Annotated in this window: 94 protein-coding genes, 1 riboswitch and 1 other annotated feature (2 of these 96 cut by a window edge); of the genes, 38 read left to right on the top strand and 56 right to left on the bottom strand. The window is 47.3% G+C overall.

From position 1 onward, the window contains the following. Window positions 1-687: the 5' end (the start) of a bifunctional metallophosphatase/5'-nucleotidase gene (locus ABRS97_RS11205; protein ID WP_367813832.1), read on the bottom strand. 909 nt of this gene lie to the left of the window's left edge; the window shows 687 of its 1,596 coding nt (coding positions 1-687); it begins with the start codon at window positions 685-687; its stop codon lies off the left edge, out of view. Window positions 688-833: 146 nt separating this feature from the next. On the opposite strand from ABRS97_RS11205, the gene ABRS97_RS11210 reads away from it, so the two are divergent. The 3 genes from ABRS97_RS11210 (at window position 834) to ABRS97_RS11220 (ending at window position 2,416) form a co-directional block, all read left to right on the top strand. After that, on the top strand, window positions 834-1,799 hold the full coding sequence (locus tag ABRS97_RS11210) for a phosphate/phosphite/phosphonate ABC transporter substrate-binding protein (protein WP_367813834.1): 966 nt from the start codon (window positions 834-836) through the stop codon (window positions 1,797-1,799). Window positions 1,800-1,987: 188 nt separating this feature from the next. Next, complete coding sequence (locus ABRS97_RS11215) at window positions 1,988-2,098, top strand: YjcZ family sporulation protein (RefSeq protein ID WP_367813835.1); 111 nt, start codon at window positions 1,988-1,990, stop codon at window positions 2,096-2,098. Window positions 2,099-2,152: 54 nt separating this feature from the next. Further along, window positions 2,153-2,416, top strand: coding sequence for a hypothetical protein (locus ABRS97_RS11220; RefSeq protein WP_367813836.1), 264 nt, complete (start codon window positions 2,153-2,155; stop codon window positions 2,414-2,416). A gap of 737 nt (window positions 2,417-3,153) precedes the next feature. Here ABRS97_RS11220 and phnE read toward each other — a convergent pair. The 3 genes from phnE to ABRS97_RS11240 all read right to left on the bottom strand — a co-directional run bounded on the left by phnE (window position 3,154) and on the right by ABRS97_RS11240 (window position 6,696). Continuing rightward, on the bottom strand, window positions 3,154-4,728 hold the full coding sequence (phnE, locus tag ABRS97_RS28195) for a phosphonate ABC transporter, permease protein PhnE (protein ID WP_483312444.1): 1,575 nt from the start codon (window positions 4,726-4,728) through the stop codon (window positions 3,154-3,156). After that, entirely contained in the window at window positions 4,725-5,498 is a 774-nt protein-coding gene (phnC, locus tag ABRS97_RS11235; protein WP_367813838.1) for a phosphonate ABC transporter ATP-binding protein, read from the bottom strand. Before phnC ends, phnE begins: the two co-directional genes overlap by 4 nt. 172 nt (window positions 5,499-5,670) lie before the next feature. Beyond that, on the bottom strand, window positions 5,671-6,696 hold the full coding sequence (locus ABRS97_RS11240; protein ID WP_367813840.1) for a HoxN/HupN/NixA family nickel/cobalt transporter: 1,026 nt from the start codon (window positions 6,694-6,696) through the stop codon (window positions 5,671-5,673). A 163-nt stretch (window positions 6,697-6,859) separates the two neighbouring features. On the opposite strand from ABRS97_RS11240, the gene ABRS97_RS11245 reads away from it, so the two are divergent. The 3 genes from ABRS97_RS11245 to ABRS97_RS11255 all read left to right on the top strand — a co-directional run bounded on the left by ABRS97_RS11245 (window position 6,860) and on the right by ABRS97_RS11255 (window position 9,087). Further along, the gene (locus tag ABRS97_RS11245) at window positions 6,860-7,675 is read left to right on the top strand and encodes a sensor histidine kinase (RefSeq protein WP_367813841.1); all 816 of its coding nucleotides are present in this window, start codon (window positions 6,860-6,862) and stop codon (window positions 7,673-7,675) included. After that, complete coding sequence (locus ABRS97_RS11250) at window positions 7,672-8,346, top strand: response regulator (protein ID WP_367813843.1); 675 nt, start codon at window positions 7,672-7,674, stop codon at window positions 8,344-8,346. The genes ABRS97_RS11245 and ABRS97_RS11250 overlap by 4 nt, the downstream gene beginning before the upstream one ends. A 126-nt stretch (window positions 8,347-8,472) precedes the next feature. After that, window positions 8,473-9,087 carry a YcnI family copper-binding membrane protein gene (locus tag ABRS97_RS11255; protein WP_367814282.1) on the top strand — a complete coding sequence of 205 codons (615 nt, stop codon included), beginning with the start codon at window positions 8,473-8,475 and terminating at the stop codon, window positions 9,085-9,087. Between the two features lie 60 nt (window positions 9,088-9,147). On the opposite strand, the gene ABRS97_RS11260 is transcribed toward ABRS97_RS11255, so the two are convergent. The 3 genes from ABRS97_RS11260 to thyA are packed head-to-tail and all read right to left on the bottom strand — an operon-like array spanning window position 9,148 to window position 10,727. Beyond that, the gene (locus tag ABRS97_RS11260) at window positions 9,148-9,411 is read right to left on the bottom strand and encodes a YciI family protein (RefSeq protein WP_367813844.1); all 264 of its coding nucleotides are present in this window, start codon (window positions 9,409-9,411) and stop codon (window positions 9,148-9,150) included. 3 nt (window positions 9,412-9,414) lie between these two features. Continuing rightward, on the bottom strand, window positions 9,415-9,903 hold the full coding sequence (locus ABRS97_RS11265) for a dihydrofolate reductase (RefSeq protein WP_367813845.1): 489 nt from the start codon (window positions 9,901-9,903) through the stop codon (window positions 9,415-9,417). Window positions 9,904-9,932: 29 nt separating this feature from the next. Then, window positions 9,933-10,727, bottom strand: a complete 795-nt coding sequence (gene thyA / locus ABRS97_RS11270) for a thymidylate synthase (RefSeq protein WP_367813847.1) — start codon at window positions 10,725-10,727, stop codon at window positions 9,933-9,935. 183 nt (window positions 10,728-10,910) lie between these two features. Here thyA and ABRS97_RS11275 point away from each other — a divergent pair, with 183 nt between their 5' ends. Next, complete coding sequence (locus ABRS97_RS11275; protein ID WP_367813849.1) at window positions 10,911-11,927, top strand: LacI family DNA-binding transcriptional regulator; 1,017 nt, start codon at window positions 10,911-10,913, stop codon at window positions 11,925-11,927. A 78-nt stretch (window positions 11,928-12,005) separates the two neighbouring features. Here ABRS97_RS11275 and ABRS97_RS11280 read toward each other — a convergent pair whose 3' ends face one another. Beyond that, on the bottom strand, window positions 12,006-12,269 hold the full coding sequence (locus tag ABRS97_RS11280) for a hypothetical protein (RefSeq protein WP_367813851.1): 264 nt from the start codon (window positions 12,267-12,269) through the stop codon (window positions 12,006-12,008). A 171-nt stretch (window positions 12,270-12,440) separates the two neighbouring features. On the opposite strand from ABRS97_RS11280, the gene ABRS97_RS11285 reads away from it, so the two are divergent. Together ABRS97_RS11285 and queF are read left to right on the top strand one after the other, a co-directional pair. Continuing rightward, window positions 12,441-13,697, top strand: a complete 1,257-nt coding sequence (locus ABRS97_RS11285) for an MFS transporter (RefSeq protein WP_483312445.1) — start codon at window positions 12,441-12,443, stop codon at window positions 13,695-13,697. Between the two features lie 326 nt (window positions 13,698-14,023). Further along, a complete protein-coding gene (gene queF / locus ABRS97_RS11290; RefSeq protein WP_367813852.1) occupies window positions 14,024-14,524 on the top strand; it encodes a preQ(1) synthase in 501 nt (166 codons plus the stop codon). Window positions 14,525-15,699: 1,175 nt separating this feature from the next. On the opposite strand, the gene ABRS97_RS11295 is transcribed toward queF, so the two are convergent. The 6 genes from ABRS97_RS11295 to ABRS97_RS11320 all read right to left on the bottom strand — a co-directional run bounded on the left by ABRS97_RS11295 (window position 15,700) and on the right by ABRS97_RS11320 (window position 26,493). Beyond that, window positions 15,700-17,880 carry a cellulose binding domain-containing protein gene (locus tag ABRS97_RS11295; RefSeq protein WP_367813854.1) on the bottom strand — a complete coding sequence of 727 codons (2,181 nt, stop codon included), beginning with the start codon at window positions 17,878-17,880 and terminating at the stop codon, window positions 15,700-15,702. A 45-nt stretch (window positions 17,881-17,925) separates the two neighbouring features. Further along, window positions 17,926-19,851 carry a cellulase family glycosylhydrolase gene (locus ABRS97_RS11300; protein WP_367813856.1) on the bottom strand — a complete coding sequence of 642 codons (1,926 nt, stop codon included), beginning with the start codon at window positions 19,849-19,851 and terminating at the stop codon, window positions 17,926-17,928. Between the two features lie 122 nt (window positions 19,852-19,973). After that, window positions 19,974-22,127, bottom strand: a complete 2,154-nt coding sequence (locus ABRS97_RS11305; RefSeq protein WP_367813858.1) for a glycoside hydrolase family 6 protein — start codon at window positions 22,125-22,127, stop codon at window positions 19,974-19,976. Window positions 22,128-22,152: 25 nt separating this feature from the next. Beyond that, complete coding sequence (locus ABRS97_RS11310; protein ID WP_483312446.1) at window positions 22,153-25,404, bottom strand: glycoside hydrolase family 48 protein; 3,252 nt, start codon at window positions 25,402-25,404, stop codon at window positions 22,153-22,155. Between the two features lie 480 nt (window positions 25,405-25,884). Further along, the gene (locus ABRS97_RS11315) at window positions 25,885-26,214 is read right to left on the bottom strand and encodes a spore coat protein (protein ID WP_367813859.1); all 330 of its coding nucleotides are present in this window, start codon (window positions 26,212-26,214) and stop codon (window positions 25,885-25,887) included. A gap of 24 nt (window positions 26,215-26,238) precedes the next feature. Beyond that, window positions 26,239-26,493, bottom strand: coding sequence for a hypothetical protein (locus ABRS97_RS11320; protein ID WP_367813860.1), 255 nt, complete (start codon window positions 26,491-26,493; stop codon window positions 26,239-26,241). 161 nt (window positions 26,494-26,654) lie between these two features. Here ABRS97_RS11320 and ABRS97_RS11325 point away from each other — a divergent pair, with 161 nt between their 5' ends. Further along, window positions 26,655-27,086 carry a MarR family winged helix-turn-helix transcriptional regulator gene (locus ABRS97_RS11325; protein WP_367813861.1) on the top strand — a complete coding sequence of 144 codons (432 nt, stop codon included), beginning with the start codon at window positions 26,655-26,657 and terminating at the stop codon, window positions 27,084-27,086. Window positions 27,087-27,987: 901 nt separating this feature from the next. On the opposite strand, the gene ABRS97_RS11330 is transcribed toward ABRS97_RS11325, so the two are convergent. Next, window positions 27,988-28,245, bottom strand: coding sequence for a hypothetical protein (locus tag ABRS97_RS11330; RefSeq protein ID WP_367813863.1), 258 nt, complete (start codon window positions 28,243-28,245; stop codon window positions 27,988-27,990). A 143-nt stretch (window positions 28,246-28,388) separates the two neighbouring features. Further along, window positions 28,389-30,431 carry a molybdopterin oxidoreductase family protein gene (locus ABRS97_RS11335; RefSeq protein ID WP_367813865.1) on the bottom strand — a complete coding sequence of 681 codons (2,043 nt, stop codon included), beginning with the start codon at window positions 30,429-30,431 and terminating at the stop codon, window positions 28,389-28,391. Between the two features lie 145 nt (window positions 30,432-30,576). On the opposite strand from ABRS97_RS11335, the gene ABRS97_RS11340 reads away from it, so the two are divergent. From ABRS97_RS11340 to ABRS97_RS11355, 4 genes are all read left to right on the top strand, one after another. Next, window positions 30,577-31,620: a sugar-binding protein gene (locus ABRS97_RS11340; protein ID WP_367813867.1), complete on the top strand. Its 1,044-nt coding sequence runs from the start codon at window positions 30,577-30,579 to the stop codon at window positions 31,618-31,620. Beyond that, window positions 31,617-33,068 carry a sensor histidine kinase gene (locus ABRS97_RS11345; RefSeq protein WP_367813869.1) on the top strand — a complete coding sequence of 484 codons (1,452 nt, stop codon included), beginning with the start codon at window positions 31,617-31,619 and terminating at the stop codon, window positions 33,066-33,068. Before ABRS97_RS11340 ends, ABRS97_RS11345 begins: the two co-directional genes overlap by 4 nt. Further along, window positions 33,043-34,398 carry a response regulator gene (locus ABRS97_RS11350; protein WP_367813870.1) on the top strand — a complete coding sequence of 452 codons (1,356 nt, stop codon included), beginning with the start codon at window positions 33,043-33,045 and terminating at the stop codon, window positions 34,396-34,398. The genes ABRS97_RS11345 and ABRS97_RS11350 overlap by 26 nt, the downstream gene beginning before the upstream one ends. A gap of 218 nt (window positions 34,399-34,616) precedes the next feature. Then, window positions 34,617-36,050, top strand: coding sequence for a sugar porter family MFS transporter (locus tag ABRS97_RS11355; RefSeq protein WP_367813872.1), 1,434 nt, complete (start codon window positions 34,617-34,619; stop codon window positions 36,048-36,050). Between the two features lie 73 nt (window positions 36,051-36,123). Here the strand turns inward: ABRS97_RS11355 and ABRS97_RS11360 are convergent, their stop codons facing one another. From ABRS97_RS11360 to ABRS97_RS11380, 5 genes are all read right to left on the bottom strand, one after another. Continuing rightward, the gene (locus ABRS97_RS11360; protein WP_367813874.1) at window positions 36,124-36,999 is read right to left on the bottom strand and encodes a metallophosphoesterase family protein; all 876 of its coding nucleotides are present in this window, start codon (window positions 36,997-36,999) and stop codon (window positions 36,124-36,126) included. 228 nt (window positions 37,000-37,227) lie between these two features. Beyond that, window positions 37,228-37,764, bottom strand: coding sequence for a glycerol-3-phosphate responsive antiterminator (locus tag ABRS97_RS11365; protein ID WP_367813876.1), 537 nt, complete (start codon window positions 37,762-37,764; stop codon window positions 37,228-37,230). A gap of 118 nt (window positions 37,765-37,882) precedes the next feature. Beyond that, on the bottom strand, window positions 37,883-40,882 hold the full coding sequence (locus ABRS97_RS11370) for a PAS domain-containing hybrid sensor histidine kinase/response regulator (RefSeq protein ID WP_367813878.1): 3,000 nt from the start codon (window positions 40,880-40,882) through the stop codon (window positions 37,883-37,885). A gap of 79 nt (window positions 40,883-40,961) precedes the next feature. Further along, window positions 40,962-42,197 carry a GGDEF/EAL domain-containing response regulator gene (locus ABRS97_RS11375; protein WP_367813880.1) on the bottom strand — a complete coding sequence of 412 codons (1,236 nt, stop codon included), beginning with the start codon at window positions 42,195-42,197 and terminating at the stop codon, window positions 40,962-40,964. A gap of 84 nt (window positions 42,198-42,281) precedes the next feature. Beyond that, window positions 42,282-42,683, bottom strand: a complete 402-nt coding sequence (locus ABRS97_RS11380; RefSeq protein WP_367813882.1) for a hypothetical protein — start codon at window positions 42,681-42,683, stop codon at window positions 42,282-42,284. A 257-nt stretch (window positions 42,684-42,940) separates the two neighbouring features. On the opposite strand from ABRS97_RS11380, the gene ABRS97_RS11385 reads away from it, so the two are divergent. Then, complete coding sequence (locus ABRS97_RS11385) at window positions 42,941-43,639, top strand: response regulator transcription factor (RefSeq protein WP_367813884.1); 699 nt, start codon at window positions 42,941-42,943, stop codon at window positions 43,637-43,639. A gap of 93 nt (window positions 43,640-43,732) precedes the next feature. Here ABRS97_RS11385 and ABRS97_RS11390 read toward each other — a convergent pair whose 3' ends face one another. Further along, window positions 43,733-44,953: a helix-turn-helix domain-containing protein gene (locus tag ABRS97_RS11390; RefSeq protein ID WP_367813886.1), complete on the bottom strand. Its 1,221-nt coding sequence runs from the start codon at window positions 44,951-44,953 to the stop codon at window positions 43,733-43,735. A gap of 215 nt (window positions 44,954-45,168) precedes the next feature. Between ABRS97_RS11390 and ABRS97_RS11395 the strand changes: the two genes are divergently transcribed. The 7 genes from ABRS97_RS11395 (at window position 45,169) to ABRS97_RS11425 (ending at window position 52,117) form a co-directional block, all read left to right on the top strand. Then, window positions 45,169-46,212, top strand: a complete 1,044-nt coding sequence (locus tag ABRS97_RS11395) for an ABC transporter substrate-binding protein (protein WP_367813888.1) — start codon at window positions 45,169-45,171, stop codon at window positions 46,210-46,212. A gap of 15 nt (window positions 46,213-46,227) precedes the next feature. Then, the gene (locus tag ABRS97_RS11400) at window positions 46,228-47,106 is read left to right on the top strand and encodes an ABC transporter ATP-binding protein (protein ID WP_367813890.1); all 879 of its coding nucleotides are present in this window, start codon (window positions 46,228-46,230) and stop codon (window positions 47,104-47,106) included. After that, window positions 47,099-47,935, top strand: coding sequence for an ABC transporter permease (locus tag ABRS97_RS11405; RefSeq protein ID WP_367813892.1), 837 nt, complete (start codon window positions 47,099-47,101; stop codon window positions 47,933-47,935). The genes ABRS97_RS11400 and ABRS97_RS11405 overlap by 8 nt, the downstream gene beginning before the upstream one ends. Window positions 47,936-47,976: 41 nt before the next feature. Next, on the top strand, window positions 47,977-49,323 hold the full coding sequence (locus ABRS97_RS11410) for an LLM class flavin-dependent oxidoreductase (RefSeq protein WP_367813894.1): 1,347 nt from the start codon (window positions 47,977-47,979) through the stop codon (window positions 49,321-49,323). A gap of 47 nt (window positions 49,324-49,370) precedes the next feature. Further along, complete coding sequence (locus ABRS97_RS11415; RefSeq protein ID WP_367813896.1) at window positions 49,371-50,306, top strand: TauD/TfdA dioxygenase family protein; 936 nt, start codon at window positions 49,371-49,373, stop codon at window positions 50,304-50,306. A 186-nt stretch (window positions 50,307-50,492) separates the two neighbouring features. Beyond that, window positions 50,493-50,789: a hypothetical protein gene (locus ABRS97_RS11420; RefSeq protein WP_367813898.1), complete on the top strand. Its 297-nt coding sequence runs from the start codon at window positions 50,493-50,495 to the stop codon at window positions 50,787-50,789. Between the two features lie 56 nt (window positions 50,790-50,845). After that, the gene (locus ABRS97_RS11425) at window positions 50,846-52,117 is read left to right on the top strand and encodes a methyl-accepting chemotaxis protein (RefSeq protein ID WP_367813899.1); all 1,272 of its coding nucleotides are present in this window, start codon (window positions 50,846-50,848) and stop codon (window positions 52,115-52,117) included. Window positions 52,118-53,042: 925 nt separating this feature from the next. Here ABRS97_RS11425 and ABRS97_RS11430 read toward each other — a convergent pair. Next, a complete protein-coding gene (locus tag ABRS97_RS11430; protein WP_367813901.1) occupies window positions 53,043-55,577 on the bottom strand; it encodes a response regulator in 2,535 nt (844 codons plus the stop codon). Between the two features lie 279 nt (window positions 55,578-55,856). Between ABRS97_RS11430 and ABRS97_RS11435 the strand changes: the two genes are divergently transcribed. Together ABRS97_RS11435 and ABRS97_RS11440 are read left to right on the top strand one after the other, a co-directional pair. Next, on the top strand, window positions 55,857-56,309 hold the full coding sequence (locus ABRS97_RS11435) for a type IV pilus modification PilV family protein (protein WP_367813903.1): 453 nt from the start codon (window positions 55,857-55,859) through the stop codon (window positions 56,307-56,309). Next, window positions 56,306-56,932, top strand: a complete 627-nt coding sequence (locus ABRS97_RS11440) for a PilW family protein (RefSeq protein WP_367813905.1) — start codon at window positions 56,306-56,308, stop codon at window positions 56,930-56,932. The genes ABRS97_RS11435 and ABRS97_RS11440 overlap by 4 nt, the downstream gene beginning before the upstream one ends. A 31-nt stretch (window positions 56,933-56,963) precedes the next feature. Here the strand turns inward: ABRS97_RS11440 and ABRS97_RS11445 are convergent, their stop codons facing one another. From ABRS97_RS11445 to ABRS97_RS11485, 9 genes are all read right to left on the bottom strand, one after another. Beyond that, window positions 56,964-58,292, bottom strand: coding sequence for a hypothetical protein (locus tag ABRS97_RS11445; protein WP_367813907.1), 1,329 nt, complete (start codon window positions 58,290-58,292; stop codon window positions 56,964-56,966). Window positions 58,293-58,321: 29 nt separating this feature from the next. After that, the gene (locus ABRS97_RS11450) at window positions 58,322-58,990 is read right to left on the bottom strand and encodes a hypothetical protein (protein ID WP_367859109.1); all 669 of its coding nucleotides are present in this window, start codon (window positions 58,988-58,990) and stop codon (window positions 58,322-58,324) included. After that, a complete protein-coding gene (locus ABRS97_RS11455) occupies window positions 58,990-59,595 on the bottom strand; it encodes a hypothetical protein (RefSeq protein ID WP_367813910.1) in 606 nt (201 codons plus the stop codon). Before ABRS97_RS11455 ends, ABRS97_RS11450 begins: the two co-directional genes overlap by 1 nt. Next, entirely contained in the window at window positions 59,592-60,641 is a 1,050-nt protein-coding gene (gene pilM / locus ABRS97_RS11460) for a type IV pilus biogenesis protein PilM (RefSeq protein WP_367813911.1), read from the bottom strand. The genes ABRS97_RS11455 and pilM overlap by 4 nt, the downstream gene beginning before the upstream one ends. 26 nt (window positions 60,642-60,667) lie before the next feature. Next, window positions 60,668-61,444, bottom strand: coding sequence for a prepilin peptidase (locus tag ABRS97_RS11465; protein WP_367813912.1), 777 nt, complete (start codon window positions 61,442-61,444; stop codon window positions 60,668-60,670). A gap of 93 nt (window positions 61,445-61,537) precedes the next feature. Continuing rightward, window positions 61,538-61,993, bottom strand: coding sequence for a prepilin-type N-terminal cleavage/methylation domain-containing protein (locus tag ABRS97_RS11470; RefSeq protein ID WP_367813914.1), 456 nt, complete (start codon window positions 61,991-61,993; stop codon window positions 61,538-61,540). A 34-nt stretch (window positions 61,994-62,027) separates the two neighbouring features. Continuing rightward, window positions 62,028-63,248, bottom strand: coding sequence for a type II secretion system F family protein (locus ABRS97_RS11475; RefSeq protein ID WP_367813915.1), 1,221 nt, complete (start codon window positions 63,246-63,248; stop codon window positions 62,028-62,030). Between the two features lie 79 nt (window positions 63,249-63,327). After that, window positions 63,328-64,992 carry a GspE/PulE family protein gene (locus tag ABRS97_RS11480; protein WP_483312447.1) on the bottom strand — a complete coding sequence of 555 codons (1,665 nt, stop codon included), beginning with the start codon at window positions 64,990-64,992 and terminating at the stop codon, window positions 63,328-63,330. 1,023 nt (window positions 64,993-66,015) lie between these two features. Beyond that, on the bottom strand, window positions 66,016-66,462 hold the full coding sequence (locus ABRS97_RS11485) for a MarR family winged helix-turn-helix transcriptional regulator (protein WP_367813919.1): 447 nt from the start codon (window positions 66,460-66,462) through the stop codon (window positions 66,016-66,018). Between the two features lie 133 nt (window positions 66,463-66,595). On the opposite strand from ABRS97_RS11485, the gene ABRS97_RS11490 reads away from it, so the two are divergent. Then, on the top strand, window positions 66,596-67,456 hold the full coding sequence (locus tag ABRS97_RS11490; protein WP_367813921.1) for a DMT family transporter: 861 nt from the start codon (window positions 66,596-66,598) through the stop codon (window positions 67,454-67,456). A 140-nt stretch (window positions 67,457-67,596) separates the two neighbouring features. Here the strand turns inward: ABRS97_RS11490 and ileS are convergent, their stop codons facing one another. The 5 genes from ileS to ABRS97_RS11515 all read right to left on the bottom strand — a co-directional run bounded on the left by ileS (window position 67,597) and on the right by ABRS97_RS11515 (window position 75,217). Then, a complete protein-coding gene (gene ileS, locus ABRS97_RS11495; protein WP_367813923.1) occupies window positions 67,597-70,677 on the bottom strand; it encodes an isoleucine--tRNA ligase in 3,081 nt (1,026 codons plus the stop codon). Window positions 70,678-70,726: 49 nt separating this feature from the next. Further along, window positions 70,727-70,985 (bottom strand) — a binding site (T-box leader). A 92-nt stretch (window positions 70,986-71,077) separates the two neighbouring features. After that, window positions 71,078-71,605, bottom strand: a complete 528-nt coding sequence (locus tag ABRS97_RS11500; protein WP_367813925.1) for a TetR/AcrR family transcriptional regulator — start codon at window positions 71,603-71,605, stop codon at window positions 71,078-71,080. Between the two features lie 996 nt (window positions 71,606-72,601). After that, complete coding sequence (locus tag ABRS97_RS11505) at window positions 72,602-73,543, bottom strand: bile acid:sodium symporter family protein (protein WP_367813927.1); 942 nt, start codon at window positions 73,541-73,543, stop codon at window positions 72,602-72,604. A gap of 498 nt (window positions 73,544-74,041) precedes the next feature. Then, on the bottom strand, window positions 74,042-74,521 hold the full coding sequence (locus ABRS97_RS11510; protein WP_367813929.1) for a hypothetical protein: 480 nt from the start codon (window positions 74,519-74,521) through the stop codon (window positions 74,042-74,044). A 90-nt stretch (window positions 74,522-74,611) separates the two neighbouring features. Next, window positions 74,612-75,217 (bottom strand): TetR/AcrR family transcriptional regulator, encoded by a 606-nt coding sequence (locus ABRS97_RS11515; protein ID WP_367813931.1) that lies wholly within the window; start codon window positions 75,215-75,217, stop codon window positions 74,612-74,614. Between the two features lie 100 nt (window positions 75,218-75,317). Between ABRS97_RS11515 and ABRS97_RS11520 the strand changes: the two genes are divergently transcribed. Further along, entirely contained in the window at window positions 75,318-76,046 is a 729-nt protein-coding gene (locus tag ABRS97_RS11520) for an SDR family oxidoreductase (protein WP_367813932.1), read from the top strand. A gap of 571 nt (window positions 76,047-76,617) precedes the next feature. Next, the gene (locus ABRS97_RS11525; RefSeq protein ID WP_367813934.1) at window positions 76,618-77,571 is read left to right on the top strand and encodes a helix-turn-helix transcriptional regulator; all 954 of its coding nucleotides are present in this window, start codon (window positions 76,618-76,620) and stop codon (window positions 77,569-77,571) included. A gap of 122 nt (window positions 77,572-77,693) precedes the next feature. Here the strand turns inward: ABRS97_RS11525 and ABRS97_RS11530 are convergent, their stop codons facing one another. From ABRS97_RS11530 to ABRS97_RS11550, 5 genes are all read right to left on the bottom strand, one after another. After that, window positions 77,694-78,650 carry an aldo/keto reductase gene (locus tag ABRS97_RS11530; protein WP_367813936.1) on the bottom strand — a complete coding sequence of 319 codons (957 nt, stop codon included), beginning with the start codon at window positions 78,648-78,650 and terminating at the stop codon, window positions 77,694-77,696. A gap of 62 nt (window positions 78,651-78,712) precedes the next feature. Then, window positions 78,713-79,090: a MerR family transcriptional regulator gene (locus tag ABRS97_RS11535; RefSeq protein ID WP_367813938.1), complete on the bottom strand. Its 378-nt coding sequence runs from the start codon at window positions 79,088-79,090 to the stop codon at window positions 78,713-78,715. A 308-nt stretch (window positions 79,091-79,398) separates the two neighbouring features. Continuing rightward, window positions 79,399-80,430 carry an S-layer homology domain-containing protein gene (locus ABRS97_RS11540; RefSeq protein WP_367813940.1) on the bottom strand — a complete coding sequence of 344 codons (1,032 nt, stop codon included), beginning with the start codon at window positions 80,428-80,430 and terminating at the stop codon, window positions 79,399-79,401. Between the two features lie 683 nt (window positions 80,431-81,113). Continuing rightward, entirely contained in the window at window positions 81,114-81,308 is a 195-nt protein-coding gene (locus ABRS97_RS11545; RefSeq protein ID WP_367813942.1) for a hypothetical protein, read from the bottom strand. Continuing rightward, window positions 81,308-81,532 carry a hypothetical protein gene (locus tag ABRS97_RS11550; protein WP_367813944.1) on the bottom strand — a complete coding sequence of 75 codons (225 nt, stop codon included), beginning with the start codon at window positions 81,530-81,532 and terminating at the stop codon, window positions 81,308-81,310. Before ABRS97_RS11550 ends, ABRS97_RS11545 begins: the two co-directional genes overlap by 1 nt. 177 nt (window positions 81,533-81,709) lie before the next feature. Here ABRS97_RS11550 and ABRS97_RS11555 point away from each other — a divergent pair, with 177 nt between their 5' ends. Then, window positions 81,710-82,060 (top strand): hypothetical protein, encoded by a 351-nt coding sequence (locus tag ABRS97_RS11555; protein ID WP_367813946.1) that lies wholly within the window; start codon window positions 81,710-81,712, stop codon window positions 82,058-82,060. A 255-nt stretch (window positions 82,061-82,315) separates the two neighbouring features. On the opposite strand, the gene ABRS97_RS11560 is transcribed toward ABRS97_RS11555, so the two are convergent. Both ABRS97_RS11560 and gcvH read right to left on the bottom strand, forming a co-directional pair. After that, a complete protein-coding gene (locus ABRS97_RS11560) occupies window positions 82,316-82,909 on the bottom strand; it encodes a sulfite oxidase-like oxidoreductase (protein WP_367813948.1) in 594 nt (197 codons plus the stop codon). Window positions 82,910-82,939: 30 nt separating this feature from the next. Beyond that, window positions 82,940-83,329, bottom strand: a complete 390-nt coding sequence (gene gcvH, locus ABRS97_RS11565; RefSeq protein WP_367813950.1) for a glycine cleavage system protein GcvH — start codon at window positions 83,327-83,329, stop codon at window positions 82,940-82,942. 162 nt (window positions 83,330-83,491) lie between these two features. Further along, window positions 83,492-83,588: riboswitch (glycine riboswitch) on the top strand. Between the two features lie 210 nt (window positions 83,589-83,798). Between gcvH and gcvT the strand changes: the two genes are divergently transcribed. The 3 genes from gcvT to gcvPB are packed head-to-tail and all read left to right on the top strand — an operon-like array spanning window position 83,799 to window position 87,740. Then, window positions 83,799-84,893: a glycine cleavage system aminomethyltransferase GcvT gene (gcvT, locus tag ABRS97_RS11570; protein WP_367813952.1), complete on the top strand. Its 1,095-nt coding sequence runs from the start codon at window positions 83,799-83,801 to the stop codon at window positions 84,891-84,893. Window positions 84,894-84,924: 31 nt separating this feature from the next. Further along, entirely contained in the window at window positions 84,925-86,280 is a 1,356-nt protein-coding gene (gene gcvPA, locus ABRS97_RS11575) for an aminomethyl-transferring glycine dehydrogenase subunit GcvPA (RefSeq protein WP_367813954.1), read from the top strand. Next, window positions 86,277-87,740, top strand: a complete 1,464-nt coding sequence (gcvPB, locus tag ABRS97_RS11580; RefSeq protein WP_367813956.1) for an aminomethyl-transferring glycine dehydrogenase subunit GcvPB — start codon at window positions 86,277-86,279, stop codon at window positions 87,738-87,740. Before gcvPA ends, gcvPB begins: the two co-directional genes overlap by 4 nt. Window positions 87,741-88,071: 331 nt before the next feature. On the opposite strand, the gene ABRS97_RS28200 is transcribed toward gcvPB, so the two are convergent. From ABRS97_RS28200 to ABRS97_RS11605, 6 genes are all read right to left on the bottom strand, one after another. Next, a complete protein-coding gene (locus ABRS97_RS28200) occupies window positions 88,072-88,299 on the bottom strand; it encodes a DUF6199 family natural product biosynthesis protein (protein ID WP_483312448.1) in 228 nt (75 codons plus the stop codon). A gap of 15 nt (window positions 88,300-88,314) precedes the next feature. Continuing rightward, window positions 88,315-93,630, bottom strand: coding sequence for an RHS repeat-associated core domain-containing protein (locus tag ABRS97_RS11585; RefSeq protein WP_367813958.1), 5,316 nt, complete (start codon window positions 93,628-93,630; stop codon window positions 88,315-88,317). 14 nt (window positions 93,631-93,644) lie between these two features. Next, a complete protein-coding gene (locus tag ABRS97_RS11590) occupies window positions 93,645-97,205 on the bottom strand; it encodes a S8 family serine peptidase (RefSeq protein ID WP_367813960.1) in 3,561 nt (1,186 codons plus the stop codon). A 635-nt stretch (window positions 97,206-97,840) separates the two neighbouring features. Further along, on the bottom strand, window positions 97,841-98,764 hold the full coding sequence (locus tag ABRS97_RS11595) for a Gfo/Idh/MocA family protein (RefSeq protein ID WP_367813962.1): 924 nt from the start codon (window positions 98,762-98,764) through the stop codon (window positions 97,841-97,843). Between the two features lie 19 nt (window positions 98,765-98,783). Continuing rightward, window positions 98,784-99,305 carry an MFS transporter gene (locus ABRS97_RS11600; RefSeq protein ID WP_367813964.1) on the bottom strand — a complete coding sequence of 174 codons (522 nt, stop codon included), beginning with the start codon at window positions 99,303-99,305 and terminating at the stop codon, window positions 98,784-98,786. Further along, the gene (locus ABRS97_RS11605) at window positions 99,278-99,643 is read right to left on the bottom strand and encodes a hypothetical protein (RefSeq protein ID WP_367813966.1); all 366 of its coding nucleotides are present in this window, start codon (window positions 99,641-99,643) and stop codon (window positions 99,278-99,280) included. The genes ABRS97_RS11600 and ABRS97_RS11605 overlap by 28 nt, the downstream gene beginning before the upstream one ends. A 127-nt stretch (window positions 99,644-99,770) precedes the next feature. On the opposite strand from ABRS97_RS11605, the gene ABRS97_RS11610 reads away from it, so the two are divergent. Next, a complete protein-coding gene (locus ABRS97_RS11610; RefSeq protein WP_367813968.1) occupies window positions 99,771-100,328 on the top strand; it encodes a hypothetical protein in 558 nt (185 codons plus the stop codon). Window positions 100,329-100,695: 367 nt separating this feature from the next. Here ABRS97_RS11610 and ABRS97_RS11615 read toward each other — a convergent pair whose 3' ends face one another. Then, window positions 100,696-102,204 carry a leucyl aminopeptidase gene (locus tag ABRS97_RS11615; protein ID WP_367813970.1) on the bottom strand — a complete coding sequence of 503 codons (1,509 nt, stop codon included), beginning with the start codon at window positions 102,202-102,204 and terminating at the stop codon, window positions 100,696-100,698. A 21-nt stretch (window positions 102,205-102,225) separates the two neighbouring features. Continuing rightward, a complete protein-coding gene (locus ABRS97_RS11620) occupies window positions 102,226-103,239 on the bottom strand; it encodes an aldo/keto reductase (protein ID WP_367813972.1) in 1,014 nt (337 codons plus the stop codon). A gap of 247 nt (window positions 103,240-103,486) precedes the next feature. Between ABRS97_RS11620 and ABRS97_RS11625 the strand changes: the two genes are divergently transcribed. Next, window positions 103,487-104,650 carry a PepSY-associated TM helix domain-containing protein gene (locus tag ABRS97_RS11625; RefSeq protein ID WP_367813974.1) on the top strand — a complete coding sequence of 388 codons (1,164 nt, stop codon included), beginning with the start codon at window positions 103,487-103,489 and terminating at the stop codon, window positions 104,648-104,650. A 48-nt stretch (window positions 104,651-104,698) separates the two neighbouring features. Here the strand turns inward: ABRS97_RS11625 and ABRS97_RS11630 are convergent, their stop codons facing one another. Beyond that, window positions 104,699-106,075, bottom strand: coding sequence for an anti-sigma factor domain-containing protein (locus ABRS97_RS11630; protein WP_367813976.1), 1,377 nt, complete (start codon window positions 106,073-106,075; stop codon window positions 104,699-104,701). A gap of 28 nt (window positions 106,076-106,103) precedes the next feature. Further along, a complete protein-coding gene (gene sigI, locus ABRS97_RS11635; protein ID WP_367813978.1) occupies window positions 106,104-106,886 on the bottom strand; it encodes an RNA polymerase sigma factor SigI in 783 nt (260 codons plus the stop codon). Window positions 106,887-107,081: 195 nt separating this feature from the next. Between sigI and ABRS97_RS11640 the strand changes: the two genes are divergently transcribed. Continuing rightward, a complete protein-coding gene (locus tag ABRS97_RS11640) occupies window positions 107,082-107,723 on the top strand; it encodes a helix-turn-helix domain-containing protein (RefSeq protein ID WP_367813980.1) in 642 nt (213 codons plus the stop codon). Here the strand turns inward: ABRS97_RS11640 and ABRS97_RS11645 are convergent. Continuing rightward, entirely contained in the window at window positions 107,700-108,323 is a 624-nt protein-coding gene (locus ABRS97_RS11645; RefSeq protein WP_367813982.1) for a hypothetical protein, read from the bottom strand. The two genes, ABRS97_RS11640 and ABRS97_RS11645, sit on opposite strands and share 24 nt — an antisense overlap. 170 nt (window positions 108,324-108,493) lie before the next feature. Between ABRS97_RS11645 and ABRS97_RS11650 the strand changes: the two genes are divergently transcribed. Beyond that, a complete protein-coding gene (locus tag ABRS97_RS11650; RefSeq protein ID WP_367813984.1) occupies window positions 108,494-109,264 on the top strand; it encodes a LytR/AlgR family response regulator transcription factor in 771 nt (256 codons plus the stop codon). Window positions 109,265-109,341: 77 nt separating this feature from the next. On the opposite strand, the gene ABRS97_RS11655 is transcribed toward ABRS97_RS11650, so the two are convergent. Then, complete coding sequence (locus tag ABRS97_RS11655; RefSeq protein ID WP_367813986.1) at window positions 109,342-109,764, bottom strand: hypothetical protein; 423 nt, start codon at window positions 109,762-109,764, stop codon at window positions 109,342-109,344. 204 nt (window positions 109,765-109,968) lie between these two features. On the opposite strand from ABRS97_RS11655, the gene ABRS97_RS11660 reads away from it, so the two are divergent. The 3 genes in view from ABRS97_RS11660 to ABRS97_RS11670 are tightly spaced (at most 9 nt apart) and all read left to right on the top strand, a layout consistent with a single transcriptional unit that may run on beyond the window. Next, a complete protein-coding gene (locus ABRS97_RS11660) occupies window positions 109,969-110,475 on the top strand; it encodes a DUF4912 domain-containing protein (RefSeq protein ID WP_367813988.1) in 507 nt (168 codons plus the stop codon). Window positions 110,476-110,484: 9 nt separating this feature from the next. After that, entirely contained in the window at window positions 110,485-113,193 is a 2,709-nt protein-coding gene (locus ABRS97_RS11665) for a 1,4-alpha-glucan branching protein domain-containing protein (RefSeq protein ID WP_367813990.1), read from the top strand. Then, window positions 113,126-115,343: the 5' portion of a sugar phosphate nucleotidyltransferase gene (locus tag ABRS97_RS11670; protein ID WP_367813992.1), read on the top strand. 191 nt of this gene lie beyond the right edge of the window; 2,218 of the gene's 2,409 nt are visible here — the first part of the coding sequence; the start codon lies at window positions 113,126-113,128; its stop codon lies off the right edge, out of view. Before ABRS97_RS11665 ends, ABRS97_RS11670 begins: the two co-directional genes overlap by 68 nt.

Here is a 115,343-nt window from a genome sequence, read left to right on the forward strand (position 1 = left end):
TAATTGATACCCTTGATTCTCTCCTGTGAGCGGCTCGGTTGGCTCGCCAGTAACAATATCTCTTTCGAAGCCCCCGTGGTACGAGACAATGACCACATCCGCTTTTTCCTGCTCCCTCACCACTGGAATCCACTTGGCAGCGGTTTGCACCGCGTCATCGAATCTAAGGCCTTGAATATGGTTTGGATTTTCCCAGTTCGGAATATACGGGGTTGTCAGACCCAGAATACCTACTCGTACGCCATTGGGCAATTCTTTTATCACATAAGGCTTCCCCAGAAAGGGCTCTCCGCTTGCAGCGTCGACAATCGTTGCGCATAGCCAAGGAAAATTCGATTCGATAACGGCTTTCAGCAACACTTCTGGTCCATAATTGAATTCATGATTGCCAAGCACGGCCGCGTCATACCGCAAATAATTAAGCCCAAGCACCATGGGATCCACCGGTGTATTATCTAATCTGGCATGATGGTAGGCGAGCGGCGTACCTTGAATAAGATCGCCGTTATCAATAACAATTACATGTTCATTGTTTTTCCGTTCTTCAGCAATTAATGCGGCAATTTTCGACAGACCTACGTCATTTGGCTGATTATTGGCGTAATGTATGGGCAGCATGCTGCCGTGCAAATCACTTGTTTCTAATATAGAAAGAACACATTTTTCCGCGCTTTTTTGGCTATCCATTTGCCCGCTCCTCGTTTCCATTTTTTGTACGCACAAACAGGGATTTTGTCACATTAACAAAAGATTTACACCATCTTCCATATCTTCTGTGTTAATGTTATATTACTTCTTGTACTATTGTAAATAATTAAACGGAGGTCAACAAAATGTTGAAAAAATTTGCAGCAGTCAGTATGTCTTTAGTCGTAGTAGCAGGGATTGCAGCCGGATGTGCAAAAAAAGAAGAGCCAACGGCTACGTCTACAACAAAAGCTTCCGCATCACCAGCTGCGGCTGCCGCAGGATTTGTTCCTAAAGAGTTGAAAGTTCAATTCGTACCTTCCCAAAATGCAGAAACACTCGAAGCAAAAGCGAAACCACTAGAGAAATTGCTTGGCGACAAGCTCGGTATCCCGGTGAAAGTATCTGTATCAACAGACTACAACACCGTTATCGAAGCTATGGCTTCCAAACAAGTAGATATCGGTTTCTTGCCTCCGAGCAACTACGTTGTTGCACATGATACGCGTAAAGCAGCAGATTTGCTTGCACAAGCTACACGCTTTGGTGTAGATGACGCTACAGGCCAGCCAACGAAAGATCTTGTAGACTTCTACAAATCCATGATCGTTGTAAAAGCAGATTCACCAATTAAATCCGTTGCTGACTTGAAAGGCAAAAAAATCGGCGTACAAGGCGTAACTTCCGCAGCTGGTTATACATACCCGGGCTTACTAATGAAAAAAGCTGGCGTCGATCTGGTTAAAGACGTTACGAGCGTGCAATTCCAAGGCCATGACAAAGCGATCATCGCTTTGCTGAACGGTCAAGTTGATGCAGCAGCCGTATTCCAAGATATTCGTACCAACATGATTAAGGACTACCCGGATGTATTCAAACAAACGAAAGTACTTGCTTTCTCTGATAAAATTCCTAATGATACGATCGCAGTCCGTTCCGATATGGATGCTGCTTGGAAAAAGAAAATCCAAGAAGCTTTCATCGCCATTGGTAACGATCCAGAAGGCCAAAAAATTATATTCGACGTTTACTCCCACAAAGGTTACGTGGCTTCCGATGACGCCAAATTCAATATCGTTCGGGAAGTTAACAAAGAAATGGGCTTGAAATAACCCGAAACCTTTCACAAATGAAAATGAAGCTGTCCCAAGTCATGGTAGATGACAGAGGGACAGCTTTTTTTCGTCGGCAAAGATCCAATGAAGCAAAAACAGGCTTTTTATAACTTACATTTGTCCATACCTTTTAAATGCCATTGAAATACAATAGACTATCCGATAACAGAAGGGAGCGAATTGGAATGGGTTATGCTGCAGGAGGTTGTTATACCGGTGGTCTGGGTACAAGTACGGCTGTTGTCTTGGTCCTCTTTATTCTTTTGGTTATTATCACCAGCACATTTGCATGGTAATTCGTAACGACCCTCAAGATTTTTAAATGAACGCAAAAATCGGAGGCGATAGGAATGCCCATCGACAAAAAACGGCTAAACTCCCTCATGGGTAAACATGTTTACGTGATGACACACTACGGGCAAGTTTTAGATGGCATTTTGCATAAGAACAAGAATAACAAATTCTATCTTCGTTCAAATGCCAAACCCGTGAGCACAAGTGCATTTATACCATTCAGCCCATTCTTCAACCCAATCACTCCACTTGTCCTTTTTGATTTACTGGCTATTGAGGAGTCCCCCTTTTTCTTCCATAGAACCCCGTTTTTCTTTTGAGAGAAAAGGATAACATTGCGATGAAAGGAGTGACTGAATATGGGATATCCAACAGGAGCAGGAATAGGTACTAGTTCAGCAGCAGTACTGGTTCTCTTTATATTATTGGTCATTATTACTATGACTTTTGCAATCTAATAGGCAGCAATACGTTTGTTACCGATAGTTTCAAAAAAATAAACAAGCAGGCGCCGCAGCGTTCTGCTTGTTTGTGTTTGAGGTATTGGAAGTAGTGCGGTATAGTTAAAGGAACTGCCCCTTTTTTGTGCGGAGTAACAAGGTCAGTCTTTTAAGCAACTCCAATGCATACTATGGATGTGGCACGTCCGCGACAACTTACATACAAAAAAATTTTACTTTTGCATGACAAATGTTTACTTGGACTTGTCATATTACATAGAGAGGTGAAATTCGATGTTTGATATGCTCATTTGTTGTAAAATGACAGTTTCCATCCGATGCGGGAAAGATGACATCAAAGGCGTTATCTCTAATTATTACAAGGCTTTTCGACTTTTGAAAATTAATAACATCTTAATCCCAATTGAACTGATCCAACATATTGAAGTTTTGGAAGGCGATACAGCAAGCTCCCTTTCCCCTAGGTATAGGGAAGGACGCTCTCTACACCTGGTCCAAGGAGGACGCTCGAGCTAAGCTCGTGTGTTTCCGCATAACCGAGCCTCTTCTGTTCTACTCGAAAGTAAAAGGACGCCGCAAACGCGGCGTCCTTCGCTTTACACAATCCTTTTACGGAGTGTCGCTGAAATATAGTCAATGATCGAAACCGTGATGATAATACCGATGATAATAATACCGACCCTTGGCCACACGCGCGCATTAATCGCAAAGATTAACGGCGTACCGATACCGCCGGCTCCGATAACCCCTAACAGCGTTGCCGAACGCACATTGATCTCGAATCGGAACAGCGTATAGGAGATAAAGTCAGGAATGACCTGCGGCACAACGGCAAACGCCATCTTCTGCCAGAAATTCGCACCTACGGCCGTCATCGCTTCTGTAGGTCCCATATCCATGTTCTCGATCGCTTCGGCGTACAGCTTGCCCAGCATACCGACGGAGTGAAGCCCAAGCGCCATAACCCCTGCAAACGCTCCAGGCCCTACAGCTTTGATAAAGATCAATGCCATAATGACTTCCGGAATTGTACGCACTACGCTTAGAAATATTTTGCCTGATCCGGAAACCGCCCGATAACGGCTCATATTCGCCGCAGCCCAGAAGGCAATAGGCAGACACACAATCGCCGATACAAAGTTACCCAAATACGAGATCGATAAAGTTTCCAATAAGCTGCGCAGAAGATCTTCGCCATCGGGAATATACACGTAAGACCAGTCCGGATGAAACAATCCTTTAAACATGGCTTTGGTAAGTATCCAAGTCGTCGGCTGGAAGCCAGTCAGTTCCAAGCCTGTCAATGCCCACACTAGCAATGCAGCCACGATAACCCAACCAACAATCATATACGTTTTAGCTTTGGAAGGCGATAAAGGCTTGCTGCTGCCCTTCAACAAATAACTGCGGAAACGGGTGCTGACCAAATCAATGATAACGACAACCAATAGCGTGTAGATCACTATCGCACAGGCTTGGTCGTAACGGAACAAATCTAGTGTATTCTTGAGTAGCAAACCGATACCGCCGGCGCCAACTAAACCAAGAATTGCCGATGCGCGAATACTGACTTCAAAGGTGTACAGCAAATGTGCCAAGTACGTCGGCGCAACTTGCGGAATCACGCCAAAACGAATCCATTTCAGTTTATTCGCACCAACGGCTGTCATCGCTTCAAGCGGTCCTGGATCGATCGCCTCGGTCGATTCGTAAGCCAGCTTAGAAAGAATCCCGAAGGTAAAGAAGATGAGCGCAAGCGTCCCCGCTGTCGGCCCAAATCCTACGAGTACTGCAAATATAGCTGCATAGAGCAAATCCGGAATTGTCCGAATCAAATTCATAATGAGTCTGGCCGGGTAAAACAACCAGGGTGCTGTCGTCACGTTGCGCGCCGCCAGCAAGGCCATCGGGTAGGCAAACACTGCACCTATGATCGTGCCAAGAATCGACATCTGAAGCGTTTGGGCCATAGGTTTCCAAATATCGACGAAAAATTGCCAATCCGGCGGAAACATTTCGCCAATGAATTTAATAATTTCCGGCGTTCCCTTAACAAGGCTTGTGAGTGTAGCGTCTGTCTGATAAATACTACCTACAAGGAACAACAACATAAGGATGATCGTAACATATAGCTTCGTGCGAGGGGGCTTCTTCAAGGTCGTAGAACTCATCCCTCCTGCACCCCCAGAAGCTCGTCCTTATTAATGGCGCGTCCATAAATTTCAGCAAAAGCGTCATCCGTCGCCTCTGCCACAGGGCCGTCAAATACAACTTTACCGGCTCTTAGCCCGATTATGCGCGTTGCATACTCGCGAGCCAGATCAATAAAGTGAAGATTTACAACCGTAGTAATCCCCAGCTCTGTATTGATACGTTTCAAGTCATCCATGACTTGTCTGGTCGTAAGTGGATCCAGGGAGGCAACTGGCTCGTCCGCCAAAATAATTTTCGCTTCTTGGGCAAGCGCTCTGGCGATAGACACACGCTGCTGTTGACCGCCGGACAATTCGTCGGCGCGCGAATAAGCCTTTTCACGAATATTGACTCTTTCCAGCGCTTTCAAGGAAAGCTCAATATCTTCTTTAGGAAATAAACCGAAGACGGTTCTAAGTGTAGAATGGTAGCCTACGCGCCCAGAAAGGACGTTGCGAATGACGGAGGACCTTTTAACTAAATTAAAGGTTTGGAAAATCATTCCGATGTCCCTGCGCATGCGGCGTAAATCGGCGCCTTTGGCCTGCGTAATCGATTTGCCATCAATTACGATTTGACCGTCCGTAATTTCATGTAAACGGTTAATGGAACGAAGCAGGGTGGATTTCCCAGCGCCTGAAAGTCCTACGATAACAACAAATTCCCCTGGGTGAATCGTGAGGTTAATATCGTTCAGTCCTACGGTTCCGTTAGGATATACCTTAGAAATGTGCTGAAACTGAATCATACAAATCCTACTTTCTCTAATGGTCTTAACTATCAGATGACTACTTTCAACGTCTTTCGGCAAAATCCTTTTTTGCATAGACTTCTTTATAAAATATTAACATACGGTTGTTCTTTCTCACAAAAAAAACGATAACCTCAGCATCTCTCACTGTGGCTATCGTTATCTGTTCTCACGCTTTGGCACTCCAGCGCTCCTCGATCTTGAACCACTTCCAAACGCCGATGGACACGAGCCAAGAAACGACAAATAATCCAACTAGTATATAGCCTAGTGTGCCGAAATCCAATTCCTGAAGCCAAGTCCAGAAGCCGCCTTCCATGCCGATTTCTTCAGAAAGCACCTGCCCCAGTTCGACGACGCCAATGATGAGCGCCGCAATTACAGCTAGCGTCGTTACGGTCAAATTGTAGTACAATTTGCGCACCGGCGTATGAAAAGCCCAGCGATAAGCTTTGGTCATAAACATGCCATCCGCTGTATCAAAAAGACTCATGCCAGAAGCGAAGAGCAGCGGCAGCGAAATGACACCGATGAACGGAATCGCATTCGTCGCCGCATTCGCCGAGATGGCCAGCAGCGCGATTTCGCTTGCTGTATCAAACCCAAGCCCGAACAAGAACCCGAGCGGGTATACATGCCAGCTTTTGCCAATGAATCCAAACAGCGGTTTGATCATTCTTGCGATCAGTCCTCTGGACTGCAGAAGTTCTTCGAATTCGTTTTCGTTATGTTCACCATTCCGAATTTTACGGAATAAACGGAATAAATTAACTAAGATCAGTAAATTAAAGATACCGATAAGGACTAGAAAGCATCCGGAGACAGAAGCTCCGATGACACCGCCGAAGCGCTGCATCCACGGCAGCTCCCGAGCTGCCCACTGGACGGATAAGGCTGTCGCGATCGCCATCAGGAAAACAACAGAGGAGTGTCCGAGCGAAAAGAAGAAGCCGACGCCAAGCGGATTTCTCTTTTGCTGAACAAGTTTGCGCACCGTGTTGTCGATGGCGGCAATATGATCTACGTCAAAAGCATGCCGCACGCCAAGCATATAAGCAAGCAGGCCGATCGCCCAGAAGGCTGGTGTTGTTTTGGCTACGCTATACAGACCGATAAGTCCAAGAACGTGGAGTAATAAGATGAAGCCCACATACCCGCCCCAACTTTTTTTCTGCTGCATGATTGATTTCCACATAGAATCCCCTCCACCCGATCGTGTTACGATTTACTAATAATGTAGCACACGTGTGCATGAATGAAAAGCTTATGACCCATTATTTGTGAAGAAATCCAACTTGGATACTGATATAATAGAACACATTCCAAATTGAACCGTTTAAAAGGAGCCTGAGGGGCCTATGCCGCTGCGTACGCTGAAATTATTTACAATCATATTGCCCGTCTTTATCATAGGTGGCTTTGAATACATCCGGCATGAATTTCTGCTCAATTATTTGACGATGGAGGCCGGCAATTTCACGATCACCGTCATTACTTTCCTGCTCTCTTATCTCTTCGCCTCCTGGATGTTCCAAAGTATTGAACGGACGAACGAGAAGCTCGCTTCGGGCGAAGCCCGCAGAGCCGTTTACGAAGAACGTGAGCGATTGGCCAGAGAGCTTCACGATGACTTGGCCCAAACCCTGTTCTTCCTCAATGTGAAGCTGAAACAAGGCCATTTGGAAGAAGCCAAAGCCGCTGTCTCGGAAATTGACATCTCCCTGCGTCAAGCTATATTCAATCTTCGAACTCCGCCGGAAGACGGCTCCAGTCTCACGCAGCGGATTCACAAATGGCTGAACGACTGGCAACTGGTCACAGGAATTGAGCTGCAAGCAAACATCGAGGTTGCCATAGACAGCTTTCGTCCAGCCGAGGAAGTTCAGCTGTTTGGCATCATTCAAGAAGCATTTACCAACATACGCAAGCATTCCATGGCGACATCCGCTTCGATTTCTCTTGATGCTCATCCTGAAGCATGGCGCCTGCACATTACCGATAATGGCTGCGGCTTGCGTCGTGAATCAGTCACTAGTAAAAAATACGGCATTGATTTGATGCATAAACGTGCTGCTGAGCTCGGAGCGTCGATGGAGCTCCGTTCCATTGGGAACGAAGAGGCTCCGAGCGGGACAGAGCTGATCTTACATATGGAAGGAAGAGAAACAGAATGACCATCGCGCAGCCTTACCGCGTTCTCATTGCAGACGATCATCCGCTTGCCCGCAAAGCGATCCGCAGTATGCTCGAGCCCGATCCTGATTTCTGCATCGTAGGCGAAGCCCTGAACGGGGAAGAAGCTGTTCGCTTATGCCATGAAGTTAATCCTGACGTCGTACTCATGGATATTCATATGTCGCCCGTCAATGGCCTTGAAGCGACACGCCGAATCAAGCAGTTGAATGCATCCATCCGCATTGTGATGCTGACGGTATCCGATGACGTGGCAGACCTCTTCACGGCGCTGCAATTCGGAGCCCAGGGTTATCTCTTGAAGAACATGGATCCTGACGAATGGCTCACCTATCTCCATGCGCTGCTTGACGATAATTCGGAAGTCGCCCGGCTTATGGCAGACAAGCTCTTTCACCGGTTTCGCGCGCCAATCCAAGCGCAGGCAGGAGGCCCTACTCCCGAAATGCTTACTTCACGCGAACAAGAAATCACAGCCTATGTGGCTAATGGAGACAATAACCGGCAAATCGCCGAAAAGCTGCTCATTTCGGAACATACCGTCAAAAATCATATGAAAAACATCTTAGAAAAACTGCAGCTGGAAAATCGTGTCCAGCTCACAGCCTTCGCCATTCAATTCGGGCTGACACGAAAAGGACAAAACAGGTAAATCCCCACCTTGAAATATAAAAAATAGCCCACTCGAGTCATACTTTTTTGCTTCTGAATCAGGTAACATGGACATCATGTGAAAAGTTGATTTGAAAGGGGAACTACATCCGTGTTAAAAAAATTGATGTTGAATGTATCCATACTGCTCGCCCTCTCCATGCTTCTTGCTGGAATCGCCAGCGCCCATGTCGTCGTGTATCCGAAGGAAACGACCCAAGGCACTTATGAGAAGTTCACGGTACGAGTGCCCAGCGAGAAAGATCAGCCTACCGTAAAAGTAGAAGTGAAGTTCGCTCTGGATTCCGTTGCGATCTCCCGCTTCGAGCCCAAAGCCGGATGGACTTATGAGCTGGCGAAAGACACCTCGGGCAAAATCACAGGCGTGACATGGAAAGCGACGGGTGACGGGTTATCCAGCACAGAGTTCGGCGATTTCAATATGCAAGGGAAAGTAGCCGATACCGCCACTCAGATCCAATGGAAAGCCTACCAGACCTACAAAGACGGCAGCATCGTAGAATGGGTTGGAGCGGAGGGCTCAGACAAACCTGCATCTGTCACGACAGTGAAAGCTAAAGCCGCAGGCGGAGCAACGACCGACAGCCATGGTCAAACGGCAGCAGGGAAAGCCGTCGAAGGTTCTGCCGGATCGTCGAACACAGCTTTATACCTGTCTATCGCCGCAGTCATTCTAGGCGCGCTTTCTCTTCTTGTTTCACTTGTAAAAAGACGCAAATAAAAGAAGCCTCGAGTCCTCTAATAACAGAGAGTGGACTCGGGGCTTTTTTTTATTCTTAGTTTAGCTGATGACAATGTCCCATTCATGAATTTCACAATGTCTGGCTCCAACTTGAACGAACGGATCCTCATGTGCCAGTGCGTTTGCTTCCTCAATCGTCTCTGCCTTGTAAATAACAAGCCCGCCCCAACCGTCTACGAAGCGCCCATTGGCAAAAATCTTCCCTTCGCCCCTGCGCTTCTCCAAATAAGCTAAATGCGCTGGACGATGCTCCTTGCTAAGTTCTTCATCCTTCATTGGCAGTAAAACAGCAAAATATTTCATATGCTAAACCTTCTTTCTATCGTAAATTCGGAAATAGTATTCATAGGGATTTTTCTCATTCTGTCCCCCTTTTTCTTCGGAAACCAGCGTCCATGCTGACATGTCCATCTCAGAGAAATACGTATCCGCCTCAAATTCATGCTCGATATAAGTGATATACATGCGATCTACGTCCTGCGCAAACAAATTGAATATTTCTGCGCCGCCTATGACGAATAGCTCTACGTCACGAAACGTTTCCACCACTTGCTGCACCGAATGCACCACGTCGCAACCTTCCGCTTGAAAGTCGCGGTTCTGCGTCAGAATGACATTGCGGCGCCCAGGCAGGGGCTTGCCAATGGATTCATACGTCTTCCGTCCCATGAGAATAGGGTGTCCCGTCGTTGTTAATCTAAAAAACTTCAGATCCGCAGGCAAATGCCATGGAAGATTGTTCTTCAGGCCGATCGCCCGGTTCCGGTCCATCGCAAAAATGAATGAAATGCTCATCTAGACACTCCTTCGCGCCTGTGAATAGGCTAAATGGCTATTGGTGCTTTAATTCCCGGGTGGGATTGATAGCCCACAAACTCGAAATCTTCAAACTTGTAGTCCAGAATCGAATCCGGTTTACGTTTTATTTGTAATTCAGGCAGCTGGAAAGGCTCGCGGGTTAACTGAATCTTCGTTTGCTCCAAGTGATTTAAATAGAGATGAACATCTCCGCCTGTCCAAATCAGATCGCCCACTTCCAACTCACACTGCTGCGCCACCATATGCGTCAAAAGCGCGTAAGAAGCGATATTAAAAGGCAATCCAAGGAACGTATCCACCGATCGCATTTGGAACATGCACGACAATCGGCCTTCCGCTACATAAAACTGATAGGCATAATGGCATGGCGGCAGAGCCATGGTATCAATTTCTGCTACATTCCATGCACTGACCAGATGTCTTCTTGAGTCGGGATTATGTTTGATTTGATGAATCAGACCGGATATTTGATCAATCACTTGTCCACTAGGCGTGTGCCACGTTCTCCACTGCGCTCCGTAAACCCGGCCAAGGTTGCCTTCCTCATCAGCCCATTCATCCCAAATTGTCACGCCGTTCTCACGCAAATAGGTAACATTCGTGCTTCCGCTCAGAAACCATAGCAGCTCATGAATGATTGATCTCATATGTAATTTTTTCGTTGTCAAAAGCGGAAAGCCTTGCGATAAATCAAAACGCAGCTGTCTGCCAAACACCGAGATCGTACCTGTGCCGGTGCGGTCTTCTTTTTTCACACCATGGTCCAAAATGTCCTGTAGTAATTCCAAATAAGCTTTCATGGGTCACCTCATCAAAAATGGTTGCACGTGAAACCGCAGCGCGTATTACATCCCCTCCATTATAACATATCAAAAAGAACTACAGGGCATAGACAAGCGAACTGGCAAATAATAAAATAAGATGAGATATTGGCAAAGAAGGCAAAGAATACTAAGAGGCTCACAGGAATGAGGACCCGCGTCATGAAAGTAACCATTAACGACATAGCCAAAGCAGCCAACGTTGCGAAATCAACTGTATCCAAGGTGCTGAATGACGCTCCAAGCATTTCATCGGATACGAAGCGCAAAGTACGCCAAATTATGAGGGAAATGAATTATACCCCTAGCTCTATCGCTACACAGCTTGCCCGCAAAAGCAGCTTTAATATTGGCCTGCTTGTCGATATGTCGAGGCGGGACGACTTTCTTAATCATTTCTTTTACAATATTATAGGTGGCGTGGAAAGTGTCATTGGACCGCAAGGTTACGAATTGACGATCTGCAATTTCCATTCTCAGGATATCCATAAGCTGATGAACCGCTTTGTTTTCAATAAAAGAATCGATGGCTTTATTCTGGACAATTCCTTGCTCACCTCTCAGATGGCCGAAGCGTTTAACGATGCTGACTTTCCCTTCATCTCTATCGGCGAGCTTCCTAGCATGAAGGAGATGAGCTGGGTTGACATCGACAACAGGAAGGGCGGCGAACTGATCACAGAGCATTTGATCTTCCAGGGATATGGGCGCTGTGCATTTATTTGCGGCGAACAGAACGATGCTATTTTCAAAAAGCGGTTAACGGGCTTTACCGATACCCTTAAGAAATATGACAAGCCGCTCGTGAATGCTTACATCAAACCGGGTTATGCAAACGAAGCCAACGGGTACAAAATTATGAAAGAACTGCTCGCGCTGGAAACGCCGCCGAACGGTATTGTTTGCATGAACAACTATTCCGCCTACGGAGCGCTGAAAGCTATTCATGAACATAAACTTAAAGTTCCCGATGAAATTGGAGTCGTTACCTTTGATCAATACCCGCTTGCGGCCTATACAACGCCGCCGCTAACATCAATCAATATCGACACCTTTGAGCTTGGCGTGACAGCTTCGACGATGCTGATGCAGCGCATTCATGGCTTGGAAAACTCTTGGGAGACGAAGCGCATGAAGCCTCAACTGACCATCCGCGAGTCAACGCGCAGGAAGTCATAAGGACATACACAACTGGCTGCAAATAAAGGATAGACGGGCAAGATAAAGTGCCTATCTATCCTTTTCTATTGGAAATCCTTACAAATTTATTGCGCGATGAGGTTTGCTATAATGACTTGTCCCGCCACCGCCAACTATGATCTTACCTCCGCGGTTAAAAATAAGCCGTTTCCGCAATCCTCCAGCCAGCAGCACTTCTACTTGAGCACGATTGGCAGTCGCTACATAGATCACATTGCCGTTTCTGGATTGGAAGGTTCGCCAATGTTTATCGAACTCCGACCTCAAGACCCTGGTAGAGTACACTTGATTCTCCAGTCTGGAAATTTGAGCTTTCTGCAAAATGTGCACCTCCTTTGTTATTACCTCTATTTACTATATTCATGAGAAAATGAATGGGTATGGTCATTTAACGCCCAACGGTGTTACTATTCATAAATAGAACTTTCCCTTTGTACCCTATTCAGAGTTAGAGAGGCTGCAGGGGGCTCATGACGGTTTGGAGGATTCAAAGTGAATGCCAAACAACAAGTTGCATCTTTAACCACAGGCAAGAATTATTATTTGCTGCTGCTCGTCGTATTCGCCGGCTTTTTTATTTTCGGTTTTTCGGAAAATATCAAAGGGCCCGCAATTCCGCGCATACAGACTGATTTTGCGCTAGATGAATGGCAAGTCGGCTCATTGCTCTCGCTCAATTCGCTAGGCTATCTGCTCGCATGCAGCTTCACCGGGCTTATGACGCGTAGATTCGGGCTTAAGCTTACCAGTATTCTCTCCTTCGGCTTCATGGTGATTTCCGGCATATTGATCGCTTATTCTAGGCAATTTTTGCCTTTCGCCTCCTCTTACTTCATTATGTACATCGGCAATGGCATGCTGGAGATCGCTCTTGCCGTTCTGGGAGCGCGCATTTTCACCAAACATACAGGAACAATGATGAACCTGGCTCACTTCTTTTACGGGCTAAGCTCTATTGTTGCGCCGATTGTCGCATCCGGTTTAATGGGAGCCACCCTCTTCGGAACCGAATTAGGCTGGCGCGGCATGTATGTCATCATGCTGTCTTTAGCCATACTGCCAATGATCCCAGCGCTACTTACCCGATTTCCCGGAGACGGCGCTGCGGAAGAACAACCACTTACATTGAAAGCCTTTGTCCGTGACCCGGCCGCCTGGTTCATGGTCGCTATTCTTTCCTTTGGCGTCGTTTCGGAATTATCGATTGGCTCTTGGCTCGTTAATTTCCTGGAAAAAGCGTACCATTGGGAAATGGCCTCAGCCTCTGGGATGCTGTCAGCCTTTTTCCTTTGCTTCACACTAGCCAGGCTTGTTCTAGGCCCTATCACAGACAAGATCGGCTTTGTCATGTCACTCATTATTTTATCAGCGCTTTCAGGCCTTTGTTCATTGGCCGCGATTATGATTGGCCCCTCCGGAGCCTTCCTGTTCGCGATTGCGGGAATCGGCATTGCGCCGATCTATCCGACCGTTATGGCTTTTCTAGCCAAACGCTACCCGAACGGGAGCGATACAGCCATCACGTTCACCGTTACGATGATGGGAATCGCCAGCGTTATCGGCAACTTCCTGGTCGGAGCGATTACGGACAGCTTCAAGCTTATGTTTATGGACAGCGCTCAGCCAAGCGAAGGTTTAATCAGGGGACTGCAGGCCGGGTATGTATTCATCGGCGGCTGTGCGCTGCTTTGCTCGATTGTCAGTATCCTGTTGTATCGATGGTTGAAGCAGCGAGATGAAGTGTTATGACATTTTCTGATTCGTGCATTATTAGAGCGTTTGTGGTACAGTTCTAGAGAAAACTAAAGAAGACACAGCTAGGGCACGCATTGCTCTAGGAGAGGTTCGCGAACTCCCTCTTTGAATAAACCTCTATCGATGTCGATCCTTGATGAACGACCGCGTTTAATGGCAGGTTTATTCGCCAATCAGAAAGTTGTCTGCTCCTCGGAGGAAAGAACATAATATTTCTGATGTGGAAAAAAACTAAGGAAAAACGTACCCCAGGTATCGTTTTTTTTCGTGTTTTTAGTTGGAAGTCTTCTTTTCGTTCAGAAAAGAAAGGGGAAATACCCATGTCAGCAGGAAGAAGCCATGCCGATTTGAAAGACATTACCTTGTTAGGCAACCAAGGAACGCAGTACATTTTCAACTATGATCCGAAGCTGCTCGAAGCCTTTGACAACAAGCATCCAGACAGAGCTTATTTCGTAAAATTCAACTTTCCCGAATTTACGAGCTTATGCCCGGTGACGGGGCAACCGGATTTTGCAACCTTGTACATTTCCTACATTCCCACTATTAAAATGGTAGAGAGCAAGTCGCTCAAGCTGTATTTGTTCAGCTTCCGGAACCATGGCGATTTCCACGAAGACTGCGTCAATATCATCATGAATGATTTGATTGCGCTGATGGATCCTCGCTACATCGAGGTGTGGGGGAAATTCACCCCGCGGGGCGGCATTTCCATCGATCCTTACTGCAACTATGGTCAGCCTGGGACAAAATATGAAGCCATGGCGGAGCATCGCTTGATGAATCATGATCTGTATCCGGAGAAAATCGATAACCGGTAGAATGAAAAAAGCTTAGTTCACACCCATTTGGGTTGTTGACTAAGCTTTTTTGTGGGTAGAGATTGTAGAGTTGAGAAGCCGATCCGCTTCAGATCGGTTCCTCGTGCCGAGTGCCGAGTGCGGCGCTTGTAGGGCCCTTTTCGGGCCTTACAGCCGATCGGTTTCGGCCTCTCGGCTCGGTAGCGCCCAAATCGGCCGCTTCGGCTCGGTTCCTTCGTGCCGAGGTGCCGAGTGCGGCGCCTGTAAGGACCTTTTCGGGCCTTACAGCCGATCTGTTTCGGCCTCTCGGATCGGTAGCGCCCAAAACGGCCGCTTCGGCTCGATTTCTCGTGCCGAGTGCCGAGTGCGGCACCTGTAAGGCCTTTTTTGGGCCTTACGGCCGATCTGTCTCGGCCTCTCGGCTCGGTAGCGCCCAAATCGGCCGCTTCAGATCGGTTCCTCGTGCCGAGTACCGAGTGCGGCACCTGTAAGGCCCTTTTCGGGCCTTACAGCCGATCTGTTTCGGCTTCTCGGCTCGGTAGCGCCCAAAACGGCCGCTTCGGCTCGGTTCCTTCGTGCCGAGGTGCCGAGTGCGGCACCTGTAAGGCCCTTTTCGGGCCTTACAGCCGATCGGTTTCGGCTTCTCAGCTCGGTAGCGCCCAAAACGGCCGCTTCGGCTCGGTTCCTTCGTGCCGAGTGCCGAGTGCGGCACCTGTAAGGCCCTTTTCGGGCCTTACAGCCGATCTGTTGCGGCCTCTCAGCTCGGTAGCGCCCAAATCGGCCGCTACAGCTCGGTTCCTTCGTGCCGCTTGCCGAGTGCGGCACCTGTAAGGCCCTTTTCGGGCCTTACAGCCGATCGGTTTCGGCTTCTCAGCTCGGTAGCGCCCAAATCGGCCGCTACGGCTTGGTTCCTCGTGCCGAGTGCCGAGTGCCGAGTGCGGCACCTGTAAGGCCTTTTTCAGGCCTTACAGCCGATCTGCTTCGGCCTCTCGGCTCGGTAGCGCCCAAAGCGGCCGCTTCAGACCGGTTCCTCGTGCCGCTTACCGTGTGCGGCGCCTGTAAGGCCCTTTTCAGGCCTTACAGCCGATCGGTTTCGGCCTCTCGGCTCGGTAGCGCCCAAAACGGCCGCTACCCGTATTTTACCCCAAATAGCGCTTCCCCTCCGAGCTTACAAAGCTCCAACGCTTAAATGCCTGTTACGGCTCAATCCCCCACACAAGCGTACCGTTCTCATACAGTGTCACCTTGCTCCAATCCACATATGCCGACTTGGTCGCATCAAAGGAGTAGTCAACTGCTTCATTAAAATTCGACCAGTCATTCTTCGCAAAGCGGGACTGGATATCCCCCATTTGCCCGTTTGCTGCAAGGGAACCTGCACCCGCCGAGAACGAAATTTCGAGGTAAGTGTCCGCTCCTGCCTTCGGTGTGCTCATTGTCACGAACGTACCGCTGATGTTGCTGCTTCCCACTTGCGCCCAATCGCACCAGTAGTTCAGGGACGCGTTACTGTCTTTGGTAAAATAGTACCTAATCTTCAATGTGCTAAGACTTACCGCCGAAGCGCCGTTATTCTTGATTTGGAGCTGCGGGTTGATCTGGTTATCAGCAGGGTTCGGATTGTTTACTTTGTATTGAACGACCAAGGAGCTTGATGTAGTCCCGCTTACAGGCTTAGCGTTAACCTGCGTGGAGTTCGCACTCTCTCCCGCGCTGTTTACTGCGCTGACAACATAATAGTACGTCGTTCCGTTCGTCAGACCCGCATCTGTAAAGCTCGTCGCCGTCACCCCCGTCGCTACTGTTGTATACGGTCCGCCCGTCGTCACCGCCCGCTTCACATTGTAGCTCGTCGCTCCGCCAGATGCTGCCCAACTCAATGCCACTTGCGCATTGCCTGCTGTTGCCGTCAAGCCCGTTGGCGCTGCCGGCACCGCTATGGTTGCTTGCGGCGTCGCGCTAACCTGCGCCGAGTTCGCACTCGTGCCTGCGCTATTCACCGCGCTGACCACATAGTAGTACGTCGTTCCGTTCGTCAGGCCCCCATCTGTAAAACTAGTCGCCGTCACTCCCGTCGCTACCGTTGTATACGGTCCGCCCGTCTCCGCCCGCTTCACGTTGTAGCTCGTCGCTCCGCCAGACGCTGCCCAACTCAATGCCACTTGCGCATTGCCTGCTGTTGCCGTCAAGCCCGTTGGCGCTGCCGGCACGGTTATAACGCCACTGCCCAAAGCATTCATTTGCTGCGCATGATTAGATATCACCGCCCCAGTTGAACTGGGGTAGACAACCCGAAATCCGTCATAATCCGCATACAGCGAACCATCATCTTGAACTCCGGTTTGAATCCAATATTGATCCCCCGCTCCCCCGTTTGTGTAAACGGTATTCAGCCATGTTTGATACGTTGCGTTACGGAAAGCTTGGTCGGAAGATGAATCCTTGATGCCGTATTCCTCCAGCACGACGGGTTTTGAGATCGTTTTGCCATCTGCGATATGATCCCTGATCCAATCCGTCCCCCAATCCACGGTTTTCCCCCAGCCATCCGGATAGAGATGGTAAGTGCCATAGTCAATGTTAGGAAGCGATGTAAGTCGGGTCCAGTCTACGCCTTCACCACCGCCACGCAGCCAATCCGAGTTCCCCGGTTTGTTATAAAAACCTTCATCTCCAACCGCTACCAAGTGATTGCTGTCAAGCGATTTGATGTATGAACTCATCTCATCGGCCCAGTTCACCAGTGTATTTCCAGTTGTATCCGTTTGGCAGCGAGGTTCATTCGCAAGCTCCCAGGTCATGATAGCCGGATCGTCTTTGTATTTGGTATTGGTGTAGGTATTCGTTCGGTTCAACATTTGATTGACAAATGTTTTATAAGCTTGCTTAATCGAAGCATTTGTGTAAAAGGCATCGTGGCTGCCTGCCTGGAACCAGGACACGTATTGATTCATGCCCCCGAAATCATTCCAGTTGTTAACAAGAGGAATGACAATCTTGATGCCCAACTGCCCTGCTTTGTAGATGGCATAATCCATCTTTTTGAACCCGGATTCATCGAACACACCAGGCTGCGTTTGCATCCCAATGCCATCCTTGGGTGATCCATCCATAAATCCCCAAATCCGTAGTACTTTCAAATTCATCGCATTCATTTTCGTGTAAACATCGTCAACCATGAGAGCCGATTTGTAATGCATATAATAGTTATTTGTGCCGGAAAAATAAAAATCGCTGCCATTCAATACGAATTTAGAACCGCTCGCTTGCACAAAGCTCGAACCGGAAGCATGGGTGTCATATATCGGAGCTACGAAAAAGCTGCTGGCAAGAAGCGCTGTTGACGCAATACGATTCATGATTTTCACCATTTTCATACTTTCGAGTCCTCCTATTTCTCTATTATGATTCGGGCCCGTCATTTAAGGCTCCGTTCCCCAAACTAGCTTGCCATTTTGATACACTGTTGCTTTGTTCCAATTGGCGAATGACGTTTTTGTAGGGTCATAAGAATAATCGTTGGATTCATTGAAGTTGCTCCAGTCATTTCTATTCAGACGCGTTTGGATCTCACCGCTTGTGCCGTTGGCCGGAATGCTGCCTGCTCCTGCGTCGAAGCTAATTTCCAGATACGTATCCGCTCCGGTTTTGGCCGTCCCTGGATGGACGAACTGACCACTAAGATGAGCGCACCCGATTGGCGAATAGTCGCAATTGAACGTCTGTGACTGATTGGAGTCCGCTGTAAACCAATAGCGAATCTTAAGCGAGCTAAGCGGTACAGCCGAAGTGCCTTGGTTCAAGATTTTGAAATGCGGCTTCATCTGGTTATCTGTCGCACTGGTATCTCCGGCACGGTATTGCAGGAACAAGCTGCTGGTACCGGTACCGCCCGAGTCCGTAGGGGTCGCACTCAATGGCGCAGAGTCAGCGCTCTCACCCACACTATTAACGCTGCTTACGGCATAGTAATAGGTCGTGCCATTCGTAAGTCCTGTATCCGTATAGCTCGTTGCACTAAGCCCGCTTGCGATTGTCGCGTAGGGTCCTCCGCTGGCAGTTGCCCTTTTCACCTTGTAGCTAGTAGCCCCATTCGAGCTTGCCCAGCTTAATGCCACCTGTCCACTACTGGCAACTGCGCTCAAACCAGCAGGTACCGATGGAGTTGTCTCTCCTCCCCCGCCATCAGGGATGGACTGGATGATCCGATCGAGCATCGTTTGCTTCGGCCCATTCCACGTTGTCCAATCATCCATGAGGAGGCCGCCCGTATCGCCGCTGTTTGGATTCAGACACCAATATGTCCAATAAAGCTTATTCGTGCCGATATAGTCGACCAATTTATTTTGCCATTTGCCCTCGACGCTGGTCGTATCAACACTTCTGCCACCAAACTCGCCGACGATAACCGGCGCTATATTTTGTTTGCTGATATAGCCCCAATGAGCATCCCAAATGGCTGGCATATTGGAAGGAAAGCTCGGGTCTGAGAACCATGTTTGACTGGCGACGCCAGGTCCGTAATCATGAGAAGAATAAACGACCCGATTCGGTACACTAAGTACAACCGGATCACTTGCTACCCCCTCGAGATTGCCTCCCCACCAGTACGAATCGTTGAAGCCTCTCACATTTTTCTCTACGCCTTCCACGATAATTAGCCAGTTTGCGTTGATGGATAATATCGCATTGCCCGCACGCTGCGCGGCAAGCCGCCAGTCGGTTGCCACATTCCCGGTCCCCCAACTGGCGGTGCCGTGAGGTTCGTTATGAAGATCGGCACCGATGACGGTATCATTGCCATTGTACCGTGCCGCCAGCATCTTCCAATCGTCGATCCAGCGCTGTTCGGAATAAGCAGCTGTGTACCAAAGCTCGGATTGGCCGCCGGAGTCCGGTCTGTGACGATCAAGAAAAATCTTCATCCCGCGCGCTCCCGCTTTGGCAATCAGTTTGTCCATGACCTGAATCGGCGTTAACCCTTGCAGATCCGGGTTTTTGCTAAAATCAATGCTGTTCGTAACCGAAGCTGTATCAAACATCTGGTTGCTAAAAGGGAGCCTGATCAAGTTGTAGCCATGATTTTTCATGGCATCCAGCATATCGTCCATGGAACGGCTCCATAGCCCGTGAGGCGAATAATTCCCCGTTTCGAAGCCAAACCAGTTAATGCCATTAAATATGGCCGCATTTCCTTTAGAATCAACAATTTTGCTCCCAGAGGTATGGTAGTAATTGGGCGCTGCGGCGGAAGTCTGTGATGCTGCTGCACCTGCTGCTTGTGATGCGGATGTAAGAATGCTTACTGCCAGCATCCCTATAGACATGCTCATTACCCATCTTTTCATCAATGATTCACCCTCTCTCTCATCATTAAAAAAAGGCGAGACCGACACATGCAGAACTCTCACAAATGCCAGTCTCGCCGATTATGAATTACGTGCCAGCCTCCAATTCGTCAGTATCCGTTTTACGGCTCCACTCCCCATACAAGCGCACCGTTCTGATACAGCGTGACCTTGCTCCAGTCGACATAAGATGTCTTCGTTGCATCGAAAGAGTAGTCCCCTGCTTCGTTGAAATTCGACCAGTCATTCTTCGCAAAGCGTGATTGAATATCCCCGCTTTGCCCGTTCGCTGCAATGGAACCCGCTGCAGCCGAGAATGAAATTTCAAGGTACGTGTCAGCTCCTGTCTTCGGTGTGCTCAAGGTAACGAATGTGCCGCTAACATTGCTGCTTCCCACTTGCGCCCAATCGCACCAGTAATTCAGAGAAGCGTTGCTGTCTTTCGTAAAGTAGTAACGAAGTTTCAATGTGCTCAGGTTCACAGCCGCTGTGCCGGTATTCTTAATATTCAGCTGTGCATTGATCTGATTATCCGTCGGGTTCGCATTGTTCACTTTGTATTGAACGACCAAGCTGCTTGGCGTAATGGTACCAACTGGCGTCGCGCTAACCTGCGCCGAGTTCGCACTCGCGCCTGCGCTGTTCACTGCGCTAACGACGTAGTAGTACGTCGTTCCGTTCGTTAGACCTGTATCCGCGTAACTCGTCGCTGTCACTCCCGTTGCCACGTTCGTGTACGGTCCGCCTGTTGTCGCCGCACGCTTCACCGTGTAGCTCGCCGCTCCGCTGGACGCGCTCCAGCTCAGCGCCACTTGCGCGTTGCCTGCCGTCGCCGTCAAGCCCGCTGGCGCTGCCGGGACCTGTGTATTACCTCCATTAGTAGGAGGAATGACAGGGTAAGCATTCTGCACAAGCATCACAAACTGATTGTGAAACCAGTGGCCCGACACAGGAGCATTCGGCAATGCGCCTGTCAGTACGCCACTCGAAGTTGTATACGTAGGATCGCACATCCGATCGAAACCTTTGCCCTCATCATTCGGAATCTGCGAGCTGGAACCATCCGAATCGCCCGGCGGTTTCACCCACACGAACGCGTCGAGGTGAGAGTTGGGGTAGCCGGCAGGCGTTGCCTGCGGCGGCATGCCCATACCGGCATCGCTATTGTTGCACCATAGGCCGCGATGGGCGCGAAGATCGATTTTACCAGAGTTCACATAGTCATTGATTGTAGATCCGCTGGCAGCAGTCGGTCGATTGGGACCGCCCCATCCATTGCGTGAAGTATCGATCAGGAAGCCGATATTAGAAGACCAGCCTGCGGCTATGAAACCGCTGTACAGCGCCGCTGTGAAATCTGATTCATCAAAATAAGAATTCCACTGATAGTAATTAGAAGATCTAATCGGCTGACCGCCTACATTTAGATTCGAATCGGGCAGATTCGGCTCTTCAAGCGGCGTCGTGTTCGCCGTATTCGTGATGAACCCGTCAACACTAGCGAGACCAGCCGTCGTTCCATTCACAGTGTTTGTATAAAGCTGGATAGTACCCGTCCGGTTATTGTCCCAGCCCAGCCAGCCGGAATGTCCAAGATCCATATACGTGTACACATTGGAAATCGCATGCAGCTTGTTCAGCGCATATTGAATCCCTGCGACGTAGATGCCGCTGGAGTTTGCCTGCGCGCACTCCGGATCGCTGAGATTCGTCACCAGATTTGGAAGTCCATCCGGCTCTATAACAGTGACGATCCTGATGTCTTTGTACTTCGCATCGGCGAACACACTGGCGATCGCATCGATATATTCCGTTTTATAGCGTTGTAGACCATCCTGAGTTAACGGCAGTTCTCCATTGGATGCGAGCGCATGGCAATCGCGCCCTGGCAAATCGTAGATAACGAACGTTGCCGTAATTGGCGTGCTGCCCTGTTTTTGTGCCAGAGCCGTATCTAAGTGACCCGCCAGACTGCGGCGCCCGTCGTTGGCAGCCCCGCCGCTGATCGCTGCAATGCGGTCAAGCCAAACAGCCGTTGGATACGACTTCACGGTGCGCATTTTGGCAGCCAAATCACTGTCACTCGTCTGCGCTATCGATGTATCTACCGCTGCCGCATAATCAGGGTTCACATACGCCGTAGCTCCGACGAACGGATTATCGACATGCGAAGCAGCTGCGAAGACACCTGGGTTACCAAAAGGCAAGAAGATGTTAATAACCACCGCGAAAATCAGGACAAGCATCGCGGTTCGTTTCATAGGAACTATCGCCATTTATTTCAACTCCCTATTTCATTTTTTAAGGCTCAATTCCCCATACAAGCGTACCGTTCTCATACAGCGTTACCTTGTTCCAATCGACATACGACGTCTTGGTTGCATCGAAAGAGTAATCACCGACTTCGTTGAAATTCGACCAATCATTTTTCGAAAAACGGGATTGAATATCCCCGCTTTGCCCATTCGCTGCAATGGAACCTGCACCAGCCGAAAATGAGATTTCGAGGTACGTGTCAGCGCCTGTTTTCGGCGTGCTCATCGTCACGAACGTTCCGCTGATGTTGCTGCTTCCGACTTGTGCCCAATCACACCAGTAGTTCAAGGAAGCGTTACTGTCTTTGGTGAAATAATAGCGAAGCTTTAGTGTGCTCAGGTTGACAGCTGACGTACCGGTATTCTTGATGCTGAGCTGAGGATTAATTTGATTATCCGTTGCATTGGCATTGTTCACTTTATATTGAACGACCAGACTGCTTGGTGTAACACCCACTGGCGTCACGCTAACCTGCGCCGAGTTCGCACTCTCTCCAGCGCTGTTCACTGCGCTGACGACGTAGTAATACGTCGTGCCGTTCGTCAAGCCTGTATTCGCATAGCTCGTTGCCGCCACTCCCGTCGCTACGGTCGTGTACGGCCCGCCTGTCGTCGCCGCTCGCTTCACGTTATAGCTCGTCGCTCCGCTGGACGCTGTCCAACTCAAAGCCGCCTGCGCATTGCCCGCTACTGCCGTCAAGCCTGTTGGTGCTGCTGGCACTACGACGCCGCTTACCGGTGTCACGCTAACCTGCGCTGAGTTTACACTCTCTCCTGCGCTGTTCACTGCGCTTACGACGTAGTAATACGTCGTGCCATTCGTCAAGCCCGCATTCGCATAGCTCGTTGCCGTCACTCCCGTCGCTACGGTCGTGTACGGCCCGCCTGTCGTCGCCGCTCGCTTCACGTTGTAGCTCGTCGCTCCGCTGGACGCTGTCCAACTCAGAGCCGCCTGCGCATTGCCTGCTACTGCAGTCAAACCTGTTGGCGCTCCCGGGACAGTTGGCGTGCTGCCGCCAAGCAATCTGTCATACTCTGCATAAGCGGTAGTCATATCCACCTGTGACCAGAACCTGTGGTACGTAAATGTCGGAGCTCCATTATCCCAGTTGCCTGTCGTTTTGTTGTAGGACGTATTATAAAGATTAGTTAAATATCCCCATTTCGGATCTTGCTGAATTTTGGGACGAAGCTCAGGGAAGCTGATATAGACGCCATTTCCGCCTTTAGCAGGATCGGAAGCGACACCGCCGGAGCCAGGGATCGTGTTCCCTTGCCCATAGGTTCCCGTCCAACCGCCTGGGAAATAAATTTCTTTCGTGAAGTAACGGGAGTAATCGGCGCGTGTTTCAGGGATACCGATACCGATGCCGTCATTTTTGGCCCAAGCCGCATTTAACAAATCGCCTGCTACTGTTTTAGCCGAATTGCCAAGAGCCGTAAAGTTGCCGGATTCCGCTTTCGTACCCGCAGCAAAATAACTCAACGCTTTGATATAGCTGCCGGCTACGCCAACGTCTTGGCTCGGACTTTTGGTCACGACATGGTAACTCGGGTTGCCGCTTGCACTGGTAAATCCTTGCCAGGTGTCTGGTTTACCATTCCATTCAATGCTCGATGGCACATAAAACTCGCCAGGTTGAGATGTCGTGGCAATAGCAGGATTGTTCCCGGAAACGCGGACTCCGTTCGCATCCAGGTAGTAGCCTTGCGCATCCGTAACCGGTTTTTTATTAACGAAAGCATAGTCGATCGACCAATCCACCCACTTGGTAATGACCTGTTTAGCCATTTTAAATGTGTCAGAAGTCGTATCGCCTTTAGCCGCAAGCAGGTAATATAACTCAGCTATACGCTCAAGCGGCCAGGTTTGGAAACCGAACCAAGTATTAGAAGGCGGATCATGGTAGACCGGCGCTTCTTGGTAGGCCATGTTGTAAAAAGTAGGAGTGCCAGCCGGATATGGGCTGTAGTCGCCATTCCAGCTGTTGGTAGCACCGCCGCCAATAGCGCCTTCCGTTGACTGCAGCCACACGTAGAACTCCAGTTCACGCTGCAAGGATGTCGTCCAGTCCGATTTGGCTGTCGGCGAAAGCGGAGCCAAATCATTGGCGAGCGCATACGCCATGAATGGATTTTGGTAAGCCTGATGCGCATGGCTTGCGCCGATCCTCCACGCCCAATCGCCGCTGCCGCCCGCGCCTAAGCCGCCACCCCACGATGTATACCAGGACATGAGGAAGTGAGCCGAATTTTTGCCTGATCCCGGCGTCGGCGAGCCTGCGGAAGCGCTTCCGATTTTCTCGAAATATTTGTCGTACATCCCATACCGGAGATAATCGCCCATTTTCTTCGCTTTATTGATATAGGCCGTATTCGAATACCCCAGCTGTTTGGCCAAGTACATGACCTGCACAGCCCGCCCGTCCGCGTCCGTCGCATCCGTATAGCGCCACTGTTTGGAAGCTGAGCCTTGATTAAATAAGGTGATGAAACCGCCATTCGACTGCCCGTATTTAAAATCATCCTGCGATGGATGTGTGATCGCTTCCCATACGGACTCCTGCTCGCCACGCTGGAATGTGTTTACATAAGTAGAAGTATGAGACGGGTTTAGCGTATTTCCGAAGCCATACCAGTTATCGACGTCTAACAGCCAGTGCATCAAATAGGTCTGGTTGTTTCCGTAAGTCGACTTGAGTTCCGTATCGAGCGGATCAGAACCTGCCGACTTGCCCCCGAAAGGCACTGGATATTTATCAGGAAACGGATATTCAGGCGCATAAGTCGCAGGGCTGGATGGATTGTATTTTCCCATCGTAGGCTGTTCTTCTTTGCCGTCACCTTCATTCACAGGGATAATATAGGTCTCCATGCTGTCCCAAGCTTTTTCCAATCGTGTCCAATCACCTGTATAATACCCATACATCGTCTCCAGCCAGAGCCAGTAGCTATAGGCTTCCGACGTAGTCATGTGCCCATAGTCAGGCGCTTCGCTGATTAGCGTTTCAACGGAATGATAAGGGATGCCTTCCTTCGAAAAATATCCGTTACTCGGGTTTTTAATCTGGTCGTAAAGCGTCATGAATCGAGTTTGATTAACCGATGTTCCAGCTCCTAATGCCTTTTTCGGAGCCATCAACATTTGCAAAAGCATGACAAAAACAAGCGCAGCAATGAGCACCACCTTCCATATCTGTGTTCCAGCCTTATGTTTGAAAGAAACATTCGTGATCATGAAATAGCCTCCTTGATCCATTGAATTGGCCTTTCTTACGCATAATCTGATATTCAATTACGACAAATAACGGCTTTGCAACACCTCCTTAACCAGCAGGAAGCCTACGCATGACAAATAAGGGTCAGAAACCCCTGCCCGATTGCTGATTGTCTTCACGAAACCGCTTGCACTTTTCCCATTTCCAACGAAATCCAATTTCTTCTAAATTAGCCTCCTCCAGGGACATCGATTACGACATGTTGCCTGATCGTTCGTCCAGCAGGATAATGGGAGGGAGCAATCACAACGGCTTCTTGATACGTATTGTATCAACGGAAATCTGGAGTTACTATCACTTTAATATCCTATAGATGGCTAAACTAACACAATTGTGACATTTTATCCTCTTTGCTTCCATATTTTTATAAAAAAAGCGAAACCGCTTGCGCACAACATGCGCTGGCTTCGCTCTTTTTTTAAGCTCTTGGAGCTAGTTGATTATTGAAATGAAGGAAACTGTGTTTGGTAATTTGTGAATTGTGTCTTCACTTGTTGAATTTCTTGTTGATCGGCAACTTTCATCTTGTACCAGCCTTTCTGGAACATCTGATCGAAGATCTGGAATTGGCTGTTGTGCGTATCGCTGAGTATGCTTTGAACCGTTTCATGAAGCTTGGGATTCTGCATTTCCAATAGTCCAGTGTTATAACTGGAGGACAAATATTTCTCGTGGGTGAGAATTTCATTGATAAAATCGCGGTCATTCATATCAGGCCCTTTAACCTGTGGCAGCTGACCTGTTTGCGGCATCGCTAATTCAACCGGCATACGGAGAACCTCCCTTAGTTGTTATTAATGAAGAAGCGTCAACAGCGAGTTATAATGATCCAAATGTTTTTGCCCGGTTTGTTTGATGAGTGCTTGAATTTGCGGGTCCGTGCAACGATTAGCCGTATCACTGCATTTTTTCATCGCCATCAGCTCCCAGGATAAAAAATCCTTCACATAAAGAAGTTCCTTATCCGTAAGCACATTGCGATCCGAAGTCGTCTGCGTTTGGTTCGTTTGCGTTTGCTGATCCATCTCGATTCCCTCTCTTTCTGTCAAAGAATGGCCTCACACCATCTACTATCTCTTGGCGGCTGCTCTTTTATGTACGCCCTAACTAGGTAAAAATATCAAAAGTGTGAGACAACTATGAATTACCAAACGATTGAATTTGCGGTACAATAAGGAGAATAAACCAATACCCATTGGTGGACAGGTGGATGATGATGGACGACAATGATTTGAAAGCGATTGATTATGAAATGACTTTCCTCGTGCGCCGGGCAACCTCAGCGGCGATCGATAAAAAATTGGGCAATCTGGAACGCTCACACTACCTTCTGCTTAGCAAGCTTGCTGAGCATGGAGCCATGGGCGTAAAAGCGCTGGCTGACGCGTGTCATTTGGATATCTCCACAGCAAGCCGACAAGCCGCGGCGCTGGAAGCCAAAGGTTATGCAGAGCGGTTGCCCGATCCGGAAGACGGTAGGGCCAGCTTTTTTCAATTGACCGAGCTTGGCAATCAAGAGCTGCTGAATTCGAAGCAGATTAGACTGAATCATTTTGCTAAATTGTTGAAGGATTGGTCAACCGAGGATCGTCAGAAGTTTGCTGAACTGTTGGGCCGGCTCAATCGGACATTCGTTGAGTAAATAATGGACAGTGTTTTTCGGGCCTCAACCCCGAAACGTCAGCAATTCAAGAAGAACCTGAGGCTGCGCAGCTGCGCCTCAGGTTCTTGTCTATACCCATACGTCCAGGCATGGGGAGGAAACTTAAGTATGGGATTCCAACCGCTGTTAAAGTCGTGTTCCTTGAATGTACAAGGTGGTGCGAACACGACTTTAAAGGCGGACGCTATCGCTTTTCCATCCCACACCCATTCCCCCTGTTCGACTTTGTGCTGCCTTCTTCTTTTCTTTTCCCTAACCGATCCTCGATTCGGTATTCCTATCCATGGACACCCTGTAAGAGTAAGATTCCGGGTACAATTCGCCTTAGCAAGCTTTGCAAGAAAACGTGTGACAGCCGCCATGCGGCGGCAACGCGCGCCCGAGGCAGTACTGCCGGACCGCCAATCCCCATGCACAGCAATATCGAAGGAACTACGATGCCTTATTCCATGGTAAAGCCCCTGTTCTCCCCCTGTGACGGAACTAGGGTGCGTTAAATGTGCGAAACTCTGCCGAAAACCCAGCATTTCCTGCTCATAAGGCACGGTAGTTCCGCGAAATGTCCCTACAACCGAAAATACCGTCTCATAGCGTACTCACGTTCCGCTCACCCATGCAAAAAGACGATCTATCGCAGATCGAGGCGGAATTGCAATATTGTAATACTCCAAACCGCTATGGCACTTCCGGATCTTCTACGCCCATCCTGTCAAATGCAAATGCTCGTACCACACGATGCATGCGGAATCTCTCCGCTCTACGAGCTCGTCAAGACATACTACCTGACGACACATGCTTTCTCGCGTGTTAGAAAGGGTATCCCTAACGCTTTAGTAAGCCTTTTTTCGCCCCATAGATCAGCGGTTTCTTGTTCGATCCCTTAATAAACAGGTCCCGGATGATACACTGGCGGATGCGGATGCGGTTGCGGATTGTGACAGCTTGGGAACGGGTGAATGTCCTGGATTTGGTTAAACGCATAATGCCTCGTCGCAAATTGAGAGTGGTACAGATACTCAATTAGATAAATATGGCCGCCATGCACGCTGCAAAGTATACCCGAAACACCCGTACCGTTCATAAGTGATACACCTACTGGTCTCCCTATCCATGCATACGCTTTTTGCTGTATTGGCATAGGTCATCACCTCCTGAGTTACCCTATGCGGCTAAACGCCCAATGGTTCAGGGGGATCCGACAATTCCGGTCAAATCAGAAATTCACAATACGCTCAAGCCTAATTTCAATTCCAAAAAAGCATTACGCACCCGATTGACAAATCAAGAACCGATCTTCTCCACCTGTACCCGGCCGGAGAAGAACGTCGCCCCGCCGCCCATATCGGCTACACGATCCGGGGTCAAAGCGTTGACCAAAGCTTTGCTGCCTGGCGAATCCGCCCACAGGCCTTGGCTGACAACAACGCCTGGCAATACATCGGCGCCAACGGATACGACCAGTTCACATTCCCCGCGGTCATTCCACACTCTGGCACAGTCACCGCTGGCAAGACCAAGCGCCTCGGCATCATCTATATGCATGTGCAGCCTAGCCATTTTCTCCATCTTCACGTGCTTCTCGTTATGCGCAAAAGTGGAATTCAAGAAATTATGATTCGGCGCCGGGATGAATACGAACGGCAGATTTCCTTCCTCCACAAGCGGCGTATACGTTGGAAGCGGCGGGAAGCCCTTCTGGGCCAAAGCCTCCGAATACAGCTCGATCTTTCCGCTGGGTGTCTTTAATTGCCCTGGAAATAAAGGCGTCGTCGCCGCTTTGGCGAACTGTGAGTGGAGCAGCTTTTCAACCGTGATACCTTCCAAATTCGGATTGTTCGGATAATCCAGCGCTTGGCGGATCATCTCCTCATCTGTATCCTGAAAGGCCTGCTCCTCATACCCCATGGCCTCAGCCAACAAGCGAAAGACATCCACATTCGATTTGCTTTCCTCGTAAGGCGCAATGACTGGTTGCTGAATTTGTACATAATGATGCCAGTAGGAACGGTAGAAGTCTGTATTTTCAAAGGAAGACGTTGCTGGAAGAACGATATCGGCATACATCGCCGTTTCAGTTAAAAACAAATCGTGCACAACCGTAAATAAATCCTCCCTCAAAAGCCCCTCTCTAACTTTGTTCGCGTGCGGCGCAACAACAGCCGGATTCGAATTGTAGACATACAAGGAGCGAATCGGAGGATCGAGCTCAAGCAGTGCGCTCCCCAGCACATTCATGTTAATTTGTCGCGTCGGCTTGGCAAGCAGATCGGGCCGCTGCAGCGCGGCTGCATTATGCTCCAGATAACCGCCATTCCCTTTGATCGCGCCGCCGCCTTGATGCAGCCATTGTCCGGTGATCGCCGGCAGGCAGGCAATCGTCCTGACGCACATCCCGCCATTGTCATGGTGCTGAGGCCCGTTGCCGATGCGGATGAAGGATGGCGTTGTCTGCCCATATAACCGTGCCAGCCGGTAGATATCTTCTACGGGCACTCCCGTTATTGCCGCTACGACCGCAGGTTCATACTGGCGGACATGCTGCTCCAGCTCTTCGTGACCAACGGTATACTGCTCAAGGAATGCTCTGTCCACCTTATTTTCCGCAAACAAAATATGCATAATTCCCAGCGCAAGCGCCGCATCCGTCCCCGGCAAAATCGGTATAAACCAATCGGCCCAGCGCCCGGTTTGGTTTCTGTGGACATCGATAACGACGATTTGCGCACCGTTCTTACGCGCCTTCTCGGCGAGAACAACCTGATGCATGTTCGTGCTTACCGTATTGATGCCCCACATGATGATGAGCTTGGCATGGACCGTATCCTCCGGATCGATGCCTATGCTACCGCCCATTGTATAATTGTAGCCTTCCGTCCCTGCGGACTGACATATCGTGTACAGCAATCGGCTGGCTCCCATCCGGTTGAAAAACCTGCGGTCCATCCCTTCCGTCCCGATCCGCCCCATATTGCCGTAAAAACTGTAAGGCATAATCGCTTCCGAGCCTTCCTCGGCGATAAGCCTTTTCCAGTTGGAAGTAATCGTATCCACCGCTTCTTCCCAAGTGATTCGTTCAAAGCGGTTTTCTCCTTTTGGGCCTACACGCTTCATTGGATATTGGAGCCGTTTCGGATCATAAATCCGTGCCGTCATGTTGCGGACTTTGTTGCAAATCGCACCTTGTGTAACCGGATGGGAGGGGTCTCCCTCTATTTTGACGATTTTCCCGTTTTCTTTATGCAGCAGCAGACCGCATTGATCGGGACAATCAAGTGAGCAGACTGACGGGAATATGCCGTTTGGCTGATCGATCATCGTACGCATAGCGACTCCTTCTAACCTGAAATTACTTTTACTATATACCGAATGACGCCGGAGTGAAAGCTCCATCGCCACTTCAACGCTTTGGTTTGCAGCCATATTTCTGTATAATGAAGCCAACCTAATCAAGTTAACCAGGAGCTTTTGCATGTCAAAACCCAAATGGTATTGGAACTGGGGCCTATCCCTACTTTTTATTACTTTCGTATGCTTGCTGTTGCTGTTTATCGACTCCACCTTCCGAATGAAAGATTTGGCGAGTCCGCCTAAAGCCAGCCAGGTAAAAGAGAACACAAATCGTCGCGTCTTCCTCATTTCCCAGGAATTGGATAACCCGTATTGGCGTACCCTGGAGCAAGGCGCTCAAGAAGCATCTGAACGTTACGGTATGCAGCTTACCTACGAGGGGCCATCTCGGATAAACCCTTCCGAACAGACGAGGCTGCTCGAGAAGGCACTCGCTGCCAAAGCAGATGCAATCGTTCTTCAAGGAGTAAATGAACAGCAATATCAAACGTTAATCCATAAAGCCGCCCTGCAAGGCGTGCCCGTTGTTGCCGTCGACACGGATGACCCAGCGAGCGACCGATTGACCTACGTGGGAACAGACAACGTGGAGGCGGGGAAACAGATGGGTGGACTTGTTGCCAATTCAATGGGAAGCGGAGGCAACATTGGCGTTCTGGTCGGCAGTGAGCAAGCGGAAAATCAGCAGCAGCGGCTGGAAGGCTTCCGCTCGGTCATCCGCAAATATCCGCAGCTTGCTATCGTTGATGTGAAATCGTCTGCGATTTCCCGGCTTCAAGCAGCAAGGCAAGCGGAAGCTATGCTCGAGCAATATCCCCAAATCCGCATCATGATCGGATTCAGCGCACTCGATGCCCCAGGGATCATGGAAGCCGCGCAGCGTATTCGCCCAGGTGAAGTGCAAATCTTTGCTTTTGATGATGTCTCCGAAACGTTGGAAGGAATACAAAACGGCCAAATTGCTTCGGCCATCGTCCAGCACCCCTACGATATGGGGTTCAAAGCCATTTCCTTGCTTCATGACTACTTCTTAGGAAATACGCCTCAGCCCCAAAACTATACGGATATCACGGTAATTGACCGAAGTTCATTAGGAACCCCCACAGGGGGATTGATTCCGGCACCAGCTTCCAAAGCGGAATACATGAAGGAGAGTTCACCATGACGATCCGCAAGAAGCTCCTGCTCTTCATCCCTTTGCTCGTTCTGCTTACGAACTCTGTCACTTTCTTCTTACTGCAAAGCTCCAAGATCGTTCAGGAAAGCTATAATGATCGAATAGAGCACATGTTGCTGTATCAACAATCCATTCAAGAAGCCGACCATAGTCTGCGATCCCTCTACAGCTATTTGCTTCATCCCACTGAAGAGGGCAGAACGAACATTTCCTTGAATCAAAAGGAGCTGTTAAGGCTCCGTGCGGAGCTTGCAGGACAACTAACAGTATCCCCTCACAGTTCGGAGATGACCAACTTCATCCGCATGCTGGACACGCTTTTGGAGCAAGAACAGGCTGCGCTTGATCCTCATGCTTCACCGAAGGATTCGCTAAATTCGTATATGGATGCGGAGCAAACAACAAGTTTTATCCATGAGGAGGGCCAGCGAATTGTTGATTTAGAGCTTAGCTCCTATCAGCCGATCTACCAGAAAATTCAACATGAAAATTTGCGATTGAACGAAATGGGCTGGGCTGTATTTATCGTAAACACCATAATGAGCGTCGTCGTCGCGCTCTGGATCTCAAGAAGTATTACAGACCCTGTCAGCCGGCTTGTCGGCACTGCGAAGCGCATTTCCAAAGGGGAGCTGGACATGGAGCCTCCGTCGATACATACAAGTGATGAGCTGGGCATTTTGTCCAATGTCTTCGGTCAAATGGTTACCGATCTAAAAGATTTGATGGCGAAAGAAAAGGCAGGTTTGGAAAAGGAGCGACTCGTCAAAGAGCTTGAATTGCACGCGCTGCAAAGTCAAATGAACCCTCATTTCTTATTCAACTCATTGAATGTACTCTCCAAATTGGCTCTAATTGAAGGAGCCGAGGAAACAAGCGATTTGATTGTGTCCATGTCTTCTCATCTGCGGTATCGGTTAAGCAAGCTGGATACGTTCGTTACTTTGCAAGAAGAATTGATGCATGTCGAACAATACGTTCGCATCCAGAAAGCCCGTTTTCGCGATCGAATCCGATTCGAAATCGAGATCGACGAGGAAGCCCTGCGGGTGAAAGTTCCAGCGCTAACCATTCAACCGCTTGTCGAGAATGCCTTCGTCCACGGAATTGAAGGCATGGAGCGTGGCGCTGTCATTCGCCTTGCCTTGAAGCAAACCGCCGAGCATGTACGAATCACTATATCGGATAACGGAATTGGCATGAGCGAAGAACGCCGTCTAGCATTATTGATCATGGAACCGGGAATTCTAGCTCGAGACGGGAAAGCACATTCTGCAGGGCTCGGCACAAGAAATGTATTCAAGCGGCTGCAATTAGTTTACGAGCGCAGTGATCTGGTCGACATTCAAAGCGGAATCGGCAAGGGGACCGTGATAACCCTGCACATCCCACTGGAAAGGAGCTCCACTCATGTACCGGTTATTGATCGCAGATGATGAAGCCTTGGAACGGGAAGGATTGCAATGGATCGTTCATCGCATGATGCCAGGTACCTTCGAGGTTATTCATGCCGAGAATGGGCGTCTGGCCATTGAGCTTGCTGAAGAACACCGCCCGCATATTATTTTCATGGACGTCAATATGCCGGGTATCCAAGGCCTGGATGCATTACGGGAGATAAAAGACCGGCTGCCCGATTCCAAAATGGTGCTTGTCACAGCTTATGATTACTTCGCCTATGCGAAGGAGGCGCTGACGCTTGGCGTCAAAGAATACATCGTCAAGCCCGCCGGGAGAGAGCAAATCGTGCACATTTTGCAGCAGTTGATTCAAGAACTGGATGCTGAAAAACGCAAACGCACCGAACAGCTCGAACTTCGCGATAAAGTCTCACAGCTGATGCCGTTAGTCGAGAACGAGCTTGCCTTCGTTTTCATGGTCGATCAAGTGCTGGAAACAGGGGCTGAACAATTAGCCGAGTGGCTCGATTTCCCTCTCGATCAAGGCTGTGCCGTTGTGCTCGCCTTTCCGGAACTTATGCTGACACAGGATAAGAAGAAAATCTTCGACGTGCTGCGCAGCTATGCGAAAACGCACCTGCCTCCCAATATCGTAAGCTCATTGATTGATCGGCATATCGCCATTTTTATCAGGAAAAACCCTGATATTCAAGAAGAGCCGTGGATCGATATCATGAAGAAATATGGCGAAAAGCTTTGCAGAGCCGCAGAAACTCAGCTCGGCCTAGCGATTATAGTAGGCATCGGTTCAGCCTACAAGGGTTCCGCAGGCATGCGCAAATCTTATTTTGAAGCGGTCTTTGCTTCCGCTTATCCGAACAATGAGCATGGGGTTTGCCATTTCCATGAGCTGAGACTGGGAGCCGATCGGGTGACTGCTCTCTCTTCTACAGATGGCTACGCCCCTTCTCCAGATGATGATAGGGCGCATCGGTCCTACGTCATTTCCGCGCTGCAGCGCATCCGTGAAGAACGCGAACAACAAACGGTGACGGTGCTGGATAAGGCGCGGCGCTACATTGAACATAAATTTACCGAGGACTTATCGCTCGAGGAAGTGGCCGAATTTGTCCACCTGAACCCTCATTATTTCAGCAAAGTGTTCAAACAACAGGTTGGCGAAACCTTCATCGATTTCGTTACAGGCTTACGTATACAAAAGGCAAAAGAACTCATCGAATCCGGTGCGTTCAGCCTCAAGGAAGTGTGTTTCGAGATCGGGTATAAGGATCCGAACTATTTTAGCCGCGTATTTAAAAAAGTGACCGGCTTCACGCCGACTGAATACCGGGTACAACCCAAATAGCTGCGCAGCCATCCAGTTCATGCCAAGCGGCATGGACTTTTTTGCGTTTGGCAGATAAAAAAATGCTAGTCTTTCCTATCCTTCTGAAGTTGAGTGCGCGATAGGAGAAGTTGTGCAGAAATCGCACAAATAAGTGCTGGTGATTGTCCACAAGACTCACTTTCCCCCGTGATATAATGAACTCGTTTCCAATGTCTAAACAAGGGGAGAAAACATACATGAGCTCAACAACGAACCAACCAAACGAACAAATCAGCTTAAAATTCGTAACGCTCGTATCGATTGTAGCTGCGCTGGGCGGATTATTATTTGGCTTCGATACATCCGTGGTTTCAGGTGCGATCGGCTTCATGCAAAAACGTTTTGATCTAAGCCAGGTAGAGGTTGGCTGGGCTGTATCCAGCCTCATTATCGGCTGTATTATCGGTGCTGCCTCATCCGGGGTGCTCAGTGATAGATTTGGCCGCAAAAAGGTGCTGATCGCCGCGGCTTTGCTATTTATTATCGGCTCCCTTGGATCCGCAATTCCAGACACATTCACGGGCTACATCATTGCGCGGATGATCGGCGGACTTGGCATCGGCATTACGTCAACGCTCTGTCCCTTATATAACGCGGAAATCGCTCCGGCCAAATACCGCGGCCGCCTCGTTGCGCTGAACCAATTTGCAACCGTTACCGGTATTTTCCTGGTCTACTTCGTCAATCTTGCTATCGCGAATTATGGGGATGACGCATGGGACATTTCCTCGGCCTGGCGCTGGATGTTCGGCGTAGGCGCATTGCCGGGCCTGCTCTTCATGGTTCTGCTTTTCTTCGTGCCCGAAAGCCCGCGTTGGCTGATCAAGCAGGGAAGACCTGCCGAAGCGCTGCCGATTCTTCTGAAGATTCATGGCGAAGACATGGCGCGCAAAGAAGTTCTCGATATTAAGGAATCCTTTAAGCAAGAAAATGCGTCGATCCGTCAGCTCTTTAGTCCCGGGCTGCGCATCGCTTTAATCGTAGGTGTCGTGCTGGCGGTTCTTCAGCAAGTAACCGGCATTAACGCGATCATGTATTACGCGCCGGAAATTTTCAAAGAAATGGGTGCCGGCACGAATGCATCGCTCATTCAGACCATACTTGTCGGCCTGATCAACTTCCTGTTCACGATTCTTTCCTTATGGCTCATCGATAAGGTTGGACGCAAAGCACTGCTGCTCACCGGTTCAGCCTCCATGGCGATTTGTCTCATCGTAATCGGCATCGCTTTCCAGAGCAGCGAGCCTTCCGGGGTGCTCGTGCTGATCTTTATTCTGCTGTTCGTTGCGTCATTTGCCATCTCTCTCGGACCGGTCGTCTGGGTCCTGCTTTCAGAGATTTTCCCGAACCGTATCCGCGGCAAAGCGACAGCCATCGCCTCCATGGCACTGTGGGCAGCCGATTATGTCGTCTCGCAGACGTTCCCGCCGCTGCTTAGCTCAGCAGGACCGTCCATTACGTTCTGGATATTCGGCCTTATGTCACTGTTTACGTTTTTCTTCACATGGCGCGTCGTTCCCGAGACGAAAGGCAAGTCTCTGGAGGACATCGAAGCCTTGTGGTCAGCTAAGCCCGAATCGTCAACCGACCCTGATTCAGTAAGCTTGCGCCAACCGTTGCCTCAAGAATAAATCAACAAAAACCCGCGATTAAGGCGGCTGTAGATACCAACAGCCTCTTATCGCGGGTTTTTCATGAATTTACTTACGTATTCAACAGATTATCCGCCTTCGCGCCGGCTTCTGCGATCGTTTTCTCCAGCAAATTAACCGACAAGCTCCAATCCATCTCTTCTCCGCGAGCTTCCGCTACTGGCGTGAAGCCATCCATATTCCTATGGAAACGCGCGATGTTCGCTTCCAGTTCAGCCACATTCAACTGGGCGGTCGTAATATCCAATAGGCTGCCACTTAGTTCCACTACCCGGAAAGCAGGAATATCCAGGCATGCCGCCGTTTGGATAAAGTGCCACCCATCCTGCTGGACAATGGAGTTCGTATGATTATGGCCGCAGAAATAAAATCCCGGCCCTTTCTTTACGCTTAATACCGACTTCATGTCGAAATCCGGATGAATCGATAATTTATCCAGGATCGAATGCGCAGTCGTGCCATATATCGGATGATGCGCAAATACGAGCACTGGCTTTTCTCCGGATGCTTGCAACTGCGCCTTCAGCCAGTCCATCTGTTCGGCATCCATCTCTCCGCCCCAGCATTCTTTGTTCATTTCTTTGGTCGAGTCAAGAAAGATAAGTACGGCTTCTTCCATCTCTAGAGAGCTGTAACGCTTTTGTCCGGTAATTTCAAGAATCTCTGTTTTCGGTATTGAATAGGTATCGTGATTGCCCAGTACATGAATAAATTGGCGCGTGCTTTCATTCAACCGAGTAAACACAACCCGGAACTCTTCCGGGAGGCCCTCATGCGTAAGATCGCCCAAAGAAATGTGCACATCTGCGTTCATGTCCAGGAATTGATCGAGCATGGATGCATACACATAATCTCTGGCCTCGAGCATCTCCGCAGTACCATTTGCCATCCTTGAGTAATGAAAATCTCCCATAAGCACTAAACGCATAGTAACCTGCCTCCTGTTATTGATTATAAGAACCATTTCATAGCGCCATTGACCGTCAGACACTCTAGACACTCTCTCCAGGCATGCCTTTCCCTAAAGAAAGGAAACACAAAAAAACCAGCAGCAGAAAATCAAACCTTATATGGATAAGGAAACATTGATTTTACTGACCACTGGGTTTTCTCTAATCGTCTCTCCCCGGAGGTTGCGATGTATTTAGTTCAATACTTACCAGAACCGGCTATCTCCAATAGAGACATAATCCGCGCCGTTCTCTAGAGCTTGCGTGATCTCCTCTTCATGCCGGATTAATCCGCCGACAATAAGAGGCTGTTTAATCTTCATCTTCACATCCCGAATGACTCTTGGCATGAGTCCCGGCATGAGCTCAACCTCATCCGGATCGCATGTTTTGACAATGCGCGCAGCCGTCTCCACCGCATAAGAATCAATGGCGAAGAAACGTTGAATGCTCTTGATGCCTGCTTGCTTCGCGGCTGTTACCGCGTTGCTCTTCGTTGTAACAATACCGTCAACCCGAAATACGTCCGCCAAATATTGGATGGAGGATGCATCTCTGCCAATACCGCCAACCATTTCGATATGGACGAAAACCTCTTTGCCAGCGTCATGCAGTTGTTCGATGATCTGCTGCAAATTGTTGATCGTTCCCGTCATCAGATTAACCCTTTGAACTCCACTTTTTAATGCCTTTGTTATTTGTTCAGCTTCCGTGATTGATGCGATAACAGGGTAGCTTTTCAAAAGGAAGTCCTCTTTTCCAAGTCTATGAACTATACTTCTTTACTTAGGATAGCCTAGTTTTATTATCGTAATATCAAAGACATGTAAACTACATATGAAGATTTATCCTATTGCTTTCTTACACGGCTTCTAACGCATCGATAATACGGTCAATTTCCACCTGAATGGCAGCAGCGCGCTCTCGCCGCCTCCCATCATGGCTCTCCTGCTCAAGCTCTGCCTCCATTTGCCGGACTGCCTCTAGTAGCGGGTCGGCATAGAAATTCGCGGCAATGCCTCGCAACGTATGCACCATTCTTCGTACGGATGCGAGCTCTTGCCGATCCAGAGCAGCCTCGACTTGCTCAGCGAAGCTCCGGTAGTCCTGCTTGAATTTACTCATCATATATTGGAAAATATGAATTTTATCGTCCACATTTTTCAATACCTTTTCCGTGTGTACGCCTTTAATCTGATAGAGCCAGTTCAAATTTTTCCATTTGTTGATCATGCGATCAAGCCGCACATCATCGACAGGTTTAATCAGAATGTCATTCATCCCGAGTTTCAAACTGCGTTCATAATCTTCCATGAGGACATTAGCCGTGAGCGCAACAATGGGAATCCGATTGTACAGCTTGTTTTGCCGGATTTTTTTGGTTGCTTCGTATCCGTCCATTTCCGGCATATGAATATCCATAAGAATGAGACACCAGATCTGCATGTCCACCTGATCCAGAACCTCATACCCGTTCTTGGCCATCGTTACGCGATACCCCAGTTGTTCCAGTAAATGGGAAATAACCAATTGATTAATTTCATTATCTTCCGCAACTAAAATATGACCCTTTGGCTCATGCTGATCGCCTATCGCTTTTCTGTCTGATTCGACGGAGAATTGATCGTTTCTTTCTTCATCGCCGGTTAACGATTGCAATATTTGATGTAAATTCAGTCTGGAGATCGGTTTCATGAGCACAGCATCTGCTTGCAGCTCGTAGGGATATTGATCCATTTGTTCTCTGCCGAATACAGTCGTTATCGCAATGATCTTGGTTTTAGCCCTGTTCACAGTGCTCATGAGATGGTTCCATTTCGGGAAATCAGTCATCTGTTCCATTTCCATATCGACGATAACAAAATCAACCGGCTCAAGAGTGCCCGAATCGCTGCTCTCTACTGCCGCACATAACTCGTCTGCAGATGAAAAGGCTTTCACTTTCAACTGAAAATCGCTTAATAGTTCCTTCAAGTGCTCACGCACGACGGGATGATCCTCCGCCAAATAGGCGTGATGGCTTCCCTTCGTCAACTGTGTGATTTCTTGATCAGACGATGCTTCCTGCCGGATTCGTTCGAACATGAGGTTAAAATAGAAGCGGCTGCCTTCACCGCGTGCGCTTTCGACTTTCAGGACACCACCCATCGATTGAATCAAATGCTGGCAAATGACAAGCCCTAATCCTGTGCCGCCATACTTCCGGCTCGTGGAGCTGTCCGCTTGTGTAAAAGGGGAGAACAACTTGGTCAACTGCTCCCTGGAAATGCCAATCCCCGTATCTTCAACTGAAAAAGAAATGAGATCATGTTCATCCATAACGGCTTCTAGGCCGACGCTAATGCGAATATAACCATGCTCGGTAAATTTAATCGCATTATTTGCCAAGTTAATGAGCACCTGCTCCAGCCTGAACGGATCTCCATTCACCAAATACGGCAACTCTACGGATGATTCAATGATCATATCGATTTGTTTTTTTCCAAACGAATAGCTGGAAAGATCCGCCACCTTGCGAAGCGACTCTTCCAAGGAGAAATCGACTTTCTCCAATGTGATTTTACCAGCTTCAATTTTACTGAAATCTAATATATCGTTTATCGTTCCGAGCAGCACATTAGATGAAGATTCGATCTTATTGAGATAATCTTTCTGAATATCGGAAAGCTCTGTTTTTTGCATGAGCAGCGTCAGTCCAATGATTCCGTTCATAGGTGTCCGGATTTCGTGGCTCATCCTCGCCAAGAATTGGCTTTTGGCCCAATTCGCTTCATCCGCCTTCTCTTTATTCTTCAAATCCGTGATATCGTGGATCATGCCGATAACACCCGTAATCTCCATCTCGCTGGTTGCGCCATAGCAAGGCGATAACGTGACATTATAGGTGCGTTCGCTGTCATCGGGCAGGATCATACTCATCTCGAACCGCTGCGGCTTGCGAATTGTAATCGTTTGCTCAAAAGCCTTATCCCATACGTCAGCGTCATCCAGCGTCAATAAGGGCGAAAACGGACGCCCGACTAATTGTTCAGCTTCGATGTGCAAGGTTTGACAAAACTTCTGATTCACCGTATTGACGATCCCGCTAGCATCGAAACCGAGAATAAAATCATCGGAGTTCTCTACCAATGTACGGTACTGTTCTTCCCGATCCCGCATTTTCTGTTCTGATGTCTTAAGCACGGTGATATCAATCGCAGATCCAATAACCTCAATCACTTGGCCGGCAGCGCTACGAATTGGCTGCAAAGTCACATATACGTTGTATGTACCATACACAGCTTCGTAAGTTACCCTTTCGCCTGACCATGCTCTCTCATATCGTTCATTTAAAGTAGCGATCAACCGCTCCGGGTAAAAGGGGATTTCATTTATTTGTTTGCCAATGAAATCCGTTTGCTTCAGGCCCATTTGTTCCAGCAGCCTGCCTTCAATCAGCAAATAGACGAATTGACCCCGATGCTTATGCAACTTGAATGTAAATCCTGGCTGCATACGCAGCATATCAATCATGTCCTGCTCCATCTGATGAACCTTCATCTTGTAAGATCGAGTTTGCAGCACATCCTTTAACATCAAAGCTATACAAATCAAGCCGCAAAACTGGCACAGCACATAAATCCAGGGAACATGCATAGGTGTCTTGTACACAATCCATATCATGGCGTAGTAGAAAATGTAGAAGAATGCTGCGCCGTAGAGCCATTTCAACCAGTAAGATCTCGTCCGTGCAAAAATAAAGCCCGTTCCTGTCAGCGCTGCGATCCCAATCAGGATTTCCGGCAGCGCTATCGCTCGAATAATCGCATGCTTCAGATTCAAGAATAAATTAGTTACTACATCAAGCAGCAGGACAATCACCAGCCTAAATTGGTCTTAGTTGTTAACTACAACTTTATCTTACGATGCCGGAGCAGTTATGTCACTACATTCTTTCACTTTAAGAATGAGAAATATGATCTAAAAGCTTACTGATCTGTTCCACGCTGGCCGGAGGACTGAAATAATACCCTTGCACCAACTTGCAGCCGCACTCCCTTAACACTTGCAGTTCATCATCCGTCTCCACACCCTCGGCTACAACTTGAAGGTCCAAATTGTGTGCCATCGTAATCATCGTTTGCACAATGGCGGTATTAACTTGGCTTTGCTCCAAACCTTTAACAAAGGATTGATCGATCTTAATTTTATCGATAGGGAAATCCTTCAGATAGCCGAGAGAGCTGTATCCGGTACCGAAATCATCCATCGCCACCTGAACCCCGAGCCTCTTCAGCTCGTGGAGCGTATTCGACGCCGTTAGGACATCCATACTCATGCTCTCGGTAATTTCCAACTCCAGATATTGAGGCGGCAGCTTGGTCTCCTCCAAAATTTGCTGAATCATCCGGCTTAACCGCACGTCATGAAACTGACGGCTGGATAAGTTGACAGCCACGAACATGTTCGGCAACCCGGCATCCTGCCACTTCTTGTTTTGCTTGCAGGCTTCTTTCAGCACCCATTCGCCGATTTCAAGAATGAGGCCCGTTTCCTCGGCAATCGGGATGAATTCTGCGGGAGATACCTGCCCAAGCTTAGCGTTATTCCAGCGAATCAGGCTTTCCATTCCGATGATTTGCCCGGTGTAGCAATCCACCACAGGTTGATAAACAAGATGAAACTCCCTATGTGCAATTGCCCTGCGCAATTGAGTTTCAAGCAGCATTCTTTTATGAAATTGCTCGTTCCCTGACGCGCTATGAGCACCAGTTACACCGATTTGAATAACCATTTTGCAGCGCTCCAAGAAATATTTCTTATTCCTGCAGTCATTCGTTTCTTGAAACAGGACTTCCTTGTGGAAATAATCTGCTGCACCTATGCGCATAGCTTGAACGGCATGACTGGAGCATTCGGGTGTGCTCGTGCTGAGCATTACAACGGGTACAGGACAAAGGCTAATCATGGAGAAAAGTGCAGTAAAGCCATTCACTTCAAACATATCTAGCATTTCCAGGTCGACTACGACCAAATCCGGCCGATATACCACCATACAATCAAGTGCATCTTGACCATTATTGGCAATGGCCGAAATGCAAAATTGTGAATCATGCTCGAATACATCGATAACCCGCCGCCCCACTTCACCTGAATTCCCGACAAGCAGTACCCTATAAGGCTCCACCAGGCCCATCAACAACCAGCTCCAATACATGTACAGATCATTACGTTCACATTTTTCCACCCTTTTTAATCGTTTTGGTCCAACTTCGAATCACTAGCCGTATACAGAGAAATCTATGATATCAAAAAGCTCAGCCCTTGCTCGGTATAAGAACCCTGCCATGCTCTCATCCAGATCGCTGCATACCCTGCTTATGGATAACTGCAGTTTGGAAGATCGCATCAGCAGAGAGAGCTCATAGCGGCTTTTGTAAAGATGGGTCATATCGAAAATATTCGTCTGCTCGAAGCCTTCCGGCAGCGTGATCGTATACATGACGAATGGCGACACATCAGCGAACTCTCCGAACTGTACGATCCGAAAAGTTTCTAAATAGCTATTCACCTGTCGGTTCCATTGATAGCCAAATTTATAATTGGGCTCTTCCTCCCACCCGGGTTCTAATTCACTAAATAGAAGCACCAATTGGCTTCGATAAAATTCACATAATGTCATATTTCCCACACCACCCCAAATATACTTCCATTTTACTTACCAATTATTAGGGTTCTACGAGAAAATCTATGAATTCTTCCGACAAATTTCACTCATAAAACACTAACATTTTCACTCCTTATGTGAAAAAATACACAGTTTTAGAGATTTACTCTTAAAATTCGGCACAGTATAATGGAATTATGAGTAAAATGTTAGCGTTTACGCTTTTAATAGAATACTAATTGATTATGACGAACGATTTGGGGGTATGCGAATTGGTAAAAGTTCTATTAATCGAAGACGATGATATTATTGGCGAAATGATTTGCATGTACCTGACTGAAGAAGGCTTTGAGGTGCTGCGGACTCACAACGGCGAGGAAGGCGTGACGGCGCTTAACCAGTTTGATCCCACCATTATATTACTAGACTTGATGCTCCCTGACTTTGAAGGCACTGATCTGTGCAATACGATTCGACAAGTCACCGAGGTGCCGATCATCATTATTTCCAGCAACGCGAAGGTCAGCGAAAAAATAGAAGCTTTCACGGTCGGTGCTGACGATTATTTGTGCAAGCCCTTCAGCATGCATGAGCTGAAAGCCAGAATTCAAGCCATCCTTCGCCGGATCAAGCTGTATTCGGTTGAGGAAACCGTTGTAACTCCCTCTACGAATGAATCACTGCCGAACAAATTGAATATAAATCTGGAAACCCGGATGTTGTTCGTGCGGGGCGAATCGATTGAAATGACGTTTTCTGAATTTGAACTTATGCGATTACTGTATGAGCACCCTCAACGGGTTTTTCGAAGAGAAGAACTTATTAATGCGATAAGAGGTTATGAATCCTACATTAATGACCGTGCGATCGACGTACATATTACGAATTTGCGGAGAAAAATCGAAGAGAACCCTAAGGAGCCGAAATATATTAAGACGGTTTGGGGCGTCGGTTATAAATTTGTTATTTAATATGCAAAAACAAGCCTTCCTATTTGCTTATATAAGCAAGCGGGAAGGCTTGTTTTTGTTTGGAGCTTGCCTCCAGTTTCTTCGATCGATCTGCTAGTAAATCTGCTCCTGATCCCAATCTCCTTTCAATACTCCTCCGTTCAGCTTTGGTAGTTGTAATTCCTCAATAGCTTGATTCAAATACTCCCCCTTATAACTAATTTCATTATAGGCAGCCCCCACGCCGCTAACGTTACGATCATCCTCAGACTTTAATAAATATAGCGATCTCAGATCTTTCGCATATAGAGCAGCGTCCCATCTTACTTTGGCAATAATCCGGGCTGCCACCTCTGCGGGAATTCCTTTGGATCGGGCAATCAGCTTAGCGGCGCTGCCTGGGTCCCTGCGCATGAAAGTATGAACCCGCAGATGCGCTTTTAAGTAAGCTAACGTATCGGCTTGATTATTACTCGCCCAGTTCTCATCAGCGACAATTCCCGTCAAATAATCCTCGCCCAATCCTTCCTGATAAAGCACTTGTCCCGCTCCATGATATTGAACGAGGCTTAAATAAGGCTCCCACATCGCACTTCCCGAGATATGCCTCTGTACAATGCCTGCCATGCTTTCATCCATTTCTTTATGCTCGATCTGGCTTTTATGACCTCCAAGCGAATGAAGCAATTTCAATAATCGGCAGCTGGCACTTGATTGAGCTACGGTCGAAATTTTCATACTTGATATTTCGGAAGCTCGGTGAATCTCTAAACCTTTACGCACAACAAGCGAGATGCCTTGTCCGCCTGAGGTTTTGCCGTCTAGAGCCAGAAGGATGGGGCGAAAAGCAGGAAGTGTCTGACTTAGTGAATAGCTGAGCAAGATCGGATAATCACCCAATGACGCGATCTGTATGCTACCGCCGATCAAGCCCTGTAATAACACCGGGCCATTCGCGGCATCGATCCATCTAACTTGAATCGTTCGTCCGGAACCTGCTTTTGCCAGTTCTTCTTCAAACCATCCCAACTCTCTCATAATTAACGCCGTCCACATGTGCGCTGTTCCGCTTTGATACCCTACTGTAATGACAGATGGGCGCTGCGGCATCATCATAGACGTCGACCCCATAGCGAAAGCTGGCTGTTGAATGCCAAAAGAATGGTAACGAACCCATTTCTCCAATTCGGTTTTATCGATTAAAATTTCTTTCCCGATTTTCACGAATGGAAGCTGCTTCAGCTTACGCCATCTATCGAAGGTCGATCTGCTTATGCCAAGTAACTCGGTAGCTTCATGCAAGGAAATAAGATTAAATCGCTGCAAGGACATCATTATCGCGCCTCCTCAACAAAATCGCGTTCATCTTCGTCATTCATCGTCATTCATACTCACATGTTTTCATTCGATAGACACTTCAAAAGAGAAAGTTTATATTTCATTATAGAAACAAATACAAAGTAAGTCTATATGAATTATAAGATTAACGACCGGTCGACTGGAGATCATTTTCAACACACTTGAACAATAACTTGTTGGGGGTTATGCCTATGAACTATTCATTCAGAAAATTGATTTGCGCAGCTTTCATTCTCCTTCTTACCTCTTCTCTCGTACTGGTTGCGTGCGGAAAAAAGGATGCATCGGCTTCAGCCAGCGGAGGAACGCCTGAGGTTACAGAGTTGCGTTATCAAGGTGGCGTAGGCTCCGTCACGTATCCGGAGCTGGCGGAGGATCTGGGCTATCTTGCCCCTTTAAAATTGAAGTTTATCGGCAATACCATCAGCGGCCCGCAAGATATCCAGTCTGTCGTTACAGGAGATACGGACTTCGGAGGAGCATTTAATGGCGCCATCGTGAAATTAATTGCAGCCAAAGCGCCAATCAAGCCTGTTATCGCTTATTACGGGGTCGACGAAGCGACATGGACGGGATACTACGTCCTGGATGGCAGCCCCATTACATCCGCTAAGGATTTGATCGGCAAAAAAATCGCTGTGAACACGCTGGGAGCTCATCATGAATTTGTAATCAAAGAATATTTGCACAGGGCGGGATTAACGCCTGATGAAATTAAGCAGGTGACACTGGTTGTTGTGCCCCCAGTCACAACGGAGCAGACGCTCCGCGCCGAGCAAGTAGATGTAGCAGCACTAGGCGGCGTTTTGCGTGACAAAGCGTTAGAACGCGGAGGTATCCATCCTCTGTTTAAAGATAAAGACTTGTTTGGCATATTCAGCGCCGGCAGCTATGTGCTAACGAACAAATTTATTAAGACAAATCCAAATGCCTCACATAAATTCGTTGAAGCAACGGCTAAAGCAATTGAATGGGCTCGCACAACGCCGCGGAGTGAAGTTATCGCCCGTTATGAAAAAATTATTCAAGCCCGCGATAGAAAAGAAGATGCGTCTACTGTGAAGTTCTGGCAAAGTACCGGCATCGCTGGCAAAGGCGGTTTGATCTCCGACAAGGAGTTCAACACATGGATCTCTTGGCTTGAACAAGAAGGGGTCATTAAAAAGGGGCAATTACAAGTGAAAGGTCTCTACACGAATGAGTTCAACCCTTTTCTGAATGAAAAGAAGCAATAAAGGAGGCGTACCCTAATGACGGCAAAAATCAGCATTCAACATGTGCAGAAATCGTTCCGTATTCAACGAAATCTGGGTCATCTGAAGGAGGATGCACAGCCTGTCTCTGCATTGAAAGATATTAATCTGGATGTGAAGCAGGGCGAATTCATGGTCATCGTCGGACCCAGCGGCTGCGGCAAGTCTACCTTGCTTGATCTCATGGCCGGTTTAACCAAGCCAAGCAGCGGCCAAATTCTATTAGACGGGAAGCCCATTACAGGCCCTAATTTGGATCGCGGCATTGTGTTTCAGCAGTATGCGCTTTTCCCTTGGAAAACAACGCTTGCGAATGTTGAATTTGGCCTGGAGGCTAAGGGCGTTCCCCGTAAGGAGCGAAGGAAAACCGCGCTGGCATTTATTCATCTGGTGGGTTTGTCCGGTTTCGAAAATCGATATCCCCACGAGATTTCAGGAGGCATGAAGCAGCGGGTCGCCATTGCGAGGGGCTTAGCTTACGATCCCGAGGTGCTATTGATGGATGAACCGTTTGCTGCGCTCGATGCGCAGACCCGTGAAACCCTGCAAAGCGAATTGCTGCGCATCTGGGAGGCCACGAAAAAAACGATTATTTTCATTACGCATGGCATTGAAGAGGCCGTCTACTTGGGCCAGCGGGTCGCTGTGATGACTTCTCGTCCAGGACGAATCAAACAAGTGATTGACATCCCTTTTGAATCCCGAAGAGGTGAGGATGATCTTAGGGCGAACCCCGAATTCGTGAAATTGCGCCATGAAATCTGGGATTTGCTTAAAGATGAAGTCACTAAAGCACAGGAACAGGAAAAGAGCAAAAGTTTGGACGGTTTTAATAGTAGTAAATCTTCCTTGAAAGGGGTGGCTGTCGATGGCTAATGGAAGCGTTGGAGAAACACTCATTCTTCAGCGAAAAGAAAGTTTCGATGTTGTAGGCTGGACGCTCGGCAAACTAAGAAAAGCGTTTAAAAATGCCATTGTCATTATTGCACTGTTGGTCATCTGGGAACTGGCACCACGAATTGGACTCGTGGATATCACCTTCTTTCCCCCTATTTCTGAAATCGGGGCCGCATGGTGGCAATTGCTGCTCTCCGGCGATCTTGTCGATCATACGATAGCTAGCTTATCGCGTTCACTGGCTGGATTCCTGTTAGCTATCCTCATCAGCATTCCGCTTGGATTAGCGATTGGTTGGTGGAAGAAGGTATCGGAGTATCTCAATCCATTGCTGGAATTGCTGCGGAATACCGCTGCCCTTGCCATACTTCCCGTTTTTATCTTACTGCTCGGTCTTGGCGAAACTTCAAAAATAGCTATTGTGCTCTACGCCTGCGCATTTCCTCTTCTCCTTAACACCATCAGCGGGGTGAAGAATGTCGATCCTCTCCTCATTAAATCCGCCCGCTCGATGGGATTATCCTCGCTTAGCTTATTTCGGAAAGTCATCGTCCCCGCTGCAATCCCCACTATTTTTGTCGGCATTCGCCAAGCCGGTGCTAGTTCGATACTTGTGTTGGTCGCCGCAGAGATGGTTGGCGCCAAATCCGGACTAGGGTATTTAATTCAATATGCGCAATTCAGCTTTCAAATTACGAACATGTACGCAGGCATCATCTCCATTTCTGTCATTGGTGTCATCATTAACTATCTCCTGGTTGCCTTAGAGAAACGGTTGACGGGATGGAAGCAAACCTATAGTGAATAGATCCTGATTTCGAACCACTTATGAAAGGGAGTTGAAAGACCATGAGCAATTTGAAAAGACAGCTTCACTTGAATGTATTTATCATGAACGCCGGTCATCATGAAGCGGCATGGCGCCTTGCGGGCACAGAACCCGAGAACATAACGGATATCCGTTATTTCCAGCGGCTGGCGCAGCTCGCGGAGCAGGCGAAGTTTGATTCGCTCTTTTTGGCAGACGGATTAGCCATCAACAACAACATCAAGCACGGAGCCTTTGTTGGACTTGAGCCGTTCACCTTGCTGTCCGCATTGGCGGCGGTAACGGAGCATATCGGACTTATCGGCACCGTATCTACCACATATAACGAGCCCTTTCATGTGGCTCGCAAGTTTGCCTCTTTGGACCATATCAGTAAAGGACGTGCAGGCTGGAATATTGTAACGTCCGGAAGCCCCTTTGAGGCGAACAATTTCAGCAAAGATTCCCATCTAGCACACAGCAAGCGGTATGAGCGTGCCAAAGAATTTCTGCAAGTGACTACAGGTCTGTGGGACAGTTGGGAGGATGACGCCTTACTTATCGACCGTGCTTCGGGCACTTTTGCGGATCGTTCCAAGGTTCGTGAAATCAATCATGCCGGCGATGCCTTTAAAGTCCGTGGACCCTTGAATATTCCCAGGTCTCCGCAAGGATATCCCGTCCTCGTCCAGGCCGGATCTTCCGAAGATGGCAAAGAATTCGCCGCACAATATGCAGAAGCGATATTCACAGCACAGCAAACGTTGCAAGAAGCCCAATTATTTTACGCTGACGTCAAAGCGAGATTAGCTGCTTACGGAAGATCGCCGGAGCAGTTGAAGATCCTGCCAGGCATCTGCCCGATTATTGGGAGCACCGAATCCGAAGCCAAAGAAAAGGAGCAAGAATTAAACGAATTAACCGTGCCTGAGTACGGATTAAACCAGCTGTCGAGCATGCTGAACGTGGATTTATTCATGTATCCCTTGGACGGTCCGCTTCCGGAGTTGCCAAGCTTGGCAGACATTAACGGAAACAAGAGCCGTTTTCAATTGGTTGTCGATTTGGCCAAACGCGATCAGTTGACGATTCGCCAACTGCTTCATCGTCTGGCAGGCGGACGCGGCCATCGCACCTTCGCTGGTACGGCGGTTCAGATCGCTGATCAACTCGAAGAATGGTTCTTACATGGAGGCAGTGACGGCTTTAATGTGATGCCACCTTATTTGCCCGGAGGCTTAGAGGAATTTGCGCAGCTGGTTATTCCCGAATTGCAGCGCAGAGGATTATTCCGTACCGAATACTCAGGTTCCACGCTTCGAGGACATTTCGGTCTATCCAGGCCTGCTAATCAGTACAGCAATGTTCCCGCGCTGAGCAAGGGTTAAAAAAATTAACGATCCCTGGCAATGGGAATCCTATGGAGGTTTTGACGATGAGCATAGTTGAACAAAACAACCCTATTCAAGAACAATTGGACATACTTCCGGTAGCTGGAAGAATCGGCGCGGAGATCACAGGCGTCCGCTTGGGCGCCTATCTCGATCCGCAGACGATCACGACAATTCGTGAGGCATTGCTGAAGCACAAAGTCGTTTTCATCCGCGGCCAGCACCATCTCGATGATGCCGGACAAGAAGCATTTGCCCGCGCACTGGGCAATCCGGTTGCCCATCCGACTGTGCCGATCAAGAAAGGGACGGATTATATCCTTGAGCTTGATTCTGCTGATGGAGGGCGCGCAGACTCCTGGCATACGGATGTTACATTCGTCGATGCTTACCCGCAGGCGGCTATCCTCCGTGCCGTTGTCGTTCCAGCCTCGGGAGGAGACACCGTATGGGCGAATACAGCCGCCGCCTATACGAACCTGCCCGTTGAGCTGCGTGCGCTTGTTGACCAGCTTTGGGCGCTGCACACCAACGATTATGACTACGCGGCGCAGCGTGCTACAGTCTCATCCGACTCACTTCGTCGGCATCAGGAGGTTTTTACCTCCACTATATTTGAAACCGAGCATCCGGTTGTCCGTGTCCATCCGGAAACGGGCGAGCGCACGCTTGTCCTCGGGCATTTCGTTAAGAAATTCCTAGGCTTGTCCGCTGCCGATTCCGCCCAGCTTCTTGCTCTCTTGCAAAGCCATATTGTCAAATTAGAAAATACCGTTCGCTGGCGCTGGTCGGCAGGCGATGTTGTGATCTGGGACAATCGGGCAACGCAGCACTATGCCGTGAATGACTACGGGGATCAACATCGCGTTGTTCGCAGAGTCACTATTGACGGCGATATCCCCGTCAGTATCGATGGACGGCATAGTGTGACGCGCAAAAAGCAGCCTTCTGGAGCTGCAACGGAGGCAGAATCCGCTTAGTGCGCTCATTCATAGCTAGCTAACAAATAAAGGAATCTGTCCGTGTTCTCGCGGCGGTTCCTTTACTGCTTTCTAGCACAATCCAGATTGTTTGGCTGTAACATATATCACAGCCATTGTTGTTTTCATTTCGTTACAATGTGTTTATAAACCATTGAACGAACCCTGCGAAGGAAGTGCTTGTCTATGAAAAAGGAACATATCATCCACTTCAAAATCATTCGAAAGAACGACGCTAAGCTCTTGAGAGGCGTTATTTTTTTAGAAGATCAGCAACAGCCTACGCTTGCTGACTTTGAACAGGTCTTAAAGGATTGTGGGCACGATGTCAGGCTGAAAGATAAAGAACATACCATCTTCAGCGCTTACAAGCCGGGAGAGCAATACCTCATCACCATTATGGAGGATCACGATCATAGCTCAAGAGATTGGGAGGCCGAGCTGCTAGCCAAAAACTTTCTGAAAAACGAACCGCTCCTGTGAGCGCGTCTTTGATACAACATCTTAAGATCAAGCATATGGGGAGTTGTTAGTCAGCTATGCGTATCGGATTAATTCAAAAAATCGTTATTGGTTTGATCACGGTTTCAATCGTCACTTATGGAATAAGCGCTTTTTGCATACTGTACCTCAAGGATGAGGTATTGAGCATTTTCCCGAGTTGGCTGGTCACCTTGGCTACGCTTACTTTGGGGGTGTGTTGGACCGGTTTCTTAGGCTGGCTCATGGCCCGCTGGATTGTCCGTCCATTAATCCGACTAGCTGAGCTAGCTGACGAAGCTGCGCTAGGTCATTTAGATATTTTCATTCCGGACCACACATCCAGCGATGAGCTAGGGATGCTGACGAAGTCTTTCCAAAGCATGGTCCGCCAACTGCGGGACATGATTCTTGATATTTCCCGCCACGTTTCAGTCACTGAACAAAACTCTACTTCTTTAAGCAGCGCAATTGCGCAAGCCGCTATGTTAGCTGAACAAATCTCTCAAAATACCGAACATATTTCGACCAGTACACACCATCAGGAGCTGCAGTCCAAGATATGCTTGGCAGCCATCGAATCATCGGCGCTAGCTGCTTCAGAAATGAATGCAAAATCATCCGTTGTCCACGCGCTCTCACAGCAAATGGTGATCTCGATTGAGGAAGGCGGCAACCAGATCCGTTCTTTGCTCCATGGCGTGGCTGAGTTATCTGCGATTAGCGAAGAAACTATTCTCATAGCGGACAAACTGAACGCGGGCACTTCAGAAATTAGCAAAGTTTCCAAGTGGGTTGGTGAAATTGCCGATCAAACCCACCTGCTCGCTCTAAATGCCAGCATTGAAGCAGCCCGGGCAGGCGAAGAGGGCAATGGCTTTTCCGTCGTGGCCATGGAGATTCGAAAGCTTGCCGAACAAAGCAACCGAGCGGTAAAGAACATCGACGTACTCATTCAAACGATCCAATCGCAGGTGCAAACGATGGAGGAGAAACTAAAAACGCAGGTGGCATATATCCACGAAGAGCTGCAAAAAGGCGAAAAAGCCGACATGGCTATGGAGCAAATCGGGGCTTCCGTGCATGATACCGCAAGCGCGGTCCTGATCATTGCCCAAACCGCCACTCAGCAAACGGATAAAATTGATCTTTCCGAAGCGAAAGGCCAGGAAATCGCGGTACTTTCCCATCAGATTTCGGATAAAGCCATGCAAGCCGCTTCTTCCACACAAGAACAAACGGCATTCATGGAGGAAATCTCGGCCTCAGCAGAAGTGCTGAGCGAGCAAGCCCTGGAATTGAAAGGGAAAATCAGCCAATTTCGGATCTAATCATTTGGCTGCTTCCTTACTGGCGACAGCGTTCTTTTCTAAACCCATACGTTTGCGCATTTGGAGGGAACTTAAGTATGGGGTTCCAACCGCTGTTAAAGTCGTGTTCCTTGATTGGACAAGGTGGTGCGAACACGACTTTAAAGGCGGACGCTATCGCTTTTCCACCCCACACCCCTTCCCTCTTTTGTTCTACTCTGTGCTGCTTTCCACTTCTCGTTTAACTAACCTGTCTCCCACCCGGTATTCCTTCCACGAACACCCCTGTTAGAGTAAGATTCAGGATATATTTCGCCTCCGCAAGCTTCGCAAGAAAACGGGCGAGGTACTGCCGGAACGCTATCACCCATGCACAGCGATATTGACGGAACTACGATGCCTCCGCAAGCTTCGCAAGAAAACGGGCGAGGTACTGCCGGAACGCTATCCCCCATGCACAGCGATTTTGACGGAACTACGATGCCTTATTCCATGCTCATGTCCCTTTTCTCCCCATGAAGCGGACTATGGTGCGTTAAATGAGCGAAAACGTTCCTGAAACCCAGCATTTCCTGCTCATAAGGTACGGCAGTTCCGCGAAACGTCCCTACAACCGAAAATACCGTCTCATAGCGTACTCACGTTCCGCTCACCCATGCAAAAAGACGATCTATCGCAGATCGAGGCGGTATTGCAATATTGCAATACTCCAAAGCGCTGTGGCACTTCCGAATCTTCTACGTTCATCCTGTCATATGCGCGTATCACACGATGCGTTCGGAATCTCTCCGCTCCGCGAGCTCGTCACACACATACGTGACGACATATGTTTTCTGGCGTGTTAGGATGGGTATCCTAACGCTTTGGTTCTATAAAGAATCTAAACATTTGTCAAAGAAACCTTCATAACCACTAATTGTGGAAATGAAGGCTTTGCCTCTTTTTCTTACAAGGATCGTACCTGAGCGATCGATGCAATGACCATGTTCAGATGCTCATCGATTTCTTCAATCTCCCTTTGCATGACTGCTTCTTGATCGCTTTGAATGGCCTCTTGCAAATTCCCGGCTGTTTCTGCGAGCTTGCTAGCCCCAATGTTGGCTGCCACTCCCTTTAAGGTATGGGTGAGCAGGATCGCCTTTGCCCTGTCCCCTCGCTGCAGCGCGTCACGAATTCCATTGGTGGCTGCTGCATGAGTTTCCACAAATTTATGAAGAATTTCAACATACAATGTTGAATTATTTTTTAACCGTTTGAGCGCCTCATCCGCCTGCAGGCCAGGCAAATTTCCAAATCCATCCGAGGCCACTCCAGCTTGCCCCACGCCTTTTACCCTGGATGTTTGAATAAGCCTTTGCATGACGCTGAATAACTGTATGGGATCAAACGGTTTGCTAATGTAGGAATTCATTCCTGCTTCAAGTACCTGCTCCTGTACACCCTTCATCGCATCCGCAGTCATCGCGATAATTGGTGTGTCCGCCGCATGTTCCAGCTTCCGAATGTGTTGTGTTGCTTCGTAGCCGTCCATGACGGGCATCTGCAAGTCCATGAGGATGGCATCATACTGCCGCTGCCTGACCAAATTCACCGCTTCTGCGCCATTGCACGCGACATCGACCACGATATCCATTTCTTTCAAAATTTCTTTGGCCACCTGCTGATTAATTTCATTGTCCTCGACCAGCAAAACTTTCGCGTTATGAAGCGCGGTAAACTCCTCCGCCCGCGCACGATCCTGTTCGATGATCTGTTTGGCATAGAATTGCTTCTGAAACAAGCTCACCATCTCGTTGTACAGCTGTGATTGGCTGATTGGATAATACAGCACTTTCTCAATGGCAGGCGATTGCACGCTTGTCTGCAAAGCAAGTTCATGGTAAGCGCTTACCAACACAATCACTTGGATTGGTGTTGAAAATTCAACTTTAATACGCTCCGCGAGCCGAACCGCATCCGCTTCATCCAGCTTCCAATCCACGATCACCAAATCATAGCGGCCATTGCGGTAAATGTGGTCAATCGCATCGCGCTCGGAGCCGGCAACGCTAACGAAAAACTGGAATTGTTCAAGCTGGCCTTTGAGAACAAGCTGCATCTCCGGGTTGTCGCATACAAGCAACACGCGGAGAAACTTCAACCCTTTCTCCATATCCATCGTGAGCGGTGTGCTTGTGCTGCTGCCGAAGCGCGCTGTGAAGGAAAAACAACTGCCTTTTCCCGCCTCGCTCTCAGCTTCAATGGTTCCGCCCATCAGCGTTACCAAATTTTTGCTAATGACCAGGCCAAGCCCCGTTCCCCCATACTTCCGGGTTGTCGACATATCCGCTTGCGTAAACTCATGAAACAGTTGATTGCGCTGCTCCTTCGTAATGCCGATCCCCGTATCGCGAACGAAGAATTCCAAGGAGACGAAGCGCTCATTCTTAGCTAGCAGCTTGACCTCAAAAGAGATTTCTCCCTCCTCTGTAAACTTAACCGCATTGTTCGACAAGTTCAGCAAGACTTGATTTAATCGGAAAGGATCCCCTACGAGCATTTGCGGTACTTCATGATGGATGGAGAAATGCAGCTTCAAACCTTTATCATAAGCTTTCAAACTAATCAGGTTGGAAATTTGATTTAACACTTCATAGAGATCGAATTCAATCTGCTCGATAACGACCTTGCGGGCTTCAATTTTAGAAAAATCAAGAATATCATTGATGAGCGTAGTCAAATTTTTAGCCGAGATAATGGTCTTATCCACATACGTTTTCTGCTGCACGGTCAGATCCGTTTGTTGAAGCAAGTAACTTAAACCGATAACCGCATTCAGCGGGGTGCGGATTTCGTGGCTCATATTCGCGAGAAACTCGCTCTTGGCCCGATTCGCGGATTCCGCAGCCTCTTTCGCTTCTGCGAGGAGCGTATTTTTGTTCGCCAGCTCCGTCGTTCGCTTCTCCACCAGCTCTTCAAGATGCTCCTTATAATGACGAAGCGAAGTTTCCGTTTCATACCTTTTTATTTCATACGTAACTAAGGAATAGAATAACGGAACAGCCAGCGTATGGAAAAAGATGAAGGTGACGGAGAACCGTTCAAAAAACAGTGCCATACTTTCCGACGGCGCGAGAAACGCCCAACCTATCGTTTGAAGGGCCACGATTAAGCCAAGCAGCCAACTATATCGATCTAACATTTTCTCATGCTTTAATTTGAGATAATAGGCGCCAATGCTAATAATCGCTGTTACTACAAGCGCCCCAAGTGGAAACAGGATCGCTCCCCCCAGAGAAAGCCGATACAAACCAATGATGACAGTCGTAATCATAACTGCAAGTGGCCCGCCAAAAATGCCGGAAAGCACAACACTTATCAGCCTTACATCCATATGTAAACCTTTAGACACTTCCAAGGGCATTTGCATAATAATCAACCCGATAACAGTAAAAGAAATTCCGAAAATAACAGATTTATATCTTTGGGTACGATCAGCCATATGGGGATATATCCATCTCAAAACAAAAACAAACGTAACCAACAACGCGCTGCACTGTGCAAAGTAGATCAAAAATTCCATACCATCACTCCACTTTTCAAACTTTGCCTGCATCCTGCACATACATCTTTCGACTGAAAAATCAGATAACCTTCAACCCCTCGAAAAAATGTCGAAAAAAATATAATTTTGTTCCTTTTCCCCAATCTTTCCCTACAAATATCGAACTTTGCGGTATAATGAAAGCAGGTAGATTTGATAAAAGCAGGAGGCGTTCCGATGGTTGCTAACATCATAAAGAATGAACGAGGTCAAACGCTGATTACCGTCCTTGGAGCTGCCATTCTACTAAGCATCATCGTGCTTGCGATTGCCCAAGTGATGCAATTCTCCGTCTTGGCGAACAGCGACACCGACAAGCGTGACAATGCCATGTTCATCGCTGAACAAATCTTGAATGCGGACCGTGAAGACATAAGCGCCGGGCATACATTGACATACGCCCTCTCAGGCACGGGAACTTCAACAGCATGGCCAGGGACTTCTTATTCTTACATTGTGCAGCAATATAATGTGCCAGGGCTTTCCGTACCGCCAACCTCGCCGTCACTGATTTCCCAATCGACCGCATTCGCGGATCGAACGAAGCAGCTTACACTGCAATCTGTTGTTCTCCTTGGCGGGACGCCTCAATTATTAGCCGTTACGGTTTACTGGGGGCGAACTCCATGATGGCTTCCATAACCAAAACACTCCGTAACCAAAAAGGGGTATCGCTTGTCGAAGTGCTTGCCGTTCTCGTGATTACCACTTTTCTGACAGGCGTAGCGATATTCGTATTTCAATCGTTGAGTACGTCTACCTATGCGTCCACCGAAGGCCGGAATGCCCAACAAGAAGCCAAATTTGCCCTCTCGCAAATCGCCAATGCCCTTCACGACAGCAATAAGGTTATGGTTCCAGATCTTGACGAATTACGGTTTACATCCTTCGTTAACGATCATACCGCCGCCTACAAGGCAGTCTATTTTGTGAGAGAAGCTTCCGGTACCCAAGGTACGCTCTGGATAGCTAACTTCATAGGCAGCGAAAGCCAATGGCAGAATACCGCAATCAACCACAGCACGCATCCCTCACTTTATGCCAATAATATGGCTCTCGCGCAGGGGCTTACACAAACCCCGACCTACACGAATGGCGATGGGAGCGCTATTACGGGAACTCTGACAGGCGGTTCTACACTGAAACTGACGCTAAGCTATCAATTAAAAAGAAAAACCGCCAGTGGCGGCATCATGAATGGAAATGTGAGAACTGTACAGACGAGTGTTAAACTGTATAAAGATGGATCCTAACCATGGTTAGGATCCCCTTAATTCCCTCTTTTCATTCAGGAGGCAGCTCCTTGCGGCTAATCGACCACCCTGAGCATCCATTTAAGACCGATGTTCCATCAGAACATTGCAAGGAAGTTTGCAGTTTCGTGCCGACATTAATGACTTTGGGCTCAGACACTGTATTTGGCGTCTTGATATCCAATTTATCCGTGCTGTTTTTAGCCCCGTCGGCAAAAAGTCCTCCCACTTGCATCATCAGGATGCCATTGCCGTCAAAATAACCCCCAACCAATATGTCTCCACCCGCTATGATCTCTGAATCTTTAACCGCCGACATATTCGCTTCAACAATGAGTTGACCAGCTACTTCCAGCTTTGTTTTCCCTTTGATTTCCAGCCTTCCCGCCACCAGATTGTTAAATTGGATGGCTGTCGGGTTCGTTTGTGAGAAGTCTGTTATTTGTAACGTCCCTCCCACATACACCATACCACCCACTTGCGCACTGTCCCCGTCCTGCGCAATTGTGAAGTTGCCATTCACATACAGGTTTCCTGTCACTTTAATCGTGCCTGCCAAATTATTCGTTTGCAAGCTTCCGGTTATGTAGAAATCTCCATTCACCGTTAGCTGACCGCCGTTTATTGTGACATTATCAGCAACCACGGTCCGATTAAATAATGTGTTCCCATTTATATCCATATTACCTTCGCTTGGCGGGAGCGAACCGTAGCATCCCGTCAGATTGCTGTAGCTGGCAATACAATTCGTAATGCCTAGTGCTGCTTTATAATCACTGATTGCCTTGTTAATCCCTGGCAGCTTCTGAACGGTGTTGTTTAATCCTTTGCCAGTTACAGTCTCTCCCTTTTCATATAAAATCGTTCTCGTGCCAGACGGCACCGCAATTAGATGACCCGGATTGATCTGCAACCCGCTGCTCGTATTAATGTTGTACAAATATTTCTTAATTGCACGGCCGCTTGTTGCCACGATAAGCACATCCTGAGGCAATGAAGACGGCGCATAGTTATGGCTGGCACCGCCAGGCACATATTGTTCCAGCTGAACCCGTTTGCCGCTAGGCGAGGTGATGCTCTTCACTCCCCAGCCCGGATATGCTTGAAACGTGCTCAACGCATCAGGATTGCTTGACGCGCGCAAGTAACCGATGAACGACTCCGCGCCGCCAGCAGCAAGCACATCTGCATGGGTGTTGTCTTCCATTCGGATACTGGCGAGCTTTTCCGTAGAAAGACTATTTAGAATGATCGGACTCAGGATGGCGAAAATGGCGGCTATGATCAAGACATAGAACAAAACTCCGCCCTTTTCATTACCGAGCACACGTCTCAAACAAGCCCTTATTCTATGATCCATAGCTCACCATCCCTTCTTCGAATGTCCCATCATTGTACAGTCGGATCATCGCGCTTGGCAGGTTCAGGTGCTGAAAGCGGCAGCAATTCAGGCACGGTTTCTTTATAGTCTGGCGCCCAGAAAACCGTCAAGCTCATCGTCATGACCGGCGTCTTATCGTTTGAAGCGTTCATTCCCCACGAAGTAACGTCAATCAATCGCTCCATTTTTTGCAATCGGTTCACGAAATCGATGAGTTGCAGATAGGAACCAGTCACTTGCAAATTCAAGGTTTCCGACATCAGGCTTGGCGGTAAAGCGGCTTTCTCCGCCGTAACCGTTTGTTCTTTCCCGTCTTTCGGTGCAATAGGATCTTTATACGCTTTCCGCTCGGTTGTTTGCAAGGTTGTCACCACGACTCCGCTCTCTTGCCCCGCCTGCTTCCATTCATCCAACATATGCGAATATTCCATCTGCACAGGGATTTGCTTGGATATCACGGCTAGTTCATCTTTCGAAACGCTTTTAGGAGCCTGCTGACCCGCTAAACTGATAAGCCGTTTTTCCAAACGTTTCTTTTCCAATTGCAAATTAGCCAATTCCGTCGTTTGGATGGATGTGGAGAGCACGACCGCGATGACATTGGCGGCCACACAAAGAATGACAGCAAGGATAAGCATGAACGAAAATTTCGATTTGAAAAACGTTATCGTGTTCATCATTTCCCCTCCTGCTTCCCTACATCCGGGCGGAATAGTACAGTCAAGTTTACATGAAACACGGTAAACGACGGTGATTCCTTCGCCGTATTCTTTACTGAAGCGGCTGGCTTGGACAGTGATTCGCCAGGATTCTCTCGAATAATAGAAACGACTTTGACCTCACTTACAAGCGGCGATTGTTGTAAACGCGTAACGTATTCAATAATCTCGCTATGCTTATAGAACTCATCATGCACCGTGATGGTTTCAGGCGCCAAGACATTCATATCCTTAATAAGCGCCTTGCTAGGCAACTGTTCGGCAAGCAGATTCAATTTGGGGATCCAGTCCGTGCGCTGAGTCTTTAACGTTTGAACGATCTTGGAAAGATTCTGGTAGCTGATCGTTGCCGGGTCCGCTTTTAAACTCTGTTCCTTCTCGGTTACCCTCTGAGCGAGCTCTGCAATATTTCCGCGAACCTTTACCATTTCATTGCGATTCACAATATACAGATAGGAGGTCACCGCAACGGGAACGACGGCAACGATTAGAAGAACAATGATAAGAGGCAGGATATAAAGATCCCATGCCGGTTTTCTCGGCAGCAGGTTGATATTCCTCATAAGGCGCCTCCTCTCATAGCCGCTCCCAGCGAAACCGTCAGCATTGGAAAATACGATTCCAGCCCAGGCTCTGAAATAAACAATTGATTGCTAACCATCCGAAACTCTGTCTGGATCTGCTCGCTGAGCACACGCTGAAGCACTTTCCGATCCCGAATATCACCGCTCACATAAACGCATGAAACCTCATGGTCCCGATGATTTAACGTGTAGCGGTAAAATTTGATAAGCCTGTCCATTTCATCGACAAGCTCCTCGTAGTGATGTTCAAGATCTTCCTTCTTCGGTTGAAGGCGCACATCCTCACTTAATCTGGTCAGAGCGCGAATGGGCACATTTCTGGCAAGCTGCAATTTGCCTTGATGAATAATGATCAGATCTGCATTATTCTCCGTAATATCTACAGCTAATAAGGTTTCTGGCATTTCTTCCGCATAAGCCGCATTCATCAAGCGGTACAAAGAGAGTGCTTTAATCTCAGCGCTTATCGGCCGAAGTTTTGCGGAGGTAAGCAGTTCCGTGTACGCTTCGACCACATTCCCTTCGACTGCTGCGAGCATGACATCTATTAAATTGGCATCATTTTCGTTATCAATGGAAGAACTTTTAGAAGATGAAACCGTTGATGCTGTTCCATTCAAATTGACAAAATCATAAAAGGGGCGTGCAAACGGGAAATGCAAGTGATTGTTGATTTCAAACTGTACCAGCTTCCCCAGTTCCTTATCAGGCAAATCGGGGAATTTCAGAAAACGAAGCATAGAAAGTGCGCTTGGCACCACGAAATGGACCTCATTGGTTTTAACTTTCTTCTCGGATACAAGCTTTTGGAGCGATTGCAACACTGGTCTTTGATCAACAATCCGCCCATTCTGGATGCAGCCAGGCTGGATGATCTCCGTACCGTAACCAAGCACTCTTGGCGGACTTGTCTGCTGCGATGCCACTTCAGCCCACTTATAGCTGTAATCCGTAAATTCGATCCCGATATAACTCTTGTTTCCTCTTCCATGAGCGACAAGCTTCCTGAGCATGTTATTAAGCATAAAGGGACCCCTTTCATCATTCAGCTTCAAAGTAGCGTGTATAAGTCCCAATACCATTGACTGATTTCTTCTCCCCATACATACATAGCAACGGCCGCTACCGCTATAAAAGGACCGAATGGGATGAAGGTCTTTGCATCCTCCTGCCTATGAAACAAGCGCTGCCAGCCTCCATATAGGATTCCGAGCACACTCGCTGCAAAGAGGACGAAAATCGTAGATTCCAGACCAAGGAATAAACCAATGACGGCAAACAACTTAATGTCCCCTCCGCCCATACCCCCATTACTGATCATCCCCAGCACAAGCAACAGCCCTCCTGCGGCAAGACTGGAAACAGCATAATTCCATAAAGGAAGCGGCGAACTCCAAAGCAGCCTAATCAAAATAATGCTGAAAGCCGCGAAGGCTAGAACACGGTCTGGGATAATTCTTTGTTTGATATCGGTATGAACAATGACGACCAGCACCGCAGCAAAAAGCCATGCAGGCAGTAACTCCGCCTGCCAGCCCCATCTCCAAGCGAAAAGGGCAAACAACAGTCCCGTCGCAAGTTCTCCTAGTGGATATACAGCGGATATGCGCGCCTTGCAGGACCGGCACTTACCGCCGAGCAGCACATAACTGATGACTGGTATGAGGTCGTAATAGTGAATTCGCGTTTTACAATGGACACAATGCGATGGCGGGTATACGAAAGACTGCCCGTTTAACAACCGAATCGCCACAACGTTCAAAAAGCTGCCCAATAGATGACCGAACAGCCCCGCAGCTACCATTAATACAATCGTCTCTTCACTCATAGGCTGCTCCTGGATGTTTGTTAATTTAGTAACGAAAGGTAACTCTTGGAGTTACCTTTCGTTGGGTGAGGTTGGGTTTATAGAATCAAAGGGTTATGGAATTGTTACCGTAGATGATTGCAATGTTCCAACGACTACACCACCTGCTCCTTGAGTAGGTACCCAGTCAGCTGTAGCTGTAGCCGATGCTCTTGTGAAAATCACTCCAATAATTGTTTTTCCAGCGTCTGTACCAGCTTGGAGTTTTGGAACGTCTTCTATAAAGCCATCAGCTTTCAAATTATATAAGGGAACAGTTGTAGTCGTCCCGGTACCACCAGCATACTCAGCCTCATGTTGGATAATATACCTTTTCGCCGCATCGATAAGAACCTTATGCGTACTTTCATCAGCGGCCGTTCTTGAGTTTCGGATTGCTCCCAAGATTAACGGTACCGCAATAGCAGCGATAACACCGATAATAACAATTACCGCCAGCAACTCAATCAGCGTCATACCCTTTTGATTGTTCACTTTCATCAATCTTGCTCTTATTGCTTGTTGTAACATTTACATCATCCTCCTAAAACTCAATTCGTTTTAATCAACTCATCTTGCTAATGTTGTCCATCATCGAGAAGCTAGGCAGCATAATCGCCAGCACGATAATCCCGACGACTCCCGTCATCAAAACAATAATCAGCGGTTCGATCAACGACCTCAGCCGATCGGCCATCATATCCACGTCAGCTTCATAGAAATCGGCTACTTTCTCAAGCATAACGTCTAGTGTACCGGTTTCTTCACCAACAGACATCATTTCGGTAATCATCGGAGGAAACAGGGGGTTCCCTTTTAACGGCTCACTCATCGACCGACCGCCACTTACATGATCTCGTCCTTCTAGCAATACCCTGGCAATTGCCTCGTTGCCGACCACTTTGGACGTAAGATTCAAACATTGCATCAGCGGAACGGCAGCCGAGTGCAACGAACACAAGGTACGGCTGAAGCGAGCCATTGCCTGTTTATGCCATAACACTCCGAAAACGGGAACTTTCAATGAGTAATAATCCCACAAGTATTTTCCCTGTCTGGTTTTCCGCAAGCGAGCAATCAGAATGATTAATGCACTTGAAGCCAGCAGTATGATATACCAGTATTTCACCGTAAAATTACTTATCCCTATGACGATACGCGTTGGCAGTGGCAATTCCAAACCGATATTTTTGAAATTCTCAATATACTGCGGCACCACAAAAATCATTAAAAACATAACAACGAGCACTATGACTACGCACATAACCGCTGGATAGACCATCGCTGATTTAACCTTTTCTCTCGCGGTATGTTCTTTCTCAAACATCGTTGCGATACGCTGAAGCATGATATCCAAATTCCCGCCGACTTCGCCTGCTTCAATCATATAAATAAACACATTGGAGAATATCTCCGGATGCCCTGCCGCCGCATGGGATAACGACGAACCGCCCTTCATTTCAGCTGCGATGTCATGCAGCACGCGTTTCAAATACTTGTTCGAGGTTTGGCGAGAGATGATCTCAATTGCATCCACCAAGTTAATGCCAACTTCATACATAGTAGCCAGCTGACGGCAAAATAACGTGAACTGCTCCTTCGTCACCTTAGGTCCTGGCAAAGGTATTTCTTTCTGCCATATGCTCCCTCCGGGATCAGAGAGCTTGACCACCCACATGCCTTCGCTTCGCAATTGTTCGGCTGCCAGTTGAGCATTGCCCGCTTCCAGTGTGCCTTTCAGATAAGCCCCGCTGCGGTCTACGGCGGTATACTTAAATGCAGACAAGACACATCACCCCTCTCAGTATGTCTATGCTGTTTCCAATGCGTATTCCGAATGCAACATCTGAGTAAAACAGGCTGATCTACACCCTATCTGTTACGCGTAACACCTCCTGTACGGTCGTCAAACCGTCTCCTACCTTGTGCAATCCATCATATAGCATCGTATTCAGGCCTTGCTTCTCTGCGTATTCCCTATATTCGGAATCTGCTCTTTTTAGCAAAACCATCGAGCGAAGCGTATCATCCAGCACCAGCACTTCGTGGATCGCCATCCGTCCTTTATATCCGGTGTGCGAGCAATGCAAGCATCCCATTCCCTTTCTCAGATTGTCCGTTGCGACACCGTACTCCTCGAGAAGCTCTTTTTCTTGTGGCTGCGGCTCATATTCCTTGGCACATACAGGGCATACACAGCGAACAAGCCGCTGAGCAACAATACAAGATAGCGAGGTAGCCACCAGAAAAGGTTCCACGCCCATATCGATCAGACGAGTAAGCGCATTAACCGAACTATTCGCATGCAGCGTACTGAGCACCATATGTCCTGTCATGGCCGCCCTCACCGCGATCTCAGCCGTTTCCACATCCCTCATTTCGCCGATCATGACGATGTTAGGATCTTGCCTTAGAACAGCTCTTAATCCTTTAGCAAAAGTAAGCCCTGTAGCCGAGTTGACCTGTACCTGATTGATGCCTGGAAGATGGTATTCGACAGGATCCTCGATTGTAATGACATTCACATGCTCATCGCTTAAATGCGTCAATGCCGCGTACAAGGTCGTTGTTTTCCCGCTGCCTGTCGGACCTGCAAGTACGACCATTCCGTACGCATTTTCAATAGAGGATCTGAAACGCCGCACATTATGTTCTGTGAACCCAAGCTGTTCAATCCGATTAACCTTATTATGGGAGTCCAGAATCCGCATAACGACTTTTTCACCGTAAATCGTAGGCAGCGTTGAGATTCGGAAATCAATTTTCCGCTTATCAATTTGCATTTCCACTCTGCCGTCTAGCGGAAGCCTGCGCTCCGCAACATCAAGCTGAGACATGATTTTGATCCGCGCTGAGATCACATTCTGCATGTTATGCGGCAGTACTTTCTCCGTTCGCAGAATGCCATCCACACGGTACCGAACATGCAAGCCGTCTTCCTGTGGATCAAAGTGAATGTCACTGGCTCTTAGCTGTACAGCTTGTTCAATAATTTGATTCACCGTTTTAATAACTGGAGAGAACGCATCTTCATTAAAAACAGCGGCATCCGTCAATTCGCGCTCGCCCATATTGCGGACAAATTGATTCACTGAATCTTGGGTGCCATAGTAGCGGGGAATCGCACGGCCCAGCTCTTCCTTGGACGCAATGACCGGATCGATATGCATCCCCGTTGACATCCTCAAATCATCGATAGCAAAGTAATCCATCGGATCGTACATGGCAACCAATAAGGTATTGCCATCAATGCGTAAAGGCAGCACTTTGTACCGTTCAGCCAATTTTTGTGGAACTACCGCAATCGCTTTCGGATCGATCTGCTGCGCATGCAATTGCACATGTGGAATACCCAATTGCATTTCGAGAACTTCGATAATTTGCTCCTCGGTGACGTATCTCTTCGAAATGAGAATATCTCCAAGTCTGGAATTGGATAGCTTCTGTTCCTCAAGCGCGCTTTGAAGCTGATCTTCGGTGATCAAGTTCGTTTCAACCAGCATGTCGCCTATTCTTTTTTTCTTCGCCACTGGCATCCCCCCCTTTACAGTAAAAATGACTAATACGGGTTAGATGACAACACACATTCTCTGTAAAAATAGGAATATAGACAAATGGAACCCTGGCACATAGGGTAGTACGAAGTTACTAATATCCAAATAATGTAAGCGTTATCATTTGATGATAAAAAATATGCCCTATAATGTAGAATTATGGCACAATTTTAGCTACTCGTCAATGTGCCTTGACGAAAAACTAGTTCTTAATCCCTACAAAAGTAGTTCTAAAGAAATAAGAATAATGAGCAAGACTGCCTTTTGGCAGCCCTTACTCCTATCAACGTTTACTCATCCGCAAAGCCGAAACGAGGTATAACATGAGAACAACGCCAAAAAGATTCCATACACTAGGTATTGAAGCCACGGTAAAATAAAGACCGCAAGGCAATGACCAAACTAACACAATAAACATAAGGATTCGATTGTTCATCAAAGAAAATACGATGCCTATGCAGGCAGGAAGAATTAACATGATGAAAACTATTAGTGCCGTGTTCGTACTCATCTGCGAGTCTGAATAAGGATTCCAAAACAAAAACCAAACACAAAGAAGCATACATCCCACGGAAGCGATCATTCCTGTAAATGAGCATTTCATATCATGAAAATCCTCCTCTGCGGATCAGCCAAGCTTTTGCTGGACGATCGTTGACAACCTGCATCATCTGATTCAAACCGGACCCTATTCCCCATGCACAGCGATATCGACGGAACTACGAAGCCTTATTCCACGGTAACGTCCCTTTTCTCCCCCTGAAGCGGAACTGGGGTGCGTTAAATGAGCGAAAACGTGCCTGAAACCTAGCATTTCTTGCTCATAAGATACGGTAGTTCCGCGAAATGTTCTACGACCGAAAATACCGCCTCTTAACGCACCTACGTTCCGCTCCCCCGTGTAAAAAGACGATCTATCGCAGATCGAGGCGGTATTGGGAAAAGAGAAGCATCAACAAGTACGCTCCTCCCTACATTCCTTAGTTCCCCTGCATCTTCTTACTCCTGAAGCGCCCGAAATACTTTGGTCAACCCCTTTTCGATCGCCTTCCGCTCCTCTTCATCCAGGACGCTTAAGAAATAGTTGGAAATTCCATCCGCATAGGTCGGCCAGGTAGTCAGAAACGCTTTCTTCCCTTCCCGGGTCAACACGGCAAAAGACCCTCGCCGATCTTCCTCTGTTCGTTCTCTTTCAACAAGTCCCTCCCGTTCCAACCGTTCAACCACTCTTGTCAACCCGCTGCGGGTCACAACCACTTTTTTAGCTAAATCGGTCATGCGGAGCTTTTTTTCGGGAGACTGGTACAAGGCTACTAATACATCATACGTGGTAAGCGGCACTTTGCGTTGTTCGGATAAATCTTTCTCAATCCGCTCAATGACCGCTGCATGTGCATTCACAAAAGCGCGCCAAACTGAAAGCTGATCTTCCTCAAGTCGATGCATACGGCAGATCCTCCTGAAACCTCGGTTACAATTATCATACTTGATTTATTGTTGACTAAGCAAATAAATCATGATAATTTAATTGCGTAAGAAATATTTGCTTAAGCAAATAAATGGAGAGGATGGAGCTTCTTTGAACGGTATTCTGCTCGGGCTTTTATCGGCATTTTCATTTGGCACAGCTGACTTTTTTGCGGGTAAATCCAGTAAAAAAACGGGCGTCTTCTCTACCCTTTTTTACATGCAGCTCGTTGGGCTCATCTTTCTGACAGCAGCAATCACGTGGAAAGGGCAATGGCATAACCTAAGCTTGTATCACCATGCAATTACAGCCAGCTTGTGGATGGCATTGGATCTAATTGGCATTCTTTTTCTTTATCAAGGCTTGCTTTCCGGTAAGTCGGCCGTCGTGGCACCTATCGCCTCGACCTTCTCGGTATTCACCGTATGCCTCGCCTATTTGTTCGGAGAACGGCTAGGCACAGGGACTTTGTTGGGGATCGTGCTGACGCTGTCAGGTGTGATCCTTACGACAATGACCCTATCCAATAAGCAGAAGAACAGTTCAGGAAAAAAGCTGGAAAAAGGAGTCGCCTGGGCTATTGCAGCTTCCTTGTTTCTTGGCACGGCGTTCTTTGGGCTTCGATACCCGCAAGAAGCTCTAGGCGGCCTCGTAACCGTTTGGATCGGGCGGATGCAGGCCACGGTTTTGCTCCCGATTTTGTATTGGATGTTCAAAAAAAAGCTTTCACGTCCGGATGTAAAAAGTGCAGCTTTGATTGTCGTTGTCGGCATTCTCGATGCGATTGCGCTTGTCTGCTACAACCTTGGACTAGGCTTAGAAGATACCTCCATTGTGATTACGGCCACATCTTTGTTTGCCATCGTGACTTTACTTTGGGGAGTACTAGTGGGTAGGGAACAACCGGCTTGGAACCAGTGGCTGGGAATAGGCTGTACGTTCGTGGGCATCTTGATTATTTCATTAAAATAACATGTAACCATGGGGTGATGACCTTGAAATCCATGCTTGATATTCATGCGAATCCTATGGCAGCAGTTGATATTGCCCATACACTCTAATGCAAAAGGAAGCCATAAACGGCTTCCTTCATGTGTCCTAAATCAAAATTGTTATTCGATAAGCAATCGGAAATTTTTATCGCCAATCGAGACAGTTTCCATCCCTACCTCTTGCGCATATCTTACGCTAGATAGCAGGACATTTTCCTGCAGAACATGCTGATAACGCTCCAAGGCTTCTTGCAAAGAAGAATTGACATCAAGAACAAGATGGATACGTTTATCAATCGGCAGCTCCAGTTTTTTGCGATGATCCTGAACAGCTCGAATGAACTCCCGTACAAGGCCCTCCTGTTCCAATTCTTCGGAAATAGATGTATTTAAGGCAACTGTGATTTGATTGCTGGATGCGGATGCGAACCCTTCTTTGGCTTGTTTTTCCACAAGCAGCTCGTCAAGCGTAATATGGAGTTCCTCTCCATCCATCGTTACTTTTAAAAATCCGCTATCGACCGCTTGGTTGGTTTCAGGAGCAGACAGTTGTTTCAAATGACTCTGCAAGGGAGCGACGAATTTGCCATACTTTTTCCCAGCAATCTTGAGATTCAGCTTCACGTTGAAGTCGACAAAGCCGTTGTCGCTTTGTTCTACACGGATTTCCTTAACATTAATCTCGTCTTGAATGATAGCCTGGAACCGGCTGAGATCGAACTGTCTATCGAGCGAAACAATCAGCTCAGAAAGTGGCTGGCGGGTCTTGATCCCTGTTTCGTTCCGAATGTTCCTAGCCAACTCCACAATTTGCCGCGCGGTCTCCATGTCACTCTCCAGCGTTACGTTAATTACTGAATCATTCACGCTTGGATAATCTGCCAGATGCACGCTTCCTTCACCCCCAAGATTTCCGTAAATATCTTCGGCAAGGAGTGGTGCAAAGGGCGCTATCATCCGCGAGAGCGTCAGCAGCACTTCACGCAATGTCTGGTAGGCCGACACTTTATCAGCGGTCATTTCACTTCCCCAGAAACGGTCGCGTGAACGGCGGATGTACCAGTTGCTCAGCTCATCGACAAACAGTTCGATTTGCTTTGCAGGGTTCAGAAAGTCATTAATTTCCAGCCCCTTGCTAACGTGCTGCAGTGTGCTGTTCAGCCTCGATACGATCCAGCGATCCAATTCGTTCGCATGATTCTGAGGGGGATGATCTTCGGGCTTATACTGGTCAATCGTTGCATATAGCGCATAAAAGGCATGCGTATTATGGATCGTATCCACCACTTTGGACTTCGCTTCGGCTACGATTTGTTTCGAGAATCGCTTGCTGTTCCACGGTGCGCTGTCTGACAGGAGGGCCCATCTGAACGCATCCGTACCAAACTCATCGATGATTTCCCAAGGGTCGATGCCGTTGCCTTTACTCTTGGACATCTTTTGCCCGTTCTCATCCAACACATGTCCGGTAGACAGAACCGCTTTGTAAGGCGCTTTCCCGTTGTACAGCGTTGAAACTGCCAGTAGGCTGAAAAACCAGCCTCTCGTTTGGTCGATTCCCTCGCAGATCATATCCGCCGGGTACTGCTCATTGAACACTGTCTCGTCTCCGAACGGGTGATGATACTGTGCAAAAGGCATAGAACCGCTATCGAACCAGACGTCAATCACTTCCGGCGTTCTATGCATGACGCCTCCACAAGAGCAGCGCAGCTTCACTTCATCGACGTAGGGCTTATGCAGCTCCAAATTGTCGCCAATCGGGTTTACAGATCGATCCCGCAAATCTTGAAGGCTTCCCGGTGCATGCTCCGCTCCGCAATCCCCGCATAGCCAAACGTTAAGCGGCGTACCCCAATAACGATTCCGGCTAATGTTCCAGTCCACAAGCTCTTCAAGGAACTTGCCGAAGCGCCCCTCCCGGATGTGGGAAGGATACCAAGCGACGTTACGATTGTTTTCAATCAATTGCTCCTTGATGGCCGTCGTTTTGATAAACCAGCTCTCCATCGCGTAATAGAGCAGCGGGGATTTGCAGCGCCAGCAGAATGGATAACTATGTTCGTAGCGCTCCTTGGAGAATAACAGGCTGCGTTCTGACAAGTGCTTCACAATGTCAACGTCGCACTCTTTCACAAACCGGCCGGCAAAATCTGTGATCTGGTCCTCGTAACGACCTGCCAAATTGACGACATTCACAAAATCCAGCTCGTGATGGCGGGCTGTCCGATAGTCATCTTCCCCATGTGCAGGAGCGATATGAACGATTCCGGTACCGCTTGTATCCATGACATAATCAGCATCTACGACGATATGCCCTTTGCTCGGGCTGATGTAGCCGAAAGGAGGCTCGTAGGAGGTACCGACGAATTCGGCTCCTTTGTGAACCGATAAGATTTCGCAATCTTCTTTAAATACTTTTTGGGCAAGATTTTTTGCCACAATGTAGACTTCGCCTTTATGCTTCACTTTGGCGTAATCCACGTCCTTATTCACGGCCAAAGCTATGTTCGCAGGCAGCGTCCATGGGGTTGTCGTCCAAGCCAGAAAAATGTCCTGGCCTTTTTTACTCCTGAATTTCACAGTGGCGCTCAAATCTTTGACGTCTTCATAACCTTGCGCCACTTCATGTGAACTGAGCGTTGTTTGGCAGTCAGGGCAATAAGGGCTGACACGGTGCCCTTTGTACAACAGCCCTTTGTTGTGAACTTCGGATAAAATATGCCATACGCTCTCGATATAGTCGTTGTCCAATGTCACATACGGGTTATCCATATCGGTCCAGTATGCAATGGCTTCCGTCAGTTCACGCCACTGTTTCTCATATTCAAATACGCTGCTTTTGCATTTCTTCACGAATTCGGCAACGCCGTACTTTTCAATCTCTTGTTTACCGGAGATCCCGAGCTGCTTCTGCACGCCCAATTCGACAGGCAAACCGTGCGTATCCCAACCGGCTTTGCGAACGACATGGTGTCCGGTCATCGTTTTATAACGACAGATGAAATCTTTCACAACGCGTCCAAGCACATGACCGATATGGGGCGATCCGTTCGCTGTCGGCGGCCCTTCGTAAAAGACGAAATTGGGTTTGCCTTTTCGGTTTTCGATCGATTGGCGAAATGTATCGTTATGTCTCCACTGTTCAAGAATGCGCAGCTCGCGGGTTCTCGCTTTTTCTTTTACATCCACTTTTCTCATGATTACATCCTCTCCTCTAGAAAAATTGAAAACAAAAAAATCCCGCCCCATAAGGGACGAGATTACATCTCGCGATACCACCCTAGTTCTGTAATGATCATAAAGAATACGACCCTCACAGCTCTCATTCTGCGTACTATCATACGCGGCCCTTGTAACGGCGGGATCCCGGGGCAGCTTACTGAACTCCTTCAGCTTTCCTTCTCGGAGAGGATTTTCGGCTAAGTCTTGAATGTTGGCTTGCAGCTCGGGGACCAACTCTCTGGGAAACAAGGGATTAGCGTACTCGGTCTCGTCAATGAATTTAATTGATTGATGAACATTGAATGATACTATTTTTACACCAACTTGGTGACTCTGTCAACATGATTTCATCGTATGGCTCTACGACAGCATGCGCTTATTTCTGCCGCTTTATCATCAAATCAGGCATTTCGAGCGCCATGGAAACATTGCATAGCATACCTCGCGCCAGGAAATCAGACGTTCTCTCTTCCGCTTCTTGGATTCCGTGCTGCCGGAAGGCCTCTAACACTAGCTGCTTAACTTGATTCATCCCATGCTCCATAGCTGTCCGGACTGGCGTTTCGCGAATCGTCTGCGCTTGCATTTGAAGCAAGATTTCACTGCGGTGCGTGTCAATTATCTCCTCGTAGGCGATGATTAAACCTACTTCCAATTGATCAGACACCGCGGTGTCAATTACTCTTTGAAATGTGTGTAGAATTCGCTGCCAAGACACCTCTAACGCTTCCACCAGCAAGGATTCTTTCGTAAAGAAACGATAGACATACGGCTGCGAAATCGCTGCTCGTTCGGCTACCTGAGCAGTGGTTGCCCGGTAATAGCCGATTTCCGCAAACACCTCAATGGCAGATGACACGATGTCCGTACGCCGGTTAGATGAGGTTGTGCTTCCTTTTGCCAAAACGATTCGCCTCTCTCCCGAAATTTTTTTATTGATTAACCAATTATAATAAGCCAGTATAACTCACTTTTTGCTAGATTACAATTGATTGACTGCTGCTCGTTATTCATAAATCCAGTATAAATGAAGCTGCTATTACACCGTTAGAGTACTACCATAAGTATAACCAGAGGCTGTGGGCTGTGCCTCAGGTCCTTGTCGAACCCATGCGTCCAGGCATGGGGAGGAAATTGGATATGGGGTTCCAACCGCTGTTAAAGTCGTTTTCCTTGATTGGACAAGGTGGTGCGAACACGATTCTAAAGGCGGTCGCTATCGCTTGTCCACCCCATATCCATTCCCTCTGTTCTACTTTCTGCTGCCTTCCACTTTCTCTTCTGACTAATCTGTCTTCCATCCAGTATTCCTATCCACGAACACCCCTGAAAGAGTAAGATTCCGGGTTCATTTCGCCCCAGCAAGTTCCGCAAGAAAGCGGAGGAGATACTGCCGGACCGCCAATTCCCCCTGCACAGCGATATCGACGGAACTACGATGCCTTATTCCACGATACCACCTCTTTTCTCCCCTTGAAGCGGAACTATGGTGCGTTAAATGAGCGAAAACGTGCCTGAAAACCAGCATTTCCTGCTCATAAGGCACGGTAGTTCCGCGAAATGTCCCTACAACCGAAAATACCCAATCATAGCGCACCTACGTTCCGCTCACCCGTGCAAAAAGACGATCTCTCGCAGATCGAGGCGGTATTTCAATACGCCAAACCGCTGTGGCACTTCCGGATCTTCTACGCCCATCATCTCAAATGTTCACACCACACGATGCGTGCGGAATCTCTCCGCCCTGCGGGCTCGTCACACACACAGACCTGACGACATAGGCTTTCTGGCGTGTTAGAGTGGGTATCCCTAACGCTTATTTCTGTAAAGGATTTAACCATTCTGGCAACAAAAAAGCATCCACCAACCAAAGTTGGCGCGATGCTCTTTTTCATATTGACTACTTATTATTCTTAGCTTCACTTCTTCTTGCAAACCACGTGGCCAGCATCGAACCTGACAAGTTGTGCCACACGCTGAACAAGGCGCTTGGTACAGCCGCCAACGGGCTGAAGTGTGCTGCAGCCAAAGCGGCGCCCAGACCGGAGTTCTGCATCCCCGTTTCCAAGGTAACCGCTTTGCGCTTACCCAGATCCATGCCGAATAGCTTAGCAAAGAAATAACCAAGTACGTAGCCAAGCAAATTGTGGAGGATGACCGCTGCGAAAATGAGCAGCCCGTTGGACATAATTTTAGGCTGGTTCAAACCTACGACGATGGCGACAATAAGCACGATGGCAATTGTTGAAACGAGAGGCAGCGCTTTAACGCTAGCTTCGGCTTGCTTGCGGAATATCGCTTTCACAATGATGCCTAACACGATCGGTAAAATAACGACTTGCACGATGTCCATAAACAAAGACTTCGTATTAATATCCATCCATTTGCCAGCCAAAAACGAAATCAATGCCGGAGTGGCAAATGGCGCAATGATGGTAGAAACAGACGCTATCGATACGCCAAGCGCTACATCGCCTTTGGCAAGGAACGTCATGACGTTGGAGGCGGTTCCACTCGGGCAGCACCCGACCAAAATGACACCAACCGCAATTTCTGGAGGAAGCTTCAAGACGTTGGCCAGCAAATACGCGATGGAGGGCATAATCAGGTAGTGACCGATTACACCGATAGCGACATCCTTAGGCCGGCGAAACACTTCACGAAAGTCGGCTGCGGAAAGCGTGAGCCCCATGCCAAACATGACAATGCCCAGCAGCGGTGATATGGAGGATTTGTAGCCGGTGAAGAGATGCGGAGCAAAAAATCCAAGACAGGCGAACAAGATAACCCAAAGTGAAAACGTTTTACCTACAAAGTTACTAACTTTTTCTACTGCATTCATGCTGTTCTCTCCTGTGTACTGCGAGATTAAGACGTTTCTTAACAAAATGATAAAGTTTGATCAAGATCAAATTCGAGATTGGATAAACGGGGATAGAGTAATATAACTTCCATCCTGTATAAGTGAAGATGCCATTTTTAACATAGATCCATTCAACTAGAATGGAAATCCCATCCCAAAGCAAGATATAACCAACTAACCCTATGCCATGGATTTTCCACTTATCGTAAAAGTATAGGAAAAAAAACGAAAATGTTGGATATAGGATAAGATGTATCATACCGGTCGAAGGTTCATATGTCGTATTATCGCCGCAATAATATACCCTAAAGGGACTTGCTGCAAGAAAATAATCAATGGATTCCACATATACGACAGTAAATATCCAGATGATTATTTTAACGACAGTTTGAAAGTACCTTCTTATCATTAAAAAGAAAAATAAAGCAATCGCGGAGGAAACGAACTCAACCCATTCATTCCAATCAATTGTATAGTTCACGCAGGTTGTAACTCCTCTTTCAATTTCATTCGGAAAAATTTCATAAATCCAATGGAAAGCAACAGGTAGATGATCCAGAATGAGAATGACCACCATAATTTCCATTTCGTATGCATGAGAACTCCTAACCAATCTGCCAACCCTTCCAAGCCATTAAATAGCACGACATAGCTCAAAATCAAAGCAATCTTCTTTCCGGCAGATTGCAATCGTATAAAATGATTTAAAAACAGGATCGTGAATACGGGATAGAGCACAGTTCGATTAATAAAGTGCGCCATTTCCAAGCTTAAAGTGTCAGGAATTATAATTAATTTGAAATTCATATAAAGAAGCGCCGAATAGTTTTGATAAAGAATGCCAGCAAATAGCCAATACACTAAAACTTCAAGAATATGGATATTTTTCTTCTTGTATTTCCATAAGAATAAGACTACCGCTGAATTTAATAAAATATAGAACGTAAATATCATCATATCTTACTCCCAAAATTAGGCTTTACCTTATCATTGACGTAGTGCATTCAATTCATTCAAGATTCCGCCCAACGTATGGGAATTTCGTTCCTAATTTGATCCAGCCCTGTCAATGTTATATATAATTTGATCCACGATAGAATGTACAAACGGTTCATCAAGTGCCGCATGGCCATTAAGCAGCCGATACCAGATTGGACCGTACCCCAAATCCGCCAGAAATTCCAGATTCAATTCGCTCCTTAATGGATTACGACTAACACCTCGCTCTATAATCTCGATCAACTTCGTTCTGCGTGTTTGAATGAGCTCTTCCCGGAACACAATCGCAAAGTCGGGATTAAGCTGTGCCTCAGCCATGAGGCATCGCAGGATTTCACCTAAATAACCATTAAACAACTGGCAGGTTTGTCCTAAATATTGCAGTAAATCACTTCTGAGAGAATCAGTTTCCGCTAGGACAATTCCGCTTATCGCTTGTAGCTGGACAGCTTCCATAACAATGGTGGGAATGTTTGGCCACCAGCGATATAAAGTTGGTTTTCCTACACCAGCGGCTTTTGCGATTCCTTCCATTGTTAATTTCTTATACCCTTCTGTCTTCAAAAGACTCAGCGTTGCATTCATAATAGCTTGTCGCGCTTGTTCACTCCTCGGTCTTCCAAGTGGCGATTTTTCTGAGGGTTGATTCTCCATGACTTACCTCCAGTATATGTAAAATTTCTATTTACGTTACGTTACGTTACGTATTATAATACAGATACAGGCAAATATCCATATGTAGGAGGAATTAATAATGGAGAAACATCTTAAAGATCAGCGTATTATTATTATGGGTGGAACATCAGGTATGGGTCTTGCATCAGCTCATAAACTGGTTAACTTTGGCGCAGAGGTCATCATTACAGGACGCGATCCTATCAAACTGGAAGCAGCGTTACAGGAACTTGGGCCTCTTGCGAAAGGAGAAACACTAGATGCTGCATCCCCTGAAGATCTAGCGGCTTTTTTTGAACGACAAGGAAGTTTTGATCATCTGGTCATCGCCGTATCCGGTGCCAAAGGAGCCGGAAATTTCCGTGATCTTTCCTTAAGCGAGCTTCGAGACGGTTTTGAAGCCAAGTTTTGGCCGCAGATCACTTCCGCACAGTTAAGTCTCCAAACATTAAAAAGTAATGGATCCATAACCTTTATTACTGCCATTTCCGCACGGAATGTATCGCCTGGCATCTCTGGGTTGGCAGCTATTAACGGTGGACTTGAAGCTATGGTTCCCAATCTGGCTCTTGAGCTTGCGCCTATACGTGTTAATGCCATATCCCCTGGCGTTGTTAATACATCTTGGTGGAATTGGCTTCCAGAAGAACATCGATCAGCTGCGTTTCTTCAATTTGCGGAAAATACGCCAATGGGCCGTGTTGGAGAACCTGAGGATATCGCCAAAGCGGTTCACTATCTTGTCGATAATACATTTGTAACGGGATCGGTACTAGAAGTTGATGGCGGATTACGCCTTAAAAAATAAGCAATTATAGCACTGATTATCCCAATTCTATCACGTTAGAGCATCCGCCGCCGGTGGATGCTTTCTTTGTCATGTAAGCGGGGTTAATCGCTTCGGGATTGGACAATACGGTGCATCCATGTCTCAAAGCCCGCGAGCCGATACCGTGGCGGCATGGGGCAACATTATGATAGCAACCGGATGGATGGAAATGCCAGCGCAAGCATTGGATCGCGAAGCGCTGGCGAAAACATAGATAAGACGGCCTTCTGCTAGCACAGGGTGCCGAAAAACGTCCCGAGATCCCCGATAAGCAAATCCTGCGCATCCATTCCTGCAAAGTGTGTGCCTCGGTCAAATTCGCTCCAATGCACGACGTTGTTGGTTTGCTCTGCGGAATACCGGATGGGAACATCAGGTTGGTTAAGAATCGGTCACGATCCACCGCTCCCACGGCATCACCAAAACCGTAGAACAATTCGGCTGATCCTGACAGCTTGATATCAGGATTATTTGGCGTCTTTTCATAAAAATGGGTCGACTTCCAGCTCCGCTGAATGTAAAGTTAAGGGTATAAGGGGGAAGACACTGCTTGAAAATAGAACGCTTGCTTGCTATTACAATGATCCTGCTCAGCCAGCGACGCGTGAACGCGACGATGTTGGCTGACAAGTTCGAAGTCTCGCTTCGGACCATTTACCGTGATATGGAAACGATTAACACCGCTGGCATACCTATCATCTCTTACACGGGAGCCGACGGAGGCTACGAAATTATGGAACAATTTCGAATTGATCGCCAGATCGTCACGTTCAACGATTTGCAATCCATCCTAATTGCATTGAAGGGCATGCAGTCTTCGCTCTATGATCAGGAAATGGACACCCTGCTTACCAAGGTCAAGGCTCTTGTGGCAAGGTCAGAGCAGAATCAAATGGAAGAAAACGGCGAAACGCTAATATTCGATATGAATGTATGGCATAGCGGGGGCATAAAGGACAAGTCGGTAATAACTTCGCTGCGCCAAGCAACCAAGAATCGGTCGGTGGCTTCGTTTCAATATACGAACACGGAAGGCGTTGGCGAGCATCGTTCAGTAGAGCCGATTGGCCTGGCGTGGAAAGGTTATGCGTGGTATTTATACGCGTATTGCAAACTCCGCGGGGACTACCGGACTTTTCGGCTCTCACGCATGAGCGAGCTGCGCATCCATATGGAGCAATTCAAGAATCGCGGGGTTACATTGGCGCAGCTTGACGCAAAGTGGGGCAATAAGGAGACAGGGCCAGCCATTCACCTGAAGCTGCGGTTTCGTCCGCGCGTGCGGGTGCGAGTGGAAGAGGCCTTTGGCGTTGGCAATGTGGAGGTTCAGGAGGACGGAGCGCTGCTAGTACGAGCCAGCTACCCCGACAATCACTGGATGTATGGCATGCTGCTCAGCTACGGGCCTGACGTTCTTGTGCTAGAGCCGGCCTTTGTCGCGGAGCGAGTGAGGAGCCACGCGGAGCAGGTTGTTGATGCGTATGAGGCATATCTTCATTCTTAACCGCTGCAATCAAGAGGAACATGGGCCGGCGGGTTTCATCTCGCATTCCGGAATACTTGTCCAGAAAATAACCCTCCATCGAATTGGAAGGTTATTTTTCATTTTAAAATATCAGCTGATATCTAAGCTTTGTTTAAACGTTCCAATTGTTCCTCAGTTAAACGGATGTCTAAAGAACCAGTATTTTCCGATAGTTGTTCGGAACTGCTCACAGCAATGAGCGGAATCGTCGTGGGCGACTTTTGCAGCAGCCAGGCCAGCACGACCTGATTCGGTGTCCCTTCTGTCTCAGCTGCCACTTCACTCAGAACCCGCAGTCTTGCTTGAGCAGCCCGATCATCGTACTGACTCGGCAAAGTCACGTCCTGCCTCGTATACGCGCCATTGAGTAAAGGAGAGTAGGCCAGCATCGAAAAGTCTTCCCGGCCCTCACAATAGGTTAACAACTCTTCATCCGCACTGATTTGTATCCCAAAGTCTGCTCCTGCCCGAGGATGCAAATAAGTATAGCGCTGTTGAATGCAAGCGTAAGAAGACCAGTTATGGACATCACTGATGCCTCGCGCCTCTACTATCCTAGAAAGCGGATAATTGCTGCATCCGATAGCCCTAACCTTTCCAGTCCGAACCAGTCCATCCAAGACCTCCAACGTCTCTTCTAGCGGAGTGTTCGTATCATCAATATGCGCATAATACAAATCTATATAGTCTACACCGAGTCGAAGCAGGCTTTCGTCGATTGCTTGTTCGATCGCTTTGCGGCTTAATCCTTCTATATGTTCAAAACCGCCGCCAACAAAGGTTGGTTTGGCTCCTACCTTTGTCGCTATAATCATGCGATCCCGGTTCCCGCGTTCCTTCATCCACTGCCCAAGCAGAGACTCGCTCTCCCCGCCAACGCAGCCCTCGTTCCAGAAAGCGTAGTTGTTGGAAGTATCCAAAAAAGTGCCACCCGCTTCTTGATACTCATCCAGCAACCTATACGATGTCACTTTATCTGTTCTGGAGCCGAAATTCAAACATCCTAAAGCTAACGCGCTGACTTGTATGCCTGTTGCACCTATAGATAATTTCTGCAAAAGACGCTCCTCCTTCAACAATCAGAAAATGAGCACATACCCTCAGGCACCCTCATCCAATCTTAAATCTGGCCTGCTTCCCAAGACCTGTAATACGTGATCTTTCCCTGAAGCACGCTTAGCGTGTCCTGGAGTTCCTTGACCTGCGCCTGCAGCTTTTGCTCATGCTCCTCCAGCAGCGCCCGCCGTTGTCCGATACCGGCATCTCCTAGACGCATCATATCCGCGAATCGTTGCATTTCAGCAATCGGCATTCCGGTAGAGCGCAGTCGAGTAAGCAAAATAATCCATTCAATATCTTTCCCATGATAGGAACGATGCCCGTTCACTGCACGTGGGATCGGCTCCATGAGACCGATTTTTTCATAATATCGTAGTGTGTGTACGCTAAGTCCCGTTCTAGCTGCAACCTGTTGAATCGTTAATTCCATTGAAATCATGAAGAGGCCTCCTCGTTGATTTAGTTTACAAGCTAGAGCGCGCTCGAAGTCAACCCTTAATATCCCAAGCTTTCGATAAATTGTACTGCCGTTAGGAAAGACTCTATTTCAAATTAATCAACTTCATTATTTTTACGATCGGCGAAGCAGCTCATATAAACCTAAGAGTCCATGTGGCCCTAGATACTAAAGATCTGGGCAAACACATTGACGAGTTATTAGATATACTGCGATCATTTACAAATAATCCTGAAAATATCTTGTAAGATTTCCTAGCAGATTATTGAACTCTGATATGTAGTGGGTGCCTATTCCATTTCAATTTCAATTGTACTTTGATCAATAGGATCCTGAAAAATAATGTCCTTCAGCGATTCTTTTTCATTTATTAAAATGCCAATGGAGATGGCTTTATAAACCGAGTTCTCTATATACTCAGGACCTCCTGTTAGAAAAATGTCTTTCGAATCAGGGTGGTTCCCCTCTTTCGTAGTCACTTCCTTCAGTATTGATAAGGTCGGCCAGGTAGTTTGCGTTTCTCCCTCCTTCGGTAGCTTGATCATTACATTTATCCGCAGTTCTATCAACCTCTTCCCTTTCGGAGGAATTCTTGGTGTTCTTCCAACAGATTGAGGTTTATACATAACGGAAATTCCCATATTAGGAAGATCGAACATATTAGTTCTGGATGCTATGGAGCCATGCATATGATAGGGACCCGGGATCCCGTAATATTTAGGAATGGATGGGTTCTCTTCTTCCTCGTCAGCACAATTTTGGAAATTGCGAGTTGGCAGCTTTTCTATCAAAATTTTGAGAAATTGTACGGCTTCAGCTCTGGTTAACCCGCTCTCTTTGTCAAAACCATCAAGCGTCTTTGCTTTTTTCCCGCTTGAAATCCCCCTATCGTAAAGATAGGCAATGGATCCATCTACAGAGTAATGAAAACCAAATGTTCCGGTAATCAACTGGGCAGCTTGTCCCCGAGTGATGGGTTTGGTTCTCTCATTCATATCTGATTGAATCACCATATGAAGCTGAGCTGCCGACTGGTAATAGCGATCTGACCAGGTAGCGCCTTTTATATCCTCATTCATAGTATCTTGGTCTTTCGGGTTGGTTCGAATAAATAAAGCGAGAAACTCTTCTTGAGAGATTAATTCGTCCGGACGAAAGCTTCCATCCTCGTATCCTTGAACCATTTTCAGATTCGTTGCCCAATTTATCGACTCTTTCGCCCAATGACCCTCTACATCTCCGAAGTCTGAAGCTTCTACTGTTGTTGAAGCAACAGGTATACATAGAGCCAACGCCAATAATGAAAAAATTGCTTTTTTCATGATCATCCTCCTTGTAATTTCCGCAGAAGTTACATATATTTGCATTGCAATTCCGAATCTTGTCATGTCTTCCTAGCATGCGCATCTACCAGGAAGCAACAGAATCTCGGGAAAAAGCCAAACAGGCCTGACCCTTGATAATCCTATCCATTTCGTCAAATCCGTCTATCAACAACTACCTGATTGCTTCTCCAGAAACGCGCGAATGGATGAATCCAAACACAGCCCGATGGCATGGCTGTATGCGTCGCGAGCCTCCTCCCTCTTCGCATCCGTTTGAATAGTGGTAGGAGTTATGTTTATTATACCAGTTCGAAAGCGTGCTGCTTGAAGGAGGAGAAAAGTTTCAATGCGATTTGGTGTACACAAAGAAATAGGCTGTTCTTTATATCCTCAGATACTTTCTTTTGAGCTCGGTTAACTAGCTTGGAGACACTACCCTTGGTAATATTTAACAATTATACAATTTCCGAGTGGGAAAAGCATTCTCCATGAGCCAATAAGTAACATTGCTTTTCCATTTCACTTGATCTGGATAGAACATCTTGGATCTGAAACTTTTGATAATCAGTTAACGTCGATGGACTTGCTGATCGGGTATTTCTAACAAAGCCTTGTATTCTCAGAGGATCGACTAACTTTTCCCGTTGATACCCAGCTCTGCGCTCTATTCCTCGCTTGCTTCAGGGGCGTCTGCCTGTATGCATCCACTCAATTACAAAACTTACATCGGAAAGCATTTCAGTATTCGTATCACTATCGGCTTTGTTTTTCTCTTGATCTGCCTTCTCCCTTGCTCGCTGCAGCGCACGGTAAGTGCCTCGATACGAAAGCTTTAAATCTCGGATGCTCTTAAGCCATAGAGTCATATCCTCCATTATTCAACGCACCTCATGATTTCAGCTTTAACTTTATTAAAAGTCTCGATCATTTCAGCATTTTCGTTTTTTTGTAATTCTTCTTCGTTCTCGATCCCATATACATGACACAATAATAAAATTTCTTCTTCTGCTTGCCGCAGCGTTGGCTCCATGTCTTGAGCAAGGACAAAAAATCTACTAAGAGAAGCGAAAGCTTCGAAACTAGCTGATGGTTTAACCAATTCTTTCCTCCTTCCTTTCTACATACCGACTACTTGCTTAGGTATCACAATATTCAAACCGTGCATTCTACCTACATTAACAATGGTATAAAAATTTTCACAAACACTTTAAACTCTATTAATTTACTTTGTGATATACTGAATTTGTAAACATTTTCCTTATAAGGAGTGATTTTCATGCGTAACACATTTAAAATTTTTTTAAGTTCTGCCTTACTGTTTACCCTAGTGGCTGGCTCAGCCTCAGCTGCAGTAGTCTCAACACCCCCGAAGAACCTCCTCCAAACTGCTTCAACTAATGAAATCCAGGAAATCAGCATGAAGGTAGGCGAAGAAAAATATGTGTATTTTTACTATACCTATTTATCATCCGGTTATGGTGTAGTGAGTGTGCAACAAGCATACTATGAACCAATGCGTGTACCTAAGTATAGAATCACAGCCTTAAAACCTGGTGATGCTGTCGTTAAATACTATAATGCTAGCATAAGTGGTACGGTCACCTTAAATATTCACGTAACTGAATAATCAATATTGTTGAGTCGTATGATGTACCTTTGCTTTATGTTTAGCCCCCCCCAATTAGGCGGGGCCTTTTGATATGTTCCTCGATATTCAGACCTGTCCATAAATCTCCGAACGCCAGCTTCGCACATAAAGTTCTTCGTGAGTCCCCGTAGAGGTGCGCCTGGTCGCTACATTGAGGTGAAGATAACTGACTTCAAATTCAATAGATAAACAAAAAACCCACCTTAGCATAATTGCTTTGGTAGGCTTAATTCACTAATCAAAATCATATCTTTGAGATTGCCACGGATCGCCGTACATATGATACCCGTTCCGCTCCCAAAAGCCCGGCTTATCCTTCGGCATCAGCTCAATGCCGCGCAGCCATTTCGCGCTTTTCCAAAAGTACAGATGCGGAACGACCATCCGCACAGGAGCCCCGTGATCCGGTGTCAGCAGTTGGCCGTTGTGCCTAATCCCGAAGAAAGACGAATCACGGAGAAAATCCTCCAGCGGCAGGTTTGTCGTCCAGCCATGCTCCGCATGCAGCATGACGTGCGTAGCCTCCGGTTTCATGTTGACCTTGCTCATGATTTCGGAAACCGCAATGCCTTCCCATACATTATCCAGTTTGGACCATGTGGTTACGCAGTGAATATCATTCCCGTACTCTTTTCGCGGAAGCGCCATAAAATCTTTATACGTAATGGTAAATTCCTCTTCGACAAGCCCGAATACGTGCAAATTCCATTTGCTCATGTCGTTATAATAAGGCACGGACCCATAGTGGAGCACAGGCCAGCCTTGCGTTAGCGTTTGCCCGGGGGGAATGCGTTCTTCCTGTCCCTGCGGCTTTTGCCCAAAGAGCATAAAAAAACACCCCCCAGTTCCTACACTCTATTAATCGTTACCGATGTATGCTTCATACTCAGCTGCTGTTAACAAGCCTTCCAAGGCATCAGCGCCACTTACTTCAACTTCTACCATCCAGCCTTCGCCGAATGGAGCACTGTTCACAAGCTCAGGTGAGCTTTCAAGCGCGCCATTGACTGCCGTGACTTTACCCGATACCGGAGAGAAAATATCCGAAACCGTTTTGACTGATTCCACACTGCCGATGCTGTCGTCTGCTGTGACGGTTGCTCCAATTTTCGGAAGCTCGACGAACACAATATCCCCCAGTTGATCCTGGGCAAAATCCGTAATGCCTATGCGTAAGATGGTATCCGACAGTTTTTCAACCCATTCATGCTCTTTCGTATAAAACAAATTGCTTTGTACTTGACTCATCGCTTCACACCTCGTTTACTAGCAAATTTTGCTTTTAGCTTAATCCAACAGAAACATGAAAGTCAAGACGAATACAACCTTATCCATGCAAAAGTTATCGTTGACAATATGTACCAATGTCGGCACATAATAAGGTTAGCGAAAATAACTTAATATTAGCGAATGATGATATAGGGAGAGACCGCATGCAAGATCGCGGCGCCGAAGGAGTAAGCCCATCAGCGGTGAATCTCTCAGGCAAAAGGACCTGTATCGGACGCATCTCTGGAGAGCTTCGGACCGCCGCGAATCGCGGAGCCGGACACCAAAGGGGAAACTTGCTGGACACGCTGTGTTCGCGAGGCAACTCTCAGGTACAAAGGACAGAGCAAAAAGTATGATTTTGTGTTGCATACTTTTTGCTCTTTTTTTACATTTTGGGCAAAATAAGCCCAGATCAACCATTCGGTTTGGAAGCGAGGCGACAAGCATGCTGAAACGAACACCGCTCTTTCCCATTTATGCGGAGCACGGAGCGCGAGTCATTGATTTTGGAGGCTGGGAGCTGCCTGTTCAGTTCGCCGGCATTCAAAAAGAGCACGATGCCGTCAGGCAGCAAGTCGGGCTCTTCGATGTATCCCACATGGGTGAAGTCCAGGTGCAGGGCACTGACGCCCTCTCCTATTTGCAAAACATGACGACGAACGATGTAGCTAAGCTGGAAGTCGGCCAATGCCAGTACAGTCTCATGTGTTATCCAAATGGCGGCGTTGTAGACGACCTGCTCGTCTATAAGCTGGAGAACGAAAAGTATATGCTGGTCATTAATGCTTCAAACATCGACAAAGACATAGAATGGCTGCGCCAGCACCTCGCGGGGAATGTCCAGCTGACGAACATTTCAGACGAAACGGCCATGCTTGCCATCCAAGGTCCCCATGCCGTGCAGATTTTAAGCGCCGTTACGGACACCCCCATTGCGCAATCGTTAAAACCGTTTCACTTTCTACAAAACGTGAACGTCTCCGGCGTTAAAGCGCTCGTATCGCGCACAGGCTACACGGGAGAGGACGGCTTCGAACTGTATGTCGACCAGGCCGACGCTGTTCAGCTGTGGAAGCTGCTCCTCGAAGCTGGCCAAGCTTACGGCTTGGTGCCAGCTGGCTTAGGCGCTCGCGATACCCTTCGCTTTGAGGCGCGGCTCCCTCTTTACGGGCAAGAGCTCACGAAGGACATTACGCCGCTGGAAGCCGGTCTCTCCTTTTTCGTGAAACTGGATAAAGGAGCATTCATTGGCCGTGAAGTTATGGCCGGGCAAAAAGCTAACGGCACGCCTCGCAAGCTCGTCGGCATCGAAATGGCAGAACGCGGCATCCCGCGCCCACATTACGCTGTTTTTGCGGGAGATCATCAGATCGGTGAAGTGACGACTGGCACCCAATCTCCTACGTTTAAAACGAATATTGGTTTGGCTTTGATCGATTCCGCCTACAGCGCGATTGGCACTGAGGTGAATGTTGAAATCAGAGGGGCTCAGGTGAAGGCGAAAGTCGTTGCCACCCCTTTTTATAAAAGAAAACCATAACCGTTTGGGCTGAGAGGAGCTTACCACTACGATGAAACATCGCTACTTACCGATTACCGAGCAGGATCAGAAAGAGATGTTGACGACGATTGGCATCACGTCCATCGACGAGATGTTTCAGGATATTCCGCAGCAGGTACGCTTTCAGGGTGAACTCGACGTGTCTGCGGCACTGGATGAGCAAAGCCTGCTTCGCTACATGCGCGGTCTGGCGGGCCGCAACGCCGACTTCGACCGCTATGCCAGCTTCCTGGGCGCTGGCATCTACGATCATCACCTTCCGGTGGTGATCAATCATGTCATCTCACGTTCGGAATTCTACACGGCGTACACGCCCTACCAACCGGAAATCAGCCAGGGCGAGCTGCAGGCGATTTTCGAATTTCAATCGTACATCTGCGAGCTGACCGGCATGGCCGTAGCGAACGCCTCGATGTACGACGGCGCAACGGCGCTGGCCGAAGCCGGCGCCCTGGCCAGCGGCGCGACGAAGCGCAGCCGCCTGCTCGTATCGCGCGCGGTGCACCCTGAAGCGCGCGCCATCCTGCGCACAACCGCCCGCGGGCTGAACTTGGACGTAGTCGAGATCGCCCTCACGCCAGCTGGCGTAACGGATCTGGACGACCTCGCGTCCAAGCTCAGCGGCGACACCGCAGCCGTTATCGTCCAATCGCCGAATTTTTTCGGCTGTTTGGAGGACGTCGGCGCTGTGGAGCCGCTCGCGCACGGCGCGGGCGCGCTGCTTGTCGTGAGCGCAAATCCGCTCACGCTGGGCTTGCTGGAGGCGCCGGGGAAGCTGGGCGCTGACATCGTGGTCGGCGACTGCCAGCCGCTCGGCATCCCCGCTTCGCTCGGCGGGCCGACGTGCGGCTACTTCGCTGTCGCGGAAAGCTGGATGCGCCGCATGCCTGGGCGCATCGTCGGACAAACCGTAGACCGCGAGGGCAAGCGCGGTTTCGTCCTTACGCTGCAAGCGCGGGAGCAGCATATCAGACGTGAGAAAGCCACGTCGAACATCTGCTCCAACCAGGCGCTTCTCGCGCTCTGCGCCTCCGTGTACTTGTCCACGATGGGCAAGCAAGGCATCCAGGACGTGGGCAAGCTGAACGTCCAGAAAGCCCACTACGCGGCAAACCGCCTCGCCGCGTCAGGCAAGCTGAAGCTCCCATTCAGCGGCAGCTTCTTCAATGAATTTGCCGTCAAGCTTCCTGACGGCACGAACATGCAGGAGCTTGGCCGCAAGCTCCTTGAGCGCCACATCATCGGCGGCTACGACCTCGGCCGCGATTACCCCGAGCTCGCCGGCCACATGCTGATTGCCGTCACCGAGCAAAGAACCCGCGAAGATATCGATACCTTTGCCACTGCATTGGAGGAGTTCGTATGAGCCAGAAGAACGAAAAATCGCTCATTTTCGAAATGAGCCACCCAGGACGCGTCGCTTACGCTTTGCCGGAATCCGATGTGCCTGATATCGATCTGAACGAGGCGCTGCCTGCCAAGTATGTACGCCAAAGCGCAGCGGAGCTCCCCGAAGTATTCGAAGTCGATGTCATTCGCCATTACACAGCGCTATCACGCCGCAATTTCGGCATCGATAACGGATTCTATCCGCTTGGTTCTTGTACAATGAAATATAATCCCAAGATCAATGAAGATGTCGCCCGCTTCCCGGGCTTTGCCAAAATTCATCCCTATCAGCCGGAGGAATCCCTTCAAGGTGCGATGGAGCTGCTCTACCATCTCCAAAACGATCTTCAAGCGATCACCGGAATGGATCGCGTCACGCTCCAGCCCGCCGCTGGCGCTCATGGCGAGTGGACCGGACTCATGATGATTCGCGCCTACCATGAGAGCAGAGGCGAGAAGCGGACCAAGGTCATCTGCCCCGACTCCGCACATGGCACCAATCCGGCCAGCGCAACCGTTGCTGGCTTTCAAACCGTCACAATCAAGTCGGACGAGCGAGGCCTTGTGAATCTGGAGGAACTTCGCAAAGCCGTAGGTTCCGACACCGCCGCACTCATGCTGACCAATCCGAACACACTCGGCTTGTTCGAAGAACAGATCGTTGAGATCGCGGAGATCGTTCACACGGCGGGCGGCTTGCTCTACTACGACGGCGCTAACGCCAACGCCATTATGGGGATCACACGCCCCGGCGACATGGGCTTCGACGTCGTGCATCTAAACCTGCACAAAACCATGAGCACGCCGCACGGCGGCGGAGGTCCCGGCGCAGGGCCTGTCGGCGTCAAAGAAAAGCTGATTCCTTTCTTGCCGACTCCGCTGGTCGCCAAGCGCGATGACGGCAGCTTTTACTTCGACGATAACTTCCCGCAGTCCATCGGCCGCGTCAAAAGCTTCTATGGCAATTTCGGCATCCTCGTCCGCGCCTACACCTATATTCGCACCCTCGGACCGGAAGGTTTGCGCAAAGTGTCCGAATACGCTGTTTTGAATGCCAATTATATGCTGGCCAGGCTGACACCTCACTTTGATGTGCCGCATCCGCGCTTCTGCAAGCATGAATTCGTGCTGTCCGGCAATCGGCAGAAAAAGTTAGGCGTTCGCACACTGGACATCGCCAAGCGGTTGCTCGATTTCGGCTATCACCCGCCAACCATCTATTTTCCGCTCAACGTCGAGGAATGCATCATGATCGAACCGACGGAAACCGAAAGCAAAGCAACGCTGGATGCCTTCATCGACACCCTGATCGCGATCGCCAAAGAAGCCGAAGAGAACCCGGAACTTGTTAAAAATGCTCCTTACACAACCGTTGTCAGCCGTATGGATGAAGCGCTCGCTGCACGTAAACCGGTGCTGAACTGCTCCTGCGGTTAATCATAATCCTGGCGCGTACAAATAAAAGCCGCTGTTCCAGCTGTTTACCAGCAGAACGGCGGCTTTTCAGATTAATGTGCTGCCAAAGCGTAGTTGTTTTGTGTTTTGCCATTTAATAGGCTTCAGCGTTGTTATAGTGGACGCGTCCCCACTAACCGCAACCCGCACTCGAACTAGGTACATGAAAAGTGAACGACTATGTTCATGAAAGCTTAGGGGCTGCCTACCAGTGCTGCCACTCTATTATCTGGCGACCTTCTGCTTCTCACACAAAGCACGTTGAATATCGCGCTGTGCATCCCGCTTCGAGAATCGCAAGGCGGCGAACCATCTAAAACCCGAATCCTCCTGAAAGAGTTTTATATAGTAAATATATACAAAAAACAACAGTTATATATCCTGATATTTTAGTACTAATGATATAATATGCACTGGGACTAACTTTTCGAAATGTACTTCCGAAAGAATTTTTCAAAACAAATTCAGGTCTTATAATACTTACTATTCCCCATATTAATATTAGAAGTATCACAATTGAAAATAAAATCCAGTTTCCCATTTTATCCCTCCAAAATTATTTTTGACCGATGTGATTTAACCAATCGTAATATGACATCGGATAGCTTGGTTCATGAGAGGTAAGTTCGATGAGTTTTATTTCATGCTCATAGGCAGAGTCACGCAATGGTACTATTGCTACTGATCTACTGTAACCTAGACCCCCGCCTACGATTCCTTCGACGTCAGAATCCTCCAAGTCCTTAGAAACCTCTGCTTCTACAAAATAGAATCTTCCGTAGTTTGCTCCTTTTTTTACGTAATTCTCAATATTTCCACCATTATTAAAAGAAACTCCTGCAGAAGCAGTTAGTTGATAAGCAAGCTGTCCGTTAAGCCCCTTAATAAAGCTAATACTCAATGCACCACTTTGAACTTTTGCTTGCAGTCCAGCAGTACCAACAATTGAAATACTGGCTGTTCCTTTTACATACGTTTCCGCCACCCATCCAGACTTTGTGTCGCCTACACCTCCAGTTTTTGTTTTATAAACCGTTGTTTCTGCACCTGTGCTCATATCTCTTCTAGTAACAGAATCCGCATATCTTAACCTAAGTGCATTTGCTTGATCGTGCCAATATTGCCTTTCGCTGTTTGTGGTTGCTTTACCATAGTTATCGGTATATCTTATCATGTCTTCTTTCTCGCCTTTGTTCCATAAATGTGCCATGCTATTATCAATCTCTTCGAAATGCCCTGTTGGATCAGTATACTTGAGTGAATTATTGCTTACATAAGTATACAAATTCAAACTCAGCGGATTATCAATCTGTCCTTCATACGTATCCTCCCCAACAAACCTCCCCATACTCGGATCATACCATCGAGCCCTCAGATATTGCAGCCCAACCTTATCATCCATCATTTCACCCGAGTATTTAAACGGCTGTGGCAGATTCTCCTGCTGGCTGACAATGTTCCCCCAAATGTCATACTGGTACGAATTCAGCTTCGTATTCCCAGTACTATCCATTAAGTTTACTACGTCACCATGTCCATTTTGAAGATAGTACGACTTACCTTGACCATCCTCGCGAGCTACTAACCCCTGACCACGAATGTATCTAGCTTTCAGTGAAGCTGAGCCATTACCATAAGCAATATAATCCAGCATAACATTAGTCGATGCTGCCGCTGGATTCTTAGTTCCCTTAACAATTACTTTTATCGTATGTGTTCCAGAGGTCAAACTGCTGTTCGAATAAATCACAGATTGATATTGACGGTTTATGTTGGAGTTTGGATATGTATCTACATCCGAAGCTACGATTATTCCATCAATAAGAATATCAGCTTTTCCGCCAGATGGACCTTTACGAGCCACCACTTGTACGTAAGTCCCCGTGAATGACATTTGAGCACTGTCGTTGGCAGTTCCACTGTATGTCATTGAACCGTTGTAATCATTCGTGTCATTTTGTGCAACCCAACTACCTGTATATTGAATGGCAGAAGAAGTATTATCTACAATCTGATTATTTACATTACCTTCCGCTATAATCTGGTCTCCATCCCAATAATAACGAGTGGTTTGACTATTTTCCGTTCGTTCCCATAGGAGTCCATCACCATTGTATTTGTAGTTGACGGATGGACCATTGCCACCTTGAGGAGTTAGACCAACAGTTATAAGTCTATCGCGTTTATCAAATGTTTTTAACGAATCAGGACTATCAAACGGATTGTTCGTCGTCATACTGGTTCGATTTCCACGATTATCGTATCCGTAAGTTTCATTAAACTGATCGGAAGTGGAGATGCGATTGAGCCTATCATACGTGAAGTTGTTTGTGATTGCAGGAACTGCTGGATCATTACCAGTTTTCTCTGCCCTAGTCTTCTGATTACCATTATTATCGTAGGTGTAAGTGAATGTGTTCAGTGTTGTACCATTAGACTTCTTCTCGGTTAGAGTACCAATACGAAGCCCATCATACTCGAAGTCTGAAGTTACTCCACTGTGCTGTGTGATCTGCTTCAGCAAGCTATTGTTATAATACGTATACTTCGCATCGTAATCAGTAGTATTGCTGTTGTTCAGGAAGTCAGCTGATGGAGCCACAATGTCCAATCGATTCCTTGAATCATAATGATAATACGTATTAACCCCAAACGGATCATTCATGACAAATCGATTGCCTGCGGTATCATAATCATACTTGATGCTTTTACCATCTGGATACGTTTGGGTACTCAAGGCTCCTGTAGATGAGCTAAAGTTGTATCCCGTAGTTCCAGTACCATCCACCATTTGAGTACGTCTTCCAGCAAGATCGTAACTGAAACCAATTTTTTCTTCGCTGGCTATCGGATTCCACGAAGCATCCGTGATTTCTTTACTCTTTAGGAAGTTCCTATTATCAAAGGTGTATTTAAAATAATTCAAATTACGATCAAAGAGTCCTGTTTGATTGCTATTCGCATCATAAAAGAACTTTTCCACTTTGCCGTTTGCATCGGTCGTTTGAATCAATCTACCAATTTCATCGTACTTCTTTAAGTTCGTCTTACTGTCTGGATAAGTGACCTGAAGCAAGTTACCAAGATTGTCGTATTGATATGCAGTAGTTTCGTTCTTCGCATTTAGAACACTTGTTAAATGCCCAATTGTATCATAATTATAAGTCGTTTTATTTTGTGGAGTTTGATTGTCTGTGGCTGTCAGAACATGACCAGCATTATCGAAGGTAAAGGTACCAAGTGTTGTTGTTTTAGTTCCACCACCAGCAATCTTTTTCGTTTCTTCTTTGCTTGTGGTACGACCACCTTTATCGTAATACTCCTTAAACACGTAGCCTTCCGCATCTGTGCTAGTTTTTGTGTTTATTACGCTAGTATCATCATAAAGAACACTTGCAGTTGAACCCCCTGGATACGTGATCAGATTCTGACGACTCCATTGATCATAGCCATAGCTTGTATGGTTACCAAGTGCATCTTCTGTCCAAGTCAAGCGTCCGTATGAATCATATCCATACTTCGCTTTGGATTTATATATCCCCCCCTCATTGATACCAGCGTCCATTTTCAAACCTAACGGGTTCCATTTGGTTAAGGATTGAACACCAGTCTCATCAGTTTGTTGAACTTGATTCTGAGAGTCATTGTAGTCCACCTTAATAAAACTGTTATCGGGATGAATTGCTTTCGTTACACGGCCAATTTCATCGAATTCATAATTTGTTGTGTTTGAGTTACCATCTGTAAACGCCTTTAGGCGTCCATTTAAAGTATTGTAGTCGTATCTCTTGACAATGGTAGAAGCACTTCCATTTGCATCTGTGACATTTATGCTTTGTTTTGTAGGAAATGCACCAGAATAAGGTGCTGTAGTATTATATTCAGTTTGGAACGTTGTATAAGTTGTTGCATTTTTCTTCACTCTGGTTTGTAATGCGTTCCCATAAGTATCAAAATTTTCGTAAAGGGTTTCTTGAAGAATTGCGCCAGATGCGCTCCCCTCACGCACGCGAACAGCTATAACATTGCCATGCATTGCATCCCGAACATATTCTGTATACTGAGTTTGATTAGCAGAGATTGGCTTCGACACACCAACTAGTAAATGCAAAGCTACATCATACGTATAGGTGGTTGTAACTCCTAATACATCTACATAACTTGTGACATTCCCAAAAGGATCATAAGCTGTCTGTGTTGTAGTTGTGACAGGATTAGTACTTCCCTGCATCGATTTGATAACTTGAGTCGTGATTGGCTTAGGATACTTGTTAATTTCATCATACGTATAATTAGTCGTTACAGTATAAGTAGGTGAATCCTGAGGTGCTGAAGAAACTTGATTCATATTATAAAATACCGCTGGTGTATCTGTGTCGATGTAATGCTTCTTGTTAGTAAAGACATTCATCGTTAGACCATCTTTTATGGTTGTAGAAAAAGAAGGGATATCTGCGCCATAAGAACTTGCCATGTCACCAGAAAAAGAAATATCCTTATGGTTATATCGCTCTACGCTACCATCTGAAAGCGTAACTTGGTCTTCACGTGAAGTCGCCCGAAAAACCTGATTAACCGCGTTTGCACCAGTAAATCGAAAAGTAGCAGAGTCTTCATAGGAATAAACTGTTTTAGAACCAGTTGGATGTGTGACTCCAATAAGCAAAGCGTACGGATTGCTAATATAAGGAGTGGTGCCAAGCAAATTAAAAAATGCATCCTTCATATAGTAATCATAGGTGGTTGTTCTTCCTAAAGCATCTACGACCTGTGTAAGAAGCTCTTTTCCATTAACGGTCGTTTTATTATAGGTAACTGTCTCAGTACCCTTTTTAATTACAACAGCACTATTACTATAGGTAATATTAATACTGTTACCGATAGCATCAACAATGGAACTTAACACTGTTCCATATGTAGGATCATCCATGTAATTAAACAAAACGGTGTTATTAAATTTATCGACATATTCAAGCAGGTGTCCTTTGGCATCGAAGTACTGTGTAATACCTTGAATTGAATGTAACGCATAAGCCGATTTAATCGTGCCAACAGTTACTGTGTTATCTGGTGTGAAAGTAAGATCTCTCCACGGATAACCAATTAAGTTGTAATTAACGATCTTATACACACCTGCTCCACCTAGGTGCAAATAGAGACTACTGCCAGTAACATCAATATACGAAATGTCCCATGTCCATCCTTTTCCTATCGGAAAGAATTTCTCTTCAAAAGAAGGAATTGTACCGTTGGAGCTACCGTAAGTTACCATCTGATTAAATTGTGAGCTGCCACTGTCATAGGTTCTAGTTAGGGTAAAACCAAGACCGTTTCGCCCTGGCAGTGACATATCTGCTTTTTGCATGGAGAGTCCACCTGACAAGGTGGATATACTCTCCTGATCTAATTGCACAGTATACGGTGCAGTATCCGGTGATGTATTTACATAACTATAGTCTGGCACAGGATCTGTAGTAGCCGCGCTAATTTTCGGTTCTACATAACTCTGTGCACTTAGATCACTCTGAATCTTACTCTGTGCTTCTTTAGATAAGTTGATAGGTGTAGGTTTAATTCTCTCTAGACTTTCCTTTAGTGCGCCTTTCGATTGTTGCTGATAACCAAGAGCAGACTCCGTTTCATCTAATGTATAGCCTTGATCAAGGATTGCTTGAATTTCATCATCTGAAATGGAATAGGAATCTTTTAATTCCTTCTTTCGCTCTTCAGTAGCCTTATTTTTTCCCTCTTGTTCTATCTGTTGCTTCTCAGCAGATGCTGCATAGGAAACATTAGAGGCAATTGGTAGACTTGTTAGTAAAAGAGAGCAAAGCAGAATAGTTGCGAGAATTCTGTACAAACGCTTACTCAACGGGAATGCCCTCCTTAGTTAAATTTAGTGGTCGTTTTACCAATAATATTTCCATTGGAATCATACTGATAGTTGGTCTGAAGCTGCATCGACAATTTAGCCAATGTAAAACTATAGGTAGCACTCGTACTGTAGTTACCACCTACACCAATGACCTTAACATAATAGATATTACCTGCAGTAACATCAAACAATACATTTTCCGCTATGCTTGTACCTCTAACGCTTGCAGCTACTTGATTTGAACTTGAATCATAAATATAAACATCATAATTCAAACCACTTGGTACGGTCATCGTTAAGCGATCTACACCCGTTGTAGGTGCTGTATATTTAAAATAGTCTACATCTGTTGCACTGCTAATATATGAAGAATAAGTCTGATTGTAGTTAATAGGATATGCTTGAGCCGTTGTATCATTCGGTTCAAAAGCATTTGGTAAAACCAAATTCGTTCTTAACGCCTCGGTTGACCAGTCAATGCCATCGCTTACCAAAACTTTAAAGTTCCATGTACCACTTGCAAGTGCTGGCGTGTCCATAAAGGCATTAGCAGAATTTACAGCTCCTGAGTTATAACCCACTGTCACCCAGTTATCCTGTGAACCTAGTACTTGATAAGCTTTTTGTGCCTGCCCATCCGTATCCCCATATGTCCATGTAAAGTGTAAGATATTATCTGGCACTTGTTGTCCATTCGTGTATGAAGTAAGGGTTAGTGTAGGTTTTGTATTTACTCGGATATACATAAGGGCGGAATTGGGTGATATGGCACCTTTACTATCCTTCACCTTAACAACCCAGCTATAAGTATTACCCCGACTTAAAATACCTGCAGGAACTGTATAAGAATTCGCAGTAGAATTTATCCACCCCGAATCACTAACTAAATTAACACCAGTGGAATCATAAATTAAAACATCAAACGCTGATTGTGAATCTCCTGCATCCGGGTCTGAGAACGTCCAGTTCATTGTCGGTGTAACATTCGTTACAGTCGGCGTGGCTGACAAAGTGCTGCCGGGACTTAAATTTGTAGGCGGATTAGGTGCCTGTTCAACAACGATAGTGCCTGTATACGTTGCAGTCGCTGACACATTTCCGTCACTAACTGTAACAGGAATATTGGAGTATGTTCCTGCTGGAATCCCATCATTATTTACATCCCATTGCAGATTCCATGCCTGATTTGTTTTTGTATTTGCAATTGTTGTTGATTTTGTGATTCCATTTACTGTTGCACTAATCGTTAGGTTATCGTTATCCGTATCTGAAGCAATCCCAGAAAGTGTAATTAACTGATGACCATTTTGAAACCAAACTGTCTGGCTGCCATTATTAACATTTATAGTAGGAGGCAGATTAAACGATATTATTAATGTTTTATTTCCAACTGTGTAAATTACCCTTCCATCATTTAACATACTCATGCCAATAGATACATCATAATAAGGTAGGCTTACAGCCGTTGTCCAAGCATTAGTTTTAAAATCAAAAATGTAATTCATTTGAGTGCCTAAAGCGCTAGTAACAAAGACACGACCATCCGAAAGAGTAACTTGAGAACCGCCATACGTAGTACGTGGCAAAGGGGTTCCGTATACCCAAATATTGGATACTGGATTATAAATCATAACCTTGTTACTAGAACAATTGCTACAGGGTGAAAACCCCCCTGTAATCATTACTCTTCCATCCGGAAGTACGCTCTGAGTGTGATCAACCACTCCTGCAGGCATACTTGCAACGACAGACCATTTATTAGTCAATGGATCATATATATACGCTGTATTTCGAAGAGAAGAATTTCCCTTATTAAAGAACTCACCTCCTGTTACTAAAACCCTCCCATCATTTAATGTACTCTGAGCGATGTTTCTAAGTGCTTCCGGTAAGCTGGCTACTTGAGTCCATATATTTGTATTGGGATCATAGATATAACTGGTGTTTGTTTGCATAGGACCTGTATTGTCATAACCAGCTGTAATCATTACTCTTCCGTCTTTTAAAGTACTTTGACCATGGTAAAGACGTTCACTCGGTAAATCAGCAGCGCGAGACCAGGTATTCGTTATCGGATTATAGATATAAGTAGCTTTGGTCGTCTGTCTAGAACCAGATACGGTTGCCTCACCTCCCGTTACGAAAATTCGTCCATCATTTAATGTACTTTGTCTTTGAAAACGTAAAATAACTGGTATATCTGCTCCAATTGATACAACACCATTTGGTGCAATTGCTGCATAAACATTATCACTTACAGTAGAATAAACATCTTCAGTAACACTTGGTTCCGGCTGAACTGGAATATTATTGATATCAGTATCTTTTTCTAGATTTAAAATACCGAACCCATACAAAGAATCTCTGCCGATTACACCTGCGTCCGTGACGTGGGTGTCTAAAACGTTACGCAATTGTGTGTTTGAATACGCATGGTACTCTTCTTTCAGTAAAGCTAATTCTGAAGATACGAAAGGAGCAGCCATAGAAGTACCACTCAATGATTTATATCCGTTACTTTTAAATGTGCTATTAATCTCAATACCAGGTGCCATAATTTCTAATTCATTACCCGCAGAGGAACTGATTGCCCGTTTATTATTTTGATCTACAGCACCAACTGCAATAACCGAACTGTATTTAGCAGGATATTGAATTGTATCACCAGAACCATCAGTATTTCCTGTGTTTCCAGCAGCTGCCACAAGCAACAAACCACTTGCATATGCTTGATCAACTGCATGATGCAATGCTGGAGAATCCACACTTGTGGCTATACTCATATTGACAATATCCATCTTGTTCTCAACTGCCCAATCAATACCAGCGATAACGTCAGATAGATAGCCCTTTCCTGTTGAATCCAATACCTTGACTGCATACAAATCTGCATCAGGTGCTCCCCCTACAACACCAACATCATTGTTTTTAGCCCCTATAATTCCAGCTACGTGGGTTCCGTGCCCAGAATCATCATTATAGGATGCTGTATAATCAACAAATGAAGCTCCGCCTGCAACATCGAGATCTTCATGTTGCGTATCAATACCAGTATCTAAAACAGCAACCTTTACGCCTTTACCTGTATAACCATTGCTCCATGCATAAGTTGCATTAACGACTGACACTCCCCAATCCATGGTTTGAGCAGCTGTTTGAAGTTGAATATCAAGTTCAACTGATTCAACAGTAGGGTCATTCTTTAACGTTTCAATTTCATTAGATGTCATTGTAACCGTTAGAGATGGAATGTGCTTGTTCTCGCGTTTGATCTTCCCTTTTCCTTTTTGGATTAGGGACTTGTTTACTTTCTTCTTATCCTTAAAAGTAACAATCACTCGTTGTTCACTATTTTTTGCGACAGAGGCATACAAAATGGGACTGTTTTGATTGATGTTAAAAGCATGACTGTTTTCAGGTTTGTACTGACTTACATTAGATACTGCTAGTGCACCCGCTTCTTTCTTTATCAAAGGTGCGGCTTCGATACCAGTTACTGGAGATAATGATAAGAGAAAAACCCCAGCCATAATACCTGATACCATTTGCTTGCTTTTTAGCAACAGTTTCATAAAATAACTCCTTAGTGTATATTTTGTTAGCAATTACTAATATACGAGACAAATAGCTTATAAATCAGTAGGGAAAATTGTCATTAATTGTCGAATAACATTAATTTAAAACAAATATTGTCGAATTCAAAAATAATAAACCCATTAAATAGAGTGATTACTTTAAGTTATATTTAATGGGATTTTGTAACAAGAATAGAGATAGTAATTATTTTCTATTTTTAGTGATGCATTAAAACCCCATCAATACAAATACTATTGCACACTAAATCCAACAAAAAACTCCCACTAATGTTTCCAAGCTTATCATTCAATACCTCATGCTCCGCACAAAATGTTTGAGGTTCCTTCAATGTAAATCCAAATGTTTGAAGCGTTTTTTCGGAGAAGTTCTTTAGTATCTGATCATTCTTAAAGCCTTGAATCGCAAATTTTAACAACAAATAGACCATCTCCCTATAGTTTTTATCAAACTATTAGTTAGTGGTCATTATTTTAGAAAGCGCACAAAAAGTGACAACTATATAAATTAAGCATCGAAAATGCAAGAAGCCCCTGGTACATCAAGGTTTCTGGGGCAGGCTAGGTAAAAACTACAACTACTTTTCAGATTGTTATACAGGCAACAAATTCAACTAAACGGATAGACGCTCTACCAACTGGTGAGAGTCAAGCACAAGATCCGCACGAATCGTGCAGGCATGAGGATTATTCATATGATCTATAAAATGCTGCACGACGCCAGCAAAGCCTCTTCGTTCGAGCACCGTGTCCCAACTGCCGAAAGTGCGTACGCGAGGCGCTGCTCCTTTTTCATAAAACACCGCAGACTCCAGATTGGTCACCTCAACAGACCGTCCATTCCCATGCAGTTCTACCTTTTCCAAATCGACGCCGGCTAATCTGACCATACTGTAGGTGCCGACCGACGAACCAAAACCCAGTGTCCCTGATGCATGAAGCAGTCTGCCCGTTTCGTCCACTTGCTGCTGATAGCCCCTAATCTCATAAGGGTTGTCTCCCAGCCAAATCAGAAGATCCAGCATATGAATGAGATCGTCATAAAGCGTTTCTTTGGCGCTGTGGCCCTGCTGCTTAATCCGATGCTTAACCGCCGAGCACCAATCAAAGCCCCCTGCTTCCCTCAGCCACAGCTTTGCTTCTGCATACAGGGGAGCGAACCTGCGGTTAAACCCCGCCGCTAGCAAAACGCCTTTCCGCTCAGCGTAGGAAGCCATCTCCATCGATTGCTCCCACTGATAGGATAAGGGCTTGTCCACATAAACAGCGACACCCCGCTCCATACTTTTCATAGCAATATCATAATGCGTCGAAGTCGGGCTATGTACGAATACAGCGTCCAACCCTTGGTCCAACAGCTCGTTCAAATCGGTTGTGCCGAAAGGTATCCGATATTTCGCCTTCATCCGTTCAACGGTTGCAGGCGTAGAACTCATAATTCCTGCGAGCTCAACCCCTTCATTCACAGACAATAAGGGCAAATATACTTTCTGCGCGATATCGCCTAGACCGATCAATCCAATTCTTTTCTTTGCCAAATGTCCCACTCTCCATGCCTCAATTTACTTTATTCCCCAGAACGAGTCGACCTACCCATAGGCCCATGATAAGCAAAATGACGCCGATCAGCGTGGATACACCGTATACCTGCATCCACTGAGGCGCTGTTTGAAGGAGAGCGTACACTTTTCCTCCACAGATCGGGCCCAAAAAAGCGGCGAAACCAGTTAGAGCCGAATACGTCGCGACATACATCGGACGCTCGCTCTTAGGCGTATCCCCAATCGTAAAAGCAAACACCATCTGGTTGAAGCCTCCCAGCCCGATGCCAAGCACAATATGAACCCCATAGAGGACCACCAGCGCCGGAAGGAAGGCTAGAGTCCCCCACAGCATGCAGGCCAAGGCAATAATTGGGAGCGACCACAACAGCAAGGTCTGAGCGCTGTAACGCGCGTTGAATAGCCCCCATACATAATAGCTGCCCATCATGACCAGAGTATGCACCATTGTAATCAAGGACACCGTTTGGTAATTGACGTGCATCAACCCTAGCATGACGTATGAAAATAACGGCACTGTGACTCCCTGCACGAAAAGCCATGCCGCCAGAAATAGGATCGCTTTAAGAAATACGTGGTCTTTGAAAAAACAAGCATCAATTTACGGTTGCTAAACTTTTGCATGACGATGGCCATAAGAATCTGAACCACATTGACAACCGTCGTTATGGCAAGAACGAATCCGATCTCCGTAGATGTAGCTCCCAAGTAAAGCAAATACCCTGTTAGAAATGGACCGCCCAGCAATTGGAGAATAATGACGGCTGGAAATCCCTCCAGTGTAGCCACCATCAAATACTTGCGTTGAGCAGATATTTTCCTCCTGGGATTGCGTATTTTTGCCAAAAATTGCATAAAAATAAACCCCTATTCGTAGCTTCTGTCGAATGGTTCAAGTTACAGCTTACAATCTCTTGCTTGCTTATGTTAAAATAGGGCTGTCTACCTAATCTATCATGTCAGGCGGGATTATCGAATACCTATGAAACCGAACAACTTTGGTCTCCTTTTAAGTCTACTGCTCTTTGTGACTTTTATTGTACTCTCACTTACATTCAAGTCAACTACTTATTTGTATATCGCAAGTATAGGACCGCTACTTATCGTGCCATTCCTGCCTGATATTCGTTCCAGTCAGTTCATCAAGCCCAATCAGGCCAAGGGTGCCGTCCGCTTGATCACGATGGAGAGCCAGGATAGCGCAGAATCCAACCTGCTGGTCATCCTCTTTGAACCAGGGTATGTGAAATGGAGCCGCAGCAAGCTATTTTTCAATTTGGATGACATTATGAAAGATGTCTATGTAAAGCCGGATCCTTTTGCCGCTACGATGACCGTGCTGCGCTATGATCTCAATCGTCATTCACGCAAGAAAAACTGGGTTGGCATATCCTTAGTCAATCTGGGCCAAAGAATGGAGCAGCTATCGTATACAACGAATGAGATTAATCGTCTGGTCATTCGGATGTCCGATTTGCATGAGCTGCTGCGCTTGCCTCAAGTACAGACTTCATCTGCTGATCGAAGCCTGGGCGCATAAGCATATATAACAGTCCATCTAGCCAAAAAAGTCACCCCATCGCCCGAGTCCGTAGGACTCCATGCCGAATGAGGTGACTTTTTTTATTTCGATGAGAAGAGCGTGCTAATCGCGGGCAACCCCTATAAATAAGGAACACAGATGCGCTATTTGCTTGAAAATCGACCTATTCCCTACGTCAGCGGAACGACGATTCGTTATTTGGGGATTTCTAACATCATTCTGCCTTCAAAAAGCCCAAATTCCAGCGATTAACGCACCTACGTTCCGCCGGATCGCATCGTGAAGCATTTTTCTCACAATTAGGGATTGTCGTTCCTCTCCAAACTTAAAGCCGGCATTATAATCGTGTTTACTCAACGCCCTTTCAATAAATCGCCTCGCCGCATAAGTAAGCGGCTAATGTTCGCACCATAACGCCAGTGCCGCCCTTCGGCTCCGTGCCCTTCTCCGACCATAGCCATGCTGTCCCACCCGTATCCAAATGAATCCAAGGCGTTGCCTCAGCGAAAAATCCGATAAACAAACCGGCTGTTATGGCGCCTGCCCAGCGATTCGTGCCTGTCGAGTTCCGAACATCGGCCACATCGCTTCTAAGCATAGCGCGGTATTCCGGATAGTTCGGCAGCTGCCACACTTTCTCATCCGCTTGCGCAGCCGCATCCAAAAAGGGCTTCAGGAAACCATCATCGTTCGTAACAGCGCCAGTCGCCACATCGGCGAAGGAAATCAAGACAGCCCCCGTCAAGGTGGCCACATCGATTAAACGGTTTGCACCTAATTGCTTCGCGTAGGTTATCCCTTCGGCCAAGATGATGCGCCCTTCCGCATCCGTATTCAGCACCTCTACGGTATGGCCGCTGAGCAGTGTGACCACATCGCCGGGGCGGTAGGCTCCGCCGGACGTCATGTTTTCCGCGGATGGAATCACAACCACGAGATTCACCTTAGGCTTCAGTTGGCCGACGATGTGCATCGCGCCAAGAATCGATGCCGCTCCGCCCATGTCGCTGATCATTTCTTCCATGCCATCGGCGTCCTTCATCGAGATGCCGCCGGTATCGAAGGTCACGCCCTTGCCGACGAGGCCCAGCACGTCGGCGGAGTCAGGATCACCCTGATACTGCAGGGTGATCAATCGGGGCGGGTTGACGCTGCCCGCGCCAACCGCAGTCAGGCCGCCCATCCCACGGGCGGCGATCTCGTGCTCGTCCAGCACTTCGCAGGCGAAGCCGCAGTGCTGGGCGATCCTCACGGCTTCCTCTGCGAGGGAAGCCGGAACGAGCTTATTGCCCGGGAGGTTCGTGAGATCCCGGGCATAGTTCGTGCCTTCCGCCACCATCACCGCGGTGGCGATCGCCTGCTCCAGAAGCGCTGCATCCGCAGCCGCTTCTGTGAGCAGATCCACCTGGCGCAGCTCCGCGCGCGCAGGCTCGTTTTTCCGGTACGCCGGCAAGCGGTACGTACCGAGCAGCAGCCCTTCGGTCAGCGCGATTACCGCTGACCGGCTGTCGATGCCGCTTGGCAGCTTCAGCGCCAAGCGTTCGAGCCGCAGCGCGAGCGCCTTGCGCGCTGCATAGACCGCGGCTGCGCGCAGCGTATCGCGTGAGGCGGCGGGGCCGAGCCCCGCCACGAGCACGTACGCGTACGGCAGCAGCCCGTGCGTCGGCAGCGCCTCCAGTTCGCCTGAGGCGCCCGTGAAGACGCCCTTCTCGCGCAAGCGCTGAAGGGCGCTGTCGAGCTGCGGCTGGCCGAGGACGCTGTCCTGCCGCAGCTCAGATTCGTTCAGGCAGACGACGATCGCGTCTGCCTGCGCCTCATTATTCATAAACGATGTGAATTCCCGCAGCGTAATCGCAGTTATTTGATCAAACATTCTCGTTCTCCTTGCTATCTCTTAATAGTAAGCAGCGGCTGACTGAACAACCTTTTGCATCGGCAGTTGATAGGGGCATTTGTCCTCGCAAAGCGGTTTTTCTTTACAAGGATCATGGTCAGCACAGCCTATTATTCTATCCTTTTGCCTTTGGAAAAATCCGTCGCCTTTGGGCAGCAAACCGAACTTCTCCCGGAATTTACTCGCAATCATCACATCCGGAATGGAGATTTCAAGCGGGCATGAGCAATAGTTGCAGCGTCTGCAATCATGCTGCCCCAGCTCAAGCGCCAGCTCCTCCAGCTGTCGGCGTTCTTCAAAGCCTACCTCTTTCTCCTGCGCAGCTAAATTTTCCTGGACTTCTTTCACACTGACCATACCTGAAATGGTCACGTGGACATCTTGACTGTACGGGTAACGAATTGCACGATCAACTGGCTGAATAAAACCGCCGGATAAAGGCTTCATGGCAACCTTCATTAGCCCCATTTCCGTCGCTTTCGGAATTAACTCATCCAATGCAAAGGGCTGCGCCAAATTTAAATGAAATAAGATCTGGTCAAATTGCCCTTTCGCTATCCACTTCGCCAGCAAATCTGGGCGGTGGCCGGAAATGCCGATAAATCTGACTTTCCCTTCTCTCTGTGCCTCTAACGCCGCTTTATATGCGCCCTCTTCCGCCATCGCCTTCTTGAACTCATCCACATAGTTTACATAGTGTATCTGCAATAAATCCACATGGTCTGTCTTCATGCGCGAGAGGCTTCGTTCGATCTCCGCTTTAGCAGTCTCGTAGTCTCTGGCTCCAGTCTTAGTCGCCAAGAAATATTCCTCTCTGCGATGTGAAATGCATTCCCCGATAATTTCCTCGGAATTTCGATATGCCGCTGCTGTGTCCATATAGTTAATGCCGTGATCTAAGGCATAATTGAGCGCTTCCCTGGCTTGTTCAAGTGGTACACCCGGAAGGTTCATGGCCCCGAATCCAAGTGAGGATACTTTATAGCCAGATTTGCCGAAAGTAGTGTATCTCAATGCAATAACTCCTTCCAAATAATGATTCTAAAATAAATCCACATGATTGTATTGTAATACAACTACGCCACTCTTTCCATGATGCGTAACCTATATCCACTCCCTATTATCGATTTATTTATCATGCAATCGTTCTCACAGAATTAATTAGAAAAACTGTTGACAGCACAATTGAGAATGATTATCATATGTTACAGCATTAATTGATTCTGATAATCATTCTCATAATACTAGGGGGACATTTTTTGTGCGTAAAGCATTATTGAAACTTCATCTTTGGGTCAGCTTACTTCTTGGACTTTTCATCGTTATCATCTGTACAACTGGCAGCATACTTGTCATAGAAGATGATATTGAGAAAATCGCTCATCCTCATCTTTATCAAGCAACACCCGGCAATACCCCCTTACATACTATTCAACAAAATGCGGAACAAGCTTTTCCTGGCTTCAAAGCGGATCGTCTCGATATGCCCGATGAAAACGGACCTTATCAAGTTCGCGTCACAAAAACTGTTGACGGCAAGACGTCCACGCATATGGTATATGTCGATCCTGGAACAGGCAATGTGCTTGGGCAGACAGAAGCTAGTCGAGATGCCTTCTTTTCAGTAGTACTAAAATTACATCGTTACTTGCTTGCAGGTGACTTGTTGGGTAAAACAAAAGCGTCTCTCATTGCGAGCGCGATGGGTTTTGGCCTAATCACCATCTTGCTTACAGGCGCTTATCTATGGTGGCCAGGCCTTAGTAAATTTTTCAAAGGCTTCAGAATCATTCGTAACAAAGGAAAGCTGGCTCTCAATCAAGGTTTGCACAAAACAATCGGAATTGTGACCATCCCTTTTCTCCTTACTTTCGCCATTACCGGCACTGCTCTCCATGTAGATAAGTATGTGCTCGGATGGTTCGGTATTGCTACAAAGGCAGAAATTCCGGCAGCATGGACAAAAACTAAAATTAAAGACAAAGAACCCCTATCCATGGATACGATCGTGCAAAATGCGAAAGATAAATTTCCTGACCATCAACTAACTCGCATTCAACTGCCCCTCAAGCCGGACCAAACCTATCAGTTGGGTATGAAAGTTGGACTCAGCCCGAACGGCTCCGATAATGTCAGTGTTTACGAAGACCCCTACTCCGGTGAAATATTAGGCAAAACCAATCCCTATGCTGGAATCACCTTCTATAACTCATGGAGAAAAGGACTCCACTACGCCACATGGGGCGGAGAGCCCGTTAAGATTTTTAGTGTTATCATCGGCATGATGCCGCTCTTCCTGATGATTACTGGCTTAGTTATTTGGCAGTTGAAAGCACGCGTCCGCAGGAAAAAGAAAACTTCGGCTCATAACGTAAATTCGTTTCCTATTACGGCTCCTGTCCATTCAATCAGATCATCCGATTAAATATCAAAACACCCCTAGCTCCCATCAAAGCGGCTAGGGGTGTTTGGTTTAATCTCTGTTCGACTCATCAGACTTGTTGCTCTTGTCATTTTTATTACGATTGTCCTTATTGTTGTCTTTGTTGTCATCATCTTTATTGTTATCTTTGTTATTATTTCTGTTGTTATCTTTGTTGTTATCCTTGTTGTTGTCTTTATTATTGTCGTTATTGTTCCGATTGTTCCCTTTTCCATTAGAAGCGGAATCGCCCCCATCGCCTAGTTTCGGCGTGGGAGACGGCTTTACCGATGGTCGCGTGGATGGTTTGGCGGAAGAATCTCTTTTCGAATCTTGATTGCTTGAGTCATCTCGATTGTCCGGTTTCTTCGTAGATTTCCGGTCATCCTGATTATCCTTGCCATCGTTTTTACCGATTTTGTCATTCTTATCCGTGGTTCCGTTTTTTGGAGCAGGTGTTTTCGTCGGCTTCACACTATTTTTGTTATTGCTGTCGTTCTTATTCGTATTGTTTTTACTGTTCTTGTCATTTTTATCGTTTTTGTCATTCTTGTCTTTATCCGAATTGTCGGAATCCGCTTGCTCCCATTTTTTACTCAGTTTGCCGGATTTCTCATCATCGATCAACCTTTTGAGGGACGTTTTATCAATCGGTTTATCCGGCTTTACCAGTTTGTCGATACCGCCGTTCTCTTTAGCAAGCTGATGGATGGACACGGATTTAATATCGTCAAGCGACACTTTAGTTCCGTTATCCAGCGCATTCAAATAAATCGCATATTTACCTGCGGACACGCCGCTCGCTTTCGCTTCCTGCCGTATTTCCTGCGGAGCGGCAAATGCGGTTACTTCATAATTTTTCACCTGGTCAGGATGCGTTTGCTCGATATGTTTGTTGACTTGCTCTTTCAGCTTAGTTGCAATTGCCTCATCGTTAACTGCAGTCTTTTCGCCTATGACCGTGGAGCTGATAATAATATCTCCCTCGCCCTTAGCAAGCGCGCCCTGCTCCGCTTTATCCAAAATCGCGGAGGTGACATTTTCCAGTGATTTGCCCTTATAGGCCATCGATTGAATCAAATTCTCCCCATCCGTGTTCAGTCCCTGTAAGTCCTGTACCACTTCCTCATTATCGATGCCAATCTCCACACTCGGATTGATATCTATGGTCACGTAGGCAACCACTTGGCCGCTCGGAACATGACCTGTTAACGTCGAAACCAATACGAAACAAAGAACTATTGCAGCTGCCAAGCCTGAAGCAATAGCCATTTGCGGAACTTTTAGTCGCGGCTTCGCTGGCGCGTACAGTATTTCTTCACCGACTTCACAGTTGCGCGTTCCTCTCGGAAGCTTGTCGAACTGGCCATTCGGACTCATGACGATAATCGAGCTCTCGCTTAATTCCATTACGATTCCCTTGTTCATGCGCTCTTTCTCCCTTTCTATACCATCACTAATCTTCTCGAATTTGTAGATAATCCCGCAAATAAGGGTATGGACCGTTAAAAATAAGTGCGATGGCAATCAAATATTTGCGGTTACGCTCCAATGTCTTTCTGGAGACTTGGACTTGCACGAGCAGCTCCTTAATCGGCAGCTGTCGTTTCGTCAGCAGAGTGCGCATAAGCTCTGCATCCTGTGAAAGGGTGCGACCGATCCCAAACAACATTTGACGGGAATCATCGTGTTTAGGTGAAGCATCGGTCAATTCTGAAAAATCAATGTCAAAATCCTTCAAGCATCGATTAAAATCGACAATTTCACTGCGGCGCTCCTCTTGTCCCTTTTGCTTCTCATAAGCTTCAATCGCTTGATGAACCTCAATCGGATTCATGAAGTTATCTTCTTCATCTTCTTGATCAAATGAGCTGTATGGGATTTGGCCTTTGAAGCGCTGCTCTTTGCGCAAGAAATCAATCAATCTGCGGCGAATGACCGTTTCAGCGAAACCGAGAAATGAGCGGCCCATCGCAGCCGAATATTGATTAATCGCTTCATTGAAGGCGCCAAGCGCAATGCTGAACTCATCATCTCTGGCTGGATCGATATATCGTTTGCAAAACCTGCTTGTGACTTTAGCCACATAAGGCTGATAATCAGAAATAAACTGGTTCCGAAGTCGCAGGTCTCCTTCTTGTATGTATTGTACGGTTTCCTCTAGTGGGGAGGGCTGGGTTTCACTTCGTCCTCCGATTTGCTTCTTCCCGAGGAACTTTTTGAATAGGACAAGTAACACCTTTCCACCTCGCAATATAGTAATTTCGTCCCTATCTATAACAATTGGGGGGTACACTTTGGATATAAAATCTAATAAAAGCAAATTTATTATAACATAGATGGCCAAATGAGCACCTAATGGGAAATAAAACCTTACTTGCGGTTTCATTTTCAATGTATATCCTTTACAATTATTAGTAGGGAGGTGTTTCAATTGGAACTTATAAATAGCTTTGGAAAATTCCTAGAAGAGCTGCGCGGCAAAACATCCTTGCGCAAAGCTGCGGCCAAAAGCGGACTGTCACATGCTTATATTCGTGATTTGGAGCTCGGGCGAAATCGGACGACGAATGGCGTCATCAAACCATCTCCCGATACGCTGAGAAAGCTATCCCAAGCCTATCAATATTCCTATACCGACTTATTAAAGAAAGCAGGATATTTAGAAGAAGATGGCCAGAGTCACTCTGCGCTCAACTTTCAGCTTTCCGACATCTGGTATGTGGAATTTGGAATAAAAAATGTGCGGTACTACGGATTTGACGGCGTCTCCGATGAAATGGTTGATTCTCTCCTGCAATTTACAACGCTTATCGAGACCTTACATGATCATCATTTTATCAAGCTCGATACCCATTTATTTGTAAATGTGCATAAAATAAAAAAGTATGCCCCCGCTGAGGGCAAACTTTATTTTGATTCCGCAGGCCTCGGACGCTCTGTTACGATTGCGGCTCTTCCTCAGAAAAAGTATCATGAAACGATTCTCGAATACGTAGCTGTCAATTCGGGCACAAGAGCAGGTACCGGGTCAGAACCGGATAGGACTCCTTTAAGTCCTCAGCTCTTTACGTAGCGTCATATAGATGAAAATAATGGTGGCCATACTCAGCATTTGGATCGGCATTAACGCACTTAGCATATTGTCTTGCAGCTCACTCCGATATGCGATACCTATCATTACTACTAGTATGAACAGGTAGAAGCCTGCATTCTCTTTGCATAGTTTGATAGTTGTGTAGTTTGTCAAAAAAGTAAATCCGAATCTAAACCGCAGCATGGCCAAAATGACACCGCATTTGGCGAATAAGCCTAAAGCAATCAGTAGCGTTATCGTAATAGGATCTTCATCAACAGCCGGATAAGCGATTATACCGGTGATATCGCATAAAATGATAACGCCCGTAAATATGATTACGGACATAATGTAGCCTGATAAAGCGATTAATATCGCTGGTACAACCTGAAATTTCAAAAAAACTGTGAACAGAACAAAGAGTATGGCTATATGTACCAACGGAAGATCGCTTACATAAGAGACGACGATTCCGGCAACAGCCGCGATGGATACCTCTTTCCAGAACGGTTTTATTTTCTGTCTGAACATAACAAAGGAAAAGAGTATCATAGACACAAAATCGATACTGGTAAGCAGTTTATTCACCCACATTAACAAGCACTTTCCCTCATTTCCATACTTGATTGCGCACGGCATCTAAGTTGAGCCCACATTACCACTATACATGAACGCAAGTTGTTTGCCTTCAATCTGGACTAAGTTGGCTGTTTCTGAGACTAAGATGCCATTCTCAACCGGAAACATGGACTGCCGATAGGAGCATACATATGAATCACCACCCTTTTTCAGTTGCGATTGTGGAAGATAATCACTGGGTAGGCCAGTTGCTTGAGAACTATTGCAAACAGTGTGGCCTGCAAGTCAGCTGCGTAATGTCCAATGGACAAGCCTTTATCGAGCAATATGAAGAAATTCGCCCGGACATTCTGCTCGTGGATATTGGCTTGCAAGGAAATCTGGACGGTATTTCCATGGTCCAATCTTTGCGCGCTGCAGGTTACAAACAGAAAGTCATTATGGTCAGCGGCACAACGAATATCGACCATGTGTTGACGGCCTTTCATGAACTGGGCTCTGTGTATTTTCTGTCAAAGCCTGTTCTTTTCCCTAAATTTCAAACAGCCATCCACAAGGCAATTTTAGAGATAGAGGCCGAACGCCATACAGCGTCCCCCTCCTCACCGCCTTCAACCTGGATTACAGTCAAAAATCAAAAGTCCCAGCTGCCGATTTGCGAGGATTCTATCCTATATATAGAAAAAGAGGACAAGCGATTGACGATGATTCATCTCGTGAATGGGGAAAGCGTAGAAGCGAGCACGAATTTAATCGATATTCTGGCTCAATCCTCATCCTATATGTTCTCGCCATTCAAAGGCTTTCTTGTTAATATGCGCTACGTCTCTTCCTATGTGAAGGAAAGCGGCTTTCCGACATCCCGCAGATTTCTGATTCATTTGAAGATGACCTCTACAAAAATTCCATTAAGCAGAAATCTGCATAAGGAGTTTGCCAGATTGCTTCAAGAGCTTGAGTAATGAATCGAACCCTCCCAAACAGAAACAACCGCCTTCCCCGCAATTGCAAGGAGGCGGCTGCTATATCGATGAACCTCCTACATGTGTTTGGAGGTTTTTTTGTTTTTGAGCTTATCTCGGCGAACGCTGAGCATTTTCAAGCGCTTCTTCAGCTGCTCTTCCCATTCCGTATCACCGATCGTTTTGGCTACACTCATCAGGTCAAGCGCCATATCGATTTGACTGCGGACAATATCCATTGGTTCTTCGCCCTCATGGTTGACGCAATTATCGTGCAGCAAATGGTCTTTACCATCCACATATTCCACAAAATCAACCTCGGCTGCCCCATCGCCATGGGCGTATTCCGCTAGAATCTCGTATTCATTCTCTACCAGATAATGAACTTCAATGCGGTGACAAACCGGGCAGAAAAGGATAGGCACATTATGAATTTGCGTTCGAATGTGCTTCAAAGTCCCTTTTGTTCCGATCATACTGGCTCCACAACAAAAACTCATGGATATCCCTCCCTCAGCGTTTTGCATTGGCAAAAATTCCTTCGTATGCATCAACCTTTATTACCCGGATTAGTTCAATATATTCGTCAAAGGTGGACGAAATTCCTTTTTTCCGCACCCTGTAGATTTTAACAAACAGCGCATATTTTTCTTGCCGGAAGCGAAACCTGAAATAGTCAAAGGCTTACTTGGAGGGGAATTGCTATGAGGTCAATGCCGATGGCTCAATTTGAAGTGCGGGATCGTTATCATAAAGATTTGCTGCATCTTATGGGAGTAGACGCGCACACGTTATTTGTATATTGGGAAATCAGCAATAGGCGAAGATGGTTAGTATCCCAGCATTTTGAATGCGACTATGACGTTATGCCAAAGGTGCTTCGTGTCTATGATGTGACCTGCATCCTTTTTAATGGCAGCAACGCTCATTCCTATCGGGATGTGATCACGCTCCCTGAAGCAGACAGTTGGTACGTGCGGCAGCTCCAGCCTGATCGCACCTACTTGATCGATATCGGCACGTATACCTGGGAGCAAGAGTTCGTTCCGCTGTTCCGGTCCAACTGTGCGGCAACGCCAAGGGATACGATGGCTGCATGGGATGACACGCTCCGCCACACAGTTCCAGAAGCGGCTTCAGCTCCTGCCAGCCACCGAATTGCTCCCCATTTTTTTGAACCTATACAAGCCTATTCTCCCTTTATGAGGTGACAATGCCGCATGATACATCTTGCCCAAACCAAGCCTGAGTCCGAGAGCTTCTTAGTGCTTGTCCTTCATGCGCACTTGCCTTACTTTCGGCAAAACGGGAAGATCGATGATAGAGAAGAACGATGGCTTCACGAAACGGTGACAGAGAACTTTTTACCACTTCTTGACACACTGAATCGGCTTTGTGAAGAACAGTTCGATTTCCGCATCACTTTGTCCATAACGCCAACGCTGCTTGCCCTACTCAGTAATCCCTTGATTCAACAAAGGATTCGTTCTCACTTAGACAAGCTGGTCGAGCTCGCGGACAAAAAGGAAATACGGCTGAAAAAGAATACAGGCTTCCGTTCGCTTGCGGAATTATATGTAATACGTTACCGCGAGCTACGTGCAAGTTATGAACGCTGTGAGGGCGACATCATTGGTCTTCTCAAAAAGCTGCAGGATGCCGGTTATATTGAAATCGTTACCTCTGCAGCCACATATGGCTTCTTGCCGCTTATGAAAACAGAAGAAGCCATCTCCGCTCAAATCGCGGCGGCGGTTCGTGATTACGAACTTCATTTCGGTTGCAAGCCAAGAGGGATCTGGCTGCCGGAATGCGGATTTACGCCGGGAATTGACCGTATTCTAAAACCGTTCGGGATTGACTACTTTTTTGTGGATCAGGCTGCGATCGACTTCGCCGCAAGTCGGCTGAATCGTGAATGGAAGGGTCCCCTCCTGACACCATACGGCGTAAGTGCATTCCCGATCGATCCTGAAGCCCTGAGACGGGAAAGCACTTATCAAGAAAAATATGGCCAACTCCCTGACGAAGACAGCAGCCGCAAGCCCCTCATCGTTTCGGCAATTGATCTCAAATCGTTCGGTCAGGGCTGGCACGAGAACCCTTTTCTTATTGAGCCGCTATGCCGCAACATGTTTCATGGCCAGCGCACCATAACCATGATTACGCCAAGCGATTATCTCCGAAGCGAACCATTAACCGATATGGGCCTATTGAATGAATCCAGCCACGGCCGGAACCATGTGGCGGAAAGCTGGCTGCATGACACGAACGACTGGATATACCGCCATCTGCATCAAGCGGAAGAACGCATGATTCGTTTGGCTACAAGGCATAAGCTCTTGGCTCCTACAAAGATGAGTACCCGTATCCTCAAGCGAGCTCTGAATCAAGCGGCAAGAGAGCTGATGCTAGCCCAAAGCAGCGACTGGGCTGCCATCATGAGCGAGAGAACCTCGGCCGACTATGCCATCCTCCGATTGAAAGATCATTTGGGCTGCTTTCATCTGCTTTGCGATGGTATTGAGCAGGAACACGTGGATGAAGCCGTATTGGCTGACTTGGAGAAGACAGATCATTGCTTTCCAGATATGAACTACCAAATCTATGCAGCCGTCACCTGTCATTCGCCTATCCCTATTATTCCAAATCCAACACGATGGGAATCCATACTGGAAGAAACCAGGCATCGTCCGAACGTTTTTATGCTTTCCTGGGAATATCCGCCCAAACAGGTAGGCGGTCTATCCAGAGCCGTTCACGAGCTATCCGAAGCGCTGGCCGCTCAAGGGGAGATTATACATGTTATCACTACATCACATCCGGATGCCCCTGCTTTTGAGAAGCTGAACGGTGTTTATGTACACAGATTGCCAATCGAGACCTCAGGCGACACGCACTTTTACCATTGGACCTTCGAAATGAATCTGGCAATGATTGACCATCTCTTGCGCTGGAAAGAGCATGGAGGGCGGATTGACCTCCTGCACGCGCACGATTGGATGGTCATGCATACAGCCAGAGAGATCAAGCTAAGCTTAAGCATTCCGCTCGCAGCAACGATTCATGCCACGGAATGGGGCAGAAATTCAGGCGTACTGCACACCGATCTGCAGCGTAAAATTCATCAAATCGAATGGAAGCTCACCTACGAGGCAGATTGCGTATATGTATGCAGCGCCTATATGAAAAATGAGATCCAGCGCATATTCAGCTTGCCGCATGATAAAGTTCGCGTTTATCCTAACGGCATTGAAATGCCAAGTTCAAAGCACCGATTCGTCGGACGTCCTCCCTTTTTGGAGAAGGAAGACCGGGTCATATTTTACATTGGGCGCCTCGTATATGAGAAAGGTGTTCAGATCATTATCGATGCCATGCCGGCCATCTTATCCCAAGTTCCAAATGCTGCGTTGGTTATTGCAGGATCAGGACCCATGGAACAAGAGCTTCGAAGCAAAGCCGCTTCTCTAGGCAATCGGGTTAGATTTACAGGATTTGTCGACGAGGCTTACCGTTCGCAGCTTTATCAAGCTGCTGAGGTTTGCGTCATTCCAAGCTTGTACGAACCATTCGGCATCGTTGCGTTGGAAGCAATGGCGAGCCGCAGACCGCTTGTTCTCTCGGACACAGGTGGATTAGCTGAAATTATCCGGCATGGTATCGATGGCTACCGAGCGCTTCCAGGTCACGTAGAATCTTTGGCTTGGCACGTTACTGAGCTCCTGCTTCAGCCCGAATTAGCAGTTAAAATGGCCAATAGCGCCTATCAGGTTGTACAGCAGCGCTATCAATGGCGCGAAATTGCCAGGAGCATGCAGCGGGAATATCATACACTCACCAACTATCAGGAGGGATCAAATGAAGGCTGTGATTATGGCCGGGGGGCGAGGGACGAGGCTGCGTCCCTTGACTTGCCATCTCCCTAAGCCCATGGTGCCTCTTATCGGGAAACCCTGCATGGCGTATATGGTTGAATTATTGAAAAAGCATGGCATCCATGAGATTGCCGTCACTTTGCAATATATGCCCGAAGTGATTCGCGGCTATTTCGGCGATGGCCGCGACTTTGGCGTAGACATGCATTATTTTGAAGAAACCACGCCACTCGGCACGGCGGGAAGCGTGAAAAATGCCCATGCGTTTCTGGACGATACCTTTATCGTAATCAGCGGCGATGCGTTGACGGACTTCGATTTGGGACAGGCCTTAGCTTATCACAAGCAAAAGCAGTCCCAAGCGACTCTGCTGCTTGCACATGCAAACTATCCCTTGGATTATGGCGTTGTCTTAATGAATGATGAAGGAAATATTGTCAAATTTACGGAAAAGCCTAGCTGGGGGGAAGTATGCAGCGATACGGTGAATACAGGCATTTACATTTTGGAACCGGAGACGTTGGAGCATGTGCCTTATGGGCTGGAATTTGATTTCAGCCGGCAGCTTTTCCCTGCTTTATTGCAAGAAAAAGTTGACATTTACGGCTACATTTCCATGGGCTACTGGTCAGACATCGGTAATTTAGATCAGTATCGGCAAACGCAATTCGATATGCTGGATGGCAAAGTCCAGATCGATTTGCCTGGCAAACAGATTCGACCTGGCATTTATGTCGCAGACGGCGTTGAAACAAGTGCACACGCTCGTTTAATTGGCCCTGCATACATCGGAGAGGGAAGCCGGCTTGAGGAGGGTGTGGAGATTGGAGAATACTGCGTCATTGGTAAAAACAACAGGCTTTCCAAGGGAAGCTTGCTCGCCCGAAGTGTGATATGGGATCACAATCATATCGATGAGCATAACGAATTGGTTGGCTCGACATTAACCAGCCGGATTATTAGCCACAAGGCTTCTTATTTGGGCGAAGGTTCCGTTATTGGCAACCATGTGGTGATCGGCGCAGGGAGCCGCATACTGCCGAACGTCAAAGTCTGGCCTCATAAACAAATACGTGAACAAACGCAGCTTCATGCTTCTCTGATTTGGGGAGACCATATTTCCAAAACGTTATTCAAGACTCACGGAGTTAGCGGCATCCCCAATCTCGACCTAACACCTGAATTTGTTGCCAAATTCTCCTCCGCCTATGGGGCCACCTTGGCATCCGGCCAAGCTTTGACCGTCAGTTGTTCCCCCCATTCGTTCACCCGTCTGCTGAAAAGAACAATGACAGCGAGCCTTCAATCCGTTGGCACACATGTTATCGATTTGGGCGATTCCATTGCCCCGGCAGCAAGTTTCGCCATCCGCCAATTAGGCGCTGCAGGCGGCATTCATATTGATTGGCCAGGGAAAGGCAGCGAGATTTGTTGTCTCGCCTGTATAGATGCAGCAGGACTTCCTTTGACGAAAGCAGATGAGCGTAAAGTTGAAAATAATTACTGGCAGGAAGACTACGGGCGAGCGTCCGTGGAACATCTGGGAAGCTACAAGCTGGAGCCCAGTTGGATGGAAACGTACCTAGATGCACTTGCTAAAGAAATTGTTTACGAAAGAGATGGCCCTGTTCACCGCTCACTTCGTATCGTCATTGAAGCAAGCGCCTGGCTGCAATCGTTCATCATTCCTTTTTTTGAAAAATTAGGTGTTGAAGCTATCCATATCACGGCTGCAACCCGGATGGAATCTTTACAAACCTTCATCCCGCTTTCTGAAGCGGACTTTGGCTTGCGATTGAAGGATGACGGCCAAGGCATGCAGCTGCTGACAGAGCAAGGTGTAATCGTTGATGGTGATCTGCAAACCGTCTTCCTCTATTTATGTTATCTGCACAGCCGTCCTGGAGCTGCTATTGGAGCGCCAGCCAGCTCACCCCACCTTTTGGAATCGCTGGCCGAAGGGCTTGGAGCCACAATTAGGAGAACGAAAGAAACGTCCCGCTCCATTCTGGAAGCAACGGAACAAACAAGGATGCATCCCCTCTTCGATTCCTTATTTGCTGTTGGTCTAATTTTGCTGCATTGGGATAGAACCCAAGTTCCTATCTCCGAACTCCTTTCCCTGTTTCCAAGCTTCTATCTTCATCGCGAGAATGTCGATTGTCCCTGGGATTCCAAAGGGCAGGTCATGAGAAGCATGA

Origin of the sequence: Paenibacillus tabacirhizosphaerae (genome assembly GCF_040812395.1) — a bacterium.
In the GTDB taxonomy this organism is placed as follows: Bacteria; Bacillota; Bacilli; order Paenibacillales; family NBRC-103111; genus Paenibacillus_E.

Coding starts and splice junctions, on each gene's coding strand:
- ABRS97_RS11555 (WP_367813946.1), top strand. CDS start 81,710: ATGCGTAACACATTTAAAATTTTTTTAAGTTCTGCCTTACTGTTTACC.
- ABRS97_RS11275 (WP_367813849.1), top strand. CDS start 10,911: ATGAAAGTAACCATTAACGACATAGCCAAAGCAGCCAACGTTGCGAAA.
- ABRS97_RS11560 (WP_367813948.1), bottom strand. CDS start 82,909: ATGCTCTTTGGGCAAAAGCCGCAGGGACAGGAAGAACGCATTCCCCCC.
- ABRS97_RS11215 (WP_367813835.1), top strand. CDS start 1,988: ATGGGTTATGCTGCAGGAGGTTGTTATACCGGTGGTCTGGGTACAAGT.
- gcvT (WP_367813952.1), top strand. CDS start 83,799: ATGCTGAAACGAACACCGCTCTTTCCCATTTATGCGGAGCACGGAGCG.
- ABRS97_RS11540 (WP_367813940.1), bottom strand. CDS start 80,430: ATGAAAAAAGCAATTTTTTCATTATTGGCGTTGGCTCTATGTATACCT.
- ABRS97_RS11450 (WP_367859109.1), bottom strand. CDS start 58,990: ATGAACACGATAACGTTTTTCAAATCGAAATTTTCGTTCATGCTTATC.
- gcvPB (WP_367813956.1), top strand. CDS start 86,277: ATGAGCCAGAAGAACGAAAAATCGCTCATTTTCGAAATGAGCCACCCA.
- ABRS97_RS11505 (WP_367813927.1), bottom strand. CDS start 73,543: ATGAATGCAGTAGAAAAAGTTAGTAACTTTGTAGGTAAAACGTTTTCA.
- ABRS97_RS11590 (WP_367813960.1), bottom strand. CDS start 97,205: ATGAAACTGTTGCTAAAAAGCAAGCAAATGGTATCAGGTATTATGGCT.
- ABRS97_RS11400 (WP_367813890.1), top strand. CDS start 46,228: ATGACGGCAAAAATCAGCATTCAACATGTGCAGAAATCGTTCCGTATT.
- ABRS97_RS11395 (WP_367813888.1), top strand. CDS start 45,169: ATGAACTATTCATTCAGAAAATTGATTTGCGCAGCTTTCATTCTCCTT.
- ABRS97_RS11250 (WP_367813843.1), top strand. CDS start 7,672: ATGACCATCGCGCAGCCTTACCGCGTTCTCATTGCAGACGATCATCCG.
- ABRS97_RS11465 (WP_367813912.1), bottom strand. CDS start 61,444: ATGAGTGAAGAGACGATTGTATTAATGGTAGCTGCGGGGCTGTTCGGT.
- ABRS97_RS11220 (WP_367813836.1), top strand. CDS start 2,153: ATGCCCATCGACAAAAAACGGCTAAACTCCCTCATGGGTAAACATGTT.
- ABRS97_RS11655 (WP_367813986.1), bottom strand. CDS start 109,764: ATGAGTTTTTGTTGTGGAGCCAGTATGATCGGAACAAAAGGGACTTTG.
- ABRS97_RS11415 (WP_367813896.1), top strand. CDS start 49,371: ATGAGCATAGTTGAACAAAACAACCCTATTCAAGAACAATTGGACATA.
- ABRS97_RS11535 (WP_367813938.1), bottom strand. CDS start 79,090: ATGATTTCAATGGAATTAACGATTCAACAGGTTGCAGCTAGAACGGGA.
- ABRS97_RS11390 (WP_367813886.1), bottom strand. CDS start 44,953: ATGATGTCCTTGCAGCGATTTAATCTTATTTCCTTGCATGAAGCTACC.
- ABRS97_RS11520 (WP_367813932.1), top strand. CDS start 75,318: ATGGAGAAACATCTTAAAGATCAGCGTATTATTATTATGGGTGGAACA.
- ABRS97_RS11410 (WP_367813894.1), top strand. CDS start 47,977: ATGAGCAATTTGAAAAGACAGCTTCACTTGAATGTATTTATCATGAAC.
- ABRS97_RS11510 (WP_367813929.1), bottom strand. CDS start 74,521: ATGATGATATTTACGTTCTATATTTTATTAAATTCAGCGGTAGTCTTA.
- ABRS97_RS11405 (WP_367813892.1), top strand. CDS start 47,099: ATGGCTAATGGAAGCGTTGGAGAAACACTCATTCTTCAGCGAAAAGAA.
- ABRS97_RS11660 (WP_367813988.1), top strand. CDS start 109,969: ATGAGGTCAATGCCGATGGCTCAATTTGAAGTGCGGGATCGTTATCAT.
- ABRS97_RS11325 (WP_367813861.1), top strand. CDS start 26,655: ATGATGATGGACGACAATGATTTGAAAGCGATTGATTATGAAATGACT.
- ABRS97_RS11245 (WP_367813841.1), top strand. CDS start 6,860: ATGCCGCTGCGTACGCTGAAATTATTTACAATCATATTGCCCGTCTTT.
- ABRS97_RS11615 (WP_367813970.1), bottom strand. CDS start 102,204: ATGTTTGATCAAATAACTGCGATTACGCTGCGGGAATTCACATCGTTT.
- ABRS97_RS11665 (WP_367813990.1), top strand. CDS start 110,485: ATGATACATCTTGCCCAAACCAAGCCTGAGTCCGAGAGCTTCTTAGTG.
- ABRS97_RS11435 (WP_367813903.1), top strand. CDS start 55,857: ATGGTTGCTAACATCATAAAGAATGAACGAGGTCAAACGCTGATTACC.
- phnC (WP_367813838.1), bottom strand. CDS start 5,498: ATGATTCAGTTTCAGCACATTTCTAAGGTATATCCTAACGGAACCGTA.
- ABRS97_RS11210 (WP_367813834.1), top strand. CDS start 834: ATGTTGAAAAAATTTGCAGCAGTCAGTATGTCTTTAGTCGTAGTAGCA.
- ABRS97_RS11515 (WP_367813931.1), bottom strand. CDS start 75,217: ATGGAGAATCAACCCTCAGAAAAATCGCCACTTGGAAGACCGAGGAGT.
- ABRS97_RS11485 (WP_367813919.1), bottom strand. CDS start 66,462: ATGCATCGACTTGAGGAAGATCAGCTTTCAGTTTGGCGCGCTTTTGTG.
- ABRS97_RS11650 (WP_367813984.1), top strand. CDS start 108,494: ATGAATCACCACCCTTTTTCAGTTGCGATTGTGGAAGATAATCACTGG.
- ABRS97_RS11610 (WP_367813968.1), top strand. CDS start 99,771: ATGAAACCGAACAACTTTGGTCTCCTTTTAAGTCTACTGCTCTTTGTG.
- ABRS97_RS11375 (WP_367813880.1), bottom strand. CDS start 42,197: ATGGGCCTGGTGGAGCCTTATAGGGTACTGCTTGTCGGGAATTCAGGT.
- ABRS97_RS11355 (WP_367813872.1), top strand. CDS start 34,617: ATGAGCTCAACAACGAACCAACCAAACGAACAAATCAGCTTAAAATTC.
- ABRS97_RS11420 (WP_367813898.1), top strand. CDS start 50,493: ATGAAAAAGGAACATATCATCCACTTCAAAATCATTCGAAAGAACGAC.
- ABRS97_RS28200 (WP_483312448.1), bottom strand. CDS start 88,299: ATGGGAAACTGGATTTTATTTTCAATTGTGATACTTCTAATATTAATA.
- ABRS97_RS11335 (WP_367813865.1), bottom strand. CDS start 30,431: ATGCGTACGATGATCGATCAGCCAAACGGCATATTCCCGTCAGTCTGC.
- ABRS97_RS11360 (WP_367813874.1), bottom strand. CDS start 36,999: ATGCGTTTAGTGCTTATGGGAGATTTTCATTACTCAAGGATGGCAAAT.
- ABRS97_RS11340 (WP_367813867.1), top strand. CDS start 30,577: ATGTCAAAACCCAAATGGTATTGGAACTGGGGCCTATCCCTACTTTTT.
- ABRS97_RS11445 (WP_367813907.1), bottom strand. CDS start 58,292: ATGGATCATAGAATAAGGGCTTGTTTGAGACGTGTGCTCGGTAATGAA.
- ABRS97_RS11455 (WP_367813910.1), bottom strand. CDS start 59,595: ATGAGGAATATCAACCTGCTGCCGAGAAAACCGGCATGGGATCTTTAT.
- ABRS97_RS11330 (WP_367813863.1), bottom strand. CDS start 28,245: ATGCCAATACAGCAAAAAGCGTATGCATGGATAGGGAGACCAGTAGGT.
- ABRS97_RS11240 (WP_367813840.1), bottom strand. CDS start 6,696: ATGTGGAAATCAATCATGCAGCAGAAAAAAAGTTGGGGCGGGTATGTG.
- ABRS97_RS11310 (WP_483312446.1), bottom strand. CDS start 25,404: ATGATCACGAATGTTTCTTTCAAACATAAGGCTGGAACACAGATATGG.
- ABRS97_RS11470 (WP_367813914.1), bottom strand. CDS start 61,993: ATGTTACAACAAGCAATAAGAGCAAGATTGATGAAAGTGAACAATCAA.
- ABRS97_RS11255 (WP_367814282.1), top strand. CDS start 8,473: ATGTTGAATGTATCCATACTGCTCGCCCTCTCCATGCTTCTTGCTGGA.
- ABRS97_RS11440 (WP_367813905.1), top strand. CDS start 56,306: ATGATGGCTTCCATAACCAAAACACTCCGTAACCAAAAAGGGGTATCG.
- gcvPA (WP_367813954.1), top strand. CDS start 84,925: ATGAAACATCGCTACTTACCGATTACCGAGCAGGATCAGAAAGAGATG.
- pilM (WP_367813911.1), bottom strand. CDS start 60,641: ATGCTTAATAACATGCTCAGGAAGCTTGTCGCTCATGGAAGAGGAAAC.
- ABRS97_RS11545 (WP_367813942.1), bottom strand. CDS start 81,308: ATGGAGGATATGACTCTATGGCTTAAGAGCATCCGAGATTTAAAGCTT.
- queF (WP_367813852.1), top strand. CDS start 14,024: ATGTCAGCAGGAAGAAGCCATGCCGATTTGAAAGACATTACCTTGTTA.
- ABRS97_RS11295 (WP_367813854.1), bottom strand. CDS start 17,880: ATGAAAATGGTGAAAATCATGAATCGTATTGCGTCAACAGCGCTTCTT.
- thyA (WP_367813847.1), bottom strand. CDS start 10,727: ATGAAAGCTTATTTGGAATTACTACAGGACATTTTGGACCATGGTGTG.
- ABRS97_RS11605 (WP_367813966.1), bottom strand. CDS start 99,643: ATGCAATTTTTGGCAAAAATACGCAATCCCAGGAGGAAAATATCTGCT.
- ABRS97_RS11305 (WP_367813858.1), bottom strand. CDS start 22,127: ATGGCGATAGTTCCTATGAAACGAACCGCGATGCTTGTCCTGATTTTC.
- ABRS97_RS11300 (WP_367813856.1), bottom strand. CDS start 19,851: ATGAAAAGATGGGTAATGAGCATGTCTATAGGGATGCTGGCAGTAAGC.
- ABRS97_RS11265 (WP_367813845.1), bottom strand. CDS start 9,903: ATGAGCATTTCATTCATTTTTGCGATGGACCGGAACCGGGCGATCGGC.
- ABRS97_RS11345 (WP_367813869.1), top strand. CDS start 31,617: ATGACGATCCGCAAGAAGCTCCTGCTCTTCATCCCTTTGCTCGTTCTG.
- ABRS97_RS11430 (WP_367813901.1), bottom strand. CDS start 55,577: ATGGCTGATCGTACCCAAAGATATAAATCTGTTATTTTCGGAATTTCT.
- gcvH (WP_367813950.1), bottom strand. CDS start 83,329: ATGAGTCAAGTACAAAGCAATTTGTTTTATACGAAAGAGCATGAATGG.
- ABRS97_RS11350 (WP_367813870.1), top strand. CDS start 33,043: ATGTACCGGTTATTGATCGCAGATGATGAAGCCTTGGAACGGGAAGGA.
- ABRS97_RS11315 (WP_367813859.1), bottom strand. CDS start 26,214: ATGCCGGTTGAATTAGCGATGCCGCAAACAGGTCAGCTGCCACAGGTT.
- phnE (WP_483312444.1), bottom strand. CDS start 4,728: ATGAGTTCTACGACCTTGAAGAAGCCCCCTCGCACGAAGCTATATGTT.
- ileS (WP_367813923.1), bottom strand. CDS start 70,677: ATGAGAAAAGTGGATGTAAAAGAAAAAGCGAGAACCCGCGAGCTGCGC.
- ABRS97_RS11260 (WP_367813844.1), bottom strand. CDS start 9,411: ATGAAATATTTTGCTGTTTTACTGCCAATGAAGGATGAAGAACTTAGC.
- ABRS97_RS11380 (WP_367813882.1), bottom strand. CDS start 42,683: ATGACATTATGTGAATTTTATCGAAGCCAATTGGTGCTTCTATTTAGT.
- ABRS97_RS11630 (WP_367813976.1), bottom strand. CDS start 106,075: ATGAACAAGGGAATCGTAATGGAATTAAGCGAGAGCTCGATTATCGTC.
- ABRS97_RS11425 (WP_367813899.1), top strand. CDS start 50,846: ATGCGTATCGGATTAATTCAAAAAATCGTTATTGGTTTGATCACGGTT.